Origin of the sequence: Sorangium sp. So ce367, assembly GCF_051520455.1 — a bacterium.
GTDB classification, from domain to species: domain Bacteria; phylum Myxococcota_A; class Polyangia; order Polyangiales; family Polyangiaceae; genus Sorangium; species Sorangium cellulosum_B.
On the sequence record NZ_CP150334.1, the window covers coordinates 1,441,790 to 1,557,132 of the forward strand.

Consider the following 115,343-nt stretch of genomic DNA (forward strand, 5'->3'; position numbering starts at 1 on the left):
GTCCCGCCCGGCGTGGAGCGGCATCGCGTGCGACTCCGGCCCGACCGAGGGCACGATGGGGAACACCGGGCCAGCGCTCCCCGAAGCGCCGAGCAGGCGGCCCGACGCGGTGTACACGAAGGGCTCCTCCGCGGTCCTCTCCACGAAGGTCACCAGATAACCGTCGCCGTTGCCGGCGACCGACGGCGGCGCCGACAGGTGGAGCGACGAGACGGCGACGCTCTGCCCGAGCGCGCCGTCGCCCGACACCCGCCGCAGGTGATCCCCGCCGGCGCCGAGCGCGCTCCAGGTGAGCACCGACGCGCCGTCGCCGTTCGAGGCCAGATCGATCGCGAAGGCGCTGCTCGCGAGCTCGATCCCGACCGGATCGACGACCTCGCCGGCCGCGCTCACGCGCACCGCGCGCGCGGTCACCCGCTCCCGGTCCGGGTCCGGCTCGTCGGTCCAGGCGACGAGGTAGCTCTCGCCGGTCCAGGCGACGCGCGGGGCGCCCTGCTTGTTCGGCAGGGGGCTGAGCCCGAGCCGGCCCGCGGCCAGCGTGAGATCCGGGCCGATCAGGCTGCCCTCGATGCCCTGGCCCTGGAACGCGAGCAGGAAGCGCGAGCCGTTCCACGCGAGCGAGCTCCGATCCGAATCCCAGATGGAGCGAGGCGACCCGTCCGCGAGCCTCACATCATCTCCCAGCACGACGCCCTCGGCCGAGACGCGGGCCCCGTACATCGAGCGACCGTCCCGCTCGTCGGCCCAGGCCACGAGATAGCTGCTGCCGTCGAACGCCGCGGCGGGGGCCCCGGTGCCCGGGCTCGGCCGCGAGATCGGGAAGTCCCTTGCCGCGATCGTGCCGTCGGCGCGCAGCACCGCGCCCCGGATCGTGCTCGTGGGATCGTCCCGTACCCACGTGGCCAGGAAGCTCGCCCCGCCGGACGCGAGCGCGGCCAGCCGCGCGTTGCCCGGGCCCTCCGAGATCGGAACGCCCCCGGCGTCGAGCGCCCTCCCATCGCTGGCCACCCGCGTCGCACGGACGGCCCGCGCGCCGCCGCCGGCGTCCTCGTCCCAGGCCACGACGGAGACGTCCGCCCCGGCGCCGACCGCCGGGCGCGACGCGCGGCCGCTCGTGGAGAGGGCGCGCTCGGCGCCGGGAACGGCGCTGCCGCTCGGGTCGACGAGGGTCGCGCGGACGTCGTCGGCCCCATCGTCGGCGAGGCTGAGCCAGGCGGCCACGAAGCGCTCCCCGTTCCACTCGACCGAGGGATACACGCCCTCGTCCGACGTCGAGATCGCGAAGCTCGCCGGCCCTTCGAGCGTGCCGTCGGGTCGCATCACGCGGCCGCGAATGGTGATCCGGGCGTCGTCGCCGTACTGGCTCCAGGTGACGAGGTAGCGGCCTCCGCCGTACGCCACGCTGGGCAGGTACTGCCCGGCGGACTCCTCGCCCAGATCCAGCCAGTCGAGATCGAGCACGTCCCCGCGCGCGCCGACGCGGACCGCGCGGATGCGCGACAGATCCTCGAAGACGACGACGTAGCTCGTCCCGTCGGTCGCGATCTCCGGATCGAACCCGACGTCGTGCTGGACGGGCACGGGCGGCTCCGTCCCGATCTCCGGGCCCACCTCCGGATCGAGCAGCGCCGGATAGCCGCTCTCCTCGACGACCGAGGCGGGCACGCGCAGCTCGATGTGGCCGTCCGCCCAGCGGGCGGGCACCGGAACGCGGCGGCCCGACGCGTCGATCCACGTGCCGTGGCCGTACACGAACCGCTGCGCCGGCGCGGCGCCGAGGACGAGGCCGCGGGCGTCGCTCGCGACCGAGGGCGCGGCGTCCGCGGCGCCGAGCCGGGCGCTCACGCGCACGACGAGATCGCCGCGCCCCCCAGGCCGCTCGGGGAACCGGAACGCCTGCTCGGCGTTCGCCTCGTGGTTCTTCCACAGCTCGCTGCAGGTCCCGAACGCGCGCTCCGCGCCGCCGTCCGCCGCCATGCGCACGCGGCCCTCGCCGTTCACGCACTCGTGGCCGGCGCGGGCGATCGATCGCGTCGTGAGCGTGAGCGCGCTCCCCGGCTGGAACTCGCCGGGCGCGCCCTCGAGGAGAGGCCCGCGGAGCGCTCGGCGGCGCGCCGTCAGCTCGGCGGCAGTGCGCGCCTCGGCGAGCGCCTGGAGCTGCCTCGCCCGCCCCCTGCGTGCCGCCCTCGCCACGGGCTTCGCGCGGATCCGCGCCGCGCCGCCCGCGAGGTCGATCCGGTGGGCGGCGCCCTCGGCGGAGAGCCCTTGTCGCGTGGCTCGAAAGCTCGCCCGCGCTCTGCTCACGATCCGCCCGAGCTCGACCGGCGCGGCGCCGCTCGGCCGGAGCGCGCGCTCCGCGGGGCGCCCGGCAGGACCATTGCCCGCCGCCTGCGGTCCAGGCGCGCTGCACGCCGAGGCGCACCCCGCCATCAACAGCAACAATGCTTGACTCGAAGTCAGCGTCACGACGCACCTCCTGACGGCCCTGGCGGCCGACGCGCACCCCGCCGTCCTCCGATGGATGGGCCAGCAGGACGGTAACAGCGTGTGAGCGTTCACGTCGATCGCGGACCACGACGAGGTCATGCGACGACTCCGGTGTTGTGACCTGGCCAGATCGCCGAGTCAGCAAGACCCGGAGGACGCTGTGCGCTTGACGGGGGCAGGGGCGTGAAGATCGCCAGCAGGCCGCGGGCCAGACCGAGCTGGCCCGCCGCTCTCACTGCGCTCTCACTGGAGAATGGCCGGGGACGGATTCCCCGTATAGACCTGCGAGCAGCGGGGCTTCTTCGCGTCGGACGGGCAGCGGAGCCCCTGGTAGAAGCTCAGCGTGTTCGCCAGGGGGGCATAGCCGCTCGGGACCTGGAGCTTCGACACCGAGCCGAAGTAGGCGAGGCACGCGTCGCGCCACCAGCGCGCCTCGTAGTGCTGGATCTCGAGGAAGTCGCTCACGTCACCGAAGCGCTTGGCATCGATACGGCCCTCGACGGACTTCCATGTCTCTCGCATCACGCCCACTTCATCGACGCCCTGGCTGTAACGATGGACGAGCTCCTCCCAGACCGTCCTCCCCGACTTCAGCTTGTCTTGCCAGCCGACGCGGTGGAAGAAGAGCACGAGATCGTCCGGCACCGTGTCCCGGCTCCCGAACTTCTGTCCCACCTGCGCGGCGTACTGGCCAACAGCGTTGCTGCCCGACGAGGTGCGGTTGAAGCCGATGTTGTTCGCGTCCGCCTTGTGATAGTAGACCGGGTTCCACTCGACGCGGCTCAGGCTGTTCAGCCATGGCCCTGGCCCGTAGTGATGGTCGTTGCCCATGATGTGGACAAGGCCGAGGGGCGTCATGTAATCGACGAGCGCCTCGCGTGACTCCATCATGATCTGGACGACCGGCTCGACGACGACGGGGTCGTTCGAGAAGGTCTGCCGCACCCACTCCTCGGCGATGGCCTCCGAGGAGAGATCCGGGTTCCACGCCAGGCGTCCGAACACGTACCAGTTCGCCTGGTTCATCTGCGAACCGGTCCAGTTCGTGTCGTCACCCACGTTGGCGACGCCCGAGATCGCGGTGGTCGTGTACTTGTGGAGGGTGCCGTCGATGATCCGGGCCACGGTCGAGCCCTCGCCGCCCGCGTAGGTGTCCGCCTTGAGGACCTCCTCGTAGAGCGGGCCGAGGTAGGCGAGGTGCGTGTCCTCGCCGAGGTACTCCTTCGTGATCTGGAGCTCGAGGGCGAGGGGCGTCTTCGGCATGGCCCCGAACAGCGGATGGAACGGCTCCCGGGGCTGGAAATCGAGCGGGCCGTTCTTGGCCTGCACGAGGACGTTGCTTTTGAATTTGCCGTCCAGAGGCTTGAACTCCTCGTAGGCCTGCTTGATGCGGTCCGGCGGGCTGGTGTCGGAGTAGACGAAGGCGCGCCATATCACGATGCCGCCATGCGGCGCGACGGCGTCGGCGAGCATGTTGGCGCCGTCGGCGTGGGTCCGCCCGTAGTCCTGCGGCCCTGGCTGCCCCTCGGAGTTCGCCTTCACGAGGAAACCACCGAAGTCCGGGATCTGCTGGTAGATCTCGTTGACCTTGTTCGTCCACCATTGCTTGACGCTGGCGTTGGTCGGATCCGCCGTGCTCAGGTTGCCGATCTCGACCGGCGCGCTGAACCGCGCCGTGAGGTAGACCTTGATGCCATAAGGGCGGAAGACGTCGGCGAGCGCCTTGACCTTCGTAAGGTACGATGGAGTCAGGACCTGCGCGTTGGCGTTCACGTTGGTCAGCACCGTCCCGTTGATGCCGATGGAGGCGTTGGCCCTCGCGTAGTCCTTGTAACGGGGAGAGAGCGTGCCGGGCAGCGCGCTCCAGTCCCAGATGGAGCGGCCCGCGTAGCCGCGCTCCACGGTGCGATCGAGGTTGTCCCAGTGGTTCAGGATGCGATGGCCGATCTTCGGAGAGCCGGTGAGCGACAGCTTGTCGAGGGCGCTGTGGCTCTGGACGTGCCGCAGGAGCGCGAAGGTGCCATAGAGCACGCCCACCTCGGTGTTGCCGGCCACGGCGATCACCCGTTGGCCTCCGACGTCGGCGGCCTCGACGAGGTAGCCCTCGGGGCCCAGGGCGCCGAGGCGCGCCGCGAGCGGCAGGCCCTTGATGACGTCCGCGGTGGCCGTCCCGATCACCACGGCGCCCGCTCCGTCGACGGCCGCGCCGGTCCCGACCGTTCCGCCCGTCAACCCGCTCAGCCCTTTGACGAGCTCGGCCTCGGCGATGTCGAGGCTCGCGCCGGTCCCCGACTTGACCACGCGCTTGAAGGCCGCCTGATACTCCGCGAGGCGCCCCGGAATCGGCACCTTCGGGTACCTGAGCCAGAGGTCTGCGCCCGTCTCGTCCGGCAGGGCGCCCGGCGCGGGGTACTCCTCGTCGGAGCCCGACATCCCGCCCGTGCTCCCCGTCGATGCTGTCGTGTCCATGCCGCCCTGGCCGACCGATGCGCCGCCGCCCGTGCCGGTGTTCGCGCCGCTGCTCGCGCCGCCGCCCGTGCCGGTGGCCCCGCTGGGGCTCCCCGCCGCGCTGGAGCCGCCGCTGCCGGTCACCTCGTTCGGCTCATCGGTGCCGCTCGAGGAGCAGGCGCCCGCGAGCGCCGCGCTCAAGAGCCCGACAACGAGGAGCGGTACCCTCAGGATCTTCATCGAATGAGGCCGTCGGGGGGGCGGCCGGCCCGCGCGACGTGGCATCTTGTTTTCCGAAGGAGGCGCCATCTGAATCAGCCTTTCCATGGAGGGTGGCTTGGGAAAGAGGGTGAACCAACCGATTCGCGGATCTCGAGGGTGAATCTCGACGCCCGTCAAGGGCTAAACGCGCCGTGCAAGACTGCAACGCACCGCGGCTCCGCCATGCCTTGCCCAGCTCGTCAGAGGTCGCTTCTCGTGCGGTCGTGCGGGAAGTGTTCAGCGCTCCTGCATTTCTGGCGGGGTCCGAGCAAAAAACGTCAGGAATGCGGACTGAAGCTGCCAACCACCGTGATCGAGGTGCCTTGCGTGCGCGGTGAGCATCGGCGACGACTCGACAGGCGGAGGAGGCGACGGACCCAGTGCGCAACCGCGAGCTCAGCCGGCGTCACCACCTCTGTAGGTCACGGCACAGGGGGCCGGCCGTGGTATGCCATCGCGGTGTCCAGCGCCGCTGATCCCTCGGCTCCTCCGCCGCCGCCCGCCTTCGAGGCCAGCGACTACAGCTGGCTCGTCGGCTTCGAGGGCGACTGGCGCGACACCTGGTGGAACCGTGATTTCGTCGAGCTCATCGCCCGCCGGCTCCGGCTCGACGAGGTGCGCGCGGCCGTCGATGTCGGCTGCGGCGTCGGGCACTGGGGGCGCACCCTCCTGCCCGTGCTCCACGGCGACGCCACCCTGGTGGGCGTCGATCGTGAACCGTCGTTCGTCGCGCGCGCCGCCGCCGAGGCCGAGGCGTGCGGGGTGGCGGCGCGCACGTCGTACCGGGAGGGCCTTGCCGAGGCGCTCCCGCTGTCCGACGCGAGCGTCGACCTCGCCACATGCCAGACGGTCCTGATGCACGTCGCCGACCCGCTGCGGGTGCTGCGCGAGATGCGCCGTGTCCTGCGCCCCGGAGGCCTGCTGCTGGCGGTCGAGCCGAACAACTTCGCCGAGAAGGCCACCGCGCTGGTCACCGCGCCCGGCCTGTCGCGCGCCGACCGGCTCGCGCTGCTCGAGCTCGAGGCGACCTGCCAGGACGGCAAGCGCGCGCTGGGACAGGGGGACAGCTCCGTGGGTGAGCGGCTGCCAGGGCTCTTCCGCGAGGCAGGGCTCGGCGATCTCCACGTGTGCCAGTCGGACAAGTGCGCCGCGCTGATCCCGCCGTACGAGACGCCCGCGGAGCGCGCGGAGCTGCGCCAGGTGCTGGCGTGGATCGACGGCGGCATCTGGCTCGGAACGGGCGGCACCCGCGACCAGGCCCACGCCTGGTATCTGGCCGGCGGCGGCGATCCGGCGCAGTTCGAGCGGCTGTGGGCGATCGCCATGCAGGAGGCGCGCGCGTGGAAGCAGGCCGCGCTCGCGCGCACGCTCGGCGGGGCGTGCGGGGTGACGTTCTATCTGGTGTCGGGGCGCAAGCCGGCGTGACGCCCGGCCTCGGAGCGGCGTAGCTCGACGGCGGCGACGATGGCGCGCGCCCAGGCAGCCTGAGCGACGGCGGCACGATCCGGAGGATCGAATCGGTGGGGGGAGATTGCTGCCCGGAGCGCTCGCTCCTTGCAGCTGCGTTTCCGGGTTGCTCTTGCTCTCTCATGGTGCCCCGCCCCACCGGGGGGTATCCGCATGTGAGTGGCTGTCCGACGAACACCGTGGTTGCCAGGCAGGGGATCGGCGAGGTCCGCGAGGTGTTCATGATCAGACGCACGCTGGCCGGGAATATTGAGCTCTACCAATTGAACGAGAGGGTTCGCAGGCGTCTCGCTGGTGCACGTATCCACCTTGAGCAGAAGCCCGCGACTCAGTCGTTCCGATCCTGGAGCATCTTATGCGTATGACTCGCTTGCTTGGCTGCATCTCCGCTGCGTTCGCGTTCGGTCTGCTTGCGTGCGCCGTGGAGCCCATCGAGGAAGAGGATCTCGACACGCTGGACGGCGCCCTCGACAGCGCTGACGGCTCGATGTCGGCGGAGCTCGCGATTCAGTCGGACTGGGGGAACGGCTACTGCGCGAACGTCAGGGTGACGAACAAGTCCCGCTCCCCGGCCACCACCGGCTGGAACGTGGGCGTCCGGCTCAACGGCTCGACGCTGGCCAATGCGTGGAACGTGACCTCCGTGTCCTCGAACGGGCAGTTCACCGCCACGAGCGTGACCCACAACGCAGCGATCAAGGAGAAGGGTTGGGTGGAGTGGGGGTTCTGCGCGAACGGCAGCGGGCGGCCCGCCGTCGCGTCGGTCACCGGCAGCGGAGGCACGATCGTCGGCACGGGCGCGTCCTCCTCGTCGAGCAGCAGCGCGAGCTCGTCGTCGAGCAGCAGCTCCTCGTCGAGCAGCAGCTCCTCGTCGAGCAGTAGCGCGAGCTCGTCGTCGAGCGGCTCGTCGTCGAGCAGCAGCTCGGGGGCGGGCGGGGCAGGCGGCTCTGGCGGTGCGGGCGGCTCCGGTGCGGGCGGCTCCGGTGGCTCCGGCGGGTCGGGCGGGAGCACGGGCGCGGTCGAAGACAGCGGCGCGAGCTGCCCCAAGCCGACGTTGCCCGCCGCCTCGTCTCTCCCGGTGTTCGACACGCATCACGATCCGTTCCTGAGCTTGAGCGGCTCACGCATCACGAAGAAGTCGGAGTGGGCGTGCCGGCGCGCGGAGATCAAGTCGCAGGTCGAGACGTATGAGTCCGGATCGAAGCCCGTGGTGTCCAAGGACAATGTCACGGGGCAGTTCTCGGCGAACAGGCTGACGGTCAACGTCAACGATGCAGGGAAGAGCGCCTCCTTCTCCATCAACATCAGCCGGCCTTCCGGCGCGCCCGCTGGTCCGATCCCGCTCGTCATCGGCATCGGCGGTAACAACCTCGACACCAGCGTGTTCACGCAGAACGGCGTCGCGATGGCGACCTTCGACAACAACGCGATGGGCGCCCAGAGCGGCGCCGGCTCGCGCGGGACGGGCACGTTCTACAACCTCTACGGCAGCAACCACTCGGCCAGCTCGATGATCGCGTGGGCCTGGGGCGTGAGCCGGATCATCGACGCGCTGGAGAAGACCCCGGGGGCCAACATCGACACGAAGCGCATCGCCGTGACGGGTTGCTCGCGCAACGGCAAGGGCGCGCTCACGGTGGGCGCGTTCGACGAGCGCATCGTGCTGACGATCCCCCAGGAGTCGGGCGCCGGGGGCTCGGCGAGCTGGCGCGTCTCGCAGGCGGGCGCCAACGCCGGGGAGAACGTGCAGACGCTGTCGAACGCGGCCAACGAGCAGCCGTGGTTCCGCGCGAACTTCGGCTCGACCTTCGGCAACCGGGTGACGTCCTTGCCCTTCGATCATCACATGGTCATGGGCCTCGTCGCGCCGCGCGCGCTGCTCGTCATCGACAACAGGATCGACTGGCTCGGCATCAACAGCACCTTCACGGCGGGGTCCATCGCCCAGCAGATCTGGAAGGGGCTGGGGGTGCAGGACAAGATGGGCTACTGGCAGACCACGGGCCATTCCCACTGCGCGTTCCCGTCCTCACAGAGGGCGGCCCTCGAGGCGTACGTAAGGAAGTTCCTTGTCGGCGGCGGCACCGCGGACACCAACCTGCTCAAGGGCGACGGGGCGACGGCCGATCTGGCCAGGTGGATGAAGTGGACGGCGCCGACCCTCCAGTAACCCCCTGCGCCCGCCCGCGCCTGCCCATGGCCGAGATGCGTCTCGGGGCCGTTACCAGAACGCCATGAAGAGGGTGTCTCAGATGCGAACACACGGTAAGAACAGAACAGCGCTGCATTGGGTGATCGTGATGGGAGGCGCGCTGCTCGGCGTGCTCGAGAGCGGCGCGACCGCGATGGCGCAAGCCGAGGGCTACTTCACGAGCTGGCAGGCGTTCGAGCCGACCAACCCCGAGATTGTTCAGAACGGGGGAGACATCGCCGCGGTGGGGTGGGCAGAGCGGGGCGACTACGACGACGTGATCATCAGCAACACCCTGGCCGGGGTCCCCACGGGGCTCGAGACCAGGGGGTGGGGCCTGGCGAAGCTGGACCCTGCGCTCGATTGGATCAGCAGCAACGGCTATGCGCTCGATTACCTGTTGATGGACATCGAGGGGGACACCCAGACGCACTACGATCTGCTCCTCGACAACGTCGACCGCGTTCGAACCGACCCGGACGCGGATATCTCGGGCGCGTATGTGGGCAACTACGGCTACTACCCTGGGATGAGCGTCGATACGTCCGGCGCGTGGCCCTGGAATGTCGGTGAGCAGTACAAGATTGATCGAGAGAATATCTATTATACGTCAGGCATCAATGTCGCGATGCCGGTGGCGTACAACTCGAGCCAGTCGGCGTTGCATGTCACCTCCTCGATCAACGGCGTGCCTTATGTCGGCGGAACGGCGCCCACCCAGATCTCCGCGATCTTCTGGCAGGGGCTCGAGACGGTGAGCGTGGCGGCGCGCCACCTTCCTGCTGGTGATTTGTTGATCCCCTACATCGCGGACTTCGTCAACAAGCCCAACTATGGTGTGCCTCAGTCGCAGGTCCTCCTGCCGACGGACAACGTCGCGCAGGTCCAGCACTACCGGCTCCGCGGGGCGGACGGGTTCAGGACGTGGGAGGTCAACGTCAACCAGTCGGGGGCGACCACCTACTACTATCAGACGTATGGCAACGTCGTCACCGCGACGCTCGCGTTCACCGCCGACATGGCCGACGCGTGGCAGGCGCTGGACGGCGTGTTCGCGCGGGACGGCGAGCTGCGCACCCTCAACCTGGCGACCAGCAAGAACGCCGGCATCGAGTGGTCCGGTGTTCAGAGAGGGGGCCGCGTCGATGTGCTGGTGAGCAACATGAATACCACGACGCAGCACGCCGACTGGTCTCATGTGGCGGCGTTGCCCTCCCAGTCGCCGGACGTCGCTTACCACGATCACGTGCGCCTCCAGTATGAGGCCTGCACCATGGACCGCGAGGACTACGAGCAGCACGTCTTTGGCAACGCGATGAACAACCAGGGCGCGAACAGCTGGACGGGGGCGAACCCGGACAATTTCGCGATCGGCTCGCCGCCGGGAAGCGGGAACGTCTCCGAGCAGAGCATCGTCTCCACGGGCGGCTACAACGGCAAGGTAGCCTGGTCGGCGTTCGATGGTCCGAGCTTCAGCAGCACGGAGAAGGTCGTCTACTCGGGTCTCATCTACAATGCCATCTCAGGGGTCGCGTTCGAGCCGATCAACGTGGCCGGCGGGAGCCCGACGGGCTACGCCCTCCCTGCCTACCAGGGGCCGACCGTTTCCATGGCCTGGGGGGCGCTCCGCCTTCGCTCCGGCTATGACGGCGGAGATGTCTATCAAGCCGTCAACATCCCCACCACGATGGGCAAATGGCTGGAGGTGAAGCTGGTCGTCAACCCCACCGTGGGCACCGGTCTTGGCTCGCTGTACGTCCGCAATGTGACGGACGGGCAGAAGGACTTCACGCGCGTCGTCTTCGACAATCTCAATACGACCGGCGTGACCGAGCGGGTGCTGGTTGTCCCGCTGCTCATGGGCGTGAACAAGAATCCCTCGAATTTCAACGGGTTCATCGTGGCGGCCTACGGTGACAACAACGCCGTGGATGACCTCTCGATGGGGTACTACGTGCCGCAAATGAATGACAATTTCGATCATTATCAGTCTGGCGTCACCATGGACAGCCAGGTCGTTCCGCAGCTGGTGTGGAAGGGTCCGGCCTCCGGCGGGCCAGGGCAGCTCACGGCTTCTGCGCCGTACGGCACCGGTAATCCCTCGACGCTCGCGGTGAACCCGTCGGGATCGACGTTGGCCCGCGCCTGGTGGGAGACCGAGCTGACCGACCACGACCCGAGCGACCTGACGGTTTATTCCGGCCAGCTGTACGGCACCACAGGCGTTTACTTTGCTCCTGTCAACACGGCCACCAGCGCGAGCAATGGCCTCACCCCGAACAACTACGTCGGGTTCCTTGTCCAGTTCGAGCAGGGGCAGCTGCGCCTCCGGGGGTCGCGGGACAGCGGCGAGCTGTACAAGGCGACCAACTTCGCGCCGGCTTCGGGCAAGTGGTACGAACTTCAGGTGCAGGTCGACCCGAACCGCGACATCGACGGCGTCGCGGGTGGTGACTTCGGCGCTGCGCGTGTCTGGGTGAAGAACCTGACGGACAACACCGCTCCGGTCCTCGTCGATTTTGACAAGATGTCCACGACCGGCGTCGTGGAGTCATTGCTGGAGGTGCCGCTGTTCCTGAACGCGACGACCAGGAACCCGTCCAAGTGGAACGGCTGGGAGATCGGCGGTATCAACTCCGGTGTTCAGGTGGATAACCTGCGCTCGGCGTTGTATCCGTACGTCGATTTCGTCGGCCGCAACCAGTATATCGCCGATTGAGGGCCCGTCAGGGCGGCTCGGAGCGCCGTGAGCCCTAGGCGCTCGCGCGGGCCCCTCCCTGGCCCGGGCGCCCTCCGCTCAGCCGCTGCCCGAGGAGCTGCTTCGCGCGCTCCGCGAGCCGCAGCTCCTCCTGCCGGACCTCGCCGAAGAAGGTGGCGAGCTCTTGATCACCCTGCTTCTTCGCATCCTGGATGTACTGGGAGTGGGTCTCCGCGCCCTTGAGCGTATGGTAGAGCACGCTGACCAGGTTGTAGTCCTTGTCCGGGACCACGCTGCTCTCGCTGCGGCCCTCCTGTAGACCAGCGCCCTGCTGCCCCTGCGCGCCCATTCCCTGCTTCTGCTCGGTCGCCATATCGAACCTCCTCGACTCCCCCCACCGGGGCCGGGCAATGCAAGCGGGAGACCGCGCACCGGGGAGCCCCTGTGTCGCGGGGTCCGCGCGAGCGGCGCGGTCGCTCCACCCCGCTCGTCGCGTCCTGCAAGAGCAGGCAGACGCCCGCGCAGGATCGCACCACCCTGCGCGATCGCGCCCCCTCACGCGGAGAAGGCGGCGAGCGCGCTCGATGCAGCCCGCGCCAGGCCATCGCGACAGGCACGGCTCAGCTCGCAGGACACGCTCCTCGGGGCGCCTGCCGGGCTGATCCTGGCGGGCTCACAGAAGGTTCCTCCTCTCCCGCATTCCGCTCGCGACCGCATGTCGCCAGTGTTGTTCTCTCCGCTCTGGTCGGATCTTCCGGCGTGTCGGTGGCTGCCGAGACTGCCCATCGTGGACACGTGGTGATCGCCCCCACGGCAGCGAGAACTCAGGCGGTTCCAGGCCCGGGCGAGCTGATACGCTGCGCCTCACGCACCAGCTCGTCCCTCTGAGCCCTAGCCCCATCCATTCCATGAAATCACGGTCTCGCGGCTTTCCTCTCCGTCTTCACACCCTCGCTCCGGCGCTCGCGTGCGCCGCGCTCGCGGCCGCGGGATGCGGCACGGACGCCCGCGGGCCGAGCGAGCCGCGGGACACCGGCGTCCATCCGCGGCTCCTCGCGCGCCCGGAGCACCGCGACCTCCTGCGCTCGCGCGTCGATCGCGAGCCCTACGCCTCGATCCTCGCCACCCTGAAGCGCCGCGCCGACCGCCCCTACGATGAGGAGCCCGACCCTGCTTCCTGGGACCACAAGACGAACGGCTACAACGCCTCGACGGCGCAGGCGAATGCCCTCCTCGCCTGGGCCTTCGAGGACCGGGCGGCGGCCGACAAGGCGCGCGAGTTCCTGCGCCGCCTCCAGACCAACTGGGACACGAACACGGTCCTCGACATGAACATCCGGATGGCGAGGATCCTCATGGGGTACACGAACACGTGGGACCTCCTGAGCGCCACGCCGTGGTTCCCCGACGAGGAGTCCGCGCAGGCCGAGAGAAAGATCACCGACATCACCGGTCAATTTTTCGCCAAGTACCTCGAGCAGGATTTCTATCGAGATCTCCTGCTGCGCCCCGCGCAGAACAACCACCCGATCCGGACCGCCGACGCGCTCGGTTATGTGGCGCTCGCGTTCCCCGAGCACCCGGCGGCTGCGACCTGGTGGAACTGGTCGATCTCGGAGCTCGATTACCTCTGGGGTCCGGACGGCCAGTACGTGCAGCCCGACGGCGGCGCGTCCGAGGGCCCGTATTACTCCGGCTTCGCCTGGGGCCCGACGGCGGCGTTCTTCATCGCCCTCGACAACGCGCTCGAGGGCGAGGTGGCCTTCACCCGCGACTGCCGTACCCGCTCCGACGAGGACCCGTGGACCGGGCACGGCTGCGTCGACGGCGAGCAGGGCGCGCTGGAGGTCCCGCTGCGCGGCGGGCTCTTCACGAAGGCCGTCGACTGGTCGCTCTCGCTGCGTCTCCCCTGGGGCAGCCGGCCCCCCGTCGACGACGGCGTCTTCACCCCGTTCAACGGGAGCCCGCTGCTCACTTCTTTCGGCGGGAGCGGGGAGTACCTGTGGGACTGGGAGCAGAACCGCGATCCCCGGGCCATGGAGTTCGGCGCCGACCTCATCGCCCATCACCTGCTCTACGTCGACGACGCAGTGGCCCCCGAGGCGCCGCGCTTTCTCACGCGCTTCTTCCCTGACACCGGCCACGCGGTGTTCCGCTCGGACTGGGGCGACGACGCGCGCTGGCTCCTGCTCCTCGCGGAGCACGGCTCGGCGCGCAAGGCGATCCACGACCACGTGGACGGCACGTCGTTCTCCCTCGCGGCCTACGGAGAGTACCTGTTGATCGACGCCGGCTACTACAAGCCCGATTCGCTCGACAACGCCAAGACCAGCCAGTCGCCGTCGCACAACGTGGTCCTCATCGACGGCCGATCCGCGCCCGACAAGGGGCTCTTCAACGATTTCGGCGACGCGGACGCCTTTCTCCGGAACACCCACGACGGCGACGCCGTCGACTACGCGGAGGCGCACCAGGACTACCAGGACACGCACGTCGAGCGGTCCGTGGCCTTCATCGACGGCCGCTACTTCGTGGTCGGCGACCGCCTCTCGACGTCGCACCCGGCGGCCCGCGCGCACGCGTGGCGGCTGCACGGCTACGCGGGGCTCACGTCCGGAGGCACCTTCGAGCTCCTCCCCGACGGCGGCCGATGGGAGCGGGCGCGGGCGGGCGTCGAGGCGCGCGTGCAGTCGACGTCGCCGGGGCTCACCGTCGTGGAGCCGCCGTACACGCCGCTCACGGTGCCCCACGTCCACGAGTTCGAGGAGGACCGCAAGGCCGCCGACCACGCGGTCATCGACGCCACGGTGGAGGCCGAGGCGCCGGGGTTCCTGGCGGTGCTCCTGCCCTACAAGGTCGGCGTGGACGCGGGGCCCGACGCGCCGCTCCAGGCGGCGCCGATCGCGGCGGAGCCCGGGGTCGTCGCGTGGCAGATCGAGAGCGAAGGAGGGACCGACGTCGCGGTGCTGCGGAGCAAGGGAGCCCCGGAGGCGCTGGCGCTGCCTGGGGGGCAGGTCCTCGAGACCGACGCGGAGCTCGTCGTGCTGCGGATCGAGGGCGACCGGCCGTTCGCGCTGATGGCGAGGGGGACCAGGGTGCTCCTCGACGGGAGCCCCCGCGTCACCGCGCCCGACGCCACCAGCCTCGCCGTGGAGGAGTGAGATGCCCCCGAGAGCGCGCCCTCCCATGTCGCGCACGTCGCGCCTCCGCGCGCTGCTCGTCGCTGCCGCCGCGTGCGCCGCTGCGGCCGGCGGGTGCGCGGGGGATCCGGGCGCCGGGCAGCCGGGCAGCTCAGGGCCGGGGTGCATCCCGAGATCACCATCGGCGGAGGACGCGTTCGCGCGCGAGCGCGCACCCGACTCGGAGAGCATCACGCTGGCGCGCGCCATCGCGGACCGCTGGATCGCCGAGCACCCGGCGGAGTCGCTGCCGTGGGACTGGGGCGAGGGCACGGTCATGCTCTCGCTCGTCGAGCTGTACCGCGTCACGCAGCACTCCCCGTACCGGGACTACTACCGGCGCTACCTCGACCGCCACATCGAGTACGGCTACGAGATCACGACAAGCGACCGCTGCCCGCCGGCCATGGCCGCGCTCGCGCTCCACGAGGAATCGTGCGCGGCCCCCTATGCGAAGGTCGTCGACGACGTGCTCCGCTACCTCTACGAGGAAGCCCGCCGGACGGAGCAGGGCGGCATCAATCACCTCGGCGTGTCGCCGCTGTTCGAGCCCACCCTCTGGGTCGACTCGCTGTTCATGTTCGGCAACGTGCTCGTCCGCGCCGGCGAGCGCTCGGGCGAGGCGCGTCCACTCGACGAATTTTCGAATCAATTCCAGATCTTCGCGTCGCTCCTCCAGGACGAGCCCGGGCTCTTCCGGCACGCGTACGACTGGGCGGCGCCGCAGGATCCGGACGTGTACTGGGCGCGCGGCAACGCCTGGGTCACGGCGGCCGGCTACGAGTACCTCCGCGTGCGCGCGGCGCGCGGCGAGCGCGACGACGCCGTCGCCGGGGCGCTCGAGCGGCAGGTCGCGGCGGTCCTGGGCGCGCAGGACCAGGACAGCGGCCTGTGGTGGACCATCATGAACCGCCCGGGCGAGATCTACCTGGAGACGAGCGCGACGGCCCTCTTCGCCGCCGGGCTCGCGCGCGGGTTGCGCCACGGCTTCCTCGACGCCTCGGTGCGCCCCGCGATCGACCGCGCCATGGCGGGCGTGCGCTCGCGCATCGAGGAGGACGGCTCCGGGCGGCCGGTGGTGACCGGAATCTCCGGGCCCACGACGGTAGGAAAGCTCGAGGATTACGCGGCTGTCGAGCTCCGCGACGATCTCTCGTACGGCGTCGGGGCCGTGATCCTGGCGCTCGTCGAAACGTCCGGGCTGTAGCGCTGCCAGCGCCACGCTTGCCGTGGCCTCGGCGCGCGACCGCCGCGCTCCTGCGCCGCGGTTGCCTTGCTGCTGCGCTTCGCCTACGCCTCAGCGCGTCCGCCGGCCTTCGCGACGCGATGGCCGGAGCGACGAGAGCGGCGCACCCTGGTGCGTCACGCGCGGGTCAGGCGAACCGGGCTCGCGCGGGTCGCGGCCGTCCCTGTGGATGGCGCAGGCCACCGCCGAGGACCCTCATGGCTGCACTCGTGAAGCTCGACGCGATCACCAAGGTCTACTGGATGGGCGAGGTGGAGGTGCAGGCGCTCCGCGGCGTCTCCCTGGAGCTCTCGCGGGGCGAGATGGTCGCCATCATGGGCGCCTCGGGGTCGGGCAAATCGACGACCCTCAACGTGATCGGCACGCTCGACCGCCCCACCGGCGGCCGTTACCTCCTCGACGACGAGCCGGTCGAGGAGCTCGACGAGGTCGAGCTGGCGCAGCTCCGCAACCGCAAGATCGGGTTCGTCTTCCAGTCGTTCAACCTCCTTCCGCGCGACACCGCCCTCGCGAACGTCGAGCTACCCATGGTCTACGCCGGCGTCCGACCGTCCGACCGGCGGGCGCGGGCCGCGCGGGCGCTCGCGCGCGTCGGCCTCGAGGACCGGGCGCACCACCTGCCGAACCAGCTGTCCGGCGGCCAGCAGCAGCGCGTCGCGATCGCCCGCGCGATCGTCAACGAGCCGCCGCTCCTCCTCGCGGACGAGCCGACCGGCGCGCTCGACTCCGCCACCACCGGGCAGGTCATGGAGCTCTTCTGCGCGCTGCACGCGCAGGGGATGACGGTCGTCGTCGTGACCCACGACCGCTCGATCGCCGACTACGCCACCCGCGTCGTCACCTTCAGGGACGGCGCCATCGTCGAGGACACCGGCCCCCGCGGCCGGCGCGTGGACGTCTCGTCGCCGGTTCCTGGCCCTTCGTTGCCGGTTCCTGGACCGCCGTCGTCGGTTCCTGGACCGCCGTCGTCCCCTCCCGGAGGCCTCTCGTGAGCGCCCGGCGCAAGCGGCGCCTCTGGCCGTGGCTCGTCGGGGCGCTGGCGCTCGCCGGGGGCGGCGCCGCCGTCCTCGCGAAGGCCGGCGGCGGCCCCGCGCCCATCGACCCCGCGCTCGTCGTGACCGCGAAGCGCGGCGACCTCGCCGTCGAGATCCTCGAGACCGGGCGCATCGAGGCCCGCGAGCAGGTCGAGCTCAAGTCCAAGGTCGCGGGCCAGGTCGCCGAGGTGCTCGCGGACGAGGGCGCCCGGGTCCGGAAGGACGAGCTGCTGCTCGTGCTCGACCCGACCGACTACGAGCGCGAGGTCGCCCGCGCCGAGGCCGAGCTCGCCCGGGCCAGGGCCGCCGCGGGCTTCGCCAAGCGCGTGGTCGCGCAGCGGACCGCCGGCGTCGAGGCCAGCGTCGTCCCCGCGCAGGAGCTCGACACGGCCAAGCACGACCTCACCGAGAAGACCGTCGCCATCCGGCTCGCCGAGGTTGCGCTCAGCGCCGCCAGGGACCAGCTCCGGTACACGAAGATCGCCTCGCCCCTCGACGGCACCGTCATCCAGCGCAACATCGAGCCCGGCGAGGTCGTCACGCCGGGCGTGCAGTCGACCTTCAACGGCAAGGCGCTGCTCACCGTGGCCGATCTCTCGACGCTCGTGGTCAAGGTGGACCTCAACCAGATCGACGTGGCCAAGGTCGCGCTCGGCCAGACGGCGACCCTGACGCTCGACGCCCTGCCCGGCAAGACGTACGCGGCCAGGGTCACCAAGATCGCGCCCGCCTCGGTGAAGCTCGAGGGCCGCGAGGTCGACGTCTTCCCGGTCGAGGCCGAGCTCACCCAGATCGACGGCCTCATCAAGCCCGGCATGACCGCCGACGTGCGCATCCGGCTCGACAGCAGGCCGGGCGTTGTCTCCCTGCCCATCGAGGCCGTCGCCGACGAGGGCGGCAAGCAGCTCGTCACGCGCGTCGTCGACGGCCCCGACGGCAAGCAGACGACCGAGAAGGTCGAGGTCGCGCTCGGCGCGCGCAACGATCGCGACGTCGAGATCGTCAACGGCGTCGCGGAGGGGGCCCGCGTGCTCATCAACCCGCCCTCGGCGGCAGCGAACGAGACGAAGATGTGAGGTGGTCCGCCTACCTCGCGATCGCCGCGAAGGCCCTCTCGGCGCACAAGCTGCGGTCGCTCCTGACCGTCCTCAGCATCACGCTGGGCGCCTTCGCCATCGTGCTCATGACCTCGCTCGCGGAGGGCGGCCTGCTCACGCTGGGCCGCGGCATCGAGCAGCTCGGCGGGGCGCGGCTCATCCTCGTCGTCCCGAAGGCGCCGGAGCGCGCCGAGCGGAAGAAGACGATGTACGTCACCGGCTTCACCCGCCGGGATCGCGATCGGCTCGCGCGCGGCGTCCCCCACGTCGCCGAGCACACGATGTACGCCATGCTCGGCTCGCGCGACGTCACCTCCGACGAGGGCAAGGAGGATCGCACCGACTTCATCGCGGCCGACAGCGGCTTCCTCGCCGCCTTCCGGATGCCCGTCGCGCGCGGCCGGACGTTCTCCGACGAGGAGGACCGCCGCCGCGCCCGGGTCTGCGTCGCCGGCCCGAAGCTCGCGGCGCGGCTCTGGCGCGGCGACCCGATCGGCCGGTGGGTGACGGTCGGGGCCCTGCGCTGCCGGATCATCGGCGTGCTGGCCGACGCCGATCGGATGGGCGTCAACTTCGGCTTCAGCTGGGTCGACCTGCTCGTCGCCCCGCTCGACACGGCGGCGGACGTCGAGAAGGCGGTGAGCACCTCGGCGCTGCTCGTCATCAAGACCGACGACGTCCGCAACAACGACCCTGTGAAGCGCATCGTCAACGCGCTCCTCGTCGATCGCCACCACGGCGTCGACGACTTCACCCTCCTCGATTTCAGCAGCATCATGCAGAAATTCGAGGCCATGTTCACAACGATGAAGGCGATCGTCGGCCTCATCGCGGGCGTCGCGCTGCTCATCGGCGGCGTGGGCGTGATGAACATGATGCTCGTCAGCGTGTCCGAGCGCGTGCGCGAGATCGGCATCCGCAAGGCGCTCGGGGCGTCGCCGCGCGACATCAGCGCGCAGTTCCTGGCCGAGGCGGCGCTGCTCTCGGGCTTCGGCGGCCTGCTCGGGGTCGCCGGCGGCGCCGCCGCGGCCGAGCTCGCCTCGGCGGTCATCCGCCGCTTCACGCCGAGCTGGATCGGCGCGGTCTCCACGCCGGCCGTCGTCGCGGCGCTGCTCGTCTCCTCCGGCGTGGGCGTGATCTTCGGGTGGCTGCCGGCCCAGCGCGCGGGACGGCTCGACCCCGTGGCGGCGATGCGGCGATGAGGCTCGACGATCTCCTCCACTCGACGCGCGCCGTGGTCGCCGATCGGACCCGCGCCGCGCTCACGCTGCTCGGCATCATCATCGGCACCGGCTCGATCGTGCTGCTCGCCTCGCTCCTCGCGGGCGGCGAGGAGGCGCTCCTCCGGGCGAGCCAGCAGGCCGTGGAGGCCGACCTCATCCAGGTCCACCCCGCGGAGGTGAGCGTCAAAGACCGGCGCCGCACCCGGCGCGATCTCTCGCGGGACGACGCCCGCGCGCTCGCCGCCTCGCGCGCCCTCGGCGGCGCCTCGGCCCTGAGCGAGTCGGTGCGCCCGACCGAGGCCCGCGCCGGCGGCAAGAAGAAGCGGATCTCCCTCGTCAGCGCCGTGCCGGCGGCGCCGGCCCTCTACGACCTGGAGCTCGCGGCGGGCCGGTTCCTCATCGAGGCGGATCTCGCGGCGCGGCGGCGCGTGTGCGTGGTCGGCCACGAGGTCTGGGCCGAGCTCTTCGGCGGCCCTCCGGCGCGGGCCGAGCAGGCCGAGCCCCTCCACATGACGGCCGACGGGCACGTGTGGACGGTCGTCGGCGTGCTCCAGGACCGGCCGATCCTCGGCTCCACGGACGACACGAACATCTGGAACCGCAAGGTCCTCGTCCCGGAGACCACCTACGACGCGCTCTACGCGCCGTCGCACAGGACCGATCGCCTGTACGTCCGGCAGGACCCGCTCGTCACCGTCCGGACCCCGCTCGCCGCGCTCCGCGGCGTCATCGACGCGACGCTCCAGCGCCGCCACCACGGGGTGAAGAACTTCAGGATCGAGGACGAGGAGAGCCACGGCCAGGAGAAGCTCGTGCTCGACATCATCAAGATGCTGCTGCTCAGCACCGGCGTTGTCGCGCTGATCGTGGGGGGCATCAACATCATGAACATCATGCTGGTGACCGTGACCGAGCGGACGCGGGAGATCGGCGTCCGCCGCGCGGTCGGGGCCTCGCCGCGCGCGATCCTGCTGCAGTTCCTGTGCGAGGCGGCGGCCGTCTCGCTGCTCGGCGGCGTGCTCGGCGTGCTCTCGGGGCTCGCCCTCTCCTGGCTCGCCAGCGTGCTGCTCGCGCAGATGGTCGGCCGCTGGGCGTTCCAGGTCGAGCCCTGGTCGCTCTTCCTCGGCCTCGGCCTCTCGGTCACGATCGGCGTGGTCTTCGGCTTCTACCCGGCCTGGCGCGCCGCGCGGCTCGACCCGATCGAGGCGCTCCGCGCGGAGTAGCGCTCTCTCACCGCTCTGCACACGGAGCCCGGCTTGTGATGAAGGTGGGGGAAGACGGACATGCTCGACCGACGCGAGAGCATCCGCAGCAAGACGCCGGCCGATGCTCCGCGTCCCACCAAGGGGATCAATTAGGCCAGTTGTAATCGTCTACGTACAACAATTGGTAGGTGGGATCGCCCGTGGTGACGCATGGCTTGAGGACCACATTGTTCGGGGTAGCGCTCCCGTTGACGTCGAGGCATTGACCATTGGTCGCGTTCTGCAGTTTGAACGTGCTCGAGCCGGGGAAGTTGCCGATGACGGTCCACATGAATTCGTTGCCGGTCCCGCAGGCCTTGACCCGCACGTTGGAAGTCGTACCGTCGCGGTAGGCGCATTCCGTGCCCCCATCGGGGTTCCCGTTCCGCAGCCGGAAGGTGCCCGTGCCGAAGGCTTCGAGGTGCCAGCGGGTCGCCGGTTGATCGGCCGTGGAATAGGCGGCTTGCAATTGGGGGTCCGTTCCGGTGGGGCGTCTCAGGATGGCGGGATTCGCGCCGCGCGAAAAGAACACCGCATTGAATGTATACAGGCCCTGGAGATGGCCGAACACCAAGGTGGACCCAAAGGTTTGCCCCGATCCCCCCGTGCCGTCATTCCTGCTGCGCACGGTGAACCCTTTCGCGGTTCCGTTGAAGGGGATGAGATCGGCGAGGAAGCGCGCGCCCGGGTTCGTGGTGGGGGCATAGCCGCCCACGCTCGAGCCCACCCAGGAGGGGCTGATGGTGTAGGTCGCGGTGCCGTAGCCGGAGGTCGCCGCCGCGGTGATTTCCTTGATCATGGGATAGGTGAAGCAGCTGTCCCACTGGGGAGGGCAGGCTTTCACCCCGATCGCGTACGACTTGAGCGGATTTTCATGGGCCGGATAGCTTCGGGCCCGGGCGCTGGCGCGCCAGGCCCTTCCGTTCGGGCCGTCCACCGGCCGCGATTCCACCAGGTACGCATCGGTGGCGGCGGTGATGCTGTTGGCCGGGTCGGTGCTGAGGACGTGCGCGCCTCCGCCGATCAGGAAGTAACCGCCAAGAAGCCAGGACTCCGGGGTCTCGACGGTGTAATTGGACGGGGGATTGACGGCGCTTGTCACGTAGTCCACGCCTTCGGTGACCTCGGGCGTGAAGGCGGTACCGGTGGCATCGACGAGCTGCATTTGGATGACATAGGCCTGCAATTGATGGGTCGCGCCGGAGGCCCTCACCACCCAGGTCGATTTGTCATCGATCCCAAGGCGCGGGGGCGAATGGCCCGCCGGGCCCGTGCAGCCGAAGGCGTTGGCTGCCGTGAAGAAGCTCGGGCTGGGAAAGGATGCCTGCAGCATGGCGCCGGGGTTGTCCTCCCCCAGGATCTGCGCGCCGCCCCCGATGCGGACCCAGCCATCGTCGGCGGTGCAATAGGCGCAATTGGTCGTCGCAGCCGCGGTGGGATCGCAGGTCTTCACCTGGATGCGGATTCTTCCGCTGCCGTCGGTGAAGTCCGTGTTCGTGATGGCGGCCGCGGTGACGAGGGTGTCCTCGGGTCCGGCGGGGGAGCCGTCTTCATCGGTGACCGCGCATCCGGTCAGCAGCCCGCCGGCCAGCAACGAGCCGGAGAGGGCGGAACGGGCGACGCGGATCCCGCGGCGCCCGGCCAAGGTCATAGAACGCAGCATGAACATGACTCCTTGAAAGATTTTACCTTATGTCAATGCGGTGTTGGTGGCGTCCGCGGGATTGGAAGCCTCGCGCACGGGTTCTGTTGCCGATGCCCGTGAGCCAAACGATCGGCGCGGGTCGGGCTCGTGGCAGCCGTGTCGCCTGCGCGCTGGCTGCCAGGTCTGCCGGGGCGCTCGTCGTCCGGAGGCCCGATGCCCGATGCCTCGCGGTCGTCGTGAACGACGGTCCTCCTCGGCCGCTGCCCGGAGGTTATCGCACGCCTCGTGCCAGGTTCAGCAATGGCCTGGGTCGTCCGGCCATCACGCTCCGTGCGGAAAAGGCACGGCCGAGCTGGAACTGCGGACCGATGCGCCGCTACCTGTCACGGGTTGCACCGTGACAAGTCACGCGTTGTACCGTGACAAGTCACGCGTTGTACCGTGACAAGTCACGGACCGCAGCGTGAGGAGCTGAGGCGGCGCGGTCTGCTCGTGGGCTCGGCGTTCTGGTTCTCCATGCCCGCGGAGGCGGAGATCGGCATCCGCCGCGCGGTCGGGCCCTCGCCGCGTGCGATCCTGCTGCAGTTCCTGTGCGAGGCGGCGTGCTCGGCCTGCTCTCGGGGCTCGCCCTCTCCTGGCTCGCCGTCAACGCCGGTCAACGCCGGTCAACCGCGGATGAACACCCAGACCGCATCGTCCTGCTGTCGCGCGCCCGCCTTGTAGAACAGCGAGACGTCGACGTGCCGTGTCTTGTGAGGGAAGTGGAACACGAAGCCGAAGGTGGCCTTGAGCTCGCGCTGCTCGACCCCGGCCAGGAAGCGGCCGTGGAACTCTTTCACCCGGCTGCAGGGGGCGATGTCGGTGAAGAAGTTTTTCCCGATGACGTCCTGACGATTCCGGCGCGCCTGACGTTCCTCGTAGAGGTTGTAGGAGAGCACCGTGCCCTCGCGATCCAGCCGGATGATCCCGAAGGGCTGCGCGTCCAGGCCGCGTTCATCCAGGTTGAACACCCCGATATCGAACTCGAACTCACCGCCTGTGGACTGCTCCTCCGAACCCATCCAAGAACCTCCCGACGTGCGCTGCCCCCGATAGACGCTTGCCAGGGTAGGGGACGCCGCGGAGCGAGACAATCCGGCGCGACCGCATCGGGCCGTCGGGCAGGGGAGGGGGGCCGCCCGGGGTCGAGCGGTCCTCCCAACCGACGCGCTCGCCGCGATCTCGGCCGCGCCGCGCGCGAGGCGCGGCCGAGATCGCGGCGCGCGCTGCATGGGTCGAATGAACCGGCGCGGATTCTGCGTGCTCGGCGCAGCAGAAGCGCTGCCCGCGCGAGCGCGGGGGGAGGCGACGCGGGGCACGGCGACGTCGATCGCCCCCGCGAGCTGACGGTACGCGTCATGCATCTGGCTGGGGCGTGACGCCTCGCATGTCGAGCCTGGCGGCGTTGAATTCTTGAGAACTGGTCTGTCGTGAGTCAGGTCGCAGAGGGAGTTCGATCATGTCCAGCATTCCGACCCGTCATCCGCAGCTCCTCGCCTGGGTCAGCGAGATGGTCGCCTTGTGCAAGCCGGAGTCTGTCCGTACCTGCGACGGCAGCGAGGCAGAGAACACGGAGCTGATCGCGGCCATGCTGAAGAGCGGGACGCTGCTCCGCCTGAACCCGGAGAAGCGGCCCAACAGCTACCTGAGTCGCTCGGACCCGCGGGACGTCGCGCGCGTCGAGTCCCGCACCTTCATCTGCTCGCTGAACCCGAATGACGCCGGGCCCACGAACAACTGGATGGCGCCGGCCGAGATGAAGGCCAAGCTGAACGGGCTGTTCGACGGCTGCATGCGAGGCCGGACCATGTACGTGGTGCCGTTCAGCATGGGGCCCCTCGGCTCGGAGATCGCCCACATCGGCGTGCAGATCACCGATTCGCCCTATGTCGTGGTCAGCATGCGTATCATGACGCGCATGGGGAAGGGGGCCCTCGACGTGCTCGGCGACAGCGGGCGCTTCGTCAAGTGCTTGCATTCGGTCGGCGTGCCCCTGCAGCCCGGGCAGCAGGACGTCGCGTGGCCGTGCAACCCCGAGAACACGTACGTCACGCACTTCCCCGAGGAGCGCACCATCATCTCCTTCGGGAGCGGCTACGGCGGCAACGCGCTGCTCGGGAAGAAGTGTTTTGCTCTGCGCATCGCCTCGGTCATGGGGCGCGACGGCGGGTGGCTCGCCGAGCACATGTTGATCATGGGAGTTCAAGAGCCGAGCGGCGCCAAGACGTACGTTTGCGCGGCGTTCCCGAGCGCGTGCGGCAAGACGAACTTCGCCATGATGGTCCCTCCCGAGACGCTCTCGGGTTACAAGATCTCGACGGTCGGCGACGACATCGCGTGGCTGAAGCCGGGCCCGGACGGCAAGGTGTACGCCATCAACCCCGAGGCGGGCTTCTTCGGCGTGGCCCCCGGGACGAACGAGGTGACGAACCCCAACGCGATGGCGGCGATCAGCCGTAACACGATCTTCACCAACGTGGCGTTGACGGACGACGGCGACGTGTGGTGGGAGGGCATGACCAGGACCCCGCCGGCCCACCTGATCGACTGGCGCGGGCAGGACTGGACGCCCGACGCGGGGCGCCCCGCTGCCCACCCGAACGCCCGCTTCACCGCGCCGCTCGTGCAGTGCCCGTCGGTGGACCCGCGCTGGGACGACCCCAAGGGGGTGCCGGTGAGCGCGTTCATCTTCGGCGGTCGCATGAGCAAGGAGATGCCGCTCGTGTTCCAGGCGTTCAACTGGGGCCACGGCGTGTACCTCGCGGCCACGATGGGCTCCGAGGCGACCGCCGCCTCCGTGGGCCAGGCGGCGATGCGCCGTGATCCGATGGCGATGCTGCCCTTCTGTGGTTACAACATGGCGGACTACTTCTCGCACTGGCTCAACTTCGGCCGCAAGCTGCCGAACCCGCCGCGCATCTTCCGCGTGAACTGGTTCCGCAAGGACGAGCAGGGCCGCTTCGTCTGGCCCGGGTTCGGCGAGAACACGCGCGTGCTGTCGTGGATCCTGGCGCGGGTGCACGGGCAAGGATACGGCGTGGAGAGCCCCTTGGGCTGGATGCCTCGCCACGACGATCTGCCGTGGGAGGGCTTGAGCTTCTCGGAGGATACGTTCTACGATCTGATGAGCATCTCGCGCGACGCGGCGGCGGCGGAGGTCCGTCTGCATGAGGAGCTGTTCGACATGTTCCTGGATCGACTGCCGAAGGAGTTCGTGTTCGAGCGAGAGCTGCTCAAGTCGCGGCTGTGGCGGAGCCCGGCGCGGTGGGAGCTCGCGCACGATCCGACGTGAAGCAACATCATGACCGGGCTGGTTGAGCTCCTCGCGAGAGAAGAGCTGCTCCTGCTCTTCACCGTCATCCTGCTCGGGCTGGCGCTTGGCCGGCTGGAATATCGCGGCTTGCGGCTCGGGATGGCCGGCGTCCTGTTCGCGGGCCTGGGGCTCAGCGCCTGGCTGCACCCTCTGGGAGAGCTGGAGCTCGCGCCGCAGATCAAGGAGCTCGGGCTGCTGCTGTTCGTGTACTGTGTCGGCCTCACCAGCGGTCCCGGCTTCTTCGCCGCGTGGCGCAGCCGCGGTCTGGGGATGAACCTGGCGTGCGCCGCGGCGCTCGTCTGGGGGGCGCTGCTCGCGTGTGTCGCGGGCTGGCTCTTCGGGTTGAACCGCGCGCAGATCGCCGGCCTGTTCTGCGGGGCCCTGACCAATACACCGGCGCTCGGCGCCGTCAGCGGCCGGCTCTCCGGCACTGCGCTCGAGGCGATCCCCGCGCTCGCCTACTCGCTGACCTACCCGGTGGGTGTGCTGGGGGCGCTCCTGCTCGGACGTGGCTTCGCGAAGTGGCGCCGCGACGAGCTCGCCGGCGAGGTCGCGCGGCAAGCCGCGTCGCGCGTCGCGATCGAGTCGAGGAGCGTCGAGGTCACGAACCCCCGCGCGCTGGGACATTCGATCGGGGAGCTGCGCGTGCGCGACGAGTTCGGGGTCGTGGTCTCCCGCCTTCGGCGTGGTGAGGTCGACTCGGTCCCGAACAAGTACACGGTGCTTCACGCGGGGGACGTGATCACGGTGGTCGGCACCCTGGCGTCGATTCAATCCGCCATCGAGTTCTTCGGGAGGGTCGCGAGCGAGCGTCTCGAGCTGCGCCGCGACAGGGTCGACATGCGCCGGGTCCTGGTCTCGAAGCGCGAGTTCGTCGGGCTCACGCTGGGGGAGCTCGACCTCGCGCGTCGCTTCAACGCCCAGGTGACGCGCCTGCGCCGGGCCGACCTCGACTTGATCCCCTCCGACGAGCTCCGCCTGGAGCTGGGGGACCGCCTTCGCGTCGTGGCGCCCGTCGAGCGCCTGGGCGAGCTGAGCCGTTTCCTCGGCGACTCGGAGCGCGAGATCGATGTCGATTACGTTGCGCTGGCGGTGGGCCTCTGCGTCGGCCTGCTGCTGGCGCGGGTGCCCATCCATCTCTTCGGTACGTCCATCACGCTGGGGACCGCCGGAGGGCCGCTCGTGGCCGCGTTGATCTTCGGTCGCCTCGGGCGGACAGGCAAGCTGATGTGGGCGCTGCCGTACGAGGCGAACCTGAGCCTGCGAGAGATCGGGCTGCTCCTGTTCCTGGCGGGGGTCGGCGTGAACGCGGGGGGCAAGCTCGCGGGGTTGATGAACCGGGAGGGCCTGGCCATCATCGCGATCGGCGCCTGCGTGACGGTGACGACGAGCGCGCTGGCGCTGGTCCTGATGCGGCGCTGGGGCGGGGCGGGCGTCGTGGCGGCGCTCGGAGGCACGAGCGGCATGCAGACCCAGCCGGCCACGCTGGCGGCGGCCTTCGAGCTGTCCCAGCGCTCCGAGGAGACGTATGTCGCGTACGCGCTTGTGTATCCGCTGGCGATGATCGGCAAGATCCTCATTGCGCAGCTGCTCGCCGTGCTGGCCTGAGCTCGTCCATCGACGACGCGTCGTCCGCGCGCGGCGCGCCGGGGCGCGACGTGAGAAGATTCACAGGGAGGCGGGGAGGCGGGGAGTTAAATCCCATTCATCTCCCCGTCTCCCCGCCTCCCTGTTCAATTCTCTCTCTAAAAATGCCAACAATCGAAGGGATCTGTCCGCCTCACGTCGTCGCGGCGGCCTCGGCCGTTCCGCCGCCGTCCGCGCTCTGCTCGGGATCTCGCTTCGCGTGCGGGAAGCGGTCCATGCGGCTGAGCACGGGGAAGCCGAGGGCCCACAGCGCGGCGACCACGAGGGTGGCGCTGCCGCCGAGGAGGATGGCGGGGAGCAGGCCGAACCAGCTGGCGGTGAGGCCGGACTCGAACTCGCCGAGCTCGTTGGAGGCGCCGATGAACACCGCGTTGACCGCGCTCACCCGCCCTCGGATGGAGTCCGGCGTCTCGAACTGCACGAGGATGTGGCGGATATAGACGCTCACCATGTCGCCCGCGCCGACGAGGAACAGGGCGATGAGCGCGACGGTGAAGCTCCGGGTCTGCCCTAGTACTACAGCCGCGGTTAGGGAGCCCGGGCGCGGGCGCTCGGCCGGTTGCGGCGGCGCCGGTAGCAGCAGGCGCGAGCCTGAGCGCGCTTTCGGCGTCGCCACCATGACCATGCCCATCGGAACTCGGGCGAATGGGCGGGCAACGGAAGCACCAGCTCCATTAGGCGACGGACTTCGGGAATGCTCCAGGGCGCCAGCGTCGGCGGAGCGTCGCTTTCTTCGGGCGTGGCGCGCTTTTTTTCCCCGACGTGTCAAGCGCCGCCTTCTGCATGCGCTCGGCGTTCTTTCCCGGCCCCGGGCGCGCCGCTTTGGGCACGAACTCGGGGCTCATCGCCGGGGCGTACGGGAACGCGCCCTCCGCGGGAAGCTTCGCGCGCACGAAAGCCAACCACGCCAGGGCCATCATCCCGAGCGTGATGTACCGATGCCAGCTCGGCCACGTGCGGACCTCGTAGTGGTCGAGGCCGACGTCATCCTTCGCCTCCTCGAAGCACTGCTCGATCGTGTAACGCGTGGAGGCCACGTGCGCGAGCGTTGCCAGCGGCGTGGCGGCTCCAGCGTTGGACAGGTAGTAGGCCACTTCAGACGGATTCGAGACCGAGCGGCGAGCCAGGAGCCAGATCTCGTCGGTCGGTAAGCGCCGACGACTGTCGACGACGCGCGCGCGGGCCCAGTCGTACTCGATGGGTCCCTTCTCGCCTTGATGGACGGCAAGGCGATGCCATTGCTTCGGCGACCACTGCGCGACCACCTTCGCCACAGTGGAGGCGTGCGGCGCGCCCGGTGCAAGACGAGTGCGCGTGCGGAGCGGACCACGAGGGTGTTCGCGTTCGGTAGGGGGCTCCGCAACCTCCGGTCGCTCGGGCCACACCGGCGTGCTCGAGACGACCGCGAGAACATACCGATGGCCCTGCGCGGCGATGCCATCGCGAAGCACGGGGTCGTCCCCGTAGACTTCATCGCCGGCGACCCACGCCATCGGTACACCTCGCTGCCAGGCGCCATGCAGCATCTGCATCGCCAGCTGCGGCTTGGTCCGGAACGCGACATCCTCCGGAACGTGAGCGTCCTGCCTCCGCTCCGGATCGCTGCACCACGATCCTGGCAAGTAAAGACGACGGTCAAGGATCACATGTCCACGTGGGCCGTTGTAGCTGAGGAACACACCGATCTGGCAGTTCTCGATCTTGCCTGCCGTCCCACTGTATTGCCGCGCAACGCCGACGGACTTGGTGCCTTTCTTAAGGAAGCCCGTTTCGTCCAGTACGCCGATGCCCTGCGGATCGCCGAACTGCTCGATCGTGAAGTCCATCAGCAGATCGCGCGCCGCGTCCGCGCTCCAGTCCGCACTGTACATCAGCCGCTGCACGCGATCGGGCGTCGGATCCCCGATGGCCTCGGCCAGCTGCCAACCGTTCCGGCGCGCCACCGGCCCCATCAGCGAGCGCACGTACTTGATCGCCTGTTCGCGCGGCTCGCTGCGCGCGAACAGCCCCGCGAATCGCGCGTGAAATGCCTCAAAATCTGCTGCCAGCGCGTCCCACGCGGCCGCTGCTGGCAGCCCGCTTGCCCCCGGATCCATGGGCGGATCCTGGGTCCAACTAGATCGATGTCGAGGTGCGGCTGTAGTACTAGGGCGATGGTGGCGATCCCGAACACCGCGACGCCGCCGAACATCCAGCGGCCCACCTGGCGCGTGATCGGCCGGAAGGCGAGGACGCCGGCGGTGATCGCGGCGCCCGCGGCCGGCGCCGTGCGGAGCAGGCCGAGGCCGGTCGGGCCGGCGTGGAGCACGTCGCGCGCATACGCGGGCAAAAGCGCGACCGCCCCGCCGAACAGCACAGCGAACAGGTCGAGCGAGATGGCGCCGAGCACCGCCGGCTTCGACCAGACGAAGCGCAGCCCCTCCAGCACCGCGCTCCACGACGTCGGCTCCGCGCGCCTCGCCTGCCGGGCCGCGTGCACGAGGCTCATGAGCACGAGAGAGACGAGAAGCAGCGCCCCGACGATCGAGTACACGATCGTCGACCCGGCCAGGTAGAGGAGCCCACCGAGCGTCGGCCCGACGATGACCGCGACATGGAAGCTCGATGAGCTGAGCGCGACCGCCTTGCTGAAGCTGTCCTGCGGCACCAGGTTCATCAGGATCGCCTGCTGCGCCGGCATCATGAAGGCGCGCGCGCTGCCGAACAGCACGAGCACCGCGAAGACGGGCCACACCACCGTCAGGCCCGACACCGTGAACGCGAGCAGCAGGAGGGAACAGAGCAGCTCCACGGCGAGGCCGACCGTGATGATGCGGCGCCGGTCGAACCGATCCGCCGCCTGGCCGGCGAAGAGGATCAGCGCGAAGAAGGGCGCGAACTGGGCGAGGCCGATGAGGCCCAGATCGAAGACATCGCCGGTCAGCGCGTAGACCTGCCAGCCGATCGCGACGCTCTGCATCTGCACCGCGACCGCGGAGAGCAGCCTGGCCGCGAGGTAGAACGCGAAGCTCCGGTGGCGCAGCACGCCGAGCCCGGTGAGGTTGTTGGAAGACATCTCGGCGCCTGCGGCGGCCCTGGTGGGGCGTTGTGGACTCTCGCTCATGCACGATGAGCACTAGGGCATGTCGCGACCGAGTCCAGGAGTCGCGCCGCCGGTATCAGCACACGCGGCGTGTGGGATGGGCGATTCGCAGTTCGCCATTGGCCATGAATCGCAACATCCGTACCACGACCCCCGCGCTCGCGGTGGTCATCTGGACGGCGCGCCTCGGGCGCGATCAGGCCGGGAGCGCGCCGAGGGGTCGCGGCCGCTGCTGCTCCAGCAGCAGCCGGTGGTGCTCGGCTGCGCCGCCACGAGCAATGCCCGTGGCGAGCGCGTCAGCCCTGCGCGAGCCGGGCGAGCGCCTCGCCGGTGAGGCGGTGGACGGTCCACTCGTCCATGGGCTTGGCGCCGAGCTTCCGGTAAAAGCCGAGCGCCGGCTCGTTCCAGTCGAGCACGGACCACTCGAAGCGCCCGCAGCCGCGCTCCACCGCGAGCTTCGCGAGGTGCACGAGCAGGGCCTTGCCGTGGCCTCCTCCGCGGTGCTCCGGGAGCACGAAGAGGTCTTCGAGGTAGATCCCGGGCTTGCCGAGGAAGGTGGAGAAGCTCTGGAAGAAGAGGGCGAATCCCACCGGGATCCCCTCCGCTTCGGCCAGGACGACCTCGGCTGCCGGCCTCGGGCCGAAGAGGTGCGCTTCGAGCTCTTTCTCGTCGAAGGTGACCTCGTGCGCGAGCCGCTCGTACTCGGCGAGCATCCGGATGAGGCGGGCGATGGTGGGGATGTCGGCGGCGGTGGCGGGGCGGATCATGGCGTCTCTCCGGCGCCTCATACCGCATCGTCGCGCCGCGGTGGAGGGAGTAGGCTCCCTGCCTGCATGACCATGACGACGCCGCCCTCCGCCGCCGGCCCGCGCTGGCTGTACCTGCACGGCTTCGCCTCGGGCCCGAGCTCGACCAAGGGCGTGCGGATCGCCGCGCACTTCGAGCAGCGCGGGGTGGCTCTCGAGCGGCTCAACCTGCGGGTGCCCTCGTTCGAGCGCTTGCGCCTCAGCGCGATGATCGGCGCCGTGAAGCAGGCGATCGGCGGAGAGCGCGACCGGGCGGTGGTGATGGGATCGAGCCTCGGCGGCCTCACCGCGTGCCGCGTCGCCGAGGAGGACGCGCGGGTGTGCGCGCTGGTGCTGCTCGCGCCCGCGTTCCGGATCATGGAGCGATGGCGGCTGCGCCTGGGCGAGGAGGGCTTCCGGGCGTGGGAGGAGCGCGGGTGGCTCGAGGTCGACGATTACGCGGAGAAGAAGCGGGCCCGGGTGGACTTCGGCTTCGCCGCCGACGCGGCCGAGGTGGATGAGCGCTCGGGGGGCTGGCCGGACGTGCGCGTACCCACGCTGATCGTCCACGGCCGGAGCGACGACGTTGTGGACATCGAGCTCTCGCGGACGTTCGCCGCAGGCAAGCGGCATGTCCGGCTCATCGAGGTGGACGACGGCCACGAGCTCGTCGCCTCGATCCCGCGCATCCTCCGCGAGGCGGACGAGTTCCTGCGTCACTTCCTCGCCGGCTGACGAACACGCGTCGTCGACAGGACAGCGAGCGCTGAGCGTCTGTTCAGCGTATCCAGCGCGATCCGCGAGCTACGTGAGCCCTGCGTGAACCGCCGGCTGGCCGTCCCCTCACCAGCCGATTGGCATTCTATGCGAAAAGAGCACAGCTATCAAGAGCGAAGCGCGCCGCTTACAGATCGTGGGCGACCGGCCGCGGATCGGCCGCGGTCGAGCGATCGGAGGAGCGAATGGCGACAGCGACGGCCACCGGGCGCACCGCGCCCGTCAACGACATCGAGATGTACTACGAGCTCCGCGGCGAAGGGCCGCCGCTCGTGCTGCTCCACGGCTTCACCGGAGGGAGCAGGGACTGGGCTCACGTGTTCGACCTCGCGGAGCTCGGGTGTGGACACACGGTCATCGCCCCCGATCTGCGCGGCCACGGCCGCTCGACCAACCCGGCTGGCTCGCTGACGATCCGTCAGTGCGCCTCCGACGTGTTCGCCCTCCTCGACCATCTTGGGGTGAAAACGTTCCGGGCCATCGGCCTCAGCTTCGGCGCCAAGTGCCTCCTGCACCTGGCCACGCAGCAGCCGGACCGCGTCGCGTCGATGGTCCTCGTGGCCCCCGCACCGTACTTCCCCGAGCAGGCCAGGGCGATCATGCGCCTCGCCTCCGACGAGGGCCGCTCCGAGGAGGAATGGCGGGACATGAGGAGCCGCCACGAGCTCGGCGACGCGCAGATCCGAGCGCTGTGGAATCAGCCGCGCCGCTTCGCGGCCAGCCACGACGACATGAGCTTCACGCCCCCCCACCTGTCGACCATCACGGCGCGCACCATGATCGTCAACGGCGACCGCGATCCGTTCTACCCGGCCGAGCTCGCCCTGGAGATGTACCGCGCCATCCCGCGCTCCTGCCTGTGGATCCTGCCCAACGGCGGACACGGCCCCATCTTCGGCGAGTGGAAAGAGCCGTTCGCCCGCGCGGCGCTGGCGTTCCTGCGCGATGATCCGGGCGAACTGCACATGATCCGGGCATAACGAGGGAGACACCCGGCGCGCGCCGTCACTGCGCGCCCTCGACGCGCTCCTCCACCGGCGCTTGCGCGCCGAGCTTCGGAAGCCGGACGCTCAGCGTCTTCATCTCTCCCGGCTCCACGTTGACCATCAGCGTCTTGGAGGCATGCCCAGGGGCGGACAGCACGAGGCGGTGTCCCTCGCCCACCGTGAGCCCCTCGATCCTCGTGCGATTGCCCTTCCAGAGCTTCCCGTCGACGACGACGTTGGCCGGCGGATCGACCCAGAGCACCACCGTCGCCGTGAGCCTGTCCAGCTCGGCCACGATCTCCTTGAAGCGCGCCTCGTCGCTCAGCTTCACGGCCGTGCGGTACGGCTTGTATCCGTCTCTCGTGAGCTTGATGTGGAGCTCACGCCCGAGCGGAAGCCCGTGGAGCTTGGCCGGCGTGGCGACGGCGTGACGCTCGCCGTTCACCCATAACGTGCAGCCCTCGGGCTTGCTCGTGATCTCCAGCGAGCCCTTCGCCTCGACCGGCGCGGGCGGCTCCTGGCGGCTCGCCTGGGCGTCGTGGACCATCGTCATGAACTCGGCGTGCCGCTCCGAGAGCTGCCCCTGCATGTAGAGGAACCCAGGCACGAGCGCGAGCGCGCTGGCGGCCGGGATGAACGCCGCAACACCTCCCTTGCCCGCGAGCGGCGGCGGGCTGCTCAGGGTCGCCGGGCTCGTGCTCGTCGGGACGCCGCTCTGGGAGACGGTCGCGCCGCCGCTCATCTCCAGCGACCAGCGCTGCTGCTGCGCCGCGATCACGTCGATGAGCTGCCTGACGCCGAGGAGCGCCTCCTTGTGGCGAGCGAGCTTGTCCCGGAAGAGCGACTCCATCCATGCCGTGAGGCCCATCGGCGAGGCGGGGATGCGCTCGTCACGGATGAGCTCCTCGATCGCCGCGTGCATCTCGCGGGCAGACTGGTAACGATCCTCGCGCCGCTTCTCGAGCGCGCGCAGGACGATCTTCTCCAGCCCCTTCGGGTAGCCGGGCTTGATCGCGCTCGGGAGAGGGTACTCCGAGCCGTGGATCTGGAGGAGCGTCCGCATCTGGGTGCCGCCCTTGAACAGGCGTCTGCCCGTCGTCATCTCGAACAGGACCACGCCGGCGGCGAAGATGTCCGCGCGATGGTCGATGCGATCCCCCGCCACGTGCTCCGGGGCCATGTAGGCGAACTTGCCCATCAGCACGTTCTCTCTCTGCTCTTCGACGTCGCCGAGCTCGCTCCGGGCGATGCCGAAGTCGACGATCTTCACGTCGCCCGTGTAACTCACGACCACATTGCGCGGCGAGATGTCCCTGTGGACGATGCCGAGCGGCGTACCGTCGAGGCCGCGCTTGTCGTGGACGTACGCGAGCCCCGCGCAGACGCCGAGCATGATGCTGAGCGCGTGCTCGAGCGGGATCCCTCCCGGGCCGCGCTCCGCCGCCTCGCGCACGATCGAGCCGACGTCCTCGCCGTGGATGTGCTCCATCGCGATGAAATACGTCCTGTCCACCTGCCCGGCGTCGAACGTCTGGACGATGTTGGGATGCGAGAGCGTCGCCGCGATGCGCGCTTCGTGGAGCAGCATGTCGATGAGCGACGGATCCTGGTTCATCGAGGGCAGGATGCGCTTGATCACCACGAGCTTCTCGAAGCCGAAGGACGAGCGATGCAGCGCGAGGAAGATCTCCGCCATCCCCCCTGCCGAGAGCTTCGACAGGAGCGTGTATTTGCCGAACTGTTTCGGCAAGAGCTCAGGTGCGTTTCCGGCCGCGCTCGGCGGCGCGCCGCCCGCGGCCAACGCGGTACGCTCTTGCATGAGACATTCTCCTGGTTCCAGTGGACGCTGCTGCAAGGCCAGCGCAAAGGGGCCTCGCGAGGAGCGCTCTCAGGCGAGTCTTACCATGGAGCGGTCATGAGATGTCAGCTTATTTGAGCGCGTCCGTCTGAAACCGCGGAGCGCTGGGCAGCGCGCAAAGCACTCTGCGGAAACATGAGCGATACACGTTCGTTCCGATGCTCGGGTAGTGTCTCCCTCCTCGCCCATGGAGAGAGAACAATGGCGCAGGTTTCCTCTGAGCTCCTGGCACCCACCCGCCGGTTGACGCGCCTGTACGTCAGCGCGCTCGGCGCGGTGGCGCTCTTGTCGGTCGTGGCGCAGCTCCTCGTGCAGCACGCGTTGAACCAGCAGACGAGCGACGCGCACGTCGTCAACGTGGCCGGGCGCCAGCGAATGCTCAGCCAGCGGGTCAGCAAGGCCGCGCTCACGTTCCAGGTGACCACCGACCCCGCCGAGCGCAAGGGCCGCGCCGACGAGCTGGCGCAGGCCATGGCGCTCTGGGAGCGGTCTCATCGCGCGCTCCAGCACGGCGATCCGGCGATGGGATTGCCGGGGAAGAACACGCCGGAGGTGACCCGCATGTTCCAGGCGATCGAGCCGCTGCACCAGAGCATGCTCCGGGACGGGAAGGATCTGCTCGCCGCGGTGGGCGCCGGCGGCGAAAAGCCGGTGGAGGCGGCCGCCATCCAGCCGATCGTCGGCGCGATCCTCGCGGCGGAGCCGGGCTTCCTGAGCGGGATGGACCGGGTCGTCTCTCAGTACGCTCACGAGGCGACCGCGCGGATCGAGCGGCTCCGCCTCGTCGAGCTGATCCTGCTGTGTGTGACCCTGGGGGTCCTCTTCCTCGAAGGGCTCTATATCTTCCGCCCGGCGGTGCGCGAGATCCGGAGGACGATCAGCCACCTCGTCCAGGCCAGGGGGCACCTCGACAACACGGTTCAGGCGCTCCGGGCGATCGCTGGTATCGGACAGCCGTGACGCACATCGGCTCTCCGTGACCGCCTGTCCGACCCCCGCCGCCGCCGAGCGGCGATCAGCGGGTGAAGGTGGCGGTCACAGCCAGCCGCAGCCGCCGTCGAAGTCGAGGGGGGGCGTGGGCTCCGTGGACGACTGCGATGCACGACAGGCGTCCTCGATGTTCTGTCGCAACATCAGCATCAGGTTGTTGTCGTCCTGGATGTCCGTGTCCGGGTACTTCCCGAGCCACGCCCCGATCGGCGGCTTCATCATCTCGATGACCCCGAGCGAGCGCCGGCAGTCGCCCGCCTGGTAGAAGTCGAGCGCGCCGCGCAGCGCCAGGTACATGTTCAGCATCATGTACGGCTTGCCCGAGCCGCCGTCGGAGATGTTCCACCACCTCGAGTCGGGGTTCTGCCCGGGAGGCAGCGCGTTGAGCAGCGTGGTGTCGACGTCCTGCGCGGCTCCGTCCTTCGCCGAGGTCCAGCCTGCCGTCACCTCGAAGGCCGCCTTGTCCGGCCCGATGTCGTCGGCGAGGGACGCGTCGGCCAGGAGCTCCACGAACAGACCACCACCGCCGCCGCGGCGGCTGCCGCCCACGTCGGTCGCGCCGTCGCGCTGGCCGATGAACAGCGCCGGCATCTCCAGGGCCGCCCCCGCGGCGCTGGCGGTCGCCCGCTTCGTCCCGTAGATGCGCCCCACCTTGTAGCCGGCGGACGGGGTCACCTCCAGGCTGAAGTCCGTTGCCAGCGGGAAGAGCGTGGTCTTCCCCTCCTCCGAGAGCAAACCGCCGAGGTCGCCCGGGCTCAGCGCGTAGGCGTACGTGCCGGCGCCCATCGAGCCCAGCGCCGACGGGATCTTCACAAGGAAGCTCTCGCCCACGCCGATCACGCCGAACGCCGTGCCCTTCTCCACAAGCGCCTCGCCCAGACCGAGGATGCGGTCGGGATCGGTGATACCGCTGGTCGCGTGCCCGCTCGTCAGCAGGAGCACGCGGTGCGCGCCCTCGAAGCCCGCCGCGTCGCCCTCCTCGAACGCGTTCTCGGCGGCGGCGATCCCCTGGTAAAGGCCGACGAGCTCGCCGGCGCCGGCGCCGAGGCGCTCGTCGGCGATGAGGCGCGCGAGCTCCGCCGACTCCGGCGCTGCGAGGAAGGCGCGGCGCTCGATCCTCTCGCCATAGCGGATGACGCTGACGCGGTCCTCGGGACGGAGGCTCTCGAGCAGCCCTCGCATCCCCGCGTCCAGCGCGTCCTCATCGATCCCGGCGAAGCCGCTGTTCTCGACGGCGATCGCCAGGTGAACCGGCGGCCTGTCCAGCGTCGAAGGGGCGACCCCGGTGTTCATCGCGACGAAGGCCATTGTCCAGTTACCCCCGTTGAAGCGCGGCGCCACCGCGAGGAACGGGTGAATGCAGACGTCCTTGCCGCAATCGGCGTCGGGCAGGTCGATCGCGTGCTCGGCGAAGAACCCGACCGGATCCAGCGTGTCGAGCGTGGGCACCTTCCCCGCCTTCACGATCGCGCGGAACTGGGAAATGTCCTGCGCCCCGCCCTGGGCCACGTTGACCGAGCCTGCGGGGACGCCGCTGCCCTCGCCGACGTTGTCGGTGCCGCAACCGACGGCGGCGGCGCAGAGACCGAGTGAGACCAGCTTCATCTTCGACGACATGTGGCTTCTCCTCATTCGTAAGCAATCAACAGATCCGCGGACGCGTTGGGCGTCTGGTAGCCCGCGTCGCACTCGTCACGCCCGGCGAGCACGCGCTCGGCGCGGCCGACCCGCACGCGGAAGTTGGGCCCTTCGAGGGCGTCTCCAGGGCTCAGCAAGGTCTTCGCGCCGCCGCTCTGCACCGCCACCACCGCGTCGGTGACGTAGGCTCCGCAGCCCAGCCGGTCGCCCTCGCAGGCGGTCGCCTCGATCGAGGCAGCGAGGCCCTCGAGCTGGAGCTCGACGACGTTGGGATAGACCTCGAGCCGCTTCGCCGAGTCGATGGCCGAGACCTCGAGGTGGTCGCCCTCGTCGGACCATTGCACCGTTTCGCCCGCCGAGAACGGGAAGTCTTCGATCGGAATGCACAGGTAGTGAGTCAGAGGGGTGAAGCTCGGGTCCGGCTCGCCGCCGCCCTCGCCGCCGGTGCCCATTCCACCTTCGCCGCCGGCGCCGCCGGCACCCGCGCCGCCAGCGCCACCAACGTCGGCTCCGCCAGCACCCGCGCCGCCAGCGCCACTGCCGCCGGCTCCACCCGCACCCGCGCCGCCAGCGCCATTGCCGCCGGCTCCGCCAGCACCCGCGCCGCCAGCACCCGCGCCGCCTGCGCCGCCCGAGCCATCGCCGGGACCGAGCCGCCGGTAGTTCATGTTCAATTCGATGCAGCCGTCCGACAGTGCATCGATGTTCGCGATCTCGCCGACCACTTGCTTCGACCAGGAGCCGGCCCACTGGAAGGACGATTGAGGCGCGCCAGCGCACGCCGAGGGTGCGACGCTCGTCTGCAGCGCGCCCGTCTTCACCTGTCCGGGCGCCACCATCGTGTCTGGCTTCAGCGCGACGCGCCCCGCCACCGTCTCCGCGTCCTTCCAGAAATCGCTGTCGTCGTTCACCTTCTGCGGAATCATGACGGTTTGCAGATCGGACCACCATGCCATCACAGGCCGCAGTCCATCCGTCTCGAGAAGCACCACCTCGCAACGCCCTTCCGAGGTCGGCGCCGTCTCCTCGAAGTTGCCTGCGGCGCGGTGGGCCTCGGTCCGGTTGAGCGGGAGCGTGTCCTGCGGGTCCAGCCGGTACGTGATCCCGAGGTTGAACGCGCTCGGCCCGAACATGCGTGTCGGATCGCCGGCGGTGACGGCGGAGCAATCGAGCGACGCGTCGACCCAGCGCACGCGAACGTCCACGGTCCCGGTCGTGGCATTGATGAGATAGGCGTCCGTGAAATAACCCTCGGGTGCGGGGGTGCCGGTCGCGACGCAGGCGACGGCGGACGCCCCCAGGATCGCGCGCTCGAGCACCCAGGCGGTGCGTGAGCCTTCCTCGGCGCTCCGGGCCGAGAGCTCCCGGCGGGAAGCCGCGCGCGCCGAGAGGCGCCATGCCGGGACGAGGACCACGAGCGCGGCCAGGTCCGTCGGATCTTGCCAGATACGCCACGTGATCCCCGCGAGCCCCACGAGCCCCACGAGGAGCTGCGCGGCAGCGGCCGAGAGCTTGATCGCCGCGAACGGCGCGACCACGGCCGCGAACGCCAGCGCTCGCCCGCGCGAGGTGCGCGCGTCCACGAGCGCCGCTGCGAGGACGGGGGCGACCACGAGGCCGGCGAGGTCGCTGAGCTTGCCGGTGAGGGCGCCTGGCAAGAGCCCGGCGCCTTTCAGGAGGTGGTCGTTGACCACCAGGAGCGCCAGAGCGCCAAGGAAGAGGGGCTGGCGGAGGACCGCGAATCGAGGCGACACAGATTGTCGTGACCGCGACACCAACGTCAGAGCCTCTGCGGGGCGGCCGGCGTTTCGCCGTGATGAGTTCAGCATCGCCGCGAGCCGATAGCAGCGCGCGTGCCACTCGGACGCGCTTTGCTCGCCGAGGTTGCTCCGGCCCCGGCGTGCTACAGCTCGCCCCCGCCCTCGCCCTCGCGCCTCTGCGAGCCGGCGTCTCTCCTGTCCGTCTCGTCCCGGCTTCTTTCGGAGCTCTGCGCGCGCAATGCGATCCTGCCTTTTACCGTCCGCCTTCTCTTTTCTCGCGTCCCTCTCCGGGTGTGGCCCTGTCGACCCTGAGCCGTCGATCCCCGAGGAAGCCAGCGATTGTCCCACGCTGTTCGGCGAGGCCTTCACCGAGACCCGCGCCGTCGACATCGGCGACGCGTCGTCCGGGACGTTCGTGCCCTACGCCGACGGCGCCGGCGTGCGACTGATCCTCGGCAATCAAGGCTCGATGATGATCACGCCCTGGGTCCAGGTGGAGGCTCTGCCCGGCGACGCGGAGGAGACGTGCCATGTGGTGCGCCTCGCGAACGAGCTCGAGGGCCCGCTCGCCAGCGATCCCGAGGGGATCGCCGCCGCGCAGTTCAACGTCCAGTTCATCAAGACCGGCTCTTTCCTGGTCTCGGACGGCGCGCTCTACCACCCCTTCGCGTGGGACCGCGAGACCCTCGAAGGTCAGAAGCTGGGGCTCACGGTGACCGTGCGCGGCGACGGATACGAGGGCACGAAGAGCGTGAGCATCGTGCTGGAGTGAAGAACCCCCACCTGGGCCGCCATCCCCGACAGCGCTGGCCAAGGCCAAGACGGTGGGCGATGTCGTCCAGCAGCACATCAATCTGTTCGATTGCGATCTTCCGCTCGCCTGCGAGCAGATGCTCTGTCGCTCCGATGACGTGCGCTACCGGAACTCAAGAACGCCAGGGAGAGAGAGGCACTTGGAGTCCTTGGCGTCATGGCGGTTCATCTCTCGCTCGATCAACGCGATCGGTGCTTCAGCAACGCCGCTGCCGGCGCGTGAGGAACGCGAGCGCCAGGAGCGCGAGCGGCGCCCCGTGGGCGGCCGGTGCGGCCGGCGTCGTGCGGCACCCGCATCCGCCGCCGTCGCTGTCGTCCGGGTCACCTGCCCCCGGCGCATCGCCGCCTGAGCCCGCGGTCGCGCCGCCAGCGCCTGCGCCGCCGCCTGAGCCCGCGGTTGCGCCGCCAGCGCCTGCGCCGCCGCCTGAGCCCGCGGTTACGCCGCCCGAGCCTGCCGATGCGCCGCCCGAGGCCGCCGATGCGCCGCTCGTGGTCCCCCCGCCGCTTCCGCCCACCGAGTCGTTGCAGAGGCCGTCGACGCAGGTGCCGCCGGGGCAGGGCGCACCGTCGGGCCGCTCCGGGTTCGAGCACGCGCCTGTCGCGGGATCACACGTCCCAGCCTCGTGGCAGGCGTCGGGGGGCGCGCAGGTGACCGGGCTTCCCGGGACGCAGGCGCCCCTCTGGCATGTGTCGGTCTGGGTGCACGCGTCCCCGTCGTCGCACGCGGTGCCGTTCGGCGCTTCCGCGTAGCGGCACCGGCCGCTCGCGGTGTTGCAGGTCCCCGGCTGGTGGCAGGAATCGGGGGGCGCGCAGGTGACCGGGGTTCCCGGGACGCAGACGCCGGCCTGGCAGGTGTCGTTGGTCGTGCAGATGGCGCCGTCGTCGCACGCCACGGCGGTCAGCGGCGTGCACTCGCCGTCGACGGCCGCCCCCGCCGCGACGCTGCAGACCTGGCAGTCGCCGCGGACGTCGCCGCCGCACGCGCTGTCGCAGCAGACGCCGTCCACGCAGAAGCCGGTCACGCAGTCGTGCGCGCTCGAGCACGCGGCGCCGCGCTCGGAGAGAGAGATGATGCGGCCGCGCGCTCGGTACGATCCGACGCCCGCGGCGGGGTCGAAGTGGGCGTACGCGACAAGCGACTGCCCGGCGCCGTTCGTGGCGAGGGAGGGGCCGCGTGCGGGGCCGTACGCGCTCTCGATCGCGAAGACGCCGGGGGGAGCCAGCGCGCCGCCTGAAAGGAGCCGGGCTGCGACGATCACGGACTGGGGCCCCGTCACCTGCTCCCAGGCGATGACGGGGGTCACGCCGTCGAAGGTGGCGGTCACGCTCCTGAACTGCTGGCTCTGCGCGTAGTGGATCTGGAAGCTTTCCCCGGGTCGACCGGACGTCGGGACGGTGCGGCCCTGGACCCTGTACGAGTTCGGATGGAGCCACACGACCAGGTGGTTCACCCCGTCGAACGCGAGCCCGGGGCTGGTGTCGTCCGGGGCCGACGCGGCGCTGTCCGAGAGCTGCATGACCGTGGGGTCCAGCACGAGACCATCGACGCCGACGCGGCTCGCGACGATCACGCCGCCGCTCCGCCAGGCCACGAGGAACTGGCCCCCGCCGAAGCCGACCGCCGGCTTGGAGCCCCCCCGCGCCGTGACGCCGAAGCCGCTCCCGTCCATCGAGCGGCCGCCCTCCACGCGGGTCGCGTAGATGCTCGTTCCGCCGTTGCGCCCGTCGGTCCACGCGACCAGGGCGGCGCCGCCCCCCGCCGCCACGTCGGGCGAGGTCTGCGCTGCGGAGGCAGCGCTCAGCGGGCTCGCGGCGAGCACCTCCCCGCGCGGGGTCACGCGCGCGGCGTAGATGTCGGTCAGCGAGGCCGCGGCGTTGCGGTCGTCCTGCCAGACGACCAGGTGGTTCTCCCCGTCGAACGCGACGCGGGGCGCGGCCTGCTCCCCGGGCGCGTCGGCGATGGCGATGCCGCTCGGATCGAGGATCTCCCCGGCCGGCGAGACGCGCGTGCCGTGGATATCGCGATCGCCGTCGGCGCCCGTGTCGTCCCAGACGACGAGGTAGTTCGCCCCGTCAAACGCGGCGTCCGGCGCGAGCTGGCGGTTCGACCCCGGCGTCAGCGGCACGTCGCTCGGCGCGAGCAGCGCCCCGTCCGCGGCGATCCGCGACAGGGTGAGCTCCCGCGGCTGGGGGCGGCCGAACGGGCTCGGGCGCCGCCAGACGACCAGCGATCGTCCGCCGCCCGACGCGATCGCGGGGCTCGTGTGCTGGCTCGCCTGCCCGGCGACGATCGTCCCCGGGAGCGGCGGCCCGGCGGTGGGGAAGCGCTGGATCGTCATCTGCTGCGAGTCCGTCGGCCAGCCGACGAGGTAGTTCGATCCGTCGAAGGCGACGGCGGCACAGGTGAAGTCCGCCAGCGTCTCGGAGTCGACGAAGGTCGTGTCGAGGCGGGTCGCCTCGGCGTCGAGGCGCGTCAGCCCGACGGAGCCCCACTTGCTCACCCATGCGAGGGCGTACTGGGATCCATCGGTCGCCAGGCGAGGGCAGGTTCCCGTGCCCACCAGGATCCCCGCCGGGTCGAGGATCCCGCCGGCGGCGGAGACGCGCGACATCCGCACCTCGTAGTCCAGCGTGCCGCTGTTGTACCTGGACCACGCCACGACGAACGAGCCCCTCGCCGACGCGACGACCGGGCTGCTGCCGCTGATGCCGGTGAACGCGGGCGCGATCGTGGCGACCCCCTCGGGGGTGACGAAGGTGCCGACGAGCGAGCTCGTCGCGCTGTCCGGCGGCACTCCGATCCACACCACGAGGTGGCGCGCGCCGTCGAAGGCGATGCTCGGCGAGCCGCCGCCTCTGTAGCCCGGGTTCAGCAGCATGCCCCCGGGGTTGAGGACCGACCCGAGGGGGCTCACCCGCGTGGCGTAGACCTGCGAATTGGTCCCGGTCTGGTGGTCGCTCCAGGCGACGAGGTAGTTCGTCCCGTCCCACGAGATGGCCGGCTGTTCTTGCGCGCCGGGCCCGGTGCTGATGGGGATGCCGCGCGGATCGAGCACCGTGCCGTCGGGGGCGATCCGCGCCGCGTAGAGGTCGGCGCCGTCGGAGGAGGTCGTGAGATCGCCCCGCCAGTCGGACCACACCACGAGGAAGTTCGTCCCGTCGGACGCCACCGCGGCGTCGCTCTGGGCGCCCAGCGACGGCCCCGCGATCGGCTCATCCATGGCGAGCTCCGGCGAGACGATCGGGTCGAGCACCGCCGGATACGCCGATGTCTCGACGAGCGCCTCCGGCACCCGGAGCGCGAGCTCCCCCGCCGCATCCCACGCCACCGGCACCCGCGTCGCGGTCCCGCGCGCGTCGATCCAGGTGGCGACGCCGTAGCGCAGCCCGAGGCCGCTCGCCGGATCGATGAAGTGATGTCCGCCCTCGGTGGCTCCGGCGTGGCGGAGGCCGTCGACCCGCACGCGCACCACGAGATCCCCGTCCCCTGCCGGCGCGGCGGAAAACTCGAAGCTCTGCTCGACGCCGGCGGGCCCGTTGCGCAGGTGCTCGGCGGCCCCGGCGCGGGCGACGACGAGGTGACCGTCGTCAGCGACGCGCGCGACGCGTGTGGCGCGCGCCGGCTCGCCCGGCTCGCGCGCCGCGCGGGGCTCGCCGTGCGGCGCGCGCGTGCCGGGGCCGGCGGCGAGAGCGCGGCCGATCGCGACGGTCGAGAACACCGCCGCGGCGCCCATGCGGGGCGCGTCCGCGTCGCGCGCCACCGGGGCGACGCGGAACCCGTCGGCGTCGGCGCGCACGGCGTACGTCGCGTGGCCGCCGGTCCATGTCGCGGCGCGCTCCGTGTCGGGCCGGAACGCGAAGTGGATCCGCTCGATGACCTGACCGAGATCGAACGACGGCGGCGCGTGCGGCGCCGGCGCCGGCGCGGCGGCAGGCGCGGAGGAGGCGCCCGGCGCGCCCTCCGACGGCGCTCGGCCCGCCTCGGTCCCGGCGGGATCGTGTCCGGCGCAGGCGGCGAAGGCGAGCGCGACGAGGAGGGGGGCGGCGGCCGTGCGCCGCGCCGAGGGGCGGAGGGGGGCGTCGTCGAGCGTTCGGGCGAGCGGCATGGGCATCTCCAGCGAAACGCGGTCGGTCCGGCGCGCAACGCGCGGCCTCCCGGGCGAGCGCCTCGCGGCGGATCGACAGGGGATGTCAGGCCCCTCGGGGAACGAGGAACAGATGCGATGTCCAGAGAGAGGGGCGCGGGCGTGGTGCGACCTGCGAACCGTACGAGTGATGCTGTCTGGCGCGCAAGAGACGATGGCGGTCGAACCGTGCTACGCGTGGACCGGCATTGCGCAGGAGCCGCGCCCCCATCATCGAGCCTGTGCGGCCGGTGATCCGGTGCGACTGACCAGCGGCGGGACCTCGGGGGATCCATCGGTGTCTCGCCAGCCGATCCGTCGTTGGGCAGCGCGGCGCTACCGCGGGGCGCACCGGGGCGCGACGTAGCGGCCGTTCGGGTCCTCGTCGACGAACACGGGACCCACGTCGGAGAGCTCGAAGCTGACCGATCTCGGGTCGATCGCCGTGATGGTGAGCCTGCCGAAGCCTGTGTTGCCGCCGCCGCTGACGGCCCCCGTGCTGCTGCAGTCCGCGCGAGAGGACGTCCCGAAGATCGTGAGATCTCCGCTCGCCGTGTCCACCTCGCCCACGGCGAGCATCGACTCGGGCATGGTGAGCTCGAGGTCCCACCAGTCGCTGCAGGGCTCGTACGTGGGGTTCGCGTCGGGATCGCTGCAGGACAGGGCCAGGGTGGCGATACGGAAGGTCACGGTCGAGTCGCCGAAGACGATCGCGCTCACCTGGCGGCCCGCGCCGCCCGAGGTCGTGGGCGACGGCGCGACCGAGCTCGTCGTGGAGATCGGGCCATCCGGGCCATCCGGGCTGCCCTGGCCGCTCGTGTTGCCCTGGCCGGTCGTGCTGCCCTGGCCGGTCGTGCTGCCCGCGCCGCCGGCCCCGTCTCCTCCGCCGTCCATGATCACCGCGCCGCCGCACGCGCTCTGGACGAGCAGCGCGAGCGAGCCTACCGCCATTGAGATACATCGAGGTGAGCGCTTCATCGTCGTATCGTATCGCCCTCCGACCGGCGATCGCAGACGAGGGCACGCCTCCGTCGATGGACCGGTCGGGGGGCACCTGTGCTACCGTCGACCACAGCAGGCTCGGATGGCGGCGCGCCCCGTGGCCGGGCGTGAAGCACGGAGCTCCCATGAAGCCACCTGTCGTCGAAGGAGACGTCATCGCCGGCAAGTACCGGGTCGATCGCGTCGTGGGCCGAGGCGGCATGGGCATCGTTGTCGCGGCGAGCCACCTGTTCCTCCCGCAGCGCGTCGCGATCAAGCTCCTTCTCAGCACGGAGAGCCCGGCGCTCGTGCAGCGGTTTCTCCGCGAGGCGCGCGCGGTGGTCCGCCTCAAGGGCGAGCACGTCGTGCGGGTGTTCGACGTCGGCGAGCTCGGCTCGGGCATCCCGTACATCGTGATGGAGTACCTGGAGGGCGAAGATCTCTCCGATGTGCTCCGCGCCCGCGGCACGCTCAGCGTCGTGGACGCGGCCGACTACGTCCTGCAGGCCTGCCTGGCGATGGCCGAGGCGCACGCCGCGGGCATCGTGCACCGCGATCTCAAGCCGGCGAACCTCTTCCTCTCGACGACGCCCGGCGGGGCGACGCTGATCAAGGTCCTCGACTTCGGGATCTCGAAGGAGGTGCCGGGCAGCACCGAGGGCGTCGGCGCGTCGTTGACGCAGACGCGGGAGATGCTCGGCTCGCCCAATTACATGTCCCCGGAGCAGATGCGGTCGTCGCGCTCGGTCGACGCCCGCTCCGACGTGTGGGCGCTCGGCGCGCTGCTCTACCGCCTCCTGGTAGGGCAGCCGCCGTTCGATGCCCCGGCGCTCGCCGAGCTCGTGCTGCAGGTCGCGAGCGCCGAGCCGAGCCCGCCCACCGCGCTCAGGAGCGACATCCCACCGGGGCTCGAGGCCGTGATCCTCCATTGCCTCCAGAAGGATCCGGCCCGGCGGCCGCAGACCGTCGCCGACCTGGCGCGCGCGCTGGTGCCCTTCGCGGCGGCGGGCGGGCAGGAGCGGGCGGAGCGCGCCGCGCGGATCCTCGGGGCGGCGGCGCAGGCGACCGTGCCGCCGACCGGTTCGGTGCCGCCGCCGCGGCTCGTGACGGCCAACGGCCCTCCGAGCGCCCCGTCCGGCGCGATGGCGAGCCTCCTTCCCACGACGCAGGGGCTCACGCGAACGTCCGCGCGGCCCGGGTCGCGCAGGATCCTCGGGGCGGCGCTCGGGGCGGTCGTGATCGCCGCGCTCGCGCTCGCCCTGTGGGGCGCGGTCGCGTTGCCCGGCAGAGCGCCGGAGGCGGCGGCGCTGCAGGCCGCGGCGGCCTCGCGGGACGACACGGCGCCGCGGCGCGCGCGTCAGGACACCGCGGCGCGCGGCGCGGACCCGCTGATCGCGCCCGAGCCGCCGCCGGCGGTCCGTGACGCCTTGCCGCCGCAGCAGCCGCCGGTCTCCCCGGTCGTCGTGCCGGCCAACGACGCGGCGCCCTCCGGGGCGGCGCTCGAGGGCCGGCGCGCGCCCCCGGCCACGAGCGCGTCGGCGACGCCGAAGGCGCCGTCGGCGCCCGGAGGGAAGAATCCCTTGGAACCACCGCTCAGATGAGACAGGAACCACCGGCCTCCGATCCGCTGCACCCCGCATTCCATCCGGATGCAGGCGAGGCGCCGGTGCGTTCGCGCCGCCCGGCGACGGGGCTCGCGCCAGCGGTCGCCATCGTGGTGTTGACCACGGCCGGCGGCGCGGCCGCGCAGCGACCCCAGCCCGCCCCTGCGGCGGCTCCCGCGCCGGCCGCGCCCGCGCCAGCGGCTCCTGCGCCGGCCGCGCCCGCGCCGGCCCCTTCCGCGCCGGGCGAGGCTGCTTCTGCGCCCGCCCGCGAGCGGCTGAGCGGTGAGGCCAGGGCCGATTACGAGTCCGGCAAGGAGCTCTTTCGCAACGGCGACTTTGCCAGCGCCTTCCTCAAGTTCCAGAGCGCCTACGAGAGCTCGAAGGACGCGCGCCTCCTCTGGAACATGATCGCCTGCACGTCCAAGATGCACCGGTACAGCCAGCTCCTTGCGCTGGTGGAGAGGTTGAAGCAGGAGGACCGCGGCGTCCTGCTCCCGGAGGACTGGGCGACGATCGCCGAGGTCGAGCGGGACGCCAGCGCCCTCGTCGGTCACCTGGACATCGCCGTGAGCGAGCGGGACGCGGAGGTGACGATCGACGGCGAGCCGATCGGGAAGACGCCGCTCCCGGGCAAGGTGATCGTCGACGCCGGCACGAGGCGAATCCGTGTCTTCAAGCCGGGGTTCAAGGAGCACCTCCGCGTGGAGAGCGTGGCCCCTGGCGCGCAGCTGGCGCTCGACGTCCGGCTGGCGCGGCCGATGAACGGCGGCAGGCTCTCCATCGTTGCCTCTCCGGGCGATCGCCTTGCGCTCGACGGCGAGTTCCTGGGGGAAGGGCAGTGGGAGGGCATCGTGCCGAGCGGCCGTCACGTGGTGAGGGTGACGGCGCCGGGGAAGGTGCCCTACCAGGCCCAGATACGGATTCAGGACGAGGCGCTGAGCAGCGTCCGCGTCGGCCTGGTGCCGGCCGAGAAGCGCGGCGGGACGCCGTCGTGGGTGTGGATCGCCGGCGCCGGGGCGGTCGTCGCGGCGGCCTTGTCGGCCGGCCTCCTCCTCTTGCACGAGCCCTATCCCGAGCAGGTGGGGGCGGGCCAGGGAGCCGCCGGCGAGGGCCGCCCGACCGGATTCGGTGGCCGGTTCTGAGGGGCCCGCCGCGGTCCACGGCGGCGTTCGCACACGAACCTGCGCCTCGCGCCGGCGAGCGCGGCCGGCAGGCCGCCGTCAGATCATCCCTGTCAGCGGTCCTGTGCAGAAGTCCGGGTCGCCGAACGTGTCGGCCTCGATGCCCATCGCGTGCAGCAGCGACAGGAGCAGGTTGTTGTGCGCGACCTCCTTCTGCTGGACGAGGTATCGGCCCGTCTTGAAATAACCTCCTGCGCTCCCGGCGACGACATAAGGGATGTTCTTGCGCAGGTGATTGCCGTCCGCGTGCTCGTTGGTCCAGAAGATCACCGTGTTGTCGAAGACCGTGCCGTCGCCCTCCGGCATGCTCTTCAGCTTGGCGATCAGGTACGCGAGCTGCTCGGCGTAGAAGCGGCTGATCCTGGTGAGCCGCTCGCGGTTCACCTGATCGGCGTAGCCGTTGTGCGCCATCGGGTGGTGGCCCTCGGTGATGTCCGGCCCGAGGAAGCTCAGCACCTTGGTCGTCGCGGAGTTCGTGAAGTGCAGGCTCGCGACCCGCGTCAGATCGCAGGCGAGGGACATCGCGATGAGATCCAGCTGGAGCCGGCAGAGCTCCGGCATGCTGGCGACCTTGTCGACGTCGAGATCCGGCGTCAGCGCCGGCGCGGCGCACGCCGGTGAGGTCGGCGCCGAGCTGCGATCGAGGCGCGACGCGATGTCCTCCACCGACGCGAGGTGCCCGTCGAGCTTCTGCCGATCCGCGGCGCCCAGCCGCTTGCGCAGCCGGTCGTAGTCCGAGGCCACCTTGCCGAGCACCGCCCTGCGCTGCTCGGTCTTCCGCGTCGCGTCGGCGGGCGCGACCGACAGGTCGGAGAAGAGCCTGTCGAACGCGGCGTACGGGCTGTTCTCGGGCGGCAGCGGCTGCGCCGGCCCGCGGTACGCGAGGCGCGCGCCCACGGTCGCCCCGTACACGAGCACGCCGAGCTCGAGCGAGAGGAACTTGGTCTTCGTGCCGATGTGGTTCGCGATCTCCTGGTCGAGCGAGATGCCGTCGGCCCAGCCGCACGACAGCCCGGCGTCGCCGGGGAAGTCGCCCTCCTGCATCGCGCGCGCGGTCAGGCACTGCCCCGTGCCCTTCTGGTGCGCGTCGCCCGGCCCCGTCAGCGCCGACAGCGCGCTCACGTTGCCGAGGACCAGCAGATCCCTGTTGTGGTCCTTGAGCGGCGCCAGGATGGGCGACAGCTCCTCGCCGTCCTGGAACGTCGAGGACGACGGCCAGAAGTCCGGCGGGACGGTCCCGTTCGGCGTGTAGAGCACGATGAATCGCTTCGGGAACTCGAGCCCGAACGCGGCCCGCCCCGTCTGCTCCGACGCCGGCGCGAGCCGCTTCGAGCAGCCCATCACCTCGAGGAAGGGCAGCGCGAGCGCCGCGCCGCCGAGGCCCCTGAGCACGGCGCGGCGGCTGAGTCGGTACGGCTTCATCAAGGCTCTCCTCCCGGGGCGCTCTCCGAGGCCCCCCCTGCGTCGTCTCCCACGTCGATCTCGCGCCGGTAGCGGAACGCGTCGGTCTGGGTGAGCGCCACGAGCAGCGCCCTGACGTTGTACCGGGACGCCTCGAACGCCTCCGTCGCCTGCGAGAGGCTGCAGGCGTCCTCGCGCTGCTCGGCGCGGCCGTAGCCGAAGCGGAACCACTGCTTCACGACGCACGCGCGCACCTGCTCGCTCTCCGCGAGCCGGTGCGCGAGCTCGACCGCCCCGTCGAACGGCCCGTCGATGTCGGTCTGCGTGAGCTCGCCGCTGGCGTCGACAGGGATGCCGTTCTCGGCGTCCCGCCAGCGGCCGAGCGCGTCGTAGTGCTCGAAGCCGAACCCGATCGGGTCGAGCAGCGTGTGGCAGCTCCTGCAGCCCGGGTCGGACACGTGCTGCGAGAACTGCTCGCGCGTCGTCTTCGTCCGGTCGACCATCGGCGGCTCCGGGACCACGTCCGGCGGCGGCGGCGGGATCTGGCAGAGCAGGCTCTGGCGCACGAACCGGCCGCGGTGCACCGGCGAGGACCGGTTCGGCTTCGCATAGAGCGAGAGCAGCCCGGCGTGCGTCAGGAAGCCGGCGCGCTGCGACGGATCGAGCTCCACCCGCTCGAACGCCTCGCCCTTCGGGCCTCCCTTGACGCCGTAGAGCTCGGCGAGCTCCCGGTTCATCATCGAATAGGACGCCGTGAACAGCGCGCTCACGCTCGCGTCCTCCTCGAAGATCGCGTGATCCAGGAACGCCTCGGTCTCGGCCTGGAACAGCGGCAGGAGCTCGTCCCGGTACTCGGGGTAGAGCTCCGGGTCCCTCCCGCCCGCGGCGATCTCGTCGATCTTCGAGAGCCCGAGCCACTGGCGGTGGAAGTTCTTCGCGGCCTCGCGCGCCCGCGGATCGTCCAGCATGCGCCGCGCCTGCGCCGCGATCTCCTCGGCGGTGCCGAGCGCCCCTTTCTCGGCGGCCGCGAAGAGCGCGTCGTCTGGCATGGTGCCCCAGAGGAGGTACGAGAGCCGCGAGGCGATCTCGTACGAGGTGAGCGGCACGACGTCGCCCTCCACCGGATCCGGCATGCCGAGCTCGACGCGGTAGAGGAAGTGCGGCGACTGGAGCATCGCCTGGACGACGAGCGAGAGGCCGGTCGACGCGTCGTCGGGCGTCTCCCCGAGGCCGAGCCCGCGGTCGAAGAGCGCCGCGAGCTCGGCGACCTCGTCCTCGGCGAGGGGCCGGCGGAACGCCCGCTTGCCGAGCGACGCGATGAGCGCCGCGATCTCGCCGCGGCACGCGGCGCCCGCCGCGGCCCCGCGGCACGAGGGCGCCTCGCCGAGCAGCTTGCCCGCCGCGCGCGCCGCGACGCCCTCGGCGGCGGTCATGTACTGCTCCGCGAGCAGCGGGCTCACGACGAGCGCCGCCGCCTGGTTGTTGAAGCCGAGCGACTCCTCCTCGGGCACGAAGCCCCTCGCAGGGCGGCTGTCGTCGCCGAGGAGATCGAGTATCGTATTGTCGTACTCCACCCGTGTCATGCGGCGGAGCGGCGACTCGCCTGGCTCGATGGAGTCGCAGAGCGGCGCCGTCGCCTCGCCGTCGTCGTTGTCGTCGCTCGCGGGGAGATCGCCGAACTGCCCTGAGCAGGAGGCGAGGAGGAGCAGGCCGATGGGCCAGCGGAGAGCTCTTGGTTCAGCCATGGTGCCTCGTCGGCGAGCGCGAGCAGGGCACGGCGCGTTCCCCTCCGTGCAGCGTGCGGGGCGCGGCCGTGTGCGTGGCGCGCCATCTCGCCATCTTCAAGGAGCGTATGGCAAACCGTCGCTCCCGGATAGGAGCCGCGCTCGGAGCCGCCGAATCAAGTGGGAGCACGGGGCCGATGTGATCATCCCGTGCGCGCGTGTCTTACGGCGTTGCCGCGGACTCCGGCCTTCGAAGGCGGCTCGACCTGCGGTGTACGGAGCGACTATGCTCGCGCCCAATGCAAAGGCGAACGCTCGCCTGTCCTGTCGCTCCTCTCTCTCCTCGGGCGCCGCGGCGCAGCGCGCGCCGCTCTTCTGCGGCCGCGCTGCTCGGCGCGGCGCTCTCGGCGCTGTCGATGCTCCTGGCGCCAGGCTCGGCGCTCGCCGATCCCGTCGCCGATCGCGCCGAGCGCGAAGGCGCCCGCCCCCCCGCCGCGGGGACGGCGCTCTTCAGCGCGGGTGTCGATCTCGAGATCGCGGGTCGTACGCTGTCCTATAGCGATCTGCTCTCCGACAACCTCCGCACCTACGAGGTGCTGGGCGTGCCCATGCCGTCCCTCCGGGGCGAGCTGTACCCGTTCGCGCGAAGCGCCGTCCCGGTGCTCCGCGACCTCGGCGTCGAGCTCTCGTACGCTCGCGCGCTCGGCCTCGACTCGGAGGGCGCCGGCGGAGCGGGCGTATCGACCTCGTGGAGCCGGCTCCACGCGGGCCTCCGGGGCCGTTACCGCCTCGCCGGGCAGGACGGGCCGGTCCTGTTCGCGAGCGGCGGACTCCGCTGGACCGACTTCGATATCGAGTCGACGGGCGACCCGTCGCGCGACGCCGCGTCGGTGTCTTACGTCGCCTTGCGCGTGGGGGTGGACGGGCGATTGCCGGTCGGCCCGGTCGCGCTGGAGGCCGGGGGAGGGGTTCAGGCGCCCCTCTCGATGGGAGCCCTCGCCTCTCATTTCCGCGCGCCGAGCGCCGGAGGCGTCGATCTCCGCGTCGCGGTCGCCGCCCCGTTCGCGCCGGGGCTCGAGGCGCGCGCCGGCGCGTCGTACGCGCGGTTCTTCTACGACTTCGACTCCGAGCCAGAGGACACGTACATCGCTGGCGGGGCGCTCGACCAGCTCTTCAGCGTTCACCTGGGGGTGGCTTATCATGGGGAGTGAGGTGCGCTCAGCGCGCGCGGCGCGCGCCGTGTCTGCCCGTCGCGGCGGGCGCTTCACGGCGGCGACGGCGGTGACGGCGGCGGCGCTCGTCGCGCCGGCCTTGCCGCTGCTCGCGGGGTGTCCTGGGACGATCGACGACCAGGAGCGGTTCGACCGGCGGGACCGCGACCCGCAGGCCGCGTGCGCCGACGTGCCCGCGGTGTTCGCCGAGCGGTGCGGCGGCGGGGGCTGCCACGGGCCGGGCGAGCCCGCGGCGGGCCTCGACCTCGTCACGCTCGGCGTCGGCGATCGCGTCGCCGGCCGCCCGGCCACGAACTGCGCCGGCGTGCTCGCCGACCCCGATCGGCCGGAGGAGAGCGCGCTCTACGTGCGGCTCACCGACGCGCCCTCGTGCGGCGCGCGCATGCCGCTCGGCGGGGCCCCGTACTCGTCCGAGGAGCTCGCGTGTGTCGCCGCCTGGATCGCGGAGCTCGCGCCGGCCGCGTGCAGCGGCCTCGACTGCGGCTGTCCCGGCTGCGTGTGTACGCCCGGCGCGGAGGAGGCGTGTTACACGGGCCCGGGGGGGACGGACGGCGTCGGGCGCTGCGCGGCCGGCACGCGCGTCTGCAACGCGGAGGGCACGTCGTGGGGCCCGTGCATGGGCGAGGTCCTGCCCGCGTTCGACGCGTGCGACACGCCCGACGACGAGGACTGCGACGGCGCGACGCCCGCCTGCGAGGACGTGTGGAGCCGCGGCTTCGGCGACGCGAACGGCCAGTACGCCCGCTCCGTCGCGTTCGACGCGGACGGCAACGTGATCGTGGTCGGCCAGCTGGAGGGGACCGTCGATCTCGGCGGCGGCCCGCTCACGGCCACCGGCACGGACGCCTTCGTGGCGAAGTTCGACAGGTTCGGCGCGCACGTCTGGAGCAAGCTGTTCCCGGGCGACGGCAACCAGTTCGCGATGGCGCTCGCGGTCGACGCGGCGGGCAGCGTCCTCGTGGCGGGCCGCGCCTTCGGCCGCGTCGATCTCGGCGGCGGCGAGCTCGCGTCGCACGGGAGCGACGATGTCTTCGTCGTCAAGCTGGGCGGCGGCGGCGAGCACATCTGGAGCAGGATCTTCGGCGGATCCGGCGCGGATCGCTGCGACCGCATCGCCGTCGACGCGGCGGGCAACGTCCTCGTGGCGGGCGGCTACCACGGCGCCGTCGACTTCGGCGCCGGCGAGCTCACGAGCGCGGGCATGCGCGACGCCTTCGTGCTGCGCCTCGCCTCGGACGACGGCCGGACGCTCCTCGCCACGCGCGCCGGCGGCGAGGGCGACGACTACGCCCACGGGATCGCGGCCGACGCCGACGGCAACCTGCTCGTCGCGGGGTATTTCGAGGGATCCATCGATCTCGGCGGCGGGCCGCTCGAGAGCGCCGGCCTCTCCGACATCTTCCTCGCCAAGCTCCGTCCTTCCGGCGACCACGTCTGGAGCGCCCGGTTCGGCGGCGCCGAGGCGGACGAGGCCCACGACGTCGCGGTCCACCCGGCGACGGGCGACGTGGCGCTCACGGGCACGTTCGCGTCGACCATCGACCTCGGCGGCGATCCGCTGGTGAGCGCCGGCGGGCGGGATCTGTTCGTCGCCAGGCTCTCCGGCGCCGGAGCGCACCTCATGAGCCGGCGCTTCGGCGACGCCGAGGACCAGCTGCTCACCGATTTCGAGACCGGGGCGCGCGCGAGCGTCGCGGTGGACTCCGCCGGCAATCTCCTGCTCGCGGGTCCGCTGTTCGGCTCGGCGGACTTCGGCGGAGGGCCGCTGACGAGCCGAGGAAAGACCGATGTCTACCTGGTCAAGCTCGGCGCCTCCGGCGATCACGTCTTCAGCAAGCTGTTCGGCGACGTCCAGACGCAGGTCGGCCTCGACGTGGCGGCGGGCTCAGGCGCGAGCGTGCTGATCGCCGGCCGCTTCTACGGCGCCATCAACTTCGGTCAAGGGGCGCTCGCGAGCGCAGGCCAGGGCGACGCGTTCGTCGCGAAGCTCTCTTTGTAAATACCGTTCCCGCTGCAAATGCCGCGCTCGGAAGCGCTGCGCGGTGTTTGCCCACCTCGTCCGCCGAAGTCACCCACGGCGCGTGGCAATTTGTCTCGCTGGGGCGTCGTGGCTGTTCGTTCATCGCTCGTCTGGGCACGTCGCTCCCATTCCTTGCCTCGTTTCCAGCTTTCTCTGAGTGGCATGTTCTCTGCTCGCCACCGCTCGACCGCGCGACGAGGTGCTCCGCTGATCGGAGGATTTCCGTCGAGCCGAGCGGGCGAGTCCGAAGGAGCAGAGGTATGCGCGTCCTGCTTATCACCAAGATCTTCCCGAACGCGACGAACCCGGGACAGGCGCCGTTCAACCGGCGACAGTTCGCCGCGCTCTCGAGGTATTGCGATATTGACGTCTTCGCGACGATCCCCTGGTTTCCGGGGGCTTCCAGGTTCTCCCGGTGGTCCATGTCGAGCGACGCGCCTCGCGAGGACGTGATCGAGGGATTGCCGGTGCGCCACCCGCGATTCCTCTACGTGCCCAAGGTGGCGCCCTATCTCAATGGCCCGCTCTATGCGGCGTCCATGCTCTTCGAGCTGGCGCGCCACCGTCCGGCGCCGGACGTCATCGTCGGCTCGTTCGCCTATCCAGACGGATTCGCCGCTGTGTGCCTCGCGGAGCTGCTCGGCGTCCCGGCGGTCGTCAAGGTGCACGGCTCGGACGTCGACGTGCTCTCGCAGCAACCGGCCGTCAGGCCCTCGCTCGAGTGGGGTCTCCAGCGCGCGACCCGCGTCGTCGCCGTGAGCAAGCAGCTGGCCGAGGGGGTGCACGCGCTCGGCGTCCCGCGCGACCGCATCGATGTCGTCATGAACGGCGTCGATCGAGGCATGTTCTACCCGCGCGACCGGCGCGAGGCCCGCGCCGCCCTGGGCCGCCCTGCGGAGCGCCGGCTGCTGCTCTACGTCGGCCACCTGCTCCGCGACAAGGGCGCGCTCGACGCGATCGCCGCGTTCGAGCGCGTCGCCGCCGCGCACCCCGACGTCGACCTCGCCCTGGTCGGGAGCGGCGCGGACGAGCAGGCCTGCAGGTCGGCGGCGGCGCGGCTCGGCGGGCGCGTCCTGATGACCGGACGCCTGCCGCACCACGAGGTGGCGCGCTGGGTCGCCGCCTGTGATGCGCTCGTCCTGCCGAGCCACCACGAGGGCACGCCCAACGTCGTGATCGAGTCGCTCGCGTCGGGCCGACGCGTCGTCGCGACGCAGGTCGGGGGCATCCCCGACGTGATCAGCCGCCCCGAGCTCGGCGAGCTCGTCGCGCCCGGCGATCTCCCCGCCCTGGCCGGCGCCATGGCGCGCGCGGCGCACGCGCCCTACGATCCCGAGCGGATCTCGGCGCTCGCAGGGTGCAAGGGGTGGGACGAGAGCGCTCGCGCGCTCCACGACACGCTCGTCCTGGCGCAGAGCGAGCGGCGCTCGCCAGCGCCCGCGCCCGCGCCGCTGCGTATGCCCGTGGTCGACAAGGGCCCCGCGCTCCAGGCGGACGCGCAGCCTCCGGCGTCCGTTCGACGAGCGCCGCCCCCCTCGAGGCGGTTCCCCGACGGCGCGCAGCTCGGGGCGGGCCAGGCCTGAAGGCCCCCGCTCGCCCTGGCCGCCTCAGGCCACGGGCACGGCTTTTTCGGGCCGCAGGCGCACGGTGGGGCCGGGATCCGGGGGCGGCGGCTCGGGGCGCGGCATCGCGGCGCGCGCCGTCCAGAAGCTCCTTGCGTCGTCCGGCGTCCACGCTGGCGCCGGCTCGCATGCGTCGAGCGCGGCGAGCAGCTCGCGCGCGCTCTGGTAACGGTCGCCCGGCCGCTTGGCGAGGCACCGCATCACCACCTCTTCCAGCTCCGACGACAGCGGCCAGGGCGCGCGCAGCGACGGCGGGATCGGCGGCATCGTCAGGTGCGAGTAGACGAGCTTGCCGAAGCTCCGGCCGTCGAAGGGGGCCACGCCCGTCAGCAGGTAATAGAGCGTGACCCCGAGCGAGTAGATGTCGCTCCGGGCGTCCACGGCGCCGGCCGAGATCATCTCCGGGGACATGTACGTCGGCGTTCCCTTGATCACGCCGACGTCCGTCATGCTCGCGTCTCCCTCCAGGCTCACCTGCTTCGCGATCCCGAAGTCGAGCACCTTGAGCACGTCCTGCTCGTCGCCCACGCGCGTGATGTAGAGGTTGTGGGGCTTGATGTCGCGGTGGATGACGCCCGCGTCGTGCGCCTCCGCCAGCGAGAGGCAGGCCTGCCGCGCGAAGTGGACGACCCGGGAGGGCGGCATCGGGCCGTGATCGCGCACCAGGGTGGCCAGGTCGGCGCCGGCCAGGTGCTCCATCGCGATGTAGAAGATGCCGTCGCTGCTCGCGCCGAAATCGAAGATCCGGATCGTGTGCGGCGACGTGAGCCGGCTCGTCGCGCGCGCCTCGCGCTCGAAGCTGCGCACGTCGCCCTCGGACTTGCTCTCGCTGCGGAGCAGCTTCAGCGCCACGTCGCGGCGCAGCGACTCGTCCCAGGCGAGCCACACCTCGTTCTGCCCGCCCCGGCCGACCGGCGCCACGAGCCGGTAGCGGCCGAGCTTCCGGGCCTCGTAGACCTGCTGGCGCGCCGACCAGAGGCCGTGGCTCGCCGCCGACACCAGGATCGCGGTGGCGAGCACGAAGATGTAGTTGCAGGTGAAGATCACGAGCGACCGCGGCGACGTCCACTGCGCCGCGAGCGCCGGGTCGAGGGACGCCCCCGCGCCCATGATGATGGGGAAGCTGAGCGCCACCGGGATCGTCATCCGGAGCGATCGCGAGAAGTGCGTTGGCAGGATCGTCGCGTCGACGAGCATCACGATCGACAGCCCGTGCATGTAGTTCCAGGTCAGATCCCCGAACTCCAGCGCCATCACGGAGATGAGCCCCCCCGTGCTCCAGACCGCGAAGACGTGCGCCGCGTCGAGGAGCTCGGCCGAGGTCTGCTCGCGCCGGGCGAGGAGGTACAGCCAGAGCAGGATGACCTCGCCGAGCAGCCGGTAGAGCAGCAGCCGGGTGACCGAGGCGCTCGGAAACACCGCCAGCACCACGAACACGTCGAGCGCCGCGAACGTGGGCCAGGTCACGAGCGCCGTGGGGAGGCCCCGCGCCATCGCGCGGCGCTCGTCCGCCGAGCTGATGCTTCGAGGTCCCTGGGATCCCGTCGAATGAAGGCTGCTCGAGGCGGTCATGGTGCGGCGCGGGCCGTGTCGCGGGCGTCATTGGAGCCCTGCGCTGGCGCGGAGTCAAAGCGCACGTCGCCCGTCTGGAGGAGCGAGAAATGACGCATCGCACGTGTCGCACGCAACGTACGTGTGGCGCGCATCGCACGCGTCACACGCGTCGCCCACGTCGTACGCGCCACGCGAGCGCCGCCCGGGGGCGGCGCGGCGAGCGCGCCTCCGGGGTTCCGCCGGCGAGGCGTCCGTTGTAGAGGCGCTCCGCGCTCGCGCCGAGACCCCCGCCATGGCGGCGATCTCGGCGGCGATCCGCGGGGAAATGGGATGAAGCAGAGACGTGCGCTCGTGATCATCGCGGTCCGCAATGGCGTGCTCGCCGGCGCGGCCCCCGCGCGGGCGGCCATGGGCCCGCGCGTGATCCTGGGACGGGCCCTCTCTCGCGCGCGCGGCGGCTGCGGCGCGCCGGTGCGCTGACGGCCCGTGGCGAAGATCGGCTACTACGTCCACGGGCGCGGGCGCGGGCACGCGAGCCGCGCGCTCCCGATCCTGGGAGCCCTCCGCGAGCGCGGCCACGAGCTCCGGATCTACGGCGGCGGCCAGGCGGCGGACCTGCTCGGCGCGCTCCCGGAGCATCGCCTCGTGCGGCCGATCCGCCGCGGGCTCGCGGGCGTGATCGAGCTCCCGCGCCGCCTGGCGAAGGAGATCGTCGAGCAGGCGGGCTTCCGGCCCGACGCCATCGTGAGCGACGGCGACGTCCCGTCGCTGCTCGCCGCGCGCGCGCTCGGGATCCCCGCCGTCGCGCTCGGCCACGATCTCGTCTTCTCGCGCTGCCGCCTGCCCGAGGGGCTGCCGAGGCTGCGGGTGCTCGCGTGCCGGCGCACGACCTGGGCCTCCAGCCGGGCGCGCCGCGCCGTCGCCGTCCACTTCCTGCCGATCGAGCCGGAGACGCCGGGCACCCTCGTCGCGCGGCCCGAGCGCCGGCTCGCCCCCGCGCGCGCCGGCGAGCCCGGGGCCGTCGTCTGTTATTTCAGCGAGTGCGACGCGCGCCGCGTGCTCGAGCTCGTCGCGCGCGACGGCCGGCGCGTCATCGCGTTCGGCGACCCGGGCCTCGACGTGCCCGGCGTCGAGGCGCGCCCCTTCGATCAGGGCGCGTTCCTCGGTCACCTCGAGGGCGCGTCGGCGGTCGTGACCACCGCCGGCAGCAACGTCCTCGCCGAGTGCGTGCTCGCCGGCAAGCCCGTGCTCGCGCTCTACGACGACCGCCACAACGAGCAGACGCTCAACGCGCTCCTCGCCGAGCGGGCCGGCGTCGCGGTCGCGAGCTCGCTCGCGGCGCTCTCGCCGGCCGTCGTGGCGCGCTTCTTCGATCGCTGCCGCGCCGCCGACTTCGCTCGCATCGACCTGGAGCGCGCGCTGCCGAGCGCGCCTTCCGCCATGCTCACCCTGCTGGAGGAGGCGTGCGCGGGCGCCTCGTGACGAGGTGCATCGCGACGTTCGCACCTCGCACCGTGGCCGAAGTCGACACAAGCGGCATGAGCTTTGCTAATTACGCCCACTGCCGACAGGCCGATCGGCCGACGAGGAATGGCTGCTGTGCCGAGCAGCAGGCAGCGCTCGCGGCCGCAGCGCGACACGGCTGTCGCGGGCGCGACACCGACGCCCTACCGCCCGTCACGCTGCGCGCCTCGGTCGGTCATCGACCACGGTTCGCGCCGCTTCTCCAGGAGCAACGAAGATGACGATGGATGCAATTCTGCCGCTCAGCGACCACCGCAGCGATCGCGCGCCGCACGAGGCGATCGCGCCGGCGCGCCACACGCCGTCGACGGGACCCGCGCGGGGAGGGCTCTCCTCCGTCAGGGCGCAAGCGGCCATTCCAGAGAATCCCTTCGCTGCCCTCTCCGGCGCCAACGGGCGGCCGCTCAAGGTCGCCATCCTCAGCGATTTCACGCGCATTCCTTACGCGAATGGCGCCGTCTTCCAGACGCGGGCCCTGTATCGCGCGCTCAACACCTGTGGTCACCAGGCAACACTGATCGGACCTCGGGATCCGGATGCCTCGGCCGACGAGATCCCTCCCGGCACCGTCGCCTTGCCCAGCCTGCCGCTGCGCACCTACCCGGGGGTGCACCTGCCGATCCCCGTCGGATCCTCGGTGCTCGATCCGATGCGGTGGGATTTTGACATCTGCTTTGCGCAGACCACGACCCTGCTCGTCGAGTTCGGCATCTGGCTGCGCAAGATGCGCGGCGTCCCGCTGCTTTGCGTGAACACGACGCACCTCGCGGCCGCGTACGACGTGCTCCTGCCGGAGCGGGTCTCCCGGATCGGCGCGGTCCACACGGTGCTCCACAAGACGCTCCGCGCGCCGATGGAGCGGCTCTTCGTGGACCTGTACAACCAGGGCGACGGCCTCGTCGTGCTGAGCGAGGGCCTGCGCGATTACTGGCGCGAACGGGGCGTGACGGTGCCCATCCACGTCATCCCGCGGATGGTCCCCGAGGACGTGTTCGAGCGCCCGCTCGGCCCCGACCCCTACGTGCAGCTGCTCGAGGAGCGCGGGCTCGACCCGCGCGGCCCCCGCCTCGTCTGCGCGGGCCGCCACACCCGGGAGAAGTCGCAGCACCGGCTGATCCGCATCTTCGCCGAGCACATCGCCCCGCACGAGCCGCAGGCGACGCTCACGCTCGTCGGCGACGGGCCGGACAGCGCGGCGTACGCGGCGCTCGCGCGCGAGCTGGGCGTCGCGCGCCGGGTCATCTTCACGGGCGAGGTGCCGTACAGCCAGATCTCGGACTACTACCGGCACGCGAACCTCTTCCTGCACGCCTCGCTGAGCGAGACGTTCGGGAACGTGCTCAGCGAGGCGCTCTGGTGCGGCTCCCCGACGGTCGCGTTCGCCGACGGCATGGGCGTGAGCTCGCAGATCCAGAGCGGCCACAACGGCCTGCTGATCGACCCGGGCCGCGGGTCGATCGCCGAGGAGAGCGCGAACGCCGCGTTCGGCAAGGCCGTGCTCGCGCTCACGCGCGACCCGCTCGCCGCCGCGCGGCTCGGCAGCGCGGCCGCGCAGCGGGCGCGCGAGCGGTCCTCGCCCCTCGTCGTGCAGCGCATGCTCGCGAACGCGTTCGCGCACGCGCGCGAGCACGCGAGGCAATCCAACCTGCGCCCGCTCGTCGAGGGGCCGAAGGCGCTCCAGTGGCTGGAGACTTTCCGTCACTTCCGCACCTGGATGGGCTTCACCGGCGGCCTCTTCGCGTTCGGCCACCTGCGCCCCGCGGCGGCGCCGCGGCCCAAGGGTATCCAGCCGTCGTTCTGCGCCTAGCGCGCATGGTAAGACCGGCCCGAAGCCGGCCCGCACGCGGCCGCTTCGAGGTGTTCCCGGTTTCGAGGTGTCCTTCGAATGCTCCTCAGGATGATCGGTGCGCTCGCTGATTTCAGCGGGCGCCGTCCCTGGCTCGTCATCGCGCTCGCGCTCCTCTCCATGGCAGGGCTATGGGGGTACGCGTCGCGGCTCGAGCTGCGCACGGAGCTCCGGGAGCTCTTGCCGCGCGACAGCCCGGCGTTCCAGGCCTACGAGCGTCAGGCCCAGCGCGTGGACGGCGGAGCGCAGCTCATCGTCATCGCCGAGTCGCCGGATCGCGGCGCGAACGAGCGGTTCATCGACGCGCTCGCGGAGCAGCTGAACGAGCCGCTCCGGAAGCGCGCGGCCTGCGCCGCCGCGTGCGCCGACGACGCCTGCCGGGCGGCGTGCGGGCCGCCGGCGCTCATCCGCTACCTGGAGTCCGGCACGAAGGAGGTCCGCAGCTTCTTCGACGCGAACAAGTGGCTCTACGCGAGCGTCCGCGAGCTCGAGGCGGCGGACGAGGCGATCGAGCTGGAGCTCGCGCTGCGGAGCGGCCTTATCGAGGATCTGGAGGCTCCCGGGGCGCCCGGAGGTGACGCGGGCGCGGCGGCGACGCCGGCGCCGGCGCCGGCACAAAAGGGGCTGTCGCTCGACGAGACCTGGCAGGAGCTCCAGCGGCGCCTGAAGAAGATCGACGAGTTCCCGAGCGGCTACTTCGCCACGCCCGACGGGCGCATGGTCGCGCTCCGCATCGTCTCGCGCAGCGCCGGGATGGGCGATCGCCGCGCGGCGGAGCTCCTCGACCAGGTGACCGCGCTCGTCTCGCGCCTCGACCCTGCGGCGTTCCACCCGGCCATGCAGGTCGGGTACGCGGGCGACATCCCGAACGCCATCGCCGAGCAGAAGTCGCTCGTGAGCGAGGCGGTGTGGGCCACCGTCATCGCGCTCGTGCTGATCGTCGGCGGCGTGATGATCTACTACCGCTCGCCCTGGTCGCTCCTGGTGATCCTGCTCCCCACGGCCTTCGGCGCCAGCGCGGGGTACGCGTTCGCGACCCTGACCTACGGCTACGTCAACACGGTCGGCGCCTTCCTCGGGGCGATCATCGTCGGCAACGGGGTCAATTACCCGATCGTGCTCCTGTCGAGGTACCGCGACTTCCGCGCGCGCGGCATGCCCGCGGACGAGGCGCGGCGCGAGGCGGTCATCAACGCGTTCCGCGCCGAGCTCGTCGGGGCGAGCGTGGCGGCGATCGCCTACGGATCGCTCACGATCACGCACTTCCGCGGGTTCAGCCAGTTCGGCACGATCGGCTTCGTCGGGATGTTCATGGTGTGGGCGTCCATCGTGCCGCTCGTGCCCGCGACGCTCGTCGCGATCGAGCGCATCCAGGCGAGGCTCCCGCGCTGGATGCGCGATCCGGCGCCGCGCGTCTCGGACGAGGGCACCGCGGGGCCCGGCTCGCGGGCGCTCGCGCGCGTGACGTCGCGGTGGCCGCTCGCGTTCCTCGCGGTCGCGCCGGTCATCGTCGCGCTCGCGGCGTGGAAGCTCCCCGCGTACATCCGGGATCCCTGGGAGTACAACTTCGCGCGCCTCGGCTCGAAGAGCTCGCGGGAGAAGGGCGCGGGGAGCTGGTCGCTCAAGGCGTCCGAGGTCTTCGGCGGGAAGATGAACGTCGCCGGCGCGATGATGCTCGCGGACACCCCCGAGCAGGTGCCGGCCATCAAGGCGCAGATCCTGGCGAACGACGCGAAGGATCCGCAGGGCCAGCTCGTGGCCGACGTCGCGACGATCGCCGACGCCCTCCCCGGCACGGCCGAGGAGCAGCAGCGGAAGATCGAGGTCCTGGAGCGCATCCGGGACCGGCTGACCCCGCGGGTGCTGAAGGCCCTGCGCCCCGAGGAGCGGGAGCGCGTCCTCAGCATGAAGCCGCCGGAGGCGCTCCGCGTCATCGGCCCGAAGGACCTGCCCGACCTCATCCGCCGCAGGTTCGAGGAGAACAACGGCGTCGTGGGGACGGTGTTCTACGTGAAGTACAAGAACAACATCTCGTTCTCGAACGGCAGGAACCTCCTGCGGATGGCCGACACGACCGGCAACGTGGTCCTCCCTGACGGGACCCACGTCGTCACGGCGAGCAGGCCGACGGTCTTCGCCGAGATGATCCGGTCGATGGAGCGCGACGGCCCGCTGGCGACGGCGGCCTCGCTCCTCGCGGTCACGATCGTCGTGGTGCTCGCGACGGGCAGCATGGCGGGCGCGCTCGCGGTCCTCCTGTCCCTCGTGCTCGGCGTGCTCGCGACGGCCACCGCCATGGCGGCGCTCGACGTCAAGATCAACTTCCTGAACTTCATCGCGCTCCCGATCACGTTCGGCATCGGCTGCGAGTACCCCTTCAACGTCTTCGATCGCGCGCGGCTGCTCGGCGGCGACGTGTCGCTCGCGCTCAAGCGCTCGGCCGGCCCCGTGGCCCTCTGCAGCTACACGACCGTGCTCGGCTACGGATCGCTCATCTTCGCCGACAACCAGGCGCTGAACTCGTTCGGCTGGGTCGCGGTCAGCGGCGAGGTGGCGTGCGTCGCGTGCGCGCTCCTGTTCCTCCCGGCGCTGCTCCACGTCATGAACCGATCGGCGCGGATGCGGCGCTCGTGGAAGGGCGGCCTCCTCCTGCGCGGGAGCAACCATTCGTGAAGATCCTCGACGTCGCGGAGTTCTTCTCGTCCCGCGGGGGCGGCGTGCGGTCGTACCTGGAGGAGCTCGTGCGCCAGGGGAGCCGGCGCGGCCACGAGATCGTCGTCGTGGCGCCCGGGCCGCGCGACGAGGTCGTCCCGCTCGAGCGGGGCCGCATCGTGCGGGTGGCCGGCCCGCCGATGCCGTACGACCCGACCTACCACGCGCTCCTCCGGCTCGGCGCGGCGCGGGCGATCATCCGCCGCGAGGCGCCGGACGTGGTGCAGGCGAGCGCACCGTACACGGCCGCGCTCGTCGCGGCGAGCGCCCGCGAGGTCCCGCTCCGCGCGTTCGTGTACCACTCGGATCAGATCAGCACCTACGCGGCGCCGCTGCTCGACCGGGTGCGCCCGCGCGCGGTCGCCCGGGCGCTCGAGGGCGCGCTGTTCGCCTGGCCGCGCGCGCTGTCGCGGCGGTTCGACGCGACGATCGCCCCCGGGACGTTCATCGCGGAGCAGCTCCGCAGCCACGGCTGCGAGCGCGTCCACCGCGTCACCTTCGGCGTGAAGCGCGGCGACTTCGACCCCGCCCGCGCGGACGCGGCGCTGCGCCGCAGCCTGCTCGGCCGGTTCGCGGACGAGCCGTCGGCCGCGCTGCTCCTCGTCGCGTGCCGGCTCGCCGTCGAGAAGCGGGTGGCGCTCGTGATCGACGCCGCGCGGGAGCTCGCCGCGCGGCGCCCCGTCGCCCTCGCGGTGCTGGGCGATGGGCCCGAGCGGGCGCGGCTCGAGCGCCGCGCGGCCGCCCTTCCGCAGGTGACCTTCCTCGGCTTCGCCAAGGACCGCGCCACCTACGCCGCGCTGCACGCCAGCGCCGACGTCTTCGTCCACGGGGGCGCCGCCGAGACGTTCGGCTTCGTGCTGGGCGAGGCGCTGTGCTCGGGCCTGCCGCTCGTCGTCCCGGCCGCCGGCGCCGCGCTGGATTTCGTGCAGCCCGGCGCCGCCGAGGTGTACGCGCCGCGCGCCTCGCCGGGCGAGGTGGCCGCCGCGATCGAGCGGGTGCTCGCGCGCCCGCGGGAGGAGCGCGTCGCGGCGGCGCGGGCCGCGGGGGAGCGGCTGCCCACGAGCGACGAGCACTTCGAAGCGCTGTTCGCGCTCTACGCGGACCTGCTCGAGCGCGGGGTGCGCGGCGAGGGTTGATGTCGTGGACGCCAGCTTGCCCGCGAGAGAACCGAACGTGCGCCCCTTCCTGCTGATCTCCCCCGCCTTCGCGCCCCAGACGAGCGTCGGCGCCTTCCGCTGGGTGAAGCTCGCGCGGCACCTGCCGCGCCACGGCTTCCGCGTCGCCGTCCTGTCGGGGACCTTCCCCGAGGATCCGCGCGACGACGGGCTGCTCGCCGCGCTGCCGCCCGAGGTCGAGGTCTTCGACGAGTACCTCGATCCGGTCGTCCTCGCCGCGGGCGCCGCGCTGCGCGCCCTCCGCGCGCGGGCGCCGCTCCCCGCGGGGCGCGCGGGGCCGCTCGTCGGGCTCCGCCCGTTCCAGGCGCTCACCGACCGCTGGATCGCGCACGCGCCGCGCGGGGCGCGCGCGGCCGTCGCCCTGGCCCGCCGCACCGGCGCGCAGGCCGTCGTGGTGAGCGCCGGGCCGTACTCGGCCTGCCCGGTCGGCCTCCACGTGAAGCGGGCGCTCGGCGTGCCGCTCGTCCTCGACATGCGCGATCCGTACTCGCTTCACGAGACGGGGAACGGGCCGCCGTCCGGCCTGGCCGAGCGGGCCCGGCGCGCCATCGTGCCGCGCCTGGAGCGCCGCTGGCTCGAGGGCGCCGACCACGTGATCTTGAACACCCGGGCCGCGCTCGAGGCCTACCGCGCGCGCTTCCCCGAGCTCTCGTCGAAGTCCTCGTTCGTACGCAACCACTTCGATCTCGCGCTGTACTCACAGGCGCCCGAGCCGGAGCCGCCCCGCCGCTTCGTCGTGCTCCACCTGGGCACCATCCGCGAGGAGGTCTCCGCCGAGCAGATAGGCGCCGCGCTGCGGCGGTTCATCGACCGCGAGCGGCTCGCGCCCGGCGACGTCGTGTTCCGGCAGATCGGCCGGATATCCGATCACGACCGCGGCTGCTTCGAGCGCATGGGGCTCACGCCGTACGTCGAGGCGCTCCCCCTGGTCCCGCACCGCGGCGTGCTCGGCGAGCTCAGGCGGGCGCACGTGCTGCTCGCGATGTTCAGCCCCCATGTCGTGCTGCGCATCTCGGCCAAGACCTACGACTACATCGCGTCGGGGATGCCCGTCGTCAGCGTGACGGCGAACCGGGAGGTCAACGAGCTCCTCTCGTACCGGGGCGACAACGCGCGCGTCGCGCCGGACGACATCGACGGCATCGCCGCCGCGCTCGCGCGCCACCTCGCGCGCTTCCGGGAGACGGGCGCGCTGCCTGTCCCCGCGACTCCGCCCGCGGAGCTGTCGTCCGAGGCGGCCGCGGCCAGCGTCGCCGCGATCCTGGACCGCGTCATCACCGACGCGGCCGCCCGGCGCGCCCGCCAGCCTGCTTGAAGACGTTCGCCAGGGATCTGGCTCGCGAGCGAAGAGAGGTTTGAACGCAGAGACGCCACGAGCGCAAAGGCGCAAAGTGCTTGAATTGTATTGCTTTTTTGCGTCTTTGCGCCTTTGCGCCTTCGCGTTGAAATCTCTCTCCGGATCGCTGGCAGAGCCCCTGGTGGGTGGAACTAGACTGGCGCGCGCCGCGCCGCCTTCGCGGCGCCATCCCCCTTCCTCGGAGCTGTGCATGCGCTTTCTCCACCCCGAGCATGACGAGAGCCTGGAGCTCGCCCTCGAAGACGTGTTCCTGACCCCCGGGTACTTCGCCGGCGGCTCCCGCCTCGAGACCGACCTGCGCCCGGCGGACTTCCCTGGCGGCTCGCACCCGATCGTCTCGGCGAACATGAACGCGGTCACCGGCAAGCGGATGGCGGAGACGATGGCCCGCTTCGGCGGCCTCGGCGTGCTCCCGCAGGACATGGATCTCGACACGGTCGAGCGCATCGTCGGCCACATCAAGCGCGCCGACCCGCGCTACGACACGCCCCTTTCGGTCTCCCCGCGGGCGACGCTCCGCGACGTGCACGGCATCATCCGCAAGCGATCGCACGACATGGTGGTCGTGGTCGACGACGAGCGGCGGCCGATCGGCATCGTCACCCACGCCGACCTGCGCGACCGGGACCAGTACACGCCCGCGTCCGCGCTCATGTCGTCGCGCCTCATCACCATCCCGGCCGGCACGCCGAACCGGACGGCCTTCCTGCTGATGGAGGACGCCCGCGTGAAGGCGGTCCCCGTGCTCGACGGGGACGGGCGGCTCCACGGCGTGCTGACGCGCGACGACGCCGTGCGGCTCGAGCTGCTCAAGCCGACGCTCGACGGCGGCGGCGAGCTCATGGTCGCGGCGGCGATCGGGATCTCCGCGCAGGCGGCCCAGAGCGCCGCGCGCCTGCTCGAGATCGGCGTCTCTGCGATCGTGCTCGACACCGCGCACGGCCACCAGCGCCGGATGATCGAGGCGATCCGCGCCGTGCGGGGCGCCGTCGGCGACGCCGTCCCGCTCGTGGCCGGCAACGTCTGCACGGCGGAGGGCACGCGGGCGCTCATCGAGGCGGGCGCCGGCATCGTGAAGGTGAACGTCGGCCCCGGCGCGATGTGCACGACGCGCATGCAGACCGGCGCCGGCCGCCCGACGTTCTCCTCGGTGCTCGCGTGCGCCCGCGAGGCGCGCCGCCACGGCAAGCGCGTCTGGGCCGACGGCGGCGTCCGTCACCCGCGCGACGTCGCGCTCTACCTCGCCGCCGGCGCTTCGCGCGTCATGGTCGGGACGACGCTCGCCGGCACGTACGAGAGCCCGGGCGACGTCATGGAGGACCGCGACGGGCTGCTCTACAAGGAGAACTACGGCATGGCGAGCGCCCGCGCGGTCAGCGAGCGCACCGCCGACCTCGACGCGTTCGAGCGCGCCAAGAAGGCCTTCTTCCGCGAGGGCATCTCGACGTCCCGCATCTACATCCACGAGGGGCGCGAGAGCGTCGGCGCCATCCTGATCGAGATGATCACCGGCGTGCAATCGGCGTGCACCTACGCCGGCGCGGCGAACCTCGACGAGCTCCACGACAAGGCCGTCATCGGGGTGCAGACGCTGGCGGGCTACGGCGAGGGCAAGCCGCACGGAATCGAGCGGCGTTGATCGAACGGCGTTGATCGAGCGGCGTTGATCGAGCGGCGTTGATCGAACGGCGTTGATTGATCGAGCGGCGTTGGTTGATCGAGCGCGGGATGACGGAAAGGTGACGTGACTTCCACCCGGGCAGCGACGAACCTCCGGCTGCTTACCGTCGAGGTCCTCCATGTCGAACGCACCTGCTCCACGTTTCTCCGCCGCGCGCCGCGCCGTTCGCCGGTTCGTCGGCCGCACCTGGTTGTCCGTGTTCGGCTGGCGCGTGGAGGGCATGACGGAGCTCCCGTCGAAGGCGGTGATCATCGCGGCGCCCCACACCTCGAACTGGGATTTCCCGTTCACGCTCGCGGTGAGCTACGTGCTCGACCTCGAGTTCTCCTGGCTCGGCAAGCACACGCTCTTCGAGCCGCCGTTCGGCTTCTTCTTCAAGTGGCTCGGCGGCGTCCCCGTCGACCGCCGCGACCGGAACAACCTCGTCGCGGCCGTGGTCGACGTGCTGAAGGAGCGCGACGAGCTCATCCTGATCATCGCGCCCGAGGGCACGCGCTCGCGCACGAAGCGCTGGAAGACGGGCTTCTACTACGTCGCGCTCGGCGCCGGCGTCCCGATCCTCCTCGGATACCTCGATTTCCCCCGCAAGCGGTGCGGGATCCTCCACGTGTTCCACCCGACGGGCGACATCGAGGCCGACATGGCGGCGATCCGCCATCACTACGAGGGCATCGAAGGGAAGCACCCGGAGCGGATGAGCGAGATCACGCTCGGCGCCAGGGGTGCTCCGGCGAACGGGGCCGTGCAGCACCCCTGAGCTCGGGTCGAGGGCGCGCGAGCCGCCTACCCGCGCGGCCGGGGGCGCTCGTCAGCGCAGGGACGGCGCGCGAACCGACGAGGCGGGCCCCGACGTGATCCTCGACGTCAGCACGCCCGCGAGCGCCCACTCGAACGCGGAGCGGTCGGTGTACACGTTGAAGCGGCCGCCCGTGGCGAGGTTGGCGACCGTGACGCCCATGGCGACGAGCCCCGGCCGCACGAGGATATGGACCTCCTTCAGCTTGCCGGGGTTCCGCAGGTGCCACGCCGTGAGCCTGGCCCGGACGTCGCTGTCATAGCCGGTGCCGAGCTCGAAATCGTCGAACAAGACCGGGTGCACGCCCGCCTCGACGAGGGTCTCCAGGTGCCTGATCGCCGGCTCGATGAGATCGAGCGACGCGTACCCCTCGAGGCGCCTCGTCACGACGTCGGACGCCGGCGTTCGAACATCGAGGACTCCCCGCCCGGTCGACCAGCGATCCCCCCGAGCTCCGAGCCGTGTGTGTGCCAAATCCATCTCGATTTCGAGACTTTAGTCGATGGGCGGCGCTCCGCCACGCGATCCGTCCGATCCGCGCCGTTCCCCGACGCCGGGGGCGTGCACTGCGCTCGCGGACGGCGCCTCGCCGGCCGGGCGCGCGAGGCGGCGGGGTTTCCGGCGCGTCGAGCACGTCCGGCGGGCCAGGCCGCCTCCTGCTGCGTCGAGCGCCGTCGGCGTGGCCGAAAGCGGCTATGATGCCGCGGCTGTTTCGGCCGCCAGCCGGTGCTGGCGGCTCGCGAGGCGTCCTCGCCCGCAGCAGAGAGACGAAGGAGGAGCTACCGAGATGAGAGGACATGTTTCCAGGGTGCTGCGGCTCGCTGTCGTGGCGTTTGCGTGCGCGCTGATGGCGGGCTGCGGCGGCCCGCTGCGCTACACGCCGCAGGGCATGGGGAAGGCGCCGGGCGCGGACGCCGTGATCATCGCCGACGTCAACTTCGACGCGGCCATGACCCGCCTCGACATCAACGCGAAGGACCTCCCGCCGCCCGATCGCCTCGACTCGAGCGGCACCGCCTACGTCGTCTGGGCGCGCCCGGACAGCGACTCGCCCTGGCAGCGGATCGGCGCGCTCACCTTCGACCCCGATGCCCGCACCGGCAAGCTCAAGGACGTGAGCGTGCCGCTCACCCGGTTCGAGCTCGTCATCAGCCTCGAGAAGACGGCCAATCCCGGGTCGCCGTCCTCGGAGCTCATCTTCAAGCAGGACGTCGAGTACTGACGCGGCGGCTCCGCCGGGGGTGCATCTTCGCAGCGCTGCTCGAGCCGCTCCCGGCGGGCGAGTCGCAGCCGTCCGGCGCGACCCGCGACGCCACCGACTTCACCGTGACGCCCCCCGCCCCTCGTCAATGGTGCCGAGGCGTGATCGTCGCCCGTCCCATCGAGGCGGGCGCCGGCCGTCGGACCCGGCGGCGATAACTCGGCGCCGCACACCGTGCATCGCGTGAATGCCCGCGAGCGCCGGTGCATCGAAGTGCGGTGAGTGAAGATTCTCCTCCTGTCGCAATGGTATCACCCCGAGCCGGTCGCGCGCCCCCATCTGCTCGCAGAGGCGCTGGCCGAGCGCGGGCACCAGGTGACGGTGGTGACCGCGTTCCCGAACTACCCGCATGGCCGCACTTATCCAGGGTACCGACAGCGCCTCTGGGACGTGGAGCACGCGAGCGGCACCAGGGTGATACGCCTCCCGAGCTACCCTGATCACAGCCGATCGCGCGTGCGGCGGACGCTCAACTACGCGAGCTTCGCCGCCTCGACCGCGCTGCTCGGGACTGCCCTCTCCGGGCCGGCGGACGTCGCCTGGGTCCATAACCCCCCACCGAGCCACGCCCTCGCCTCCTCGTGGCTCGCCGCGCTCCGCCGGATACCGTGGGTCTATGAGGTCCAGGACCTCTGGCCCGAGACCGCGGCGGCCTCGGGCATGCTCGACAACAGGCTCGTGTTCGCTGGCATCGATCGCGTGAACCGCGCCCTCTTCCGGCGCGCCGCGGCGATCACCGTCATCAGCCCGGGGCTCGAGCGTGAGCTCTCCCGCAAAGGCGTCTCGACAGACAAGGTGCACCTGATCCCGAACTGGGCCGACGATCGGATCTACAGGCCGGTGGAGCCCGACCCGCAGCTCGCGGCGGAGCACGGGCTGTCAGGGCGGTTCGTCGTCCTCTTCGCCGGCAACATGGGCCCTGCACAGGCCCTCTCCAGCGTGCTCGACGCGGCCGAGCGGCTGCGCGACCTCACCGACGTGCGGTTCGTGATGGTCGGGGACGGGAACGACGCGCTCAGGCTCCGGCGCGAAGCTGCGGCGCGGGCCCTCTCGAACGTCGTCTTCATCGGCCAGCAACCCCATGAGCGCATGCCGCATTTCTTCGCGCTGGCCGATGTGGCGCTCTCGCACCTCCGGCGCGATCCGCGCTTCGAGATCACGATCCCCTCGAAGATCCCGGCCTACATGGCCGCGGCCAGGCCGGTGCTCGTCGCGGCGGGCGGGGATCCAGCCGATCTGGTGCGGAGCAGCGGGGCGGGGCTCGCCTGCGAGCCCGAGGACCCGGCGGCGCTCGCGGACGCCGTGCGGCGGTTTCACGGCATGACGCCGGAGGCGCGGCGCGCGATGGGGGAGGCCGGCCGGCTCTATTTCCTTCGCTGGTTCACGCGCGAGCCGCTCGTGCGTCGTTATGAGGAGATCTTCGCGCGCGCAGCGGGTGAAGCACCGTCGTGAAGAAGCCGGCGCGCCCTTTTTCGTGAGCTGGCGCGCCGGCGCGGGGCTGAGGGGTACTAAAGGACGCAATGCACCGGGGCATTGCGGTGGGCATCGTTCCATTGGCGAGACGACAGGCACAGCGGTGGGGACCATGCAGAATTACAAGGACCGGCGGATCATCGTGACCGGTGGGGCGGGCGCGATCGGCGGCTCGCTCGCGGCGGCCCTGGCCGACGCGGGCGCGGAGGTGATCGTGGTGGACGACCTCTCCTCCTCTTCCCGCTGGGGCGTCCCGGCGCGGCGCAACGTGCGCTTCGTGGAGGGGAGCGTCGTTGATGACGGCTTGCTCGCGGCGGTGTTCCGCGAGCAACCGTCGCATGTCTTCCACCTCGCCGCGCTGTTCGCGAACCAGAACTCGGTGGACAACCCGGAGCGCGATCTCGAGGTCAACGGCCTCGGCACATTGCGGGTGCTGCAGCACGCGCGGCGCAGCGGGGCGCAGCGCGTCGTCTTCGCCTCGTCCGGGTGCGCGCCCTACGGCAGCGACCCGCCGCGGCCCGTCCACGAGGAGCACCTCGCGCTCGACGTCCACACGCCTTACCAGGCCACCAAGCTGCTGGGCGAGCTCTATTGCAATTATTTCTGCGGTCATCCGGCCGGCCACGACGGGCTGAGCACCGTGCGGATCCGCCCCTTCAACTCGTATGGTCCGGGCGAGGTCCCTGGCCGATACCGCAATGTGATCCCCAACTTCATCTACTGGGCCCTGCGCGGCGAGGCGCTGCCGATCACCGGGACGGGAGAGGAGACCCGCTCGTTCACCTACGTGGGTGACATCGTCGATGGATTTCTCCGCGCGGGCACCGCGGCGTCCGCCTCGGGCGAGGCGTTCAACCTGGCGTCGGGCGAGGAGATCGCCATCCTCGACGTCGCGAGGGCCATCAACGAGTTGACGGGCAACCGCGCCGGCGTCCGGTTCGTCGGGCGCCGGTCGTGGGATACGCAGCGCCGTCGGGTCGCGTCCACCGACAAGGCCCGTCGCCTCCTTGGCTTCGAGGCGCAGACGGGCCTGCGCGAGGGGCTCGCGCGCACCGTGGCGTGGTTCCGCGAGCGCTGGGCCCAGATCGAGGCCGACGCGCGCTTCTAGGGACATGCGCGTCGCGCTCTGGGGCCCCCTCCCGCCGCCCGCCGGCGGAATCACGCGGTGGATGAGGAACTACCTCGACGCGGCGCCAGCGGCGGGCATCGAGGCGGACGTCGTCGACACCTCGCCCCGAGGCGCCTCGACCGATCCGACGAGCAGGCTTCGCCCCGCGCGCGTGGTGCGCGCGGGCGAGGCGCTGGCTGCGCTTCACCGGCTGCTCGCGCGACGCCGGCCGGATGTCGTTCATCTGTGCACCACCCTGTTCTGGGCGACCGCGCGCGACGGCCTCGCGGTGGAGCTGTGCCGTCGCGCGGGGGTGCCGGCCGTGCTCCACCTGCGCCTGTCGCCGCAGATCATCACCTGGCATCGGGCCCTGCCGTGGCCGGCTCGGCGGGCCGTGCGCGCCGTGCTGGGCCGCGCCGCAGCCGTCATCACGCTCTCGGAGGAGCTGCGGTGTTACGTGCAGGCCCTGGTTCCAGGGGGCCGCGTCCTCCGGATGGCCAACCCGGTCGACACCGGCGGCTTCCACCCCGCTGCCGCGCCGCGCTCGCCCGGCCAGCCGCTGCGGGTGCTCTTCGCGGGGCTCGTCACGCCGCAGAAGGGGGTCCTGGAGCTCGCGCGGGCCGTGCTGGCGGTCGAGGGCCTGACCCTCGCGCTGGCGGGGCCTCGCGACGCGAGCGGCGCTGCCGGCCCGTCCCGCCGCCTCGACGAGGCGCTCGCGGAGCTCGATCGGCAAGGCCGCCTGAGCCTGCTCGGCGAGGTGCCCGAAGACGCGATGCCCGCGGTCTACCGCGACGCGGACGTCTTCTGCCTGCCGAGCCATGGCGAGGGGCTGCCCAACGCGTTGCTGGAGGCCATGGCCAGCGGCCTGCCCTGCGTCGTCACGCCGGTCGGCGCGGTGTCGGAGGTGATCCACGGCGAGGGCGGTCGGGTGGCGCTCCTGGTGGCGCCGAGAGACGAGGACGCGCTGCGGGGCGCGCTCCGATCCCTGCGCGACGACCCTTCCCTGCGGGCGCAGCTCGGCGAGGCCGCGCGCCGGCGCGCCGTGCGCCGCTATGCGAGCAGGACGATCATGGCGGAGTACGCCGCGCTGTATGCGCAGCTCGCGACGGCCAACTCTTCTCGTCCCGAGCCCCGGGACGAACATCACGGCTGCGCGGGGCCGTAGACCGCGCGCCGTACGGCGTCGGGAAACTCGCCCACCGCCTACGCCTGCATGGATCGAGTCCGGTGGGAGCTCATGCGGCGGCCGGGAGGCGTACGCGGCGGCGAGCTGCCCGCCGCCATGGCGCGGTCAAGGGCCCGGTGCGCTGCGAGCGCCGCGCGTGGCAATAGGGGCTCTCCCGATCCGCTTGGCTGCTGGCGTCCTCTCGATTCCATATCAGTCTAGTGCGCCGATGATCGACCGCCTGCGCGTCCGTCAGGCTCGGATCGAGCCTTGAAGGGACGTCGCCGTTCCCGCCAGAAGCGGAGGAATCGAGGTGTCAGTGCGAGCGGACCTCTTCAGAAGCGCTCCGTTCACGAAGGTTCTGTCGCCGCTCGTCATCGCTGCTGCTTTGACCGCGGTCGACTGCGATCGTCCCCGGCAGGCGCCGGGGCCGGAGGCCGGCGGCGGCGGGAACGGCGGGAACGGCGGGAACGGCGGAGGCGACGAGGACGGCGGGGGCGGAGGGGACGGAGCGCCTTGCGTCACGGCCGCGGACTGCCCCGGGGTCGACGGCGCGTGTCGGCTGCGCACCTGCGAAGGCGGCCGGTGCGCCCTCGACGACGCGCCGCGGGGAAAGCCCGTGGGCGAGCAGGTGCTGGGCGACTGCAAGGCGCGCGTTTGCGATGGGCATGGCGCCGTGATCGAGCTCGACGACGACCAAGACGCCTTCTCCGACGGAGACCCGTGCTCGGCCGACGTGTGCGTCGCCGGGGCGCCGAAGAACCTTCCGGCGCCGGCGACCACGGAGTGCGGCGGACCCGACGCGACCGGAGCGCGCTATTGCGATGGGAACGGCGCTTGTGTCGAGTGTCTCGTCGCTGGCGATTGCCTGAGCAACATCTGCGTCGAGAACAGCTGTGTCGCGCCAGATTGCGGCGATGGCGCGATGAACGGCGCCGAGACCGGCGTCGACTGCGGCGGCTCGGAGTGCGTGCCGTGCGCGGATCTCGAGGCCTGCCTCGCCGGCGCGGACTGCCGGAGCGGGATTTGCGCGGACGGCAGGTGCCGCGCGTCGTCGTGCGCCGACGGCGCGACGAACGGGGCGGAGACCGACGTCGACTGCGGCGGACCGGCGTGCTCGCCTTGCGCCACCGGCAAGGCGTGCGCCGCGGACGGCGACTGCCTGGGCGGCCGCTGTTCAGGGACGACGTGCCTCCCGTCGTGCACCGACATCGCCCGGAACGGGGCGGAGACCGATATCGACTGCGGCGGCCCCGCGTGCGTCGGGTGCGCCGCTGGAATGCGCTGCGCCGCCGGGCGCGATTGCCTGAGCCACGTGTGCAGCGCGGCAGGCACCTGCGCCGCGCCGGTCTGCGGCGATGGCGTGGTCAACGCCGCCGCGGAGGTGTGTGATGACGGCAATACGAGCACCACGGACGCGTGCCTCACCACGTGCGTCGCCGCCTCGTGCGGGGACGGGTTCGTCCGCGCCGGCGTCGAGGCGTGCGACGACGGAAACGCGAGCAACACCGACGCCTGCCCGACGGGCTGCGCGCGCGCCGTGTGCGGGGACGGGTTCGTCCGCGCCGGCGTCGAGGCGTGCGACGACGGGAACCGGAACCCGGGCGACGGGTGCAGCCCAGGGTGCCTGCTCGACGGCTGCGGCGACGGCGCGATCCAGGCCGGCGAGGAGTGCGACGACGGCGACGCCGACAGCGCCGACGGCTGCCCTATCACCTGCCGCGCCGCGAGGTGCGGCGACGGCTTCGTGCGGGACGGCGTCGAGGGCTGCGACGACGCCAACACGTCGAGCGGCGACGGCTGCAGCGCGGGCTGCATGGTCGAAGCGCGGTACACCTGCCGGGGCACGCCGAGCGTGTGCACGTACGCCAAGGAGCGCAACTGCGGCGACGCGGCGGACGATGACCTCGACGGCGAGACGGACTGCGCCGACCCGGACTGCGCGCTCGGCTGCGGCGATGCCGTCGGCGCGTGCTCGCCCGGGCAGGTGCTGTGGGTGCAGTCGTCCACGGACATCCCCAAGACCGTCACGGATCGCGCGGTCGCTGCCAGCGTCCTCCCTGTCGTCTCGAGGGGCGCGATCCGGCGCGTGACGCTCGAGCTCGACATCGCGCATTCGTTCGACGGAGATCTCGATATCTCGCTCACCTCTCCGGCTGGCGCGACGGTCGATGTGTCGAGCGACAACGGCGGCTCCGGCGACAACTACCGGAGGACCGTCTTCGACATGGGCTGCGCGAGCGCGGTCACGGGGGCGATGGCGCCGTTCCGCGGCTGCTTCCGCCCGGAGTCGTCGTTCGCGGCCTTCCTCTCGGGGCCGGCGAACGGCACGTGGACGCTCCGGGTCGGGGACGACGCCGGGTCCGACTCCGGTACGCTGACCGCGTGGTCGCTCGCGCTCTGCATCGACCCGTGATCGCAGGGGCGGCGCGGCCGCGCGCGCCGCCAGCGTCGCTGTCCGCCTTGCGCGCCGCGAGGGCCGCGACGAGGGCAGGCGCGGCCGCGCCCGGCCGGCGCGATAGGCCGGGCTCGCCTGGCGTGGTCTCCCGTACCGGCGGCCTTCGATCCATGCCAGGGTGCGCTCGTGCCCTGGGTCCGCGCATCGCTTCGAGGTCAAACCGTCTATGCTCGCGCCGACGCCGCCGGCGCCCTGGTCGCGGAGGAGGGCGGCGGCGTCGAGATCCGCTACAAGCCGCACGACGGCCGCAGGTACAAGGCGCGCGCCGACAACCTGACCGTGGTCGACCCGAAGGTGTTGCCCGACGACACCTGTGGGCCCGCGGAGGCGGTCGTGAAGGCGCGCGCCGGCGAGCAGCCCGAGGGGGGCGCGGCCGCCCCGGCGCCGGCCGGGCGCGCGCAGCGCAAGGCGCCGGCGCGGGGGGAGGCCGGCGCGGCGCCCGTCCCGGAAGGGGCTGTCATCGTCTACGCGGACGGCGCCTGCTCGGGGAACCCGGGGCCCGCGGGGCTCGGCGTGGTGGTCATCGACGGCGGCCGGCGGATCGAGCGCAGCGAGTTCCTCGGCACCGCGACCAACAACATCGCCGAGCTGACGGCCATCCTCCGCTCGCTCGAGGAGGTGGACGAGCCGGGGCGGCCCATCATCATCCACACGGACAGCCAGTACTCGATCGGCGTGCTCCAGAAGGGGTGGAAGGCGAAGGCGAACGCCGAGCTCATCGCCTCGCTGCGCGGCGCGCTCGCCGAGCGGCCGCGCGCGCGCCTCGTGTATGTGCCGGGGCACGCCGGCGTGCTGCTCAACGAGCGCGCCGACGCGCTCGCGCGCGAGGCCGTCCGCGAGCGCGCCTCCCGTCGGACGGTGTACCCCGGCTCCGGCTGAGTCCGGGGCAACCTGGGCCGCGCAGGGCCGGAAACGCGTGGAACCGCCTGGGGCCCGGTGGTAGAGCCGCGCGATGCGTGTTCCGCTCCGCCTCGCCCTCGCCGGGCTCGTCGCCGCCGCCGCCTTCGCCTCGCCGCTCGCCCACGCGGTCGTGAGCGAGCGGATCGTCGCCGTCGTCGGCGATCGCGCCATCCTGCTCTCGGATCTGCGGCAGCGGGCTCGCCCCTTCCTGCTTCAGATCCAGGCCAGGGTCCCGCCGGGCGCGCAGCAGGCGGCGGCCGAGTCGCAGGTCTTCCGCGATCTCCTCCAGAAGATGGTGGACGAGGAGCTCGAGGGCCAGGCCGCCGAGAAGGCCAATGTCCGCGTGACCTCCGAGGAGATCGAGAACGCGTTCCGGAACATCGCGGCCGCGGAGCAGATGACGGTCGAGGAGCTGTTCCGGACGGCGCGGGCGAGCTCGGGGCTCACCGAGCAGGAGTACCGCGACGAGATCCGCCGGCAGATCCTCGAGGGCAAGATGCTGCAGCTCCGGGTGAAGGGCCGCGTGCGCATCACCGAGCAGGACGTGCGGTCGGCCTTCGATCGGCTGGTGCGCGAGGAGCGCCGGCGGCGCGACTACCACCCGGCGTGGATCGTCCTGCGCGTCCTGCCCGGATCGAGCGCCGAGGCGGTCGAGGAGCGCCGCGCGCTCGCCGCGGCGCTCGCGGAGCGCGCGCGCGGCGGGGAGGATTTCGCGGCGCTCGCGGGGCAGTTCTCGGACGACACCGCGACCCGCGAGGAGGGCGGCGACCTCGGGGTCCGCGCGCCGCAGGGAACGCAGGCCGCGGTGACCGGCCAGCGCCAGGTGATGGCCCCGGAGCTCGAGGCCGCGCTGATGGCGATCGAGCCGGGCGGCGTGACCGGGCCGATGCGCGCGGGCGACGCGTTCGTGGTCATGAAGCTCCTGAGCCGCCAGCCGTCCCGCTTCACGACGCTCGAGGCGGCTCGCCCGGAGGTCCTCCAGCGGCTGCAGGCGGAGATCATGACGAAGGCCAAGCAGAAGTGGCTCGACGACCTGAAGCGCGGGACGCACGTGGAGGTCCGGCTCTGACGCGCAAGGGCGAGCGGGGCGCGCCGCGCGCAGGCGGCGCGCGCGGCGGGGGAGATGCGGTCGTCCCCGAGTGCACCGCGTGCGGCACCTGCTGCTTCTCGGCCCTGCCGGAGTACGTCCGGGTCTTTGGCTGCGACCACGATCGCATGGACGATCGCGCGCGGGGGTTCACGCGCTTCATCGGCAACCGCTGCTACATGCGCATCGAGGACGGCCGCTGCGCCGCGCTCACGCTGGACGCGGAGCACGGCCGCTTCCTATGCTCGATCTACGAGGTGCGGCCCGACTGCTGCCGCGCGCTCGAGCGCGGCAGCGGCCAGTGCCTCGGCGAGCTTCACGAGAAGCGGGAGCGGCCGCTCCTCGCGCTCGAGGCGCTCCGCCGCCGCGCGGGCGGCGCGAGCGAGGGAGACGCGGGGGGCGCAAACGGCGCGGGGGAGGCGGGCGGCGCCGTGTAGGCGCGGCCGGCGTCGCCGTCAGGGCGACGCGTCCCTGTCCGGAACCGGCGGCGCGCCCGCGTCGATCGCGCCGCGATCGATCCGCATGCTCACGTCGAGCGTGACGGTCTGCCCCTCGGAGACGGTGATCGTGCGCTTCTCCTCGGGCGCGTTCGGGTGCCGGAACGTGACGTAGTGCCGCCCGGCCTGGAGCGGGATCGCCCGCGCCATCGGCGTCACGTCGATGAGCTCCCCATCAATGACGACCTCCGCCCACGGCCTGGCGAGGACCTTCAGGTAGCCGCGCTCCTCCGAGCGCCCGCCGGGCTGCCTGACCTCGGCGCTGGGCGGCTCCGCGGCGTCGTGCGGGCGGAGGCTGAGCTCGATGAGCGCGCCGCCCGCGACGACCAGGGCGAAGATGCCGACGAGCCGGCCCACGTCGGGCGCGAGCGACGGCGCGCTGCGCTGCTCGGCGGCGGGGCGCGCGGAGGGCGCCTGCGCGGGCGGCAGCTCGTCGCCGCCGAGCTTGGCCGCCGCGAGGGCCCTCGTGATGAGCGCGCGCGGCTGCGATTGGCCGCGCTCCGCGAGCTCCTCGGCCAGGGCGTCCGCGACGGCGCGGCCGCTGTCGTAGCGCTGCTCCGGCTCTTTCTCGAGGCACCGGAGCACCACGCGCTCCAGGCCGCGCGACACGTCGGGCACGAGCCCTCGCAGCGGCTGCGGCGGCGCGTTGCGGATCCGGTGCGCGACGGCCCTGCCCTCGGCCCACCGGTCCTCGTCGCGCTCGCGCGGCGCGCCGGGGGCGCCCGACGCGCGGTTCGACGCGCGGTTCGACGCGTGGTTCGACGTACGATTGGCATCCTCCGGCCCCGCCTTCGGCTCGTCGAACGGGCGCACGCCGGTGAGCATCTCGAACAGCACAACGCCGAGCGCGAACACGTCCGCCTGAGGCCCGGGCTCCGCCCCGAGGATCTGCTCCGGCGCCATGTAGTCGGGCCGCGCGAACGTGTCGCTGCCCTCGAACGGCTCCGGCAGCGAGGGTTGCCGGCCGTCGGACGCCGCCGCGAACTCCAGGATCTTCACGCCGCCCGCGGGCGTGACGATGACGCGCTCAGGGCGCAGCTCGCGGTGGACGACGCCCCGCTCGTGCGCGTGCCCGAGGCCGCGCGCGATCTCCCGCGCGATGGCCGCCGCGGCGCCCTCGTCGAGGCGGCCAGCGCGCGCGCACAGGGCCGCGAGCGTCGGCCCCGAGAGCGGCTCCAGCACGAGCCATATCCGGTCCTCGTCGCGCTGGAAGTCGTGGATGTCGATGATGTTGGGGTGCCGGATGCGCGCGAGGATCTTCGCCTCGCGCTCGAGGCCGGCCGCGAACGCGCTCGCGGCCGACACCGTGGGCTTGAGCGTCTTGATCAGCGCCGCCCGACCGAGCCCCGCGTGCTCGGCCCGGTACGTCACGGTGAGCGCCCGCGACGAGACGGCCTCGCGCAGGATGTACGGGCCGAGCTGCCTCTGGTCGGCGCCCACTTACCGCTGTCGGACGCGGAGCGTGCGCCCCGTCATCGCCGCGGGCTGCGGGAGGCCGAGGATCTCGAGCATCGTCGGCGCCACGTCGCAGATGCGGCCGCCGGACCGGAGCACGATGCCGGGGTCGTTCTGGTTCAGGTAGTAGAGCGGCACCGGGTTGAGCGTGTGGGCGGTGTGCGGGTTGCCGTGCTCGTCCTTCATCTGCTCGCAGTTGCCATGGTCCGCGGTGATGATCAGCGCGCCGCCGGCCTCGCGCACGGCGTCCCCGATGGCGCCGAGCCCCTTGTCGACCGCCTCGTTGGCGTGGATGGCGGCCTCGAGGATGCCGGTGTGCCCGACCATGTCCGGGTTCGCGAAGTTCACCAGGATGAAGTCGTACTTGCCGCTCTTGATCGCGGTCACGACCTCGTTCGCGACGCCCGCCGCGCTCATCTCCGGCTTCTTGTCGTAGGTGGCGACGTCGCGCGGCGAGGGCACGAGCTTCCTGTCCTCGCCCGGGAACGTCTCCTCGCGGCCGCCGTTGAAGAAGTACGTGACGTGCGCGTACTTCTCGGTCTCCGCGCACCGGAGCTGCGTGAGCCCGGCGCGGGCGATCACCTCGGGGAACGACTCGGTCACCTCGTCCTTCGGGAACGCGACCGGCAGCTTCAGCGCCGCGTCGTACTCGGTCATGCCGCTGTAACAGTGCTCCTGGAAGGCGAAGACCGGCTTGCCCCGGTCGGAGAGGAGCTCCAGCACCTCGTCCGGCAGGTTCCGCCGCGTGAGCATCGCCGAGATCTCGCGCATCCGGTCGGGCCTGAAGTTGACGGAGAGGCCGACCTCTTCTCCCTGCCACTCCCAGCGGGGCTCCTGCGAGGCGAAATCGGCCACGAAGTCGCCCTTGATGCCGCTGTAGTCGCCGATGCGGATGGGCTCGACGAACTCGTCCGTCTTCCCGGCCGCGTACGACTGCTGGATCGCGTCGAACGCCGTGTCGGCCCGCGGCGCGTCGCCGCGCACGATCGCGGTGTAGGCCTTCATGACGCGGTCCCAGCGCTTGTCGCGGTCCATGGCGTAGTACCGGCCCGAGATGGTGCCGATGACGCCGATGCCCTGGAGCGCCTCCTCGATCTTCTCGACGTAGCCCCACGCGCTCTTCGGCGGCGTGTCGCGGCCGTCGAGGAACGCGTGCAGGACGAGGGGCACCTCGTGGAACTTCGCGAGCTTGATCAGCGCGAGGAAGTGGTCGAGCGACGAGTGGACGCCGCCGTCGGAGACGAGCCCGAAGAGGTGCACCCGGCACTTGCGGTCCTGCGCGATCCGGAACGTCCGGTCGATGATCTCGTTCGAGCCGAGCTTGTTCTCGGCGATCGCGACGTCGATGCGCGAGATGTCCATCAGCGCGATCCTCCCCGCGCCGAAGTTCAGGTGGCCGACCTCGCTGTTGCCCATCTGCCCCACCGGGAGCCCGACGTCCGGGCCGCTCGTCCCGATCAGCGTCTTCTCGGAGTCGCGCTTGATCGCGTCGAGGTTCGGCATCGCGGCGAGGGCGATCGCGTTCTGGTCCTTTTCTTCGCGCTCGCCGAATCCATCGAGGATGCAGAGGACGAGCGGACGGGGGCGTTGCGTGGGGGAGGGGGCTGCTTCGCTCATGGCGGCGGAATCTACAACGAACCCGCGGCGATCGGAGGGGGGCTGCTCACGGATTTTCGCCGGGCGAGCCGCCGCGCGCGGCGTGCATGCTAACATCCGACCATGTCTGACTGCGCCCGTCGCGCCACGTACCAGGATGTGCTTGACACGCCGCCGAATCAGGTGGCGGAGGTCCTGAACGGCGTCCTCCACGCGACGCCGCGGCCCTCCGTGTCCTCCCGCAACGTGACGTCGGTGCTCGCGGGCGAGCTGTACCTGCCATTTCGTCGGGGCATCAAGGGGCCTGGCCGGTGGGCGCTGCTGGTCGAGCCCGAGCTGCACCTCGGCACCGATCCGGACATCGTGATCCCTGACATCGCCGCGTGGCGCCGCGACCGGATGCCGCAGATCCCGATGCGGAACGCGGCGATCTTCCTCGCGCCCGACTGGGTGTGCGAGGTGATCTCGCCGTCCACCGAGGCGCTCGATCGCCGCGACAAGATGGAGATCTACGCGCGCGAGCTCGTCGCGCACTACTGGCTGATCGACCCGCGGCTCCGGCTCCTGGAGGTCTACCGCATCGACGGTGGGCGGTTCGCGCGCGTGGGCGCGTGGGAGGGTGACGTCACCCTGCGCGCGGCGCCGTTCGACGCCGTGGAGATCGAGCTCGGCGTCCTCTGGCAGGAATAGCGCAGCAACAGCGCAGGATCTGCCGTCGCCGGTCGGCGTCGAGCCGCGCGCCGGGCGAGGTGCGTGAGCTCCGCTTTATCGTGATTGTCACCCCGAGATCGGGGAAGCGACGACCGTCCGCCGGATGCAGCCGGGGCGTGCGGCTTGCATGGGTGTTGAGGACACTCGGCCGTTCGCGCTCGTCATGAGCAGCCGTCACACGGGGGGATGGACATGAAGCGCATCAACATCATCGGCCTGCTGGCCGCGCCGCTCGCATGCCTCGGGGCAGCGCAGCTCGCCTCGGCCTCACCCACGACGCCCGTCGAGGAGCTCGTCCTCATCGCGGAAACACGAGCTCCCGTCGCCGCGGATGCAGCCGACGCTCGTCCTGCACGCCAGTGGCCCTGGTACGGTCCCTGGTACGCGTCCTGGTATGGTCATTGGTACAGGCCCTGGCATGGGTACTGGCACGGTCATTGGCACGGGCATGGTCATTGGCATGGTCATTGGCACGGGCACTGGCATGGTCATTGGCATGGTCTCTGGTACGGGCACTGGCGGTGACATGACCGGCGGCGGTCCGATGGGGGGCTTCGCACCCTCGGCCGGCGGACGCCCGAGAGGGGACAGGACGGATCGCTGAGGGCGCCGGCGCCGCGGCAGGAGAGCGGGACGGGCGGCCCTCTCCCCGTCTCGCTCTCGTCGGTCAGGTTCGCGGGCGCTCGCAGGCGGGCACACCCGGAGGGAGCTGCATGGAGGGAAAGCGGAACAGCCGGAGTCACGCCGCAGCCCTGGTCGCCGTCGTGGGCCATCTGGGCCTCGTCGTCATGGGGGCTCTCCAGATCCATCCCGAGGGAGACGGTCGGCTTGCGCGGGCGCTCGCGGTTTACGGTGCGCTCTCCGGGGCCGAGAGCGGCTATGCCTTCTTCGCGGACAGCATCACCCCGCTGCCAAGGGCCAGCTTTCACGTCTCGGGTGCCGGCGGCGCGACCCTCACCGACGCCCTCGAGTCGGGCGCCAGCCGCGAGACGGAGATCCGGATACTGAACCTCATCACGCCTTTCTTGAGCGTGGAGGATCCGACGATCCAGCGCTCGATCGCCGCCTCGTGGGCGGGCAAGGTGCTGGCGAGGCACCCCGCGGCCGAGAGCATCCTCGTCCGACTGGAGACGTGCGATCTGCCGTCGATGCGGGAGTACCGGGAGGGGAAGCGGTCCGGGTGGAACCTGCAGTACGAGGCGAAGTTCATGATCCGCTCGAAGCTCCGGACCTCTCGAGAGGCGAGCGGGGGGGCGCGGTGAAGGACCCTTCGATCGGCCTCCGCGGGGCGGCCGCGGGCGGCGAGCCCGCGCGCGTCCTCGGCGCGATCGAGCGCTTCGCGCTGGCGCCGGCCTCCGCGGCGCCGCTCGCGGCCCTCCGCATCGGGCTCGCGGCCGTGCTCTTGCTTCAAGCGGCGCTCGTCGCGCCCGCGCTCTTCGAGCTCTACGGCCGGTCCGGGATCCTCCAGGGGCCTCTGCGCGACGTGTTCGCGAGGACCGATCTTCCACGCATCGGCTGGGCGGTGGAGCTCCTTGCCCCGCTCGGGATCGGGGAGGATCCGGTCATCCTGGGCACGGGGGGGATCTACGTGGTTGCCCTCGCCGCGCTCCTGGTCGGTTGGTGCACGAGGGCCGCGGCCTTCCTGGCGTGGCTCACCCACCTGATGCTGGTGACGACCGCGAGCTCCACCGTCTATGGCGTGGACAGCTTCGCCAGCATCTTTCTCTTCTATCTCCTCTGGATGCCCTCGGAGGCCGCCTTCTCCATGGATCGCCGGCTCGGGCGCGCGCGGGGAGGGCCCACGCCGGCAGCCCGGCTCGGGTTGCGCGTTGTGCAGCTGCACCTCTCGTTCGCCTACCTCGTCAGCGGGCTGGGAAAGGCAGCGGGCGAGCCGTGGTGGGACGGCGAGGCGATCTGGCGTTCGGTCATGTTGCCCGAATACCGGCAGTTCGACCTCTCGTGGCTCGCCGGCGCCCCCTGGCTCGCGGCGGTCGCCGGGTGGACGGTGCTGCTCGTGGAGATCGGCTATGGCTTCCTGATCTGGCCGCGCCGCACGCGGCTGCCCTGGGTCGTCGCCACCGTGGCGCTGCACGCCGGGATCGCCTTGTTCATGGGGCTCCTCGTGTTCGGCGCCCTCATGGCGGTGCTCACCATCGCCGCGTTCGCGGTGCCGAGCGAGCCCCCGGCGCCTGCGGCTCCGGCTGGCGCGGCGCCGGGGTGATCCTCGCGTTCCCCCCTTCTGGCGAGCGGCGCTCCCGGATAAGCTGTCGCAGGTTCGATCATGTCCCGCACGGCCATCCCGACCTGGTGCTTCGCCGTGGTGCTCGTGAGGCACCGGAGCCGGTTCCTCCTCGTGCACGAGCGCAAGCACGACCAGCTCTGGTATCTGCCGGCGGGCCGCGTCGAGCCCGGGGAGACGTTCGCGGAGGCGGCGCGGCGCGAGGCGCTCGAGGAGACCGGCGTCCCGGTGGAGCTGGAGGGCATCCTGCGCATCGAGCACAGCCCGGGCCCCTTGCAGGCGCGCTTCCGGGTGATCTTCCTCGCGCGCCCTCGGGACGCCACGCCCCCGAAGAGCCAGCCGGACGAGCACTCGCTCGAGGCGCGCTGGGTCACGCTGGAGGAGCTCGCGGCCTTGCCGCTGCGCGGCCCCGACGTGGAGCTCTATTGCCGCGACGTGCTGGCCGGAGCGCAGGTCTTCCCGCTGTCGCTGCTCGGGGCCGAGGGGGAGCCGCTCCTCGTGAGCGGCCGCTGAGGCGGCGCCCCCCGCGCCGTGGCGATCCCGCTGGCCGCGCGGCTGCTCGTGTCTACAGCTTCAGCTTCATCCCCTCGTGGCTCGCCACGAAGCCGAGCCGCTCGTAGAAGCGGTGCGCCCGCAGCCGCGCCTTGTTCGAGGTGAGCTGCACCCGGAAACACCCCCGCCGCCGCGCCTCGTCGATGGCCCATCTCATCATCGCCTCGCCGACCCCGCGGCCTCGCAGGCTCGGGTCCACGATGACGTTCTCGATCTGCGCCACCCGTGCTCCGCGGTTCGCCACGTACTGGATGATGGTCAGGTGGAACGCGCCGGCGACGCGCCCCTCGACCTCCGCGACGAGCAGCGCGTTGTTCGGATCTTCCGCGATGGCGGCGAGCGCCTCGCGGTAGCGCGGATCGAGCGGCGGGCCGGGGTGGTCCGTCTTCGCGTTGCCCTCGTCCGGGATCGAGAAGAGATGGACGATCGCCGGCAGGTCCGCCTCGGCGGCGCGGCGGATGGCGGGTACGAGCTGCGGCTGGCTCATGCACGCATCCTGCCACAACACACGGCGGTCTCGCACGGAATCACGGAATCACGGAATCACGGCAGGAGCGGGGCAGGGGAGCAGAGGGGCAGATAAACAGACGAGCAGAAAAATAGAGATGCTGAGAATCAGCGGCGCAGGGAGCGGGAAGCGTGAATGAAAAGAACCGCGGGAGTCCTTCCTTTTTAGGTCCGTACGATTCGCCTTCATGCCCGAGTGTGATCTAGACACAGGCGATCAAGCCGTGCAGAGTCGACGCACCATCATGTCGACCCGGAGGACCGTGTAGATGCGCGTAGTCAACACACCCGACATCCTCGCGATCGAGTCTCTCAAGGCGGATGAGCGCACCCTGCTGGGGCTGTTCAAGGAACTCCGGAAACATTCGGAGCTCTCGGCTTACCTGCCTGAAGTCTGCCACCTGTCCTTGCGATGGGTACGCCTGCTCGAAGGTCAGCCGCTCAGGCCTCGTGCGCTCCTCGGCAAAGGCATGATCGTCGTGACCGAAGGCTCGGGCGAGGTCATCGGGGACTCGCCCTGCAGCGTCCAGGCGGGAGACGTCGTGATGGTCCCTCCCGGCGGGCTGCAGGGGCTCGTGGGCGGCGCGCCGGGCGGGCTCTCCGCGATATCCATCCATCTCGAGGAGCTCGACGAAAGCGAGCCTCGCTGGGACACGCCGTGTCTGTGCGCGGCGCTCGGGCGGGAGGACAGCGCGGACGAGGCGTCCCCGGATCGCGCCGTGTCCCCCGTGGATCTCCTCGTCGAGGAGAACGAGGTCCACGCGCGGGAGTTCGCGGGCAGCCCCTTGATGCAGCTCATCCGGTCCGAGCGCGCCCTCCGGGACGACGTGAAGCGGCGGATGCTCGGGGCGCTCCAGATCTGGTCGAACGCGTTCCAGAAGGTCCTGTGCGCCAGGGTCGTCTTCGAGTCGCACCCCGGGGCCATCGCGATCGCCGAGCGCCACCTCGCCGACGAGGTCGGGCACAACCGGAGGCTCTCCAGGATGCACGACCCGCGGAGCTCGCCGTCCTGGGACCGCGGCATCGCCGCGGCGTCGTCGTGGTTCATCGAGCGGATGGGCTCGGCGTCCACCGAGGAGCGGACGGTCCTCGTCCACTTCGTCATCGAGCGCTGCGCCGACATCCTCCTCACGGCGGCCCAGCAGATCTTCCCCGACTCCGACTACTTCGCGACGCACGCCGAGGTGGACGCCGAGCACTTCAAGCTCGGGCACAGCCTTCTGAAGGGCTTCCCCGGCCTGGACCTCGGCCCGCTGCGGGGCGCGCTCACCGAGGGCTGGCAGATGATGAACCTGATCTGCCAGCGCATCAGCGACATCGCCGCAGGGGAAGGCGACGCGGCCACCGAGATGCCGGCGGGCGGCGCGAGCGCAGGCGAGCTCGCCCGCGATTCCCGGCGCGAGCTGACGGCCGTGCTGGATGGCCTCTACGGCGGTGCGATGTGAGCCGCTGAAGCGCCGAGGGAGAGGGAGAGCCCTTCGCTCTCTCCTCTCCCTCCCGCTCCTGGCGCGCGTGCTCTTCGTGACGCGCGGCGCGCCGCGCGACCGGCGCTAGCTCGAGGCCTTCACCACGTCGGTGATGCCCTGCACGCTCTTCGCGCTCTTCGCGAGCATCTCCTTCTCTTCTGCGGTCAGCGGCAGCTCGACGATCTTCTCGATGCCCTTGCCGCCGAGGATGACCGGCACGCCCATGAAGATGTCCTTGTAGCCGTACTCGCCGTCCAGGTAGGCCGCGACGGGGAGCAGCCGCTTCTGGTCGAGCAGGTAGCTCTCGGCCATCGCGACGGCGCTCGAGGCGGGCGCGTAGTAGGCGCTCGTCCCCATGAGCTGGACGATCTCGCCGCCGCCCTTGCGGGTCCTCGCGATGAGCGCGTCGAGCTTCTCCTTGCTGATGAGCTCGGTCGCGCGCACGCCGTTGATCGTGCACGCCGACGGGATGGGCACCATGTCATCGCCGTGGCCGCCGAGGACCATCGCGCGCACGTCCTTCACGGACACGTTCGCCTCGCGCGCCAGGAACAGCTGGAAGCGCGCGCTGTCGAGCACGCCCGCCATGCCGAGCACGCGCTCGCGCGGGAAGCCGGTGCGGCGCTTGAACTCGTAGACCATGGCGTCGATCGGGTTCGAGATGACGATCACCAGCGCGTTCGGGCAGTGCTCCTTCGCGCCGTCGGCCACGCTGCGGATGATCGGCAGGTTCGTCGCGACCAGGTCGTCACGGCTCTGGCCCGGCTTGCGCGGGATGCCGGCCGTGACGATGAGGACGTCGGCCCCTGCACAGTCGGCCCAGCTCGATGTGCCCTTGATCGAGGCGTCGTAGCCCAGCACGGCGCCGTTCTGCTCGAGGTCGAGCGCCTTGCCTTTCGCGAAGTCCGTCTTCTGGGGGATGTCGAACAGCACGACGTCCCCGAGCTCCTTGCGCGCGATGAGGGCCGCGAGCTCCCCGCCGATGTTGCCGGCGCCGATAAGGGCGATCTTTCTTCGGTTTGCCATGGGCGGCCCTATTACCACCCCCCCGGCCGGAGACCAACGGGGCTCCAGGGCGGGCGCGGGGGAGGGAACTCGGCCGGCGCCTTCGAAACCTGTCGACTCGGCCCGCGAGCCCGGGTAAGCCGCGCCCCATGGTCACCGAGGACGATCTGCGCACCGCGCTCGGCAGGGTGCTCGAGCGCACCTCGCTCGCGGGCCCCTTCGCCCGCTACGAGGGCAAGGTGCGGGACTGCTACACGACGCCGGACGGCCGCCGCCTGCTCGTCGTCACCGACCGCATCAGCGCCTTCGATCGCGTGCTCGGCACGCTGCCGCTGAAGGGCCAGGTGCTGAACCGCCTGTCCGCCTTCTGGTTCGAGCGCACGCGGAGCGTCGCGCCGAACCACATGATCTCCCAGCCCGACCCGAACGTCCTCGAGGCGATCGAGTGCACGCCCCTGCCGGTCGAGATGGTCGTGCGCGCCTACGTGACGGGCGTGACCTCGACCAGCATCTGGACGCACTACGCGCGCGGCGAGCGCGTCTTCTGCGGCCACCGGCTCCCCGAGGGCCTCCGCAAGAACGAGCGCCTGCCGCGGCCCATCCTGACGCCGAGCACCAAGGCGCCGAAGGGCGGGCACGATCTCTCCGCCTCGCGCGAGGAGATCCTCGCCCTCGGCACGATCGCGCCGCGCGACTTCGACGCCGCCGCCGAGATGGCCCTCGCGCTCTTCGAGCACGGCGCCCGCGCGTGCGCGGAGCAGGGGCTCATCCTCGTCGACACCAAGTACGAGTTCGGCAAGGACCGGGACGGCAACATCGTCGTCATCGACGAGATCCACACCCCCGACTCGTCCCGCTTCTGGTTCGCCTCGTCCTACGGCGAGCGCTTCGCGGCCGGCGAGGACCCGGAGTCGTTCGACAAGGAGTACGTGCGCCGCTGGCTCGCCGCGCGCGGCTTCCAGGGCGACGGGCCGATCCCCGCCATCCCGGACGAGGTCCGGATCGAGGCGTCCCGCCGCTACATCGAGGCGTTCGAGCGGATCACCGGGGCGGCGTTCGTCCCCGACCTCGAGGACCCGGCGGTGCGCATCCCGCGCAACCTCGGGGTGTGAGGCGGGCGCGGCCGCACCCATGAATCGTCGCGGGGCGCAGGTGCGCACCGCCGTTGCAGAAGATGGCGCCGTAACCTCGCCCCGGCCCTCGCGGGCCGGCAGCTCAGGCCTCGGGCGCGACGAGCTTCTTCGCCCAGAGGATGGCGTCCTTGCGGGCGCGGCCAACGACGAGGTGCCGCGCCAGCACCGCCGAGCGGCGGAAGCCGTTCGCGAGGAGGGCGGCGCAGAGCTCCTGGTCGTCTGCAGGGGCGAAGGTGAACGTGCTCACGGCCTTCTCCTCGACGAGGCGCTCGCAGAGCGCGCCGACGGCGGCCGTCGTGGCGAGCCGCTCCGCCTCGTGGCGCGGCGGGCACAGGAGCTCCAGGAACGAGTTGCCGAAGCACGACTGCATCTCCCACGCGGCGTGCAGCGTGAAGCCGCCCCGCGCGGTCAGCACGTAGCCTGTCCGCACCGCGTCGCGCCCGAACGGCTCGAAGCCCGTCAGCGCCCGCCCCGCCCGCTGCGCGGCCGCGACCGCGCGCCGCAGCTCGACGCCGCTCGCGGGCGCGATCTTGATCGCGGGCAGCGGCCGCCCCTCGGCCTCCCGGAGCAGCCGCCTCGCGCGGGCGATCGTGCGCTCCGCGAGCAGGACCGCCGGAGAGGCCGCGACGTCGTCTCCCTCGCCGCCCTCCTCGCCGTCGCCGCTCGTGCGCAGCCGCGACGTCATCTCGGACACGACCGCCCCGAGGATCCAGGCGTCGCTGCGCTTGTAAAAGCCGGGGATCGACCCCTCCCGCGTGAACCCGAGGCGGGTCCACGTCGGCACCTCGTCGCGCTCGACGAGCGTGAAGATCTTCTCGACCCCCTCGCGCTTGGCGGTCGACAGGACGAAGCTCCGCTTGGACGGCGTGGGTCCCGCGCGGAAGTCGACGATGCGGAGCGTCCGGTGCCGCCGATTGACCAGGAGACAGAGCGAGACGGAGTCGTTCCGGAACAGGAGCTCATCGACACCGCTGCTCGCCGTCGAAGACAAGTTTGTCGCTGCCATACCCCCTCGCGCTCGACGCAGGCGTGACGCCTCGGATCAGATGTCTATTGCAGAATTGCAAATTGCAGATCTGCAATGCCCCCCTAGCAGTCGAGGCCCACAGCGTCAACGATGTCGGCGGGATCGCGGTGAGGAGGGTGCTCAGGGGGTCGCGGCGAGCCGGCTCGCGTCGGTCGCCTTGACCCCGAGGGCCACGAGCGCCTCCTGGAGCCGGGAGCGCTGGAGGGAGATGCGGGTCGGCATCCCTCCGGAGATCTTGAACGTCTCGAGGAAGTTCACCCCGCTGTCGAACCGGGCGGCGAAGGTGATGCTGTCGTTGTCGACGACGACGGAGATGGGCGCGCGCTCCTGCCCGATGAGGAGGAGCAGGGTCTTGTCGTAGGCCCCGCCCCGCTGGGAGGCGTCGACGAGGACGAGGCCCGGCTCGACGCGCTCGTAGCGGAGCGCGATCCGGCGGGTCTCGGCTTCCATGGTGGCGAGCTCGGCGCCGGCCTGGTCGATGGGAGTCCAGAGCGACGGATCGGAGAGGCCTGACGCGAGGTGCCGGACGATGAGGCCGAAGAGGGCCTGATCGCGGGGGCGGGCGCGGAGCGCGCGGTCCATGCGGGTGGCGGCCGGGCCCGGGACGCCGATGCGGGTGTCGATGGCGCGGGCGTCGTCGTCGCAGCCGGGGTAGGGCTCGACGCCGCCGCGCATCCACTTCGCGCCGCTGGCGAGGCCGTCGAAGTCGACGTGGCAGACGAGGGTGTCGACGCGCCCGGCGCGGGCGACGAGCTCCGGCGTGATCATCTCGGGGCAGGCGCCGTGCTCGGCCTTGGTCGACAGGACGAAGCGGGGGTCGCCGGCGAAGCGCGCGTGGTGGGCGCTGTCGTGGTGGTCGACCCAGGCGGCGAGCCGCGGCCCGAGGTCCTGGATGAGGGGGAGCGTGACCGTCTCGAAGCTCTTGCCCCCCGCCTCCGAGGCGAAGGCGATGTCGAGAACGGCGACGTTGCCGCGCAGATCGCGGGCGCGGGGGAGCTTGCGAGGGGAGGCGAAGGCGAGATCGAATCCGTGCATGGCGTGGCTTCCCGGAGAGGCAGGTACCGTCCAGCCGGGCGACCCGGCGCGTGCCGCGGCGGGCGCCCTGCTCCATACACCCGAAACGGTCGAAGCGCTGCGGTGGAGGACCTTTCTCGGGCGAGGCCTGAATGTTCCGCTAGGATGATCCGACCAACGGCAGGGGCGGCTCGGCGTGCCGGGCGGCCCCGCAGTGAGTGCGCCGCCGCGCAGAGCAGGCCGGCGGTTCCAGGGAGACTCGACAGCTGGGGACCGCGCTCGGGCTCGCCGCGCGAGCGGGGCTGCCGGCCTGTGTCGGAGGAAGTGGATGAGAAGCGACGTTCTGGGACTCGGTCTTCTGGCTCTTGGGGGGGTGCTCTGCGTGGGGCTCCCGGGCACGCCGGCCGTCTCCGAGGCGAAGGCAGAGCCCGCCCAGGTGGTGGTGTCGGCCGCGCAGGTGACGGGGGCGGCCGCGCAGGCGACCGCGACGGTCGGCCAGGCGGTGTCGGGGCCGGCGTGCAAGCTGAAGGGGACGGCGCCGGTGCCGAAGGGCGCCCGGCTGCATGACGCGCCGAGCGGCGGCAGGACGCTCGCGAGCTTCACCGGCGCGCTGGTCCCGATGACGCTGAGCGCGATCCCGGCGGATCCGGCGGCGGGCCGCGCGCGGCTGAGCACGTCGGACAGCTCGCCTGCGCTGCGGATCGACGGCTACATCGCGCCCTCGGACGTCGCGGTGTTCACGACGCGCGACATCCCGGTCATCGCCGGGCACGTGTGGATCTCGAGCGCGCAGAAGGTGAAGCTCGTCGCGGCCACGGGCGACTCGCTGCGCGCGGAGCTCTCGATCTCCGGGTCCGAGAGGCAGACGGCGAAGGCCTCGGCCCCCTGCGACGCCTTCGCGCTGCAGCGCGGCGTCTCCACGAAGATGGAGATCCCCGGCAGCGCCCGCGGGTACCTGATGAAGACGTCGACGATCGAGCTCTTCGATCGCCCGGACGGCGACGTGATCTTCACGCTGAGGATGCTGGAGGGGACGGCCCAGCTCTTCTGGAGCACCGAGGCGAAGTCCGGCTTCGTCCACCTGATGTCGCGGGGCGACCTCACGATCGACGCCTGGGCGCGCCTCAAGGATCTCGAGCCGCTGAAGAAGGGCGAGATGATGGACCAGTACATCCCGCCGACGACCGCGGTGGCCGGCGCGCAGCTCGCGCTCGACAAGGCGCCGCCGATCGTGAAGGCGACGAGGGCGATCCCGGTCCGCGCGCGGCGCGACGAGAAGGAGAAGCCGATCGGCGAGATCGAGGCCGGCGCGGAGATCTACCTGCTCGAGACGGTGGCGGGCTGGACCAACGTGCTCCCGAAGGCGCTCGGGATGACGCCACCGGACGAGGGCGGCTTCTGGATCCCCGCCAAGGAGACGCCGAAGTAGCGAGGGCGCGCGGGCCCGCCGTGCGCGGAGGGCCCGCCTGGACGACGCGCCGCAGCACCGGTCCGGGGGGGAGCGGCGCTGTGCTCTAGGCGTCAACTCTCGATCGACTCTCGAGCGGTTTCGCCGCGCCGGGCGACTAGGATGGCGCGCATGTCCAGATCGCCGTTTCGTTTCCGGCGGCCCCGCCTTGGCGCGGCGGCCGGGGTGATCGCAGCCTCCGCGGCCGTCGGTGGCAGCGCCGCCGCGCAGGCCGCGCCCGTGGTGCTCCCTCACGCGGCGGGCCAGCAGGCGCTCGCTGTCCGCATCGATCCGGGCGGGGTCACTGCCCGCGCCTGTCCTGCTGCGGCTGCGTGCGCGCCCGACGGCGGCAAGGTCCTCGCCGTGCCGTCCGAGGTGGCGCCGCTGCTCGGCGGCGCGCGCGTCGTGCCGGTCACCCTGGCGGACGGCAAGCGCCTCGCCAAGATCGAGGTATCGGCCGGGGGAAAGCCGGCGGGCGCCGGCGCGCCGGAAGGCGCGAGCGGCAGCTGGGTGATGCTGCTCGCGGCGCCGCTCGCGGGGAAGGGGGCGGAGCCGCTCGTGCTCTGGAGCGGCTGGACCGGCGTCGCCACAGGGGAGCACGGCGAGGGCCGGAGCGACGCCGTGGTCGTGGAGCCGCTCGGCGGCAGCGGCAGCCGTGTGCTCGTCGGGCAGCTGCGAGACGACGTGACCCTCTGCGGGCGGCCGGCGCTGGTCGGCGCGAGCGAGGTCGATCCCCGGACCATGACGCTCCTGAAGGGGGCCAGCTTCCAGAACCTCTCGGCGGAGGAGCGGCGCGCCGCAGGCAAGGTGGTCGCCGAGCGCCGTGACGCGGACGCGGCGGCGGCCGCCTTCCGGCTGCTGCGCCCGACCGCCGCGTCGAGCGCGGTCGGCAAGCGCTTCGCGGAGATCGCCGACGGCGATCCGAAGACCGCGTGGTCCGAGGGCAAGGCGGGCGCGGGCCGGGGCGAGTTCGTGTCGTTCTCGTCGGCGGACGAGGTCGGGATCACGGGCCTGGGTCTGCGCATCAAGCCGCCCGACGGCGTCGAGGGCGGCGCCGCGCCGCGCACGCTCTTCGTGGCGACGCCCGAACGGCTCTTCCAGGTGAGCCTGCCCGAGGACGCGTGGCTCAAGGAGTCCGCCGGCTACGAGGTGAAGCTCCCCGAGGAGATCAAGGCCTCGTGCATCGCCGTCGTGCTCGACGACGCGTACGCGCCGGCGGGGGCCGGGGGGGGCCGCGGCGCGCCCTCGGCGCCGGAGGTGCGGGTCACGATCGCCGAGGTCACGGCGCGCACGGCGTTCGACGGGCAGGGCCCGGCGGCGCTCGTGGGCGCGCTCGCGGGCGGCGGCGAGCGATCCAGGGCGGCGGCGGCGCTGCTCGCGCGCGGCGGACCGGAGGCGGTCGAGGCGGCGATCGCCGGCTATGACAGGCTCGATTTCGCGGGCAGGCAGCTCGCCCGGGGCGTGATCGACACGGCGCCCTGCGCGATGCAGATCCCGTTCCTCACGGCGCGGCTGGCGTCCGGCGCGGCATCGGCTGCGCAGCCCCCGCCCGGCGCGGCATCCGCGGGGCGCGCGTCCGGGGTTGCATCGGCCGCGCCGGGGCGCGCCGCTCGCGCTGCGCCGCCCGAGCTCGATCCGGAGCTCCACCACGCGCGCGATCGCATCCGCCGTTGCGGGCGCGCGGCCGCGCCGGCGCTCGCGGAGATCGTGAAGGCGGGCGCGGCCGCGGCCAGGGTCGCGGCGGCCCGGGAGCTCGCGCTCGTCGCGCCCGCCGAGGCGATCCCGGCGCTGCTCGACGCCCTCGCCGGGGCGCGCGGCGCGGCGCGGAGGGAGCTCCGGGCCGCGCTCGCGCTGGCGGCGCGGAGCGAGCGGGCCGCTTCCGTGGTCGAGGAAGAGGTGCAGATCGAGCGGCTCCGCGCCCGGCCGGAGGACGCGCAGCTCGATCTGCTGCGCGCGCTCGGGCCGGCGCTCGGGCGGGTGAAGGGCGGCGGGGCGGCGTTCCAGGCGCTCGCTTCGGCGGGCGGCGCGCCCTTCGAGCGGCGTTACCTGCTGCAAGCGCCGGCCGCGGCGCTCGCGCGCGGAGGCGAGGCGCCGGCGGAGGCGTACCTCCGGGCGTCGCTCCGGAAGGACGCGGACGCGCACGTGCGCCTCCGCGCGGCCGAGGTCGCGGCGGACGTGCCGTCGCTCGCGCAGGACCTGCTCGCGGCGGCCTCCGATCCGGACGCGCGCGTGCGCGAGGCGGCGATCGTGGCGCTCGCGCGCGCGGCCGCTGCCGGCGCGAAGCTGCCCGCCGGCGCGGCCGAGGCGCTCGCGGCGCGGCTCGCCTCGGACCCGTGGACGTTCATCCGGGGCGGCGCTGCGCTCGCGATCGGCGCGATGCCGGCGACGACGGCGGGCGACCGGGCGCTCGTCGGGGCGCTCGCCGACAGCTCGCCCGAGGTGCGCCGGCACGCGCTCGACGGCCTCGGCGCGCACCGCGCGACCGCGCACATCGAGGCCGTGCGCGACCGGGCGGAGGACAAGGAGGAGGACATCGAGGTGCGCGCGCGGGCGATCCTCGCGCTCGGGGCGATGTGCGACGCGAGCTCGGTCGATCTGTGGACGCGGCTCGCGCTCCGGGCGAAGGCGCCGATCGGCGAGCACGATCAGCGGCTCGGCTCGGCGGCGCTCGCGGCGCTCGGATCGGTGCACCCGGCGGATCTGCCCGCGCGCCTCAAGCCGCTGCTCGACAAGGACACGCCGCACGGCCTGCGCGAGGCGGCGAGGGCAGCGCTCTCCGCGGCGCCGCAGTGCCGCCGCCGCTGACCGAGAATTGAAGGCCGGCAGGGGGGCGGCAGGCCGCCAGCGATGCCCCTCGCTCTCCGCTCTCCTTCCTCGGCCAACGAAACGCATGCTCAACCTTCACAAGCTGGTTCGGGACGCGCTTCTGGACGACGCCACGCACTCCCGGACCCTGCGAGCTTGCCTCGAGCGGGACGGGGCGCGCGCCTTTCGCTACTTCGACCGGATCCTGCGCAGTCGTGAAGCCTACGCCAGGGTCGGTCTCGATCTCACCGAGTTCTCTTCGCTGCTCCCTCTCGATATCTCCAGCCTGTCGACCCCGCTCCTGGTTTGTCTCGCCATGCAGCGCGACGGCTACCTGCGCCAGCGAGCCGTCTCCGCGCTCGCCGTCCGAGTGGAAGCCATCTCGCTGGCTGGCGTCGCAAACCGGATCGTCGACCCCGTTCCCCAGGTCGCTGAACAGGCGTGCGATGCCTGGGCCTCTCTGCTGGCGTACTCGAGCGTCCAGCACCTCGTTTGGTGCCTCCCGCTCATCGACATGGTCATCAAGACGCCACGGGGCGCGCGCTCCAGTGTTCTGCAAGACGTCGATGGCTTCATGTCCCGCTTCCCGGACCTGGCCGTCGCCGAGCTCGATCTCGCGACCCGTTCGCCAGACCAATCCTTGCGCCTGAGCGCGTTCACTCATCTTGCTCGCTTGTTTCCGGACGAGCTCACCCCGCGCCTCGCTCAAGCCCTCGAAGACGCGAGCCCTCCCGTCCGACGATGGGCAGGACGGACCGCGCTCTCCGTCGTTCCACAACATGAGGTGGAACCTGTTCTTCGGCTGCTCGCAGACAATCGCAGCCCGTCGCTCCGACTCCTGGCATTGCGTGAGTATCGTCGGCGCGCAGACGCCGATCGCATCGAGGCCGCATGCCTCGACGGCAACGCCAATGTACGCTTCTACGCCCGGCGCTACCTCCGCAAGCTCCACAGGAGCGTCGACCACCGCGAGCGCGCGCTCTCGATTCTCACGAGCACCGCCGGCCAAACCGCGCAGCTCATCGGCGCGCTCGCGGTCCTGTCAGAGTTCGGCCGCGAACAGGATCGACCTCTCATCGAGACGTTCGTGAAGGACAAACGCGCAAGGGTCGCCGCCGAAGCAGCTCGCGCGCTTCGACGTCTGGGATAGCCCCTACCGACCATGGCTGTTTCATCGTGAGGACGTCAGCGCTCACCTCACGACGCGCCCTGTCCGCCGCGGCAGCACCGCGCGCGCGCGCGCGAGCCACTCGCCGAGCGACGTGGCGTCCGGAGGGACCGCGTCGAGGTCGGCGTCCTCCGCCACGCGCACCATGGCGGCGCCGTCGCCTGGCATCATGCCCTTCGCAGCGAGCATCGCCTGCGCCCTGAGGGGCGACATCTCCTCGGTCGCCTTCTCCCCGAGCAGCGCGAGGATCCAGCCTCCGAGCGCCGGCGCGGCCACGCCGCCGATCACGTCGGGCGGCGAGGACAGGGCCGACGAGACGCGCCGGATGCCCTCCGCGATCGCCTCGCGGCGCGCCGGATCGCGGTCGATGTCGCGGGCGAACGCGAGGATCTCGCACCCGGCCTCCTGCGCGTCGAGCGCCGCGCCAAGCACGTGGTGCGTGTCCTCGTGGGCCGCGCCGCGCGCCTGGTACTTCCGGATGCTCTTCCACTCGCGGGCGCCGCCGACGACCCATCCGCCCGGCTGGACGCGGGAGAGCAGCGTGACGAGCACGCCGGGGTGCTTGTCCGACTGGTAGGCGGGCGCCCCGGCGCGGCTGCCCAGCTCGCCCTCGCCCTCGCCGACAAGGAAGACCCGGATCCGATCGGGCGCCTTCATCACGGCCGCGGCCCTCCGCCGAGGAGCGGCGCCTCGTCCCCGCCGTTGGCGTAGCTCAGCCAGAGCTCCCCCAGCGCGTACACCCTCGCCCGATCCTCGAAGCCGGGCGTGTCCAGGATGCGCGTTGCCCTCATCCCCCGCTCGCCCGCGCGGGTGACGACCGTGACCTCCTCCGGCTGCAGCTCGTTCACCACGAGCGGGCTGTGCGTCGCGAGGAGGACCTGGGTCTTCTCGGAGACGAGGCGCAGCGCGCGCATCACATCGGCGATGCGCGAGGGGTGCAGCCCGTGCTCGGGCTCCTCGACGAGGAGCAGGGGCGTCGGATCGAGGTGCGGCAGCGCCGCGAAGGCGAGGTAGTACAGCATGCCCTCGCTCATCAGCGACGCCGGCACCACGGCGCCGCCCTCGAGCTTCACGCCGATGGCCTTCGTCGTGGAGCTCGGGTTGGCGAGGTGGAGGCTCTTCACGCTGGGGAACAGGCGGGTGAGCTCCTGGTTCAGATCGACGTACGCCGACAGGTCGCGGCTGATGACGGCGTCGTAGACGGCCGGCAGGCCCGTGCCGCGCTCGTCGGCGAAGCAGAGCGGGTGCCCGTCGGGGATGAGCGGGTGCGGGGCCCTCAGCGCGTCGGGATCGAGGCGGAGCATCTGGGCCCCGCGCAGCGCCTGGACGATGTCCAGCGCAGGGCGCTCCGGGCTGGGCGCGCCGCCCGCGTCGTCGTCCCCGTCTGCGTCGTCGAGCAGGGAAGGGGGCTCGAGATCCCTGGGGAACGACATGGACCGGACTCGCCCCCCGGCGTCGAGCTCCACGCGCCACGTCGTGCTCGCCGCCGACACCTCGAACACGGCGCCGTCCGGGGCCCTGCTCGTGGGGCCGGCGCGCCCGAGCGTGTCCAGCGACGGCGCCCCGAGCGCCCGCTCGAGGACGGAGGAGAGCGTGCGGAGCGCCCGCAGCACCGTGCTCTTGCCGCTGTCGTTGGGCCCGATGAGCGCATGCAGCGGCGTCAGCTCCAGGGTCGCGTCCTGGACGCAGCCGTAGCCCTGGATGCGGAGCTGCTCGACGTAGGGTCGGTCCATCGAGATTGACGCCAGCATAGCCGCTCGCTCGGCAGCAAGGAACTTGGCCCGTCCTCGCCAGCCCCTCTACGCCGCGGTCATGCGCCGCCTCCCGTCGATCGCGCTCGTCGCCCTCATCGCGCTCGCCGTCCCCGTGGCCAGCGGCCTCGGCGAGCGGCACGCCAGCGCCAGCGTCGCCTATGAGTCGCCTTACACCTTCGAGCAGACCTTCGGTACGGCGCTGCGCCTCGTGCGCGTCGATCTCGGCTTCAAGATCGTCGAGAAGGACGTCTCCAATGGCTATCTGCTCTTCGAGTACCGGAGCCCGGAGAGCGGCGGCAGGGTGACGCAGGGGGCGATCGAGGTCGTGGACGGCCGCGCCGGGGTGCACGTCGCCGTGCAGCTCCCGGCGATGCCGCAGTACCACGAGCAGGTGCTCCTCGACGGGCTCGTGAAGAAGCTCACCGACGAGCACGGCGACCCGCCGAAGAAGGCGCCCGCGGGCGGGGGCGCACCTCCCCCTGACGCGGGCGCGCCTTCGCCCGACGCGGGCGCGCCCTAGCCGCGCCGCACGTACTCGAAGTCGACGGGCTTGCCCTTGAGCCCCTTCGTCGGCGCCGCGATCCAGTTCGCCATCTGCTTCGGATCGAACACCGGCTTCTCCATCAGGCTCCGCACGTAGGCCTCGTCGCTCGCGGTCGGCAGCCACGCGTCGCGCCGGCGCTCCCACGCCTCCTTCGAGAGGGGGTTGCCGTCGACGTCGAAGTGGAGCCCCGCGTAGATCCCCGAGCTCCGGTGGAAGCGCCGGCTCGGCAGGCTCAGCTTGAACGACACGCCGGACGCCTCGATCACCCGGTTCATCTTGTCGATACCGCGCTGCGAGTCGGCCACGTACTCGTCGCGCAGCACCTCGTTCATCGCGTTCCTGAGCGGCACCTCCTCGCGCCGCCAGCCGGTCACCGCGCCCCCTCCGGCGGCGGGCACGTGCGGTACATCGATCACGTAGACGCCGTCGAGCGCCCGGTGGTCGTCGTACGACGCCTCCTTCGCGCGGCCCTTCACGCTCGAGGCGAAGAACGACGCCGCGTTCGACGAGATCTCCCCGCCGAAGAGGTCCAGCGACAGCGAGTACCAGAGGTTCAGGTACTTCTGCATCGTCGGTAGATCGACGCCGCCCTCGGCGCGCGCGTCCTCGTTCGCGTTGCGCTTCATCAGCTCGCACGTGCGCTCGACGATGCGGAGCAGGCCCGTCTCGCCGACGAACATGTGGTGCGCCTCCTCGGTCAGCATGAACCGCGTCGTGCGCGACAGCGGATCGAAGCCGCTCTCCGCGAGCGCGAGCAGCTGGTACTTGCCGTCGCGATCCGTGAAGTAGGTGAACATGAAGAACGAGAGCCAGTTCGTGCACGGCTCGTTGAAGGCGCCCAGGATCCGCGGCTTGTCCGGGTCGCCGCTGCGCCGCTCCAGGAGCGCCTCCGCCTCCTCCCGGCCGTCGCGGCCGAAGTGGCTGTGCAGGAGGTACACCATCGCCCAGAGGTGCCGCCCCTCCTCGACGTTCACCTGGAACAGGTTCCGCAGGTCGTAGACGCTCGGGCAGCTCTGGCCGAGCAGCCGCTGCTGCTCCACGCTCGCGGGCTCGGTGTCTCCCTGCGTCACCACCAGCCGCCGCAGCATGTTCCGGAGCTCCCCCGGCACCTCTTGCCACGCCGGCTCGCCCAGGTGGTCGCCGAAGCCGATCGTCCGGTCCGCCACCTGATCCGCGAGGAAGATGCCCCAGCGGTACTCCGGCATCTTCACGTAGTCGAAATGCGCCCACCCCTCGTGATCGACGCTGATCGCCGTGCGCAGGTAGATGTCGTCCGCCTGGAAGCCCTCGGGCCCCGCCTCCCGCCACCAGTCCAGGAACTTCGGCTGCCACGCCTCGAGGGCGCGCTGCAGCTTCCTGTCCGACGCGAGATCGACGTTGTTCGGGATCCTCTCCGAGTTGACGACCGCGCTCATGTCCGCCTCCAGTCGAATTCGGGGCGCTCCGGCCGCCCGTACACCGTCAGCGCTCCCCGCTGGCCCACCGCGTTGGGGCGCTGGAAGATCCAGTTCTGCCAGGCCGACAGCCGCGAAAAGATCTTCGTCTCCATCGTCTCGGGCCCGCAGAAGCGCAGGCTCGCCTCCATCCCGGTGAGCGCGTCGGGCGACAGGCTCACCCGCTCCTCGATCGCGAGCCGCACCTCGTCGTCCCAGTCCATCGCGTCCGGCGCGAAGGTGCAGAGGCCCTCCTCCAGCGCCTCCTCGGCGGACAGGAGGCCCGTCTTCTCCTTCAGCGCGGCCACGCGCTCCGGCGCGCCGAGGAAGCGTGACGCGAGCCGCGTCAGGCCGTTCGACATGACGAGCGGACCGAAGTTCAGCGAGCTCAGCGCAATCGACGCGGGCGACGCGGGCGCCCCTGCCTGCCCCTCGTCCCCTCCGCCGGCCAGCATGTAGGAGCGGTCCGCCGCGAGGGCGAGCTCGAACAGGCTCCCCGCGAAGCAGGAGCCCGGCTCGATCAGCGCGAACACGCTGCGCGCCGTGAGGTCGAGCCGCTTGAGCACGCGCCGCATGTGGAGCAGCACCTCCTTCACGAACCAGTCGTCGCGGCTCGCCCACAGCGCCTCGTCCGCGGCCCGCACCGCGGCGGGAGAGCCGGACGTCCGCAGGAGCACGAGGCCCACCGTCGGGTGGTTGAAGCGGAGGTCGAGCAGCGCGTCGTCCAGCTCGCGGAACGCGCGGAGCGCCCACAGGTCCGCGCCCGCCCGGCGCATCCCGGCGGCGTCGGTCGACACTTCGCCTTCCGGCCCGAGCACGCGGATCTCCGCGGTCCTCGCGGCGCGGTCCACCTTCATCGACACGTGGCGGTAGTCGCAGGTGGACACGTCGCCCGCCGTGGCGCGCCGCGCCTCGAGCGGCGAGAGCCTCACCCCGGGCCCCGCCCTGTCCGGCGTCGCCGCCGCGAGCTCGGCGGCGCGCTGGGCCACCGCCTGCTCGAAGCGGCTCTTCGGGATCGATCGATCGACGAGGCCCCACTGCTCCGCGCGCTTGCCGCGCACCCCTTCGGCCAGCGTCGAGAACACGTCCGCGAGATCGCGCCGCACCTTGCGCTTGTCCACGAGCCGCGTGAGCCCCCCGGTCCCCGGGAGCACGGCGAGCAGCGGCGTCTCCGGGAACGAGACGGCGCTGCTCCCGTCGTCGGCGAGGAGGATCTCCTCGCACGCGAGCGCGAGCTCGTAGCCGCCGCCCGAGGCGACGCCGTTCAGCGCCGCGAGGTAGCGCTGCCCGCTCTCGGAGCACGCCTCCTCGAGCGCGAGGCGCGTCTCGTTCGTGAACTTGCAGAAGTTGACCTTGAACGCGTGCGTCGACGACCCGAGCATGTAGATGTTCGCGCCGGCGCAGAAGATCCGCGGCTGCGCGCTCGTCACGACGACCGCCTTCACCTCGGGGTGCTCGAAGCGCAGCCGCTGCACGATGTCGGCGAGCTCGATGTCGACCGCGATGTCGTAGCTGTTGAGCTTCAGCTGGTAGCCGGGCCGCGCCGCCGCGTCCTCGTCGACGTCCATCGCCACGCGCGCGATCGCCCCCTCGAACGAGAGCTTCCAGTGCCTGTAACGGCCCGGCTCCGTCTCGAAGCGGAGGGGCGCGTCCTCGCCGGACGCGCCGTCTTCCCGGGCCCTGGTCTGCGGCGCCGGCGCCGCGGAAGGAGGAGAGGTGGTCGCTTCCATACCCGACGAGCCCACCACCGCGCCGGGGTTCAGTCAAGCAGTATAGTTCTTGTTGGACCGGCTTTCATGAAATATAGTGCATCGACGAGATGGTGTCCCGTCAGACATCGCGCAAGGCGCGCGCAGGCCAGGGGCCGGAGGCCGGCGCGGCGGGCGTCGCGGACGGCGCGCCGCCGCTCCTCGCGCACCTCGGCGGTCGGCTCCGGCAGCGGCGGACGGAGCTCGCGCTCACCTTGCGGGAGCTCGCCGAGCTCGCCGGCGTGAGCGAGCGCTTCCTTGTGCTGCTCGAGAGCGGGCGGGCGAACGTCTCCGTGGTGCGGCTCGAGGACATCGGCCGCGCGCTGGGCACCTCGGCCGCCGCGCTGCTCTCGGCGGGCGAGCTCGGCGAGGAGGCGCCTCTGCGCGGCCGGTCGGCCGGCGAGGACGGGGGAGGGGCGGGCGAGCCCCTCGTCGCGCTGCTCGGCCTGCGCGGGGCCGGCAAGACAACGATCGGCGGCCGCGCCGCGGCGCGGCTCGGCGTGCCCTTCCTCGAGCTCGACGCCCTCGTGGCCGCGCGCGCGGGGATGAGCCTCGCCGCCCTGTTCGAGATCCATGGAAACGCCTACTACCGGCGGCTGGAGCGCGAGGAGCTCGCGCGGCTCGAAGGCGCGCGCGCCCACGGGATCGTGGCCACGGGCGGCGGCCTGGTGACCGATCCGGCGACCTTCGAGCGACTGAGGCGCTGCGCGGTGACGGTGTGGCTCCGGGCGACGCCCGAGGACCATTGGCGCCGCGTGGTCGAGCAGGGGGACGCGCGGCCCATGGCCAACCGGGCCGACGCCATGAAGGAGCTCAGGGCGCTCTTCCAGGCGCGGCGCGCGCTCTATGAGCAGGCCGACTTCGCGGTGGACACGTCGGCGCTCGGTCTCGCGCGCTCTGTCGATCGCGTGGTCAAGATCGCGCGTGAAGCTGGTAGAAGGAACGCGACGCGCTCGCCTTGAGTCGGGGGCGCGCTCCCCCTCCTTCCCATGTCCATGCCGCGCCTCAAAATTCTCTTCGTGGTGTCCGAGTGCGTCCCCTTCAGCAAGACAGGTGGTCTAGCCGACGTGGCGGGCGCGCTGCCGATCGCGCTCGCCGCGGCCGGTCACGACGTGCGCGTCGTGATGCCGGCCTACCGTGTCGCCAAGCGCTACCTCGCCCGCCAGATCGCGCTCACCGAGCAGCAGCCCGCGGGCAGCGAGGCCGTCGCCGCGCCGGCCGTCGCCGCGGCGGCCGCCGGCAGCGGGCTCGCCGCCTCGGCGGCCGACGCCGCCCCATCGGCCGACACCGCCCCGTCGGCTGGCGCTGCCCCGGCGACCGATGCCGCCCCGTCGGCCGACGCGACCCAAGCCGGAGACGGCGAGCCCCCGGCGGAGCGCTTCGTGCCGCACCGGCTGCCGATCTCGCTCGGCGTGCCCCTCGGCGGCGGCGAGGCGTGGACCGCCGTCTGGGAGACGCGCCTCGACCCCGGGGCGCCCGGCGCACCTGCGCCCCGCGTGTACCTGCTCGAGCACGACGTGCTCTACGATCGCGACGGCATCTACGGCGACGCGCACGGCGAGTTCGGCGACAACCTCGCCCGCTACGCGCTCCTGTCCCGCGGCGCGCTGCAGCTCTGCCACGCGCTCGAGTTCTGGCCGGACATCGTCCACGTCCACGACTGGCAGTCGGCGCTCGTCCCGCTCTACCTCAACGTCCTCGAGCACCGGTCGCCGCTCGCCCGCGCCGCGTCCGTGCTGACGATCCACAACCTCGGCTACCAGGGCTGGTTCAACAAGGGACAGCTCCCCACGACCGGGCTCGGGTGGGATCAGTTCCACAGGTTCTGCCTGGAGGCGTACGACAGCATCAACCTGCTCAAGGGCGGCATCTACAACGCCACGCTCGTCTCCACGGTCTCCCCCAGGTACGCGCAGGAGATCCAGACGTGGGAGGGCGGTGAGGGGCTCGACGGCGTGCTGCGGGATCGCGGCACCGATGTGATCGGGATCCTCAACGGCATCGACGACTCCATCTGGAACCCCGCGACCGATCCCCACATCGCGGCGCCGTTCTCCGCCGAGGATCTTGGCGGCAAGCGCCTCTGCAAGGCGGCGCTCCAGCGAGAGATGGGGCTCGAGGAGCGCCCCGACGTCCCGCTGCTCGGGCTCATCAGCCGCCTGGCGACCCAGAAGGGGATCGACATCCTCGCGGGCGCGCTCGACCACATCCTCTCGCTCGACGTCCAGCTCATCGTTCTGGGCTCCGGCGAGCGCTGGGCCGAGGACCTCTTCTCGCGGATCTCCGGCGCGAGCGACCGCTTCCGCGTCTACGTCGGCATGAACGAGGGGCTCGCCCACCGCATCGAGGCGGGCGCCGACCTCTTCCTGATGCCGTCGCGCTACGAGCCCTGCGGGCTGAACCAGATGTACAGCCAGCGCTACGGGACGCTGCCGGTCGTGCGCGCCGTCGGCGGCCTCGACGACACGGTCGAGAACAACGTCACGGGCTTCAAGTTCGAGGAGATGTCGTCGAGCGCGCTCGGGAACACCGTCGCGTGGGCGGTGCACCTCTACCGCGCCGACCCGGCCTACTTCCGGTCGATGCAGCTGCGGGCGATGAAGAAGAACTTCGGCTGGGCGCAAGCCGCGCGGCAGTACGAGGCCCTCTACCGCCTCGCGATCGCCCGCCGGACCGGCCGCCCCTTCTGACTGCGCCCGCGCCCCCGGAGGAGGCGCGGCGCGATCGGCACGTGGGCGGGCGCGCCTCCCTCGCGGGGAGCGCGCCCGGGCGGTCACTCCTTCTCGGGCTCGGGGGCGGCGGGCGCGGCGGGTGCGGCCGGCTGCGCGGTCCCGGCGGCCTCGCGCGTCGCCGCCTGGCTCTTCGCCATGAGCGAGCGGGAGAGCGCGCGGTGCTTCCCCTCGATCACCGACACGAAGCTCGTGACGACCGGCAGGAACAGGGCAGGGGAGGTGATCCCCTTGTCCGTCAGCTTGGGCTCGGCCGCCTTCACGTCGCGGATGAAGCCGGCGAGCGCGGGCTCCATGATCTTGGCCCATGGGTCGGTCTGGTGGGTCGAGCCGTACGTCTTGAGCGCGGCCGCGGACGTCTCCAGCTTCTGGAGCGCCGCCTTCTCCGCCGCCGGATCGACGTTCTTGCTGGCGAGGATCAGCATGAGCGCGCGCGCGTCCTCGAGGGCCGTGATCGCCTCCTTCTGGCCCTCTTCCGCCTTCGCGAGGTCGGGCAGGTGCGACGCGTGCCACGCGGACACCGCGAGGCCGAGCTTGTCGGAGTGCGCGTCGAGCTTCTGGAAGTCGGCGAGGAGCTTCGTGTGGAGCTCCTTGCCCTTCGCGAAGCTGTCCTTCTTGTACTCCTCGCGCTGGTAGTAGTTGGCCGCCGCGGCGATGTTCTTCGCCAGCTCGGTCGCGAACGGCGCGTACTCGGCGAGCGCGGCGTCGACGTCCGCCATGGCCGGCTCCTTGAGGCTGAGGGCGACGGTGCAGGCGCGCGCGTTGCGCTCGTGCGGCGCGCGCGCGCTGAAGTTGATCGGCCGGCGCTCGTCCGGCTTGCCAGGCGGGGTCGGCGCGCCCTTGGCGGCGGGGGCGCTGGTGCCGCCCGGCGCGGCGGCGGCGCCGGGCAGGCCGGTCGTCTTCGGCGCGGCGGCGGCGCCGGGCGCGGGCGGCTTCGCGGGGAGCGCGCCCTTCGCGGCGTCTCCGGCCTTCGCCTGATCGTCGTTGCCGAAGCTCGGGATCTTCTTCTCGCTGGGCTCATCCTTGCCGAGGCTCGCGAGGTACGCGTCGCGGGCCTGCTTCAGCGAGAGCGTCCCGAAGTAGCAGACGTCGACGCGGTACTCCTTCATCGACTGCGGGTCGACCTTCGCCATCGGCGACACGGGCGTCCGCAGGCTCGCCTTTCCCTTGTTCGTGTTCGCCGCCGCGGAGCTTGCCGGCTCCGGCTGGGGAGGGGGCGGGTCCTCCTTGCAGCCGGCGGCACCGCTGGCGACGAGCACGAGCGCGATAGAACAGAGAGACCTGACGGAAATCATTCGGTGTGCCTCCTCGGCTGGCGCAGGAACGGGCGCATCATGCCTAAGCCGGCGGCGCTTGCAACACCCGGCCAGGGGCGAGAACTTGCGGCCCTGGTCGGGAAAACCCCGCCCTCGGCACAAAACACGTGACGCCGCCCGGTTCTTCCAGGCCTCCGCCGGGGCTGTCCTTCCCCGGCCTCCGCTGTGGCTGACGAAACGTTCCGGGTCTAATGTCCGCCGCGTGAAGCTGCGAACCTTGACCCTGGACGAGCTGACCATCGACGACGAGCGCTCCTTCCGGCACGTCGCGCTCTACGACGATCTGAAGCAGGCACTCCGGCGCGACGGGTACCGCTTTCGCGTGCCCGAGGGCGATACGAGCTGGGATCGCGTCGTCTTCTTGAACCTGACGTTCTGGAGCCAGAGCGAGCAAGGCGACCTGATCGCCGGCGACCACCTCGCCGCCGACGTCGTCGCGCACGTCGCGTGGCACCACCTCGCCCACCGCGCGCTCACGGCCGCGGGCGCCGGCGCTCCGCCCAGCGCTGAGTCGCTCCTGCTCGCCGAGGCCATCGCCAGCGCGTTCGATCTGTACCTCGTCGGGCGCCTCCTTGGGCATGCCCCCAGCTCCGACTTCCTGGCCACGCAGGTGCCGGCGATGGCCGAGGCGGCCGAGGCGGCTGGCCTCTCCGACGCCGGGTTCGAGGCGCTCCTGGAGAGCGTGGCCGGGAACCCGGAGCGCGCCTTCGAGGACCTCCGCGCCCTGCTCTTCGACGTCACGACGGCGCTCGTGCGCTGCGATCGCCTGAGCCGCGCCGCGGAGATCCTCGCTGGCTTCGACGCCCACCGGTTCGCGCCGCTCCTCCACCACTACGAGCTGTCGAACTGGATCCTGTCGACCCGAGCTTCCGGGTCAGCCCCCGCCCCCGATCCGGTCGCGCGCGCCGTCGACACGGCGCTGCGGAGCGCGCCGGTCTCGCTGGACTGGTTGGAGCAACGCTGGGTACGCCCGCCCGCGCCCCTGCCGGCGCCCGCCGGCGAGCCCTCCGCCTAGGCGAATCCAGCGGGATCCGGCGGAATCCCGCGGCGCGGAGCCGGGCGGAGCGGGCGAGCCCGAGGACGACCGCCCTGGTCAGCTGTGAAGAAGATTGCGCGTGCTGGCGAGCTGCGCGATTCTCTTCTCAAGGTGCAACTCGCCTGCTCTCTCTGCAGGACCTACGTGGAGATCGGTGTAGGACGCGAGATGCGTCCGTCCTTGCCGTTTGTCTGCAAGACGTGTCGCATGAAGAGCAAGCAGTCCGCTTCCGAGAGGGGTGAGCCACGGTCTTCCCCCTCGGGCGTTCCGAGCTCCGCGAGCGGACGCGACCGGCGAGAGCCATCGAGCGAGCCGGAGCGCGCGAAGCCGTCCTCCGGGCGCCGCTCGGAGAGGGGGGCCGGGCTCTCGAGCGATGTGCTGGACGCCGAGACGACGCTCCCGGGCGCTGGCATCCAGCACCGGCTGGAGCCCGCAGGCGACGCGGAGCGGCGCGCGGCGCCGGCGGCGGCCGGAACCAGGCGAGGGCTCACGCTCGCGGAGCGGATCGCGCAGCAGGAGCTGGACGCCGCGCCTGAGTCCAGCCCGAGGGCGCTGGATGCGTTCTACGCGGCGGCCGAGGCCTCGCTCGAGCACGCCGTCGTGACGCCGGACGGCGGGCTGGGGCGGCGCGAGGTCCCGGCGCGGCATCGGACGTTCGCCGGCCTCTCCTGGGACGACGCGCCCCGCGGCGGCGCGGCGCCGACCAGGAGCCCGTCCGCGCTCCCTCCCGCCGACTCGGATCCCGTCTCGATCCAGGACCTCGCGCAGATGCTCTCCCCGGGCGTCGAGCCGCCCTCGCTCTCGTTCGGCTCGCACGCCGTCGAGGAGGAGCGCGCGAGCCAGCCCGCGCCCGCGCCCGAACCCGCGGCCGTGCCCCGCGCGACCCCGCGCACGCCGGTCCCGGCGCGACCGCCGGCGCGGCGCGAGCAGCGCACCACGGCGCCGGTGGCGCGGCCCCGGGCCGCTGCTGTCCCGCGCGCAGGCGGCTCCGCGCGGCCTGTCGCGCCGCCGTCGGAGATGCCGCCGGCGCCGCTCTCCGAGATACCGTCGGCGCCGCTGTCCATCGACGAGGGCCGGCCGTCGTCGCACCGCTCGTCGCCCGAGCTCCGGCTCCAGGACGTGCAGGCGATGGCGGCGCTCGCCCCGCAGCCCATGCCGTCCGCGCGGCGCGCCCGGTCCGGTCCGAGCGCCGCGCAGCACGCCGAGGCCTCTCCGGCGGACCTCGCCTTGCTGGGTTCGCTCGCCCCGTCGCCGGCCGCGGGCCCGCCGCGCGTCGCCGAGGAGCAGCGGCGAGACCGCGCCAGGTCCAAGCCGGCCGAGGCGCAGGGCGCCGCGGGAGAGCCGCGGGACCAGGGGAGCGACGAGCGGCCGTCGCACGAGCCGCTCGCGCTCACGAACCTCTCCCCGCGCTCGACCCCCCACGCGGCGGGCGGCGGGCCCGGCCAGACCGAGCCTCGCGGGCGCGCCGAGCGCAAGGAGACCTCGGGCCTGATCGACCTGCGCAGCATGGCGCCGCCGCCCGGCGAGGAGGGCGAGGCGCGCCGCAACGAGGACCGGGCCGATCACGAGATCCTGAGCATCAACAGCGGGCTGTTCGATGACGCCGCCGCCGGGCGGAGCTCGGACTCCTCGTTCCCCTCGCAGCCCGTCGAGCCCGAGCTCCTGGCCGTCGAGGGACACACGTCCTCCGGGGAAGAGACGCCGGTGCGCACCTCGATCACGGCCGGCTCCCTCGTGTCCGAGAAGCTGCGCTCCCTCTCGACGCCGGCATCGCGGCAGAACATGGCGCTCGCCGGCTGGGTGACCGTCGTCTTCATCGTGTTCGGCGCTGCGCTCTACCTCGCGCAGGCTCACGGCCGCTCGTCCAGCGCCGTGGCGACCCAGGGCGCGCCCGCAGGCAGCGGCGCGCTCGTTGCGGCGCCGCCCGAGGTGCCGCCTCCGTCGTCCGCCGCGTCGGCGCCCGCTGGCCAGACCGCCGACCGGGAGCCGTCCCTGGACGACGAGCCGGTCGCGGAGCCGCCGGCCGCCGCTCCCGGCCCTGCGGAGCAGGCGCTGGCCGCCTCCGCCAGCCCTGCCGGCGAGCCAGCCGCACCGCCGCAGCCCGTGCAGACAGGGGCTGCTCCTGGGGCCGCACCCGAGCCGACCGCCGCGCCGGCGTCGAGCGCCGCGCCAGCAGCGACCGCCGCGCCGGCGGTGAGCCCCGCGGCAGCGGCGACCGCTGCACCGGCGGCGACCGCCGCGCCGCAAGCCAGCCAGAAGCCTGATGTACCCGAGCGCCCTGCCCGGGCCGCGGCGCCGAGCGAGCCAGAGCGCGCCAAGCCGGCGGGCAAGCAGCCGCCGCCGGCGCCGCTCCTTCCGGCGAAGGACGAGCCAGCGCGCTTCGATCAGAGCGCCGCGTCCGCCGTCCTCGCGTCCGCGGCGGCGGCGGCCGCCGGGTGCACCGGCGAGGGCCTCACCGGCACGGCCCGCGTGGCCGTCACCTTCGCCCCCACGGGGAAGGCCATGTCGGCACGCGTGGAGGGGGGCGACCTGGTCGGGACCGCCACCGCCGGGTGCATCGCCGGCGCATTCCGCGACGTCGCGGTGCCGCCTTTCGAGGGAATTCCGGTCACCGTCATGAAGCAGGTGAAGATCCGCTGACGACGGGTCGAAAGCTTTCTATCCTCCCGCCGCTGTGCTGGTCGCGCTTCGGGTCAAGAACTTCATCCTGATGGACGCCCTCGAGCTCCGGCTCGAGCCCGGGTTCAACGTGCTCACCGGCGAGACGGGCGCGGGCAAGTCCATCGTCGTGGGCGCGCTCTCGCTGGTCCTCGGCGGCCGCGCGAGCGCCGAGCAGGTCCGCCCCGGCGCGGACGAGGCCGAGATCGAGGCGCTCTTCGACGTGCGCGGCTCCGATCGCGCGATGGCGATGCTCGACGCCGCCGGCATCGCGAGCGAGGGCGAGCTCGTGGTCCGCCGCGTGGTCCAGGCGACCGGCCGCTCGCGCGCCTACCTGAACGGCCGTCTCTGCACCGCGGGCGAGCTCCAGGCGCTCGCCCCGGAGCTCGCCGACGTCGCCTCGCAGCACGAGAGCGTCGCGCTGACCGATCCGTCGACGCACCTCGGCTACCTCGATCGCTTCGGCCGCCTCGTGCCTGCGCGCAGCGAGCTCGCGGCGGACGTCAGCGCGCTCGAGGCGCTCACCGCCGAGCTCAGGGCCGCCCGCGAGCTCGAGCGCGGCCGCGGCGAGCGCGAGGCGTTCCTCTCCTTCCAGCTCCAGGCCATCGACGCGCTGTCGCCGCGCCCCGGCGAGCTCGCCGATCTCGCGGCCGAGCGCAACCGGCTCCGCCACGCGGGCCGCCTGCACGACATCACGCGGCGCGCCGCGTCCCGCCTCGATCAAGGGGACGACGCGATGTGCGACGAGCTCGCGCGCCTCGCCTCGGAGCTCCGGGCGGCGGCGGAGATCGATCCCGCGCTCGACGATGTGGCCCGCGCGGTCGACGGCTGCTGGACGGAGCTCAGCGAGGCGGCCCGCCAGATCGCCCGTTATGCCGAGCGCGCGGAGGCCGACCCGGATCGCCTCTCCGAGATCGAGGATCGCATGTACCGCCTCGAGGGCCTGCTGCGGCAGCACGGCCCCACGCTCGACGACGTGCTCGCCGCGCGGGCGCGCCTCGCGGCCGAGCTGGAGCGCCTCTCGGGGGTCGAGAGCCACGTCGCGGAGCTCGAGCGGCGGCGCGACGCCTTGCTCGTCGTCGCCGCCGAGCGCGCCCGCAAGCTCTCGGCGAAGCGGCGGAAGGCCGGCGAGAAGCTCGGCGCCGCGATCTCCTCGGAGCTCGCCGATCTCGGCATGGGCGGGGCACGGGTCGTCGTGGACATCGAGCCGCACGGCGGCGACCGCGCCGAGCTGGTCGTCGACGGCGCCCGCCTCGGCCAGGACGGGATCGACCGCGTCGAGTTCCTCATCTCGCCCAACAAGGGCATCGAGCCTCGCCCCCTGCGCCGCATCGCCTCGGGCGGCGAGCTCTCGCGCGCCCTGCTCGCCCTGAAGCGGGTGCTCGCGGAGTGCGGGCCCGCCGGGCTCTACGTCTTCGACGAGGTCGACAGCGGCGTCGGCGGCGCCGTCGCCGACAAGATCGGGCGCGCGATCGGCGACGTGGCGCGCCACCACCAGGTGCTCTGCATCACCCACCTCGCGCCCATCGCGGCGTTCGCCGGCGCTCACTTCGTCGTCGCCAAGGAGAACGCGGGCGGCATCGCCAAGAGCTCGGTCACGCGCGTCGACAAGAAGGACCGCATCGCCGAGGTGGCGCGGATGCTGTCGGGGGCGAAGGTCACCGGCGCGTCGCTCCGGGCGGCAACGGAGCTCATCGAAGCGGCACGCCTTTGAGCGGCGGTCACCCGCTTCGGATACGGGCCCATCTCGACGTTTTCGGTGCTCAGCGCACCGGAGTGCGCTTGCGCGCCGAAAACGCCGATCTGGGCCCGTCTCCTGTGCGGGTGACCACCGCTCTGCGACGGCCTAGCCGAGGCGGGGCGCGTGGGGCGGATCAGCTCCGCGCGAGCGCGTAGTCGTTCAGATCGACGCGGATCAGGTCCTTCAGCCAGGGGTGCACCGTGATCGCGGTGCGGTAGAGCCCCTGGGCCATGCGCCGGTAGCTCGTGTGCCCCTGCTTCGCCGAGCGGAGCTCGATGACGTGGAAGAGCTCGCGCAGGTTCAGCGTCCAGAGGGTCCTCACGCGGAAGCCGAGGGGCACCGCGTACTGCGCCTCGAGGGGGTAGCGCTCCTCCATCGCGTTCCACACGTCGCGCGCGGCGAGCATCGCGTCCTGATACGTCTCGGCGTGGCCGAGATCCGAGAGGGTCTGCGGCGTCTCGAAGCCGAGCCGGCAGGTGAGCCGCTGCGTCGCCGGCGTCAGCATCCTGTGGCGCTGCAGGTCGCGGTAGGCGCCGTAGTCGAGCATCAGCTCGAAGGTCATCGTCGACGCCTCGAACGCGCGCGGCGGCGCGTCGTACGGGCCGCGCTTCTCGCACGCGGCCTTCGCGATCCCGATGAGCTCCGGCAACGTCGCGCGGTGGAGCGCGTCGCCCAGGTTGTAGGCGTGCACGCCCGGATCGCTGCCGTCGTACGCGAGCGCGAGCGCGACGCGCTCCAGCGCGTCCTTGTCGTAGCGCACCAGCCGGACAGGCTGGTTGATCACCATCGTCGCGCTCACGCCCTCCTCCGGCGGCGTGTAGACCCGCTTCATCGCCGCGGCGACGGAGGCCTGCAGCGTCTGCCGGAGCTCGTTCGGCGCGGCGTACTTCACGAGCGTCGGGGTCACGGCCAGCGCCGCCGTGTGCATGTCGCGGGCGACCCTGCGCACCTCCTCGAGCGGATGCGACAGCATCTTCGTGAGCAGGACCTCGAGCGCCCTCGCGTTCGCGGTGAGGCCGATGTTCGTCCGCGTCCCCGCCGGCAGGAGGCCGCGCAGGAGATCGCACGCCTGCGCGCGCAGCGCCCCCTTGTAGGCGGCGTCCGACATCTTCTCGGGCTTCGGCGAGCGCGCGCCGAGCTGCTCGGTCACCCTGGGAACGAGGTCGAGGTAGGTGGTGAAGAGCCGCTCGCTCGAGGCCTTGTATTTGGCGGCGTGCTCGGCGTCGAGCTCCGGCAGGTCGACGAACGAGTGCTGATCGAAGACCACGTAGCGCGTGCTCTTCTCCGTGTACGAGCCGAGCCGCAGATCCTCGATCACCTTGGACGCGACGATGCTGACGTTCTCGATCGCGAGGTGAACCACGGCGTGCTCGGCGACCGACGCGTGGCCGTAGCCCACGACCCATTTCTCGTGGAAGCTCCGCGCCTTGTCCGACGCGAACGCGAGGCCCCGGCGCGGCCGGCCGTCGGCCTCCGGGGCGACGTCGAGCTCCTCGTCGCCGAGCAGGCGCGCCAGGTTGGTGCGCAGATCGTCCCGGCTGCGCGAGTAGTACGCGAACAGGACGGCGATGACTTCTTCCGGCAGACCCGACAGCGAGAAGACGTCGGCCGTCGGGCTCGACACATACGGCGCGATTCGGGCACGCGACGCTTCGTCCAAGGCCATGCCCCTGCTTCTACTCCCAATCGCAGGCCGGACGGTCGACAAAACTCGGTTTCCGATCGACAGATCCGGGCCACGTCGGCGCACCGCCGCGCAGGCCCTCGCGGCCGGGGCTGGCCGGCGTGCGCGGTCCGGGCGTGGTGAGCGTCGTCGGCGTTGTTGGCGTCGTGCGCGTCGTCGAGCGCGCTCTGCGTCAGAGCGCTCGCGCCGCGGAGACGACGAAGGGATCGGGGAAGATCTCGCTGTTCGCGAGCGGCCGGCTGCGACGGGTCAGCACCTCGCAGCCGTTCCTCGTCACGACGATGGTGTGCTCGAACTGCGCCGACAGCGAGCGATCGGCCGTCAGCGCGGTCCACTTGTCTTCCTGGATCTCGACCTCGTAGGTGCCGAGGTTGATCATCGGCTCGATCGTGAAGCACATGCCGGCGCGGAGGCGGGCGCCGCTGCCGTACTTGCCCACGTGCGAGACCTGCGGCGCCTCGTGGAAGCGCCGCCCGATGCCGTGCCCGACGAAGGCCCGCACCACCGAGCAGCCCTCGCCCTCGGCGAACTCTTGAATGGCGGCCCCGATGTCGCCAAGGCGCGCCCCGTCCCGGACCTGGGCGATGCCGAGCTGCAGGCTGCGCCGGGACACCTCGGTCACGTGCTTCGCCTCGGCCGAGGGCTTGCCGATGTAGAAGGTCGCGGACGTGTCGCCGTAGAAGCCGTTGTAGATCGTGGTGACGTCCACGTTGATGATGTCGCCCGGAACGAGCACGCGGTCGCACGGGATGCCGTGGCAGACCACCTCGTTGATCGAGGTGCAGACGCTCTTCGGGAACCCGTGGTAGTTGAGCGGCGCGGGGTAGCCGCCGCGGCGGATCGTGTCCTCGTGGACGAAGGTGTTGATGTCCTCGGTGGTGATGCCGGCGCGGATCATCTCGCCGACGCCGAGGAGCGTCTCCGCAGCCATCTGTGAGGCCGTGCGGAGGGCGTCGACTTCTTTGACCGTCTTGATGCTCACGTTGCTCACGGCGCAGACAGCTCCCCGAGGACGACGGCCTCTTTGACGGCCGCGGCGACCTCCGCTGTATCAGGTGAAAGGTGCCAGTGGATCTCCGGCTCACCGGCCTCGCCGGCGAAGCGCCGGATGAAGGCGATGAAGGTGAGCCCGCGGAGCCGCGCGTCGATCGCCTTCGCGACGCCGAACGCGCGGCTCTGCGGCCGGATGTGGAGCTCGAACGCCCGGTCCGGCGCCCGGGGTGTGGTCAGCGGAGGGTAGCCGACCTGGATCCCGAGGTGGTAGGTGCTCTGTTCGCCGATCGAGTCGACGGTCACGGTGTTGACGCGGACCCGCGCGACCACGTCTCCGGTCTGCGACCGCTCGCGGAGGAACGGGTCGGATCTGGGCGAGGGGCCGTCCAGCGAGAAGCCCACGGCGGCAGGCTCGATGTTGTCGTCGAAGACCTCGCGCGCGCGCCCCTCCCATGGGGGCAGGCCGGCCTGTGCATCGGCGGACGCCGCGGGGCGCTCGTGATCGGCGACGCAGCCGCCGGCGGGGCCAACGGTCGCCAGCGCGGCGAGCGCAAGGCGCAAAGGTGCAGCACCGGCGGCAGGCATCATCCTTGGGGCCAGAGCTCGTAGCACGTCGGCCGGTCCCTGTCAGGACCCGGCACACACCGGCTACATGCGCTGTCGAGGCTGTTTTGCCCTCGTCGCGATCCGCCTCGCGCTCGCTCTCCATCGATCCGGCCGAGCGATCGTCCAACGGCGGTCGACCCCGCTCGGTGCGGAGAACCTATTCTCCTGTCCTACCGCAGGTGCTAGCGTTCTCCGGCTTGCCGGGCTGGGTTTCCTGGCTTTTGCGATTGCACAGAGCGCAGGGACAGGGCCTGCGCCGGCTGGAGGAGGAACATGAAAGCGAAGAGGCTCCTGGGAGCGGCGCTGGCTCTGGGGCTGGGCCTTGCGGCGATCACGAGTACGACCGTGGCGGCTGCCCAGCAGAAGCGAGGGACGAGCGGAGCGCCTGCCGCGGCTCCTGCCAAGCCTGCCGATACGCCGGCGACGAAGAAGACGATCGCGCTGACGCCTCCGGGCATCGCCTGGGGGATGACCACCAAGCAGGTGGCGGCGGTCATCGACAAGATGCTCGATGAGGCGTACGTGCCGCGTTACAAGGCGATCTCGCCCGGCGTGAAGATGAGGGCGCTCGACGCGGAGCTCGCC

The 115,343-nt window shown here is 71.7% G+C and carries 83 protein-coding genes and 2 pseudogenes (2 of these 85 running past the window's edge); 53 read left to right on the forward strand and 32 right to left on the reverse strand.

The genetic code is table 11. From position 1 onward, the window contains the following. Together WME97_RS05485 and WME97_RS05490 are read right to left on the reverse strand one after the other, a co-directional pair. On the reverse strand, window positions 1-2,466 hold the 5' portion of the coding sequence (locus WME97_RS05485; protein ID WP_437549969.1) for a hypothetical protein. 909 nt of this gene lie to the left of the window's left edge; 2,466 of the gene's 3,375 nt are visible here — the first part of the coding sequence; its start codon is at window positions 2,464-2,466; its stop codon lies off the left edge, out of view. Window positions 2,467-2,730: 264 nt separating this feature from the next. Then, on the reverse strand, window positions 2,731-5,175 hold the full coding sequence (locus tag WME97_RS05490; RefSeq protein WP_437549971.1) for an alpha-glucuronidase family glycosyl hydrolase: 2,445 nt from the start codon (window positions 5,173-5,175) through the stop codon (window positions 2,731-2,733). Window positions 5,176-5,655: 480 nt separating this feature from the next. Here WME97_RS05490 and WME97_RS05495 point away from each other — a divergent pair, with 480 nt between their 5' ends. The 4 genes and pseudogenes from WME97_RS05495 to WME97_RS05510 all read left to right on the forward strand — a co-directional run bounded on the left by WME97_RS05495 (window position 5,656) and on the right by WME97_RS05510 (window position 11,573). Then, on the forward strand, window positions 5,656-6,621 hold the full coding sequence (locus WME97_RS05495) for a class I SAM-dependent methyltransferase (RefSeq protein WP_437549973.1): 966 nt from the start codon (window positions 5,656-5,658) through the stop codon (window positions 6,619-6,621). A gap of 529 nt (window positions 6,622-7,150) precedes the next feature. Next, window positions 7,151-7,375: pseudogene (locus WME97_RS05500) on the forward strand (cellulose binding domain-containing protein); the annotation flags it as partial. A 399-nt stretch (window positions 7,376-7,774) separates the two neighbouring features. Next, entirely contained in the window at window positions 7,775-8,833 is a 1,059-nt protein-coding gene (locus WME97_RS05505; RefSeq protein WP_437555316.1) for a glucuronyl esterase domain-containing protein, read from the forward strand. Between the two features lie 82 nt (window positions 8,834-8,915). Then, window positions 8,916-11,573 (forward strand): hypothetical protein, encoded by a 2,658-nt coding sequence (locus WME97_RS05510; protein ID WP_437549975.1) that lies wholly within the window; start codon window positions 8,916-8,918, stop codon window positions 11,571-11,573. Window positions 11,574-11,607: 34 nt separating this feature from the next. Here the strand turns inward: WME97_RS05510 and WME97_RS05515 are convergent, their stop codons facing one another. Continuing rightward, a complete protein-coding gene (locus WME97_RS05515; RefSeq protein WP_437549976.1) occupies window positions 11,608-11,925 on the reverse strand; it encodes a hypothetical protein in 318 nt (105 codons plus the stop codon). Between the two features lie 535 nt (window positions 11,926-12,460). Between WME97_RS05515 and WME97_RS05520 the strand changes: the two genes are divergently transcribed. The 6 genes from WME97_RS05520 (at window position 12,461) to WME97_RS05545 (ending at window position 20,554) form a co-directional block, all read left to right on the forward strand. After that, window positions 12,461-14,713, forward strand: a complete 2,253-nt coding sequence (locus WME97_RS05520) for a heparinase II/III domain-containing protein (protein ID WP_437549977.1) — start codon at window positions 12,461-12,463, stop codon at window positions 14,711-14,713. 25 nt (window positions 14,714-14,738) lie between these two features. Further along, window positions 14,739-15,938 (forward strand): glycoside hydrolase family 88/105 protein, encoded by a 1,200-nt coding sequence (locus tag WME97_RS05525; protein ID WP_437549979.1) that lies wholly within the window; start codon window positions 14,739-14,741, stop codon window positions 15,936-15,938. Between the two features lie 236 nt (window positions 15,939-16,174). Continuing rightward, the gene (locus WME97_RS05530) at window positions 16,175-16,969 is read left to right on the forward strand and encodes an ABC transporter ATP-binding protein (RefSeq protein WP_437549981.1); all 795 of its coding nucleotides are present in this window, start codon (window positions 16,175-16,177) and stop codon (window positions 16,967-16,969) included. Then, complete coding sequence (locus WME97_RS05535) at window positions 16,966-18,087, forward strand: efflux RND transporter periplasmic adaptor subunit (RefSeq protein ID WP_437549983.1); 1,122 nt, start codon at window positions 16,966-16,968, stop codon at window positions 18,085-18,087. The genes WME97_RS05530 and WME97_RS05535 overlap by 4 nt, the downstream gene beginning before the upstream one ends. Then, complete coding sequence (locus WME97_RS05540) at window positions 18,084-19,310, forward strand: ABC transporter permease (RefSeq protein ID WP_437549985.1); 1,227 nt, start codon at window positions 18,084-18,086, stop codon at window positions 19,308-19,310. Before WME97_RS05535 ends, WME97_RS05540 begins: the two co-directional genes overlap by 4 nt. Beyond that, window positions 19,307-20,554, forward strand: coding sequence for an ABC transporter permease (locus WME97_RS05545; RefSeq protein ID WP_437549987.1), 1,248 nt, complete (start codon window positions 19,307-19,309; stop codon window positions 20,552-20,554). Before WME97_RS05540 ends, WME97_RS05545 begins: the two co-directional genes overlap by 4 nt. A 127-nt stretch (window positions 20,555-20,681) precedes the next feature. Here WME97_RS05545 and WME97_RS05550 read toward each other — a convergent pair whose 3' ends face one another. Further along, window positions 20,682-22,244 (reverse strand): RICIN domain-containing protein, encoded by a 1,563-nt coding sequence (locus WME97_RS05550; RefSeq protein ID WP_437549989.1) that lies wholly within the window; start codon window positions 22,242-22,244, stop codon window positions 20,682-20,684. Window positions 22,245-22,885: 641 nt separating this feature from the next. After that, a complete protein-coding gene (locus WME97_RS05555; protein WP_437549991.1) occupies window positions 22,886-23,281 on the reverse strand; it encodes a PAS domain-containing protein in 396 nt (131 codons plus the stop codon). Window positions 23,282-23,718: 437 nt separating this feature from the next. On the opposite strand from WME97_RS05555, the gene WME97_RS05560 reads away from it, so the two are divergent. Both WME97_RS05560 and WME97_RS05565 read left to right on the forward strand, forming a co-directional pair. Next, on the forward strand, window positions 23,719-25,551 hold the full coding sequence (locus WME97_RS05560) for a phosphoenolpyruvate carboxykinase (GTP) (RefSeq protein ID WP_437549993.1): 1,833 nt from the start codon (window positions 23,719-23,721) through the stop codon (window positions 25,549-25,551). Window positions 25,552-25,560: 9 nt separating this feature from the next. Then, window positions 25,561-27,180, forward strand: coding sequence for an aspartate:alanine exchanger family transporter (locus WME97_RS05565; protein WP_437549995.1), 1,620 nt, complete (start codon window positions 25,561-25,563; stop codon window positions 27,178-27,180). A gap of 172 nt (window positions 27,181-27,352) precedes the next feature. Here WME97_RS05565 and WME97_RS05570 read toward each other — a convergent pair. From WME97_RS05570 to WME97_RS05585, 4 genes and pseudogenes are all read right to left on the reverse strand, one after another. Beyond that, window positions 27,353-27,739: pseudogene (locus WME97_RS05570) on the reverse strand (MFS transporter); the annotation flags it as partial. Window positions 27,740-27,893: 154 nt separating this feature from the next. After that, a complete protein-coding gene (locus tag WME97_RS05575) occupies window positions 27,894-29,267 on the reverse strand; it encodes an IS701 family transposase (RefSeq protein WP_437555318.1) in 1,374 nt (457 codons plus the stop codon). Further along, a complete protein-coding gene (locus WME97_RS05580) occupies window positions 29,171-30,274 on the reverse strand; it encodes an MFS transporter (RefSeq protein WP_437555320.1) in 1,104 nt (367 codons plus the stop codon). Before WME97_RS05580 ends, WME97_RS05575 begins: the two co-directional genes overlap by 97 nt. Window positions 30,275-30,597: 323 nt before the next feature. Next, window positions 30,598-31,068, reverse strand: a complete 471-nt coding sequence (locus tag WME97_RS05585) for an N-acetyltransferase family protein (protein ID WP_437549997.1) — start codon at window positions 31,066-31,068, stop codon at window positions 30,598-30,600. 66 nt (window positions 31,069-31,134) lie between these two features. On the opposite strand from WME97_RS05585, the gene WME97_RS05590 reads away from it, so the two are divergent. Together WME97_RS05590 and WME97_RS05595 are read left to right on the forward strand one after the other, a co-directional pair. Next, window positions 31,135-31,821 (forward strand): YqiA/YcfP family alpha/beta fold hydrolase, encoded by a 687-nt coding sequence (locus tag WME97_RS05590; protein ID WP_437549999.1) that lies wholly within the window; start codon window positions 31,135-31,137, stop codon window positions 31,819-31,821. A 227-nt stretch (window positions 31,822-32,048) separates the two neighbouring features. Further along, complete coding sequence (locus tag WME97_RS05595; RefSeq protein ID WP_437550001.1) at window positions 32,049-32,843, forward strand: alpha/beta fold hydrolase; 795 nt, start codon at window positions 32,049-32,051, stop codon at window positions 32,841-32,843. Window positions 32,844-32,868: 25 nt separating this feature from the next. On the opposite strand, the gene WME97_RS05600 is transcribed toward WME97_RS05595, so the two are convergent. Then, window positions 32,869-34,668 (reverse strand): serine/threonine protein kinase, encoded by a 1,800-nt coding sequence (locus WME97_RS05600; RefSeq protein WP_437550003.1) that lies wholly within the window; start codon window positions 34,666-34,668, stop codon window positions 32,869-32,871. A gap of 240 nt (window positions 34,669-34,908) precedes the next feature. Between WME97_RS05600 and WME97_RS05605 the strand changes: the two genes are divergently transcribed. Next, window positions 34,909-35,667, forward strand: a complete 759-nt coding sequence (locus WME97_RS05605; protein ID WP_437550005.1) for a type IV pili methyl-accepting chemotaxis transducer N-terminal domain-containing protein — start codon at window positions 34,909-34,911, stop codon at window positions 35,665-35,667. 75 nt (window positions 35,668-35,742) lie between these two features. Here WME97_RS05605 and WME97_RS05610 read toward each other — a convergent pair whose 3' ends face one another. Both WME97_RS05610 and WME97_RS05615 read right to left on the reverse strand, forming a co-directional pair. Further along, the gene (locus WME97_RS05610) at window positions 35,743-37,314 is read right to left on the reverse strand and encodes a hypothetical protein (RefSeq protein WP_437550007.1); all 1,572 of its coding nucleotides are present in this window, start codon (window positions 37,312-37,314) and stop codon (window positions 35,743-35,745) included. Between the two features lie 11 nt (window positions 37,315-37,325). After that, window positions 37,326-39,089, reverse strand: a complete 1,764-nt coding sequence (locus WME97_RS05615; protein WP_437550009.1) for a hypothetical protein — start codon at window positions 39,087-39,089, stop codon at window positions 37,326-37,328. A gap of 244 nt (window positions 39,090-39,333) precedes the next feature. On the opposite strand from WME97_RS05615, the gene WME97_RS05620 reads away from it, so the two are divergent. Further along, on the forward strand, window positions 39,334-39,867 hold the full coding sequence (locus WME97_RS05620; RefSeq protein WP_437550011.1) for a hypothetical protein: 534 nt from the start codon (window positions 39,334-39,336) through the stop codon (window positions 39,865-39,867). Window positions 39,868-40,105: 238 nt separating this feature from the next. On the opposite strand, the gene WME97_RS05625 is transcribed toward WME97_RS05620, so the two are convergent. Beyond that, a complete protein-coding gene (locus WME97_RS05625) occupies window positions 40,106-44,014 on the reverse strand; it encodes an MYXO-CTERM sorting domain-containing protein (protein WP_437550013.1) in 3,909 nt (1,302 codons plus the stop codon). A 354-nt stretch (window positions 44,015-44,368) separates the two neighbouring features. Continuing rightward, window positions 44,369-44,983 carry a hypothetical protein gene (locus tag WME97_RS05630; RefSeq protein ID WP_437550015.1) on the reverse strand — a complete coding sequence of 205 codons (615 nt, stop codon included), beginning with the start codon at window positions 44,981-44,983 and terminating at the stop codon, window positions 44,369-44,371. 176 nt (window positions 44,984-45,159) lie between these two features. Here WME97_RS05630 and WME97_RS05635 point away from each other — a divergent pair, with 176 nt between their 5' ends. Together WME97_RS05635 and WME97_RS05640 are read left to right on the forward strand one after the other, a co-directional pair. Beyond that, complete coding sequence (locus tag WME97_RS05635) at window positions 45,160-46,614, forward strand: protein kinase domain-containing protein (RefSeq protein ID WP_437550017.1); 1,455 nt, start codon at window positions 45,160-45,162, stop codon at window positions 46,612-46,614. A gap of 65 nt (window positions 46,615-46,679) precedes the next feature. After that, complete coding sequence (locus WME97_RS05640; protein ID WP_437550019.1) at window positions 46,680-47,759, forward strand: PEGA domain-containing protein; 1,080 nt, start codon at window positions 46,680-46,682, stop codon at window positions 47,757-47,759. A gap of 78 nt (window positions 47,760-47,837) precedes the next feature. Here the strand turns inward: WME97_RS05640 and WME97_RS05645 are convergent, their stop codons facing one another. Both WME97_RS05645 and WME97_RS05650 read right to left on the reverse strand, forming a co-directional pair. Beyond that, window positions 47,838-49,220 (reverse strand): DUF1552 domain-containing protein, encoded by a 1,383-nt coding sequence (locus WME97_RS05645; protein WP_437550020.1) that lies wholly within the window; start codon window positions 49,218-49,220, stop codon window positions 47,838-47,840. Then, entirely contained in the window at window positions 49,220-50,944 is a 1,725-nt protein-coding gene (locus WME97_RS05650; protein WP_437550022.1) for a DUF1592 domain-containing protein, read from the reverse strand. Before WME97_RS05650 ends, WME97_RS05645 begins: the two co-directional genes overlap by 1 nt. Window positions 50,945-51,222: 278 nt before the next feature. Between WME97_RS05650 and WME97_RS05655 the strand changes: the two genes are divergently transcribed. From WME97_RS05655 to WME97_RS05665, 3 genes are all read left to right on the forward strand, one after another. Then, a complete protein-coding gene (locus WME97_RS05655; RefSeq protein ID WP_437550024.1) occupies window positions 51,223-52,134 on the forward strand; it encodes a hypothetical protein in 912 nt (303 codons plus the stop codon). Between the two features lie 28 nt (window positions 52,135-52,162). Beyond that, window positions 52,163-54,154: an SBBP repeat-containing protein gene (locus WME97_RS05660; protein ID WP_437550025.1), complete on the forward strand. Its 1,992-nt coding sequence runs from the start codon at window positions 52,163-52,165 to the stop codon at window positions 54,152-54,154. Between the two features lie 281 nt (window positions 54,155-54,435). Continuing rightward, window positions 54,436-55,758 (forward strand): glycosyltransferase family 4 protein, encoded by a 1,323-nt coding sequence (locus tag WME97_RS05665; protein ID WP_437550027.1) that lies wholly within the window; start codon window positions 54,436-54,438, stop codon window positions 55,756-55,758. A 24-nt stretch (window positions 55,759-55,782) separates the two neighbouring features. Here the strand turns inward: WME97_RS05665 and WME97_RS05670 are convergent, their stop codons facing one another. Further along, window positions 55,783-57,291 carry a serine/threonine-protein kinase gene (locus WME97_RS05670; protein ID WP_437550029.1) on the reverse strand — a complete coding sequence of 503 codons (1,509 nt, stop codon included), beginning with the start codon at window positions 57,289-57,291 and terminating at the stop codon, window positions 55,783-55,785. A gap of 390 nt (window positions 57,292-57,681) precedes the next feature. Between WME97_RS05670 and WME97_RS05675 the strand changes: the two genes are divergently transcribed. From WME97_RS05675 to WME97_RS05710, 8 genes are all read left to right on the forward strand, one after another. Beyond that, window positions 57,682-57,831, forward strand: coding sequence for a hypothetical protein (locus WME97_RS05675; protein ID WP_437550031.1), 150 nt, complete (start codon window positions 57,682-57,684; stop codon window positions 57,829-57,831). A gap of 6 nt (window positions 57,832-57,837) precedes the next feature. After that, window positions 57,838-58,833, forward strand: coding sequence for a glycosyltransferase family protein (locus WME97_RS05680; RefSeq protein WP_437550032.1), 996 nt, complete (start codon window positions 57,838-57,840; stop codon window positions 58,831-58,833). A gap of 259 nt (window positions 58,834-59,092) precedes the next feature. Beyond that, window positions 59,093-60,682, forward strand: a complete 1,590-nt coding sequence (locus WME97_RS05685; protein WP_437550034.1) for a glycosyltransferase family 4 protein — start codon at window positions 59,093-59,095, stop codon at window positions 60,680-60,682. Window positions 60,683-60,772: 90 nt separating this feature from the next. Next, window positions 60,773-63,394, forward strand: coding sequence for an MMPL family transporter (locus tag WME97_RS05690; protein WP_437550036.1), 2,622 nt, complete (start codon window positions 60,773-60,775; stop codon window positions 63,392-63,394). Then, complete coding sequence (locus tag WME97_RS05695) at window positions 63,391-64,569, forward strand: glycosyltransferase (RefSeq protein ID WP_437550038.1); 1,179 nt, start codon at window positions 63,391-63,393, stop codon at window positions 64,567-64,569. Before WME97_RS05690 ends, WME97_RS05695 begins: the two co-directional genes overlap by 4 nt. Before the next feature lie 4 nt (window positions 64,570-64,573). Then, on the forward strand, window positions 64,574-65,923 hold the full coding sequence (locus WME97_RS05700) for a glycosyltransferase (RefSeq protein WP_437550040.1): 1,350 nt from the start codon (window positions 64,574-64,576) through the stop codon (window positions 65,921-65,923). A gap of 232 nt (window positions 65,924-66,155) precedes the next feature. Further along, complete coding sequence (locus tag WME97_RS05705) at window positions 66,156-67,604, forward strand: GuaB1 family IMP dehydrogenase-related protein (RefSeq protein WP_437550042.1); 1,449 nt, start codon at window positions 66,156-66,158, stop codon at window positions 67,602-67,604. 160 nt (window positions 67,605-67,764) lie between these two features. Next, complete coding sequence (locus WME97_RS05710) at window positions 67,765-68,403, forward strand: lysophospholipid acyltransferase family protein (protein ID WP_437550043.1); 639 nt, start codon at window positions 67,765-67,767, stop codon at window positions 68,401-68,403. Window positions 68,404-68,454: 51 nt separating this feature from the next. Here the strand turns inward: WME97_RS05710 and WME97_RS05715 are convergent, their stop codons facing one another. After that, window positions 68,455-68,829 (reverse strand): hypothetical protein, encoded by a 375-nt coding sequence (locus tag WME97_RS05715; RefSeq protein ID WP_437550045.1) that lies wholly within the window; start codon window positions 68,827-68,829, stop codon window positions 68,455-68,457. A gap of 400 nt (window positions 68,830-69,229) precedes the next feature. Between WME97_RS05715 and WME97_RS05720 the strand changes: the two genes are divergently transcribed. From WME97_RS05720 to WME97_RS05755, 8 genes are all read left to right on the forward strand, one after another. Then, window positions 69,230-69,664, forward strand: a complete 435-nt coding sequence (locus WME97_RS05720) for a hypothetical protein (protein ID WP_437550047.1) — start codon at window positions 69,230-69,232, stop codon at window positions 69,662-69,664. A 261-nt stretch (window positions 69,665-69,925) separates the two neighbouring features. Then, window positions 69,926-71,155: a glycosyltransferase family 4 protein gene (locus WME97_RS05725; RefSeq protein ID WP_437550049.1), complete on the forward strand. Its 1,230-nt coding sequence runs from the start codon at window positions 69,926-69,928 to the stop codon at window positions 71,153-71,155. A 133-nt stretch (window positions 71,156-71,288) separates the two neighbouring features. Then, window positions 71,289-72,284, forward strand: a complete 996-nt coding sequence (locus WME97_RS05730) for an NAD-dependent epimerase/dehydratase family protein (RefSeq protein ID WP_437550050.1) — start codon at window positions 71,289-71,291, stop codon at window positions 72,282-72,284. Between the two features lie 4 nt (window positions 72,285-72,288). Then, window positions 72,289-73,449 (forward strand): glycosyltransferase family 4 protein, encoded by a 1,161-nt coding sequence (locus WME97_RS05735; RefSeq protein WP_437550052.1) that lies wholly within the window; start codon window positions 72,289-72,291, stop codon window positions 73,447-73,449. Between the two features lie 313 nt (window positions 73,450-73,762). After that, the gene (locus tag WME97_RS05740; RefSeq protein WP_437550054.1) at window positions 73,763-75,865 is read left to right on the forward strand and encodes a DUF4215 domain-containing protein; all 2,103 of its coding nucleotides are present in this window, start codon (window positions 73,763-73,765) and stop codon (window positions 75,863-75,865) included. A 168-nt stretch (window positions 75,866-76,033) separates the two neighbouring features. Continuing rightward, on the forward strand, window positions 76,034-76,786 hold the full coding sequence (locus tag WME97_RS05745) for a ribonuclease HI (protein WP_437550056.1): 753 nt from the start codon (window positions 76,034-76,036) through the stop codon (window positions 76,784-76,786). A 73-nt stretch (window positions 76,787-76,859) separates the two neighbouring features. Next, window positions 76,860-77,876: a peptidylprolyl isomerase gene (locus WME97_RS05750; RefSeq protein ID WP_437550058.1), complete on the forward strand. Its 1,017-nt coding sequence runs from the start codon at window positions 76,860-76,862 to the stop codon at window positions 77,874-77,876. Beyond that, the gene (locus WME97_RS05755) at window positions 77,828-78,331 is read left to right on the forward strand and encodes a YkgJ family cysteine cluster protein (RefSeq protein ID WP_437550059.1); all 504 of its coding nucleotides are present in this window, start codon (window positions 77,828-77,830) and stop codon (window positions 78,329-78,331) included. The genes WME97_RS05750 and WME97_RS05755 overlap by 49 nt, the downstream gene beginning before the upstream one ends. A gap of 18 nt (window positions 78,332-78,349) precedes the next feature. Here WME97_RS05755 and WME97_RS05760 read toward each other — a convergent pair whose 3' ends face one another. Further along, on the reverse strand, window positions 78,350-79,831 hold the full coding sequence (locus WME97_RS05760; RefSeq protein ID WP_437550061.1) for a serine/threonine protein kinase: 1,482 nt from the start codon (window positions 79,829-79,831) through the stop codon (window positions 78,350-78,352). Further along, window positions 79,832-81,463, reverse strand: coding sequence for a 2,3-bisphosphoglycerate-independent phosphoglycerate mutase (gpmI, locus tag WME97_RS05765; protein WP_437550062.1), 1,632 nt, complete (start codon window positions 81,461-81,463; stop codon window positions 79,832-79,834). Between the two features lie 102 nt (window positions 81,464-81,565). On the opposite strand from gpmI, the gene WME97_RS05770 reads away from it, so the two are divergent. The 4 genes from WME97_RS05770 to WME97_RS05785 all read left to right on the forward strand — a co-directional run bounded on the left by WME97_RS05770 (window position 81,566) and on the right by WME97_RS05785 (window position 84,905). Further along, window positions 81,566-82,132 carry a Uma2 family endonuclease gene (locus WME97_RS05770; protein WP_437550064.1) on the forward strand — a complete coding sequence of 189 codons (567 nt, stop codon included), beginning with the start codon at window positions 81,566-81,568 and terminating at the stop codon, window positions 82,130-82,132. Between the two features lie 734 nt (window positions 82,133-82,866). Then, complete coding sequence (locus WME97_RS05775) at window positions 82,867-83,415, forward strand: hypothetical protein (RefSeq protein ID WP_437550065.1); 549 nt, start codon at window positions 82,867-82,869, stop codon at window positions 83,413-83,415. Continuing rightward, window positions 83,412-84,374 (forward strand): HTTM domain-containing protein, encoded by a 963-nt coding sequence (locus WME97_RS05780; protein WP_437550067.1) that lies wholly within the window; start codon window positions 83,412-83,414, stop codon window positions 84,372-84,374. Before WME97_RS05775 ends, WME97_RS05780 begins: the two co-directional genes overlap by 4 nt. 60 nt (window positions 84,375-84,434) lie before the next feature. After that, window positions 84,435-84,905 carry an NUDIX domain-containing protein gene (locus WME97_RS05785; protein ID WP_437550069.1) on the forward strand — a complete coding sequence of 157 codons (471 nt, stop codon included), beginning with the start codon at window positions 84,435-84,437 and terminating at the stop codon, window positions 84,903-84,905. Window positions 84,906-84,957: 52 nt separating this feature from the next. Here the strand turns inward: WME97_RS05785 and WME97_RS05790 are convergent, their stop codons facing one another. Beyond that, window positions 84,958-85,431, reverse strand: a complete 474-nt coding sequence (locus WME97_RS05790) for an N-acetyltransferase family protein (protein ID WP_437550071.1) — start codon at window positions 85,429-85,431, stop codon at window positions 84,958-84,960. 289 nt (window positions 85,432-85,720) lie between these two features. Between WME97_RS05790 and WME97_RS05795 the strand changes: the two genes are divergently transcribed. Continuing rightward, on the forward strand, window positions 85,721-86,896 hold the full coding sequence (locus WME97_RS05795; protein ID WP_437550073.1) for a hypothetical protein: 1,176 nt from the start codon (window positions 85,721-85,723) through the stop codon (window positions 86,894-86,896). A 105-nt stretch (window positions 86,897-87,001) separates the two neighbouring features. On the opposite strand, the gene mdh is transcribed toward WME97_RS05795, so the two are convergent. Continuing rightward, window positions 87,002-87,943 (reverse strand): malate dehydrogenase, encoded by a 942-nt coding sequence (gene mdh, locus WME97_RS05800; RefSeq protein ID WP_012233684.1) that lies wholly within the window; start codon window positions 87,941-87,943, stop codon window positions 87,002-87,004. A gap of 128 nt (window positions 87,944-88,071) precedes the next feature. Here mdh and WME97_RS05805 point away from each other — a divergent pair, with 128 nt between their 5' ends. Continuing rightward, window positions 88,072-89,034, forward strand: coding sequence for a phosphoribosylaminoimidazolesuccinocarboxamide synthase (locus WME97_RS05805; protein ID WP_437550075.1), 963 nt, complete (start codon window positions 88,072-88,074; stop codon window positions 89,032-89,034). Window positions 89,035-89,137: 103 nt separating this feature from the next. On the opposite strand, the gene WME97_RS05810 is transcribed toward WME97_RS05805, so the two are convergent. Both WME97_RS05810 and WME97_RS05815 read right to left on the reverse strand, forming a co-directional pair. Next, window positions 89,138-90,061, reverse strand: coding sequence for a hypothetical protein (locus WME97_RS05810; protein WP_437550077.1), 924 nt, complete (start codon window positions 90,059-90,061; stop codon window positions 89,138-89,140). 141 nt (window positions 90,062-90,202) lie between these two features. Further along, on the reverse strand, window positions 90,203-91,117 hold the full coding sequence (locus WME97_RS05815) for a hypothetical protein (RefSeq protein ID WP_437550079.1): 915 nt from the start codon (window positions 91,115-91,117) through the stop codon (window positions 90,203-90,205). A gap of 307 nt (window positions 91,118-91,424) precedes the next feature. Between WME97_RS05815 and WME97_RS05820 the strand changes: the two genes are divergently transcribed. The 3 genes from WME97_RS05820 (at window position 91,425) to WME97_RS05830 (ending at window position 96,498) form a co-directional block, all read left to right on the forward strand. Further along, window positions 91,425-92,525: a hypothetical protein gene (locus WME97_RS05820; protein ID WP_437550080.1), complete on the forward strand. Its 1,101-nt coding sequence runs from the start codon at window positions 91,425-91,427 to the stop codon at window positions 92,523-92,525. Window positions 92,526-92,675: 150 nt separating this feature from the next. Further along, window positions 92,676-95,348: a HEAT repeat domain-containing protein gene (locus WME97_RS05825; RefSeq protein ID WP_437550082.1), complete on the forward strand. Its 2,673-nt coding sequence runs from the start codon at window positions 92,676-92,678 to the stop codon at window positions 95,346-95,348. 85 nt (window positions 95,349-95,433) lie between these two features. Next, window positions 95,434-96,498: a hypothetical protein gene (locus WME97_RS05830; protein WP_437550083.1), complete on the forward strand. Its 1,065-nt coding sequence runs from the start codon at window positions 95,434-95,436 to the stop codon at window positions 96,496-96,498. A gap of 42 nt (window positions 96,499-96,540) precedes the next feature. Here the strand turns inward: WME97_RS05830 and WME97_RS05835 are convergent, their stop codons facing one another. Then, the gene (locus WME97_RS05835; protein WP_437555322.1) at window positions 96,541-97,173 is read right to left on the reverse strand and encodes a hypothetical protein; all 633 of its coding nucleotides are present in this window, start codon (window positions 97,171-97,173) and stop codon (window positions 96,541-96,543) included. Further along, entirely contained in the window at window positions 97,173-98,249 is a 1,077-nt protein-coding gene (locus WME97_RS05840; RefSeq protein WP_437550085.1) for an AAA family ATPase, read from the reverse strand. Before WME97_RS05840 ends, WME97_RS05835 begins: the two co-directional genes overlap by 1 nt. 79 nt (window positions 98,250-98,328) lie before the next feature. Here WME97_RS05840 and WME97_RS05845 point away from each other — a divergent pair, with 79 nt between their 5' ends. Further along, window positions 98,329-98,790 carry a hypothetical protein gene (locus WME97_RS05845; RefSeq protein WP_437550087.1) on the forward strand — a complete coding sequence of 154 codons (462 nt, stop codon included), beginning with the start codon at window positions 98,329-98,331 and terminating at the stop codon, window positions 98,788-98,790. Here the strand turns inward: WME97_RS05845 and boxB are convergent. Together boxB and boxC are read right to left on the reverse strand one after the other, a co-directional pair. Beyond that, window positions 98,787-100,229, reverse strand: a complete 1,443-nt coding sequence (gene boxB / locus WME97_RS05850; protein ID WP_437550089.1) for a benzoyl-CoA 2,3-epoxidase subunit BoxB — start codon at window positions 100,227-100,229, stop codon at window positions 98,787-98,789. The two genes, WME97_RS05845 and boxB, sit on opposite strands and share 4 nt — an antisense overlap. Next, a complete protein-coding gene (gene boxC, locus WME97_RS05855) occupies window positions 100,226-101,977 on the reverse strand; it encodes a 2,3-epoxybenzoyl-CoA dihydrolase (protein ID WP_437550090.1) in 1,752 nt (583 codons plus the stop codon). The genes boxB and boxC overlap by 4 nt, the downstream gene beginning before the upstream one ends. A gap of 89 nt (window positions 101,978-102,066) precedes the next feature. On the opposite strand from boxC, the gene WME97_RS05860 reads away from it, so the two are divergent. Together WME97_RS05860 and WME97_RS05865 are read left to right on the forward strand one after the other, a co-directional pair. Further along, window positions 102,067-102,957 (forward strand): helix-turn-helix transcriptional regulator, encoded by an 891-nt coding sequence (locus WME97_RS05860; RefSeq protein ID WP_437550092.1) that lies wholly within the window; start codon window positions 102,067-102,069, stop codon window positions 102,955-102,957. A 33-nt stretch (window positions 102,958-102,990) separates the two neighbouring features. Further along, on the forward strand, window positions 102,991-104,685 hold the full coding sequence (locus WME97_RS05865) for a glycogen synthase (protein WP_437555324.1): 1,695 nt from the start codon (window positions 102,991-102,993) through the stop codon (window positions 104,683-104,685). An 83-nt stretch (window positions 104,686-104,768) separates the two neighbouring features. On the opposite strand, the gene WME97_RS05870 is transcribed toward WME97_RS05865, so the two are convergent. After that, entirely contained in the window at window positions 104,769-106,019 is a 1,251-nt protein-coding gene (locus tag WME97_RS05870) for a DUF3829 domain-containing protein (RefSeq protein WP_437550094.1), read from the reverse strand. 223 nt (window positions 106,020-106,242) lie between these two features. Between WME97_RS05870 and WME97_RS05875 the strand changes: the two genes are divergently transcribed. The 3 genes from WME97_RS05875 (at window position 106,243) to recN (ending at window position 111,448) form a co-directional block, all read left to right on the forward strand. Continuing rightward, window positions 106,243-107,055 carry a hypothetical protein gene (locus tag WME97_RS05875; protein ID WP_437550096.1) on the forward strand — a complete coding sequence of 271 codons (813 nt, stop codon included), beginning with the start codon at window positions 106,243-106,245 and terminating at the stop codon, window positions 107,053-107,055. Between the two features lie 228 nt (window positions 107,056-107,283). Next, complete coding sequence (locus tag WME97_RS05880) at window positions 107,284-109,716, forward strand: hypothetical protein (protein ID WP_437550098.1); 2,433 nt, start codon at window positions 107,284-107,286, stop codon at window positions 109,714-109,716. A 34-nt stretch (window positions 109,717-109,750) separates the two neighbouring features. Next, window positions 109,751-111,448 (forward strand): DNA repair protein RecN, encoded by a 1,698-nt coding sequence (gene recN, locus WME97_RS05885; protein WP_437550100.1) that lies wholly within the window; start codon window positions 109,751-109,753, stop codon window positions 111,446-111,448. Window positions 111,449-111,608: 160 nt separating this feature from the next. Here recN and WME97_RS05890 read toward each other — a convergent pair whose 3' ends face one another. The 3 genes from WME97_RS05890 to WME97_RS05900 form a co-directional block, all read right to left on the reverse strand. After that, window positions 111,609-113,141, reverse strand: a complete 1,533-nt coding sequence (locus WME97_RS05890) for an FAD-dependent thymidylate synthase (RefSeq protein WP_437550102.1) — start codon at window positions 113,139-113,141, stop codon at window positions 111,609-111,611. 190 nt (window positions 113,142-113,331) lie between these two features. Beyond that, entirely contained in the window at window positions 113,332-114,150 is an 819-nt protein-coding gene (gene map / locus WME97_RS05895) for a type I methionyl aminopeptidase (protein ID WP_437298150.1), read from the reverse strand. Then, window positions 114,147-114,713, reverse strand: a complete 567-nt coding sequence (locus tag WME97_RS05900) for a cobalamin ABC transporter substrate-binding protein (RefSeq protein ID WP_437550104.1) — start codon at window positions 114,711-114,713, stop codon at window positions 114,147-114,149. Before WME97_RS05900 ends, map begins: the two co-directional genes overlap by 4 nt. Window positions 114,714-115,031: 318 nt before the next feature. On the opposite strand from WME97_RS05900, the gene WME97_RS05905 reads away from it, so the two are divergent. Continuing rightward, on the forward strand, window positions 115,032-115,343 hold the beginning of the coding sequence (locus tag WME97_RS05905) for a hypothetical protein (RefSeq protein ID WP_437550106.1). The gene runs 543 nt beyond the window's last position; only the first 312 of its 855 coding nucleotides appear in the window; its start codon is at window positions 115,032-115,034; the stop codon falls past the right edge of the window.

Bases quoted from the DNA above. Each gene is read 5' to 3' on its own strand.
- WME97_RS05490 (WP_437549971.1), bottom strand. From the start codon at position 5,175: ATGAAGATCCTGAGGGTACCGCTCCTCGTTGTCGGGCTCTTGAGCGCG.
- WME97_RS05510 (WP_437549975.1), top strand. From the start codon at position 8,916: ATGCGAACACACGGTAAGAACAGAACAGCGCTGCATTGGGTGATCGTG.
- WME97_RS05515 (WP_437549976.1), bottom strand. From the start codon at position 11,925: ATGGCGACCGAGCAGAAGCAGGGAATGGGCGCGCAGGGGCAGCAGGGC.
- WME97_RS05520 (WP_437549977.1), top strand. From the start codon at position 12,461: ATGAAATCACGGTCTCGCGGCTTTCCTCTCCGTCTTCACACCCTCGCT.
- WME97_RS05525 (WP_437549979.1), top strand. From the start codon at position 14,739: ATGTCGCGCACGTCGCGCCTCCGCGCGCTGCTCGTCGCTGCCGCCGCG.
- WME97_RS05530 (WP_437549981.1), top strand. From the start codon at position 16,175: ATGGCTGCACTCGTGAAGCTCGACGCGATCACCAAGGTCTACTGGATG.
- WME97_RS05545 (WP_437549987.1), top strand. From the start codon at position 19,307: ATGAGGCTCGACGATCTCCTCCACTCGACGCGCGCCGTGGTCGCCGAT.
- WME97_RS05550 (WP_437549989.1), bottom strand. From the start codon at position 22,244: ATGTTCATGCTGCGTTCTATGACCTTGGCCGGGCGCCGCGGGATCCGC.
- WME97_RS05555 (WP_437549991.1), bottom strand. From the start codon at position 23,281: ATGGGTTCGGAGGAGCAGTCCACAGGCGGTGAGTTCGAGTTCGATATC.
- WME97_RS05560 (WP_437549993.1), top strand. From the start codon at position 23,719: ATGTCCAGCATTCCGACCCGTCATCCGCAGCTCCTCGCCTGGGTCAGC.
- WME97_RS05565 (WP_437549995.1), top strand. From the start codon at position 25,561: ATGACCGGGCTGGTTGAGCTCCTCGCGAGAGAAGAGCTGCTCCTGCTC.
- WME97_RS05580 (WP_437555320.1), bottom strand. From the start codon at position 30,274: ATGTCTTCCAACAACCTCACCGGGCTCGGCGTGCTGCGCCACCGGAGC.
- WME97_RS05585 (WP_437549997.1), bottom strand. From the start codon at position 31,068: ATGATCCGCCCCGCCACCGCCGCCGACATCCCCACCATCGCCCGCCTC.
- WME97_RS05590 (WP_437549999.1), top strand. From the start codon at position 31,135: ATGACCATGACGACGCCGCCCTCCGCCGCCGGCCCGCGCTGGCTGTAC.
- WME97_RS05595 (WP_437550001.1), top strand. From the start codon at position 32,049: ATGGCGACAGCGACGGCCACCGGGCGCACCGCGCCCGTCAACGACATC.
- WME97_RS05600 (WP_437550003.1), bottom strand. From the start codon at position 34,668: ATGCAAGAGCGTACCGCGTTGGCCGCGGGCGGCGCGCCGCCGAGCGCG.
- WME97_RS05605 (WP_437550005.1), top strand. From the start codon at position 34,909: ATGGCGCAGGTTTCCTCTGAGCTCCTGGCACCCACCCGCCGGTTGACG.
- WME97_RS05610 (WP_437550007.1), bottom strand. From the start codon at position 37,314: ATGTCGTCGAAGATGAAGCTGGTCTCACTCGGTCTCTGCGCCGCCGCC.
- WME97_RS05620 (WP_437550011.1), top strand. From the start codon at position 39,334: ATGCGATCCTGCCTTTTACCGTCCGCCTTCTCTTTTCTCGCGTCCCTC.
- WME97_RS05625 (WP_437550013.1), bottom strand. From the start codon at position 44,014: ATGCCGCTCGCCCGAACGCTCGACGACGCCCCCCTCCGCCCCTCGGCG.
- WME97_RS05630 (WP_437550015.1), bottom strand. From the start codon at position 44,983: ATGGCGGTAGGCTCGCTCGCGCTGCTCGTCCAGAGCGCGTGCGGCGGC.
- WME97_RS05635 (WP_437550017.1), top strand. From the start codon at position 45,160: ATGAAGCCACCTGTCGTCGAAGGAGACGTCATCGCCGGCAAGTACCGG.
- WME97_RS05645 (WP_437550020.1), bottom strand. From the start codon at position 49,220: ATGAAGCCGTACCGACTCAGCCGCCGCGCCGTGCTCAGGGGCCTCGGC.
- WME97_RS05650 (WP_437550022.1), bottom strand. From the start codon at position 50,944: ATGGCTGAACCAAGAGCTCTCCGCTGGCCCATCGGCCTGCTCCTCCTC.
- WME97_RS05655 (WP_437550024.1), top strand. From the start codon at position 51,223: ATGCAAAGGCGAACGCTCGCCTGTCCTGTCGCTCCTCTCTCTCCTCGG.
- WME97_RS05665 (WP_437550027.1), top strand. From the start codon at position 54,436: ATGCGCGTCCTGCTTATCACCAAGATCTTCCCGAACGCGACGAACCCG.
- WME97_RS05670 (WP_437550029.1), bottom strand. From the start codon at position 57,291: ATGGCGCGGGGCCTCCCCACGGCGCTCGTGACCTGGCCCACGTTCGCG.
- WME97_RS05675 (WP_437550031.1), top strand. From the start codon at position 57,682: ATGAAGCAGAGACGTGCGCTCGTGATCATCGCGGTCCGCAATGGCGTG.
- WME97_RS05685 (WP_437550034.1), top strand. From the start codon at position 59,093: ATGACGATGGATGCAATTCTGCCGCTCAGCGACCACCGCAGCGATCGC.
- WME97_RS05690 (WP_437550036.1), top strand. From the start codon at position 60,773: ATGATCGGTGCGCTCGCTGATTTCAGCGGGCGCCGTCCCTGGCTCGTC.
- WME97_RS05705 (WP_437550042.1), top strand. From the start codon at position 66,156: ATGCGCTTTCTCCACCCCGAGCATGACGAGAGCCTGGAGCTCGCCCTC.
- WME97_RS05710 (WP_437550043.1), top strand. From the start codon at position 67,765: ATGTCGAACGCACCTGCTCCACGTTTCTCCGCCGCGCGCCGCGCCGTT.
- WME97_RS05720 (WP_437550047.1), top strand. From the start codon at position 69,230: ATGAGAGGACATGTTTCCAGGGTGCTGCGGCTCGCTGTCGTGGCGTTT.
- WME97_RS05730 (WP_437550050.1), top strand. From the start codon at position 71,289: ATGCAGAATTACAAGGACCGGCGGATCATCGTGACCGGTGGGGCGGGC.
- WME97_RS05735 (WP_437550052.1), top strand. From the start codon at position 72,289: ATGCGCGTCGCGCTCTGGGGCCCCCTCCCGCCGCCCGCCGGCGGAATC.
- WME97_RS05750 (WP_437550058.1), top strand. From the start codon at position 76,860: ATGCGTGTTCCGCTCCGCCTCGCCCTCGCCGGGCTCGTCGCCGCCGCC.
- gpmI (WP_437550062.1), bottom strand. From the start codon at position 81,463: ATGAGCGAAGCAGCCCCCTCCCCCACGCAACGCCCCCGTCCGCTCGTC.
- WME97_RS05770 (WP_437550064.1), top strand. From the start codon at position 81,566: ATGTCTGACTGCGCCCGTCGCGCCACGTACCAGGATGTGCTTGACACG.
- WME97_RS05775 (WP_437550065.1), top strand. From the start codon at position 82,867: ATGGAGGGAAAGCGGAACAGCCGGAGTCACGCCGCAGCCCTGGTCGCC.
- WME97_RS05785 (WP_437550069.1), top strand. From the start codon at position 84,435: ATGTCCCGCACGGCCATCCCGACCTGGTGCTTCGCCGTGGTGCTCGTG.
- WME97_RS05790 (WP_437550071.1), bottom strand. From the start codon at position 85,431: ATGAGCCAGCCGCAGCTCGTACCCGCCATCCGCCGCGCCGCCGAGGCG.
- WME97_RS05795 (WP_437550073.1), top strand. From the start codon at position 85,721: ATGCGCGTAGTCAACACACCCGACATCCTCGCGATCGAGTCTCTCAAG.
- mdh (WP_012233684.1), bottom strand. From the start codon at position 87,943: ATGGCAAACCGAAGAAAGATCGCCCTTATCGGCGCCGGCAACATCGGC.
- WME97_RS05805 (WP_437550075.1), top strand. From the start codon at position 88,072: ATGGTCACCGAGGACGATCTGCGCACCGCGCTCGGCAGGGTGCTCGAG.
- WME97_RS05810 (WP_437550077.1), bottom strand. From the start codon at position 90,061: ATGGCAGCGACAAACTTGTCTTCGACGGCGAGCAGCGGTGTCGATGAG.
- WME97_RS05815 (WP_437550079.1), bottom strand. From the start codon at position 91,117: ATGCACGGATTCGATCTCGCCTTCGCCTCCCCTCGCAAGCTCCCCCGC.
- WME97_RS05820 (WP_437550080.1), top strand. From the start codon at position 91,425: ATGAGAAGCGACGTTCTGGGACTCGGTCTTCTGGCTCTTGGGGGGGTG.
- WME97_RS05825 (WP_437550082.1), top strand. From the start codon at position 92,676: ATGTCCAGATCGCCGTTTCGTTTCCGGCGGCCCCGCCTTGGCGCGGCG.
- WME97_RS05830 (WP_437550083.1), top strand. From the start codon at position 95,434: ATGCTCAACCTTCACAAGCTGGTTCGGGACGCGCTTCTGGACGACGCC.
- WME97_RS05835 (WP_437555322.1), bottom strand. From the start codon at position 97,173: ATGAAGGCGCCCGATCGGATCCGGGTCTTCCTTGTCGGCGAGGGCGAG.
- WME97_RS05840 (WP_437550085.1), bottom strand. From the start codon at position 98,249: ATGGACCGACCCTACGTCGAGCAGCTCCGCATCCAGGGCTACGGCTGC.
- WME97_RS05845 (WP_437550087.1), top strand. From the start codon at position 98,329: ATGCGCCGCCTCCCGTCGATCGCGCTCGTCGCCCTCATCGCGCTCGCC.
- boxB (WP_437550089.1), bottom strand. From the start codon at position 100,229: ATGAGCGCGGTCGTCAACTCGGAGAGGATCCCGAACAACGTCGATCTC.
- boxC (WP_437550090.1), bottom strand. From the start codon at position 101,977: ATGGAAGCGACCACCTCTCCTCCTTCCGCGGCGCCGGCGCCGCAGACC.
- WME97_RS05860 (WP_437550092.1), top strand. From the start codon at position 102,067: ATGGTGTCCCGTCAGACATCGCGCAAGGCGCGCGCAGGCCAGGGGCCG.
- WME97_RS05865 (WP_437555324.1), top strand. From the start codon at position 102,991: ATGCCGCGCCTCAAAATTCTCTTCGTGGTGTCCGAGTGCGTCCCCTTC.
- WME97_RS05870 (WP_437550094.1), bottom strand. From the start codon at position 106,019: ATGATTTCCGTCAGGTCTCTCTGTTCTATCGCGCTCGTGCTCGTCGCC.
- WME97_RS05880 (WP_437550098.1), top strand. From the start codon at position 107,284: ATGAAGAGCAAGCAGTCCGCTTCCGAGAGGGGTGAGCCACGGTCTTCC.
- WME97_RS05890 (WP_437550102.1), bottom strand. From the start codon at position 113,141: ATGGCCTTGGACGAAGCGTCGCGTGCCCGAATCGCGCCGTATGTGTCG.